Below are 115,343 nucleotides of genomic sequence, written 5' to 3' on the forward strand. Positions count from 1 at the left end.
GCCGCCGGTCTTCGACTCCTTGTCGGGCGGGGCCGCCGTCTTGGTCACGGCGGGCCGGGTCCGTACGGTGTCGGCCGGCGGAGGCGTGTCGGCGGGGGGAGGGGTCTCAGTGGTCTTCATCAGAACTCCAGCCGCTCACGTCGACCCAGCCGCATCACGATGGCGGCGAAGGCCAGCGTGACGATGAGGAGGGCGACACCGATCGTGGTCGCATACGCCGCCTGACCGTCACGGAACGCCTTCTGGTAGACGAGCAACGTCAGCACATTGGTCGAATCGGCGGGACCGCCCGGTCCCACCGTCATGATCTGGACCACCGCGAAGGACTCCGCGCCCAGGGCGAGGATGCCCATATAGACCCAGCCGGACTGCACGGTGTCCCACAGCAGCGGCAGCGTGATCCGGAAGAAGGTGGTGAAGCGGCTCGCGCCGTCCAGCAGCGCCGCCTCGTAGAAGTCCTTCGGGATGGAGGCCATACCCGCGGAGAAGAGGACCACGAAGAAACCGGTCGTACTCCACACCAGGACGGCCATCACACACCACAGCGCGAGCTTCGGATCGCCCAGCCACTCCGGCTTCACACTGTCCAGACCGACCGCGCTGAGCGCGGAGTTGATCGCGCCGCTGTTGGGGTTGTACGCGAACTGGAAGAGCAGGGCGACGATCGCGATCGAGAGCACTTGCGGGAAGAAGTAGACGATCTTGTAGAACGAGGATCCGCGGACCCCCGAGATGGCCGCCCCCTTCCGGCCGCGCCCGCCGACATTCAGCATGAAGGCGAAGAACAGCGCGAGGCCGAGGACCACCACGGGCAGCAGAAGCGCGAAGGTCAGACTGTGCTGGAGGGAACTCCAGAAGGTGTCGTCATCGAGCATCCGGGTGTAGTTGTCGAAGCCCACCATCGCGAAGTCGGGGCTGAGACCGGTCCAGTCCGTGAACGAGTAATAGATGGACTGGATGAATGGCCATACGACAAAGAGCGCGTATATCGCCAGGGGGAATACCAGAAACCCCGCAATGAACCGGTATTTGCCGTGCTGCATGTCTCCCGACCCCGAATCTCCGGCGGGTATCGCCGTGCTGCCTTGGGGGCCCGGTACGCCGGGCCGGAACCGGAAGCCCCGGCGGGGCCTCCGGTCGCTTCCGCTCCTACTGGTGCTTGTAGTGCTTGATGGAGGTGTCCTTGGCGGCCGCGTCGGCGTACTCCTGGCACTTCTTGATGGCCTCGGCGGGGGTGAGGCGTCCGGCCATCATCTCGCCGAGCGCGCCCACGCCGATCTTCTCCTTCTGGAGGGCCACGTACCAGTCCTGGAGCCGCGGGTTGAGCACATTGGCGCCGGCCTTGGCCAGCGCGTCCACCCCGGCCTGCAGCGCGGTGGAGAGGGAGAGGCCGTCGGTGCCACCGTTGAAGGAGCTCAGCGACTTCACCTTGGACGTGAAGTTCTTCGACGACGCCTCGCTCAGCATGATGCGCAGCTGCTCCATGCCACCGTCGGGGTTCTTGGCGTTCGCCGGTACGACGAAGGGCTCGCCGCCGGACGCCCAGAGCGCGCCGAACGGGAGCTTGTCCGAGCTGTCCAGGCTGGACGGCGCGGCCACCTTCATCTGGAAGTCCTTCGGCGTCGTCTTCGCCGCCTCGTTCTCCACCCAGGAGCCGTTCGGGAGGAACAGCGCCTTGCCCTCGGTCCAGGCGGTCTGCGACTGGATGTGGTCGAGACCCGGGGTGCCCTGGAGGATGTAGCCCTTCTTGAACAGCTCGAAGTACGCCTCGAAGGCGGACTTCACGGCCGGGTGCTTCCAGGCGTTGGGCTCCAGGTTGTCAATGGCGTCGAGGACCTCGCGGCCACCGATCTTGCCGATGAACGGGTAGAGCGAGAAGGGGATGTAGTACGGGTACTTGCCGGCGTACGTCCAGCCCGCGATGCCCTGCTTCTTGGCCTTCTCGCAGAGGGCCAGCATCGCGTCCCAGTCCTCGGGGTACTCCGCGTCGAGCCTGTCCAGCGCGGTCTGCGAGTACCACACGCCGTAGACGGTGTAGGCGTAGTAGAGGATCCACACCGGGTCGCCGTCGAACTGGCCCATCTCCACGACACCGGGGCGCAGCGTCTCGCGGACCTTCTTGCCCGGGTCGTCGATGGAGGGGGCGTCCAGCAGCGGGGTGAGGTCGGCGAGCTGCTTCTTGCCGACGAGAACACCCATGTCCATCTGCTCGGCACCCGAGTTGTCGATCAGGTCGGGCGGGGTGCCGCCGTTGAATCGCGGCTGAAGCTCGGACTGGATCTTCTGGGTCGGGGTGAACTTCACCTTCGCGTCGGGGAACGCCTTCTCGTACTCCTTGACGGCGTCCGTCGCGTACTCCGTACCGAATCCGCCGTCGAACAAGACGAAGTCGAAAGGTGCGCTCGTGTTCACCCCGAGCGGGTTCTTCTCGGTCGACTCGCCCTTCTCGACCTTATTGTCGCTCCCGCTGTCGCTGCTGGCGCACGAGGCCAGGAAGCTCATCGTCGGGACGGTGATCAGACCGATCGCGGCGGACCGCTTGATCACATCACGACGGCCAAGGCCCTCGCCGTTCTGAGCGGAGGTGGATCCCATGCTCAAGTCCTCGCCTTCTCCAGGACTCAGGCGGTGTACCGGTCGCCCGTCCTTCTCTTCTGAGGCGAAGGGCCCCGCCACCGCAGGTCAAATGTAGCTGGGTCGTGCGGAATTGCTGTGCTTGATCGTGCTCGATCACGCTCGATCGCATCGCTTGGCCGGACGCCGACAGGTATAGTCCACTTCCCGCCGACGGGGCAAGATCGAAAGCAGGTTTGGACGGCAGTCTTTCCCGAGTTGAGACCTCGTGGATATCTGAGCCGGGTGTGTACTCATTCGACCACCTCGGTCTCTCCGGAATGAGCCATTTCGAACATGTCATCCCTGCAACACCCTTGACACCACACGACACTTGGCCCCTACTGGACCCTGCGCTTCTCGTTTGACAACGTTGTCCGACTTGGTAAGCAGGACGAAAGGCTCGGTATGCGGCAGAGAACCGGACCCCGGCACAGACAATGGCATACGGCCGCCCTGGTGGCGGCCGCCTCACTGCTCGTCGTAACAGCGCAGTCCGCAGCTATAGCACAACCCGCTCAACCGAAGTCGGCGGAAAGAGAATTCGCCTCCTCCTTCGAGGCGGACGAACCCCAGCCGCAGTGGCGCAACACCGTAGAAGTGGGACCCGGTGGCGAGAAACGGGCATCCGGTGTCGATGGAGGCTTCACCAACGGTATTCCGGGCAATGTCACCGACCGGGTCGTGGAGCTGCGCGCGAGCGGCGAGAACACCGGCGGCGGTGAGACCAAGGAGAACCTCATCGACGTCCAGTCGGCCACGAAGTGGCTGGCGTTCGAGCCCACCGGCTGGATCGAGTTCGATCTCGACGAGCCGGTCAAGGTCGTCACCTACGCGCTGACCTCGGCGAACGACCATGCCGAGCGCGACCCCAAGGACTGGACGCTCCAGGGCTCCACCGACGGCAAGGAATGGAAGGAGCTGGACTCCCGGAAGGGAGAGACCTTCACGGAGCGGTTCCAGACCAAGTCCTACGACGCCGCCGTCGAGGCCCCCGCCGCCTACCAGCACTTCCGGCTGGACATCACGGCCAACAACGGCGCCTCGGACGCGACCCAGCTGGCCGACGTGCAGTTCTCCGACGGGGACACGAGCACGCCCGCGCCGCAGGACATGCGTACCCAGGTGGACCGCGGGCCCTCCGGCTCCCCCACCGCCAAGTCCGGCGCCGGATTCACCGGCACGAAGGCGCTGAAGTACGCCGGTACGCACCAGCCGGAGGGGCGCGCGTACTCGTACAACAAGATCTTCGACGTCGACACGGCCGTGGGGCGCGACACCGCGCTCTCGTACCGGATCTATCCCTCCCTTCCCGAGACGGATCTGAACTATCCGGCCACGAATGTCTCGGTCGATCTCGCCTTCACCGACGGCACCTATCTGAGTGATCTGAAGGCGACCGACGCGAGCGGCGGGCTGCTGACCCCGCAGGGCCAGGGCGACGCCAAGCGGCTCTACGTCAACCAGTGGAACCAGGTCGACGCCCGGATCGGCTCCGTGGCGGCCGGCAGGACCGTCGACCGGATCCTGGTGGCGTACGACTCCCGCACGGGCCCCGCGAAGTTCCAGGGCTGGATCGACGACATCAGCCTGGCGCCCAAGGCCCCGGAGAAGCGGCTCCCGCATCTGTCGGACTACGCCTCCACCACCCGGGGCACCAACTCCAGCGGCTCCTTCTCGCGCGGCAACACCTTCCCCGCGACCGCCGTGCCGAACGGCTTCAACTTCTGGACGCCGGTGACCAACGCCGGTTCCAGCAGCTGGCTCTACGAGTACAGCCGCGCCAACAACGCCGACAATCTGCCGACCGTGCAGGCGTTCAGCGCCAGCCATGAGCCGAGCCCCTGGATGGGTGACCGGCAGACCTTCCAGCTGATGCCGTCGGTGGCCGCCGAGACGCCCGAGGCGTCCCGTACGGCGCGGGCGCTGCCCTTCCGGCACGAGAACGAGATCGCGAAGCCGCACTACTACGGCGTGACATTCGAGAACGGTCTCAAGACCGAGATGACCCCGACCGATCACGCGGCGATGATGCGGTTCACCTATCCCGGTGATAACGCCAGCATGGTGTTCGACAACATCTCCAACGCGGGTGGCCTCACCCTCGATCCGGCGACCCGTTCCTTCTCCGGCTTCTCCGATGTCAAGAGCGGACTGTCGACCGGCGCGACGCGGCTGTTCGTCCACGGCGTCTTCGACGCGCCCGTCACCGCGAGCGGCAAGCTCTCCGGCGGCGGGGGCGCGGACGTCACCGGCTATCTGCGCTTCGACGCCGGCAAGGACCGTACCGTCACACTGCGGCTGGCGACCTCGCTGATCAGCCTCGACCAGGCGAAGAAGAACCTCTCCGACGAGATCCCCGCCACCACCCGCTTCGAGCGGGTCGAGGACCGGGCGCAGAGCGCCTGGGACGACATCCTGGGACGGGTGGAGGTGGAGGGCGCGGACCACGACCAGCTGACGACGCTCTACTCCAGCCTCTACCGGCTGTATCTGTATCCCAACTCCGGCTTCGAGAACACCGGTACGAAGTCCCGCCCGAAGCAGCAGTACGCCAGCCCGTTCTCACCGCAGACCGGGCCCGACACCCCGACGCACACCGGCGCGAAGATCGTCGACGGCGAGGTGTACGTCAACAACGGCTTCTGGGACACGTACCGCACGACCTGGCCCGCGTATTCCCTCCTCACCCCGAATAAAGCGGGTGAGCTGGTGGACGGCTTCGTCCAGCAGTACAAGGACGGCGGCTGGATCTCCCGCTGGTCCTCCCCCGGCTACGCGGATCTGATGACCGGCACCAGCTCGGACGTGGCCTTCGCCGACGCCTACGTCAAGGGTGTCGACTTCGACGCGGAGGCGGCGTACGAGGCGGCGCTGAAGAACGCGACGGTGGTGCCGCCCAGTTCGGGTGTGGGCCGCAAGGGCATGGAGACATCGCCCTTCCTCGGCTATGCCTCCACGGAGACCCATGAGGGCCTGTCCTGGTCGCTGGAGGGCTACCTCAACGACTACGGCCTGTCGAAGATGGGCGAGGCGCTCTACAAGAAGACGAAGAAGGAGCGGTACAAGGAGGAGTCGGACTACTTCCGCAACCGCGCGCAGAGCTATGTCTCGGTCTTCGACTCGAAGGCCGGCTTCTTCCAGGGCCGTAACCTCAAGGGCGACTGGCGGGTCCCCTCCGACTCGTTCGATCCGAGGGTGTGGGGTTACGACTACACCGAGACGAACGCGTGGGGCTACGCCTTCACGGCGGTCCAGGACAGCCGCGGACTCGCCAACCTCTACGGCGGGCGCTCCGGTCTCGGGGACAAGCTGGACACCTACTTCTCGACCCCCGAAACGGCGGGGCCCGAGTTCGTCGGCTCGTACGGCGGCGTCATCCACGAGATGACGGAGGCGCGTGACGTACGGATGGGTATGTACGGCCACTCCAACCAGGTCGCCCACCACGCCGCGTACATGTACAACGCGGCCTCGCAGCCCTGGAAGACCCAGGAGAAGGTGCGCGAGGTCCTGGGGCGGCTGTACGTCGGCAGCGAGATCGGCCAGGGCTACCACGGTGACGAGGACAACGGCGAGCAGTCGGGGTGGTATCTCTTCTCCGCGCTCGGCTTCTATCCGCTGGTGATGGGCAGCGGGGAGTACGCGATCGGCTCGCCGCTCTTCACCAAGGCGACCGTCCATCTGGACAACGGCCGCACGCTCGTCGTCAAGGCGCCGAAGAACAGCGACAGGAACATCTACGTCCAGGGTCTGAAGGTCAACGGCACGTCCTGGAACTCGACGGCGCTCCCGCACGATGTGCTGGCGCGCGGCGGCCAGTTGGAGTTCGCGATGGGCCCGAAGCCGTCGTCCTGGGGCACGGGCAAGAACGCGGCGCCGGTCTCGATCCAGCAGGACGACAAGGCCCCGTCACCGCGCACGGATGTCCTGACCGCGTCGGGCCCGCTCTCCGACAACTCCTCGGGCACCTCGGCGCCGGTGGAGTCCGTGGAGCTGCCGGTGGCGTCCGCGACGAAGGCGGTCCAGTACACGCTGACCTCGTCCACGGCGGCGAATGCGCCGACCGGCTGGACACTCCAGGGCTCGGCGGACGGCACGAGCTGGCGGACGCTGGACACGAGGGCGGCGCAGTCCTTCGACTGGGACCGGCAGACCCGGGTCTTCACGGTCGCCGAGCCGGGTACGTACGCGAAGTACCGCCTGGTGAGCGACGCTCCGTCGACCCTGGCGGAGGTCGAACTGCTGCGATGACGGACTGAGCCGTGGGAGGGGTCACCGACGCGTGCCGGTGACCCCTTCCACGCGTTCGCACGTACGCGACCGCCGTCGCCGCCGCGATCAGGACAGAGGCCCTCTGGCCGGGCAGGGCCCAACGGCACGCTTATCCGGCTTCCGCCGGCCGACGTTCGATGCGATCACGTGTCGCCACGGCCCCGGGGTCGTCGTAGGCGGAGAGGAGCTCCAGGGCGTCCGTCCTCTGCCGGAAGGCCGCTTCGGGGTCATCGGCGAACAGCGCGGCGGCCGGGCCGTCCAGGGCCAGGGCTTCGTTCCGGGCAGCACCGCGACGGTGAAAGGTGGCGGTGGCTTGGCGGTGGAAGTGAACTGCCTCTGCCGACCGGTCAAGTTGGCGATATGTCTCTCCCGCGCCGTGCCACGCCGTCCCGCGCCATCCTCCGCCGTCCCGCGCCATGGCCTCCCGATTCCGGTTTCCAAGCCGGCGGTGAAGCGTGGCCGAGCGCTGAGGGGAGGAGCGCGGGATGCCGGGGACGGGTCAGCGGACGACGTCGAGGATCTGCTTCTGGATACCGTTGGAGTAGACCTCGTGGTCGACGAGCTTCAGCTTCTGGGTGTCCTTGTCCGTGGTGCTGAACAGCCGCTTGCCGGCGCCCAGCAGCAGCGGGAAGACGAGGAGGTTGTAGCGGTCGATCAGGCCGGCGTCCGAGAGAGCGTGGTTCAGCTCGACGCTGCCGTGGACGATGATCGGGCCCCCCTCGGTCTCCTTCAGCGCGGCGACCTCGTCCAGCGAGCGCAGGATCGTGGTCTCGCCCCAGTTGGAGACGAGCTTGTCGTCGGTCAGGGTGGTGGACACGACGTACTTGGGCATCGTCTTGTAGTGGGCGAACTCCGCCATGTCGGGCCAGACCGGGCTGAAGGCCTCGTAACTGGTGCGGCCCATGAGGATGGCGGTGGACTCCTCCTGCTCGCTTCCCTTGAGCGCGTACGCCTCGGGGACGAACTCGACGTCCTTGAAGGTCCAGCCGGAGTTGCGGTAGCCGGGTTCGCCGCCCGGCCCCTCCACGACGCCGTCGAGGGAGATGAAGGCGGTGCTGATCAGAGTGCGCATGGAGAGTTCCTTGAGGTCTCGTGCCAGTTGTTGGTGGCGGCCCTTCCGCCGTCGGGCGGAGGGCGTTTCAGTAAGGATTCCGTGGCAGATCGACGCGAACAGTGTCATTTCTGGCTGCGCGCCTGTGAGGACCTCGAACCGTTCGTCGTCGGCCCGGACCACCTCGCCGTCCGGCGACGGCAGGCCCGCCGCCTCCGCATGCGCCCGCGCGCCGACAGCGACCGGGGTGGGAGCCGGGCTCGGCCAGGGCGGCAAGGATCTTGGACCGGATCGGGTCCAGGGATGCCTCGGCCGCGGCGGGTTCCGCGATCACAGCGACGTCCATCACCACTCCAGAATCCGACCGACAAATAAATTTGTCAAGACAGGAAAATTTGTCAGAAGCGTCGGTTCTCCACCACCCGCAACCCCTCTCGGCCAGTTGTCGTCCTCCCCGGCCGCCGGCCGGTACAGCTTCGCCGCCGAACCGATGTTCTTCAGCCGGGGCATCAGCTCGAAGTCGAGGTTCGGGTGCACGGCCGGGCGGGGTGGGACCATGGAGCGCGTCGGGTTGGCCGACGTGACGTTGTCGACGGGGACGGGCCGCATGAACGAGCGCAGTAGATCTTTGAGCCAGGCCATCGGTGGGATTGAGGTCCTTCGCCGGGTGAGCAACACCTTCTACGACCGGGTCCTGGCCGACCCGCTGCTGGCACCGGTGTTCGCCGACTTCACCCGCACTCATATCGAGCACGTGGCCATCTGGCTGAACGAGGTCTTCGGCGGCCCGGAGGCGTTCACCGAAGAACTGGGCGGCCATCAGGCCCTGCTCCGCTCCCACCTCGGGCTGGCCATCACCGAGGAACAGCGTCTGCGGTGGATGGAGTTGATGGCGGAGGCCGTCGACAAGGAACTCCCCGACGACGACCTGCTGCGACAGCAGGTGATGGCGTACTTCGACTGGGGCACGAAGATCGCCCGGGACGTCTCCGCCGACCCCGAGGACACCGACCTGGGCGACCCCGGTCCCACTCCCCGCTGGGGCTGGGAAGGGCTGTCCAGACCGGACCGCAGAGCGAAGACCGCCGACGGTCCGCTCCGGCTCGCGGCTGGAATCGGCGTGCCGGTGGAGGGGGTGTGACCCGCCGCTTCAGGGATGACGCGGCGGGTCACACCGCCTCCGTACGAACGGTGAGCGCTGACGACGACGCCGGAACCGGGGCGTACCGAATCGACGATGCCCGTGCGATGTGCCGAGATGACAAGACGGAGACCGCAGCGTGCCTACCCCCGAGAACCATGCCCAGCCCGCGCCTCCGGCCCGGGTGAACGACTATGACAGTTTCGCCGAGGCGTACTCGGCCCTCGGCGAGACCAGTCTTCTGAACGCCTATTACGAGCGGCCCGCGATGCTGTCCCTCGCCGGGGACGTGGCCGGCCGCCGGCTCCTGGACGCCGGCTGCGGCTCTGGCCCGCTGTTCGCCGCGCTACGCGATCGGGGTGCCCTCGTCACCGGCATCGACTCCAGTGCCGGGATGCTGGAGCTGGCGCGGCGGCGGCTGGGTGCTGAAGCGGCCCTGCACGTGGCCGACCTGAGCAACCCCCTACCGTTCGCCGACGGTGCGTTCGACGATGTCCTCGCGTCGCTGGTGCTGCACTACCTGGAGGACTGGGGGCCGACGCTGACCGAGATGCGGCGCGTGCTCAGGCCCGGCGGCCGGCTGATCACGTCGGTGCAGCACCCTTTCGTGGACTACGCGATCCAGGATCCGCGGCCCGACTATTCCGCGACCACCAGCTACACCGGCGAATGGACCGACCTGGTGGGACAGACCGCCCCGATGATCTTCTGGCGCAGGCCGCTGCACGCGATGACCGACGCCTTCACCGCGGCCGGCTTCCGCCTGGCCGTCATCAGCGAGCCACAGCCCGACCCGGCCGCCCACGAGTTGTACCCCGACGACTTCCACAGCCTCTCGACCAAAATAGGCTTCCTGTTCTTCGTTCTGGAGGTGCCCCCGGACAGGGCCTGACGGCTCTTCCGAGTAACGAGCAACCGGGGCCGGGCTCTGCAATCGCCCGCTGCCGGCGCCGGGGCCGAGACGGCTTCCAGCCCTTGCTCGACCAGGTCGACGATGCCGACCTCGCCGGGGCGGTCATCACCGCCCATGCTCTCCACGGCCTGCTCTTCCCACACGCCCGCCAGTCCCGCGCATCGCAGACGCCGTCTGTCCAACTGTGTCTCCGGTGAACATGTTTCCGCGCCGAAGTGGCGCCAAGCGGCATACCGCGGCCCCGGGCAGGACGACAGGCTTATGGCCGTCGTACAAATGCGTGCCACGCCATCCCGTGCGTACGACTCCGGCACGCCTGCCTGTCAGGCGGGCGCATTCCCGAAAGAGAGAGCCGCTCCATGAACCGGCCCGCCGTAAGCCCCGCTGTCACCGCTGCGCCGTACGCGGATGCGGCTCCCGTGAGACCGGTCGGCGCCTTCGAGCGGCTGTACTACCGATTCACGGAGCGCTCTCCCCTCCACTTCGTGGTGGCGGTGGAGTTCGATGCCGCCCTCGCCGCCGCCGATCTGCGCACCGCGCTCGCCGCCGTGCAGGCACGACACCCCCTGCTGAACGTCCATGTCGAGGACCGTCCGAGCTCTGGGCTCGGTTTCTATCGCGCCCCCTCGGTACCCGCCGTCGACGTGAGGGTCGCCGATGGGGATCCTCGCGCCTGGCAATCGGCCGGCGCCGAGGAACTGGCCCGGCCCTTCGACCGCGCGGTCGCCCCGCTGATGCGCGCCGTCCTGCTGCGCGACGAAGGCGCCTCGACCGTTCTGCTGACCTTCGACCACACCATCGCCGACGGCATGTCGGCCACGTACGTCCTCAAGGATCTGGTGGCGTCGCTGAACGGCGTGCCACTCTCGCCGCTGCCCGTTCCCCTCTCCCAGGAGGAACTGATCGCACGCGCCCTGCCCGCGATGGCGGAGCTCGACCTGCCGGAACCCCCCGCTCCGGATCCCCGTATGCGCGTGCCCGCCACGAATCGACCGTTCACCCGGATCCCTCCGCAGGTGGGCACGCTGACCCTCGACGCGGCGTTCACCACCACCCTGCTCGAACGTTGCCGTGCGGAGAAGGCCACCGTGCACGCGGCCGTCGTGGTGGCCGCCTCCCGGGCGCGCGCCACCTTGCGCGAGGAGGAGGAGTACGTACGTGTCCTGTCCCCGTTCAATATCCGGAGCCACATCGGCGGTGTCGGTGAGTGCGTGGACTACTTCCTGGCCGCTCCGACCGGGATGGTCCCGCACGACGGAAGCGCTCTGTGGGACCAGGCACGCCGAGTCTGCACGGAACTCGGTGCCATCAGGTCGGCCCTCGGTGTCGTCACGGCGTCCACGATCCTCCAGCAGGTCATCACCTCGGACGCGGACGCCTTCACCGCTGCCGAGTTCATGATCGCCGGGCTGAGCTTCGAGGTGATGATCAGCAACCTGGGGGTGCTCGACATCGCCCCGGCCGGACCGGTCCGGCCCCGTGCCGTGTGGGGCCCCATGATCCTGACGCAGCTCGAGGGCGAGGAAGTCCTGGGGATCGTCACGTACGAGGGGCAGTTGCGGATCGTCGCCTGCGGTCCCGCCCCGACGGACGCGTTGCTCGAAGCGGTGCGCACCACGCTGATCGAGGCGTGCGGCTGACCACCCGCCTCGGCGCCTGCGGACCGATTCGGGCACAGCCAGTGCGGCACAGGGCGTGGCCAGCGACTTTTGACTTTCGACGCTCGCGTCCATATTTTTACTTGCATGACGAACAAGAAAGTCGCCGCCCCGCGCGGCACCCTCAGGACATACGTCGTCACCGGATCCGCCTCCGGCATCGGCCTGGCGACGAAGCAGCTTCTCGAATCCCAGGGCCATCGGGTCATCGGAGCGGACCTCCGCGACGCCGATGTGATCGCCGACCTCTCGACCCCGCAGGGACGCGCCGCCCTCGTCCAGGGGGTGACACGGCTCAGCGGCGGACAGATCGACGCGGTACTGGCCGTAGCCGGTGTCGACATCGCCGGGCCCGCCACCGCAGCCATCAACTACTACGGCGCGGTCGCCACCATGGAGGGCCTTCGCCCCCTGCTCCTCGGGTCGCCCGCGCCCCGGGTGGTCGCCGTCTCCTCGATCACCTCGGTCCATCCCATCGACGAGGAACTGCTCGACATCCTGCTGAACGGGAAGGAGGAGGACGCTCTGACCCGTGCCGCGGTCGCCCCACAGGTCTACGCGACGACCAAGCAGGCCCTGTCCCGATGGATCCGCAGGCGTGCCACGGGACCCGAGTGGGCAGGGGCCGGCATCCCCCTCAACGCGGTCGCACCCGGGCTCGTCCGCACCGAACTCCTCAAACGACTCTTCGAGGATCCCGCGACGCGGGCCCGCATCGAGGCGGGCAGCCCCATGCCGCTCGGTGGCCCGTACGAGCCGGAGGCGGCGGCCCAGTTGCTGGCCTGGCTGGCGAGTGAGAGCAATGGCCACATGACCGGGCAGACCATCTTCCTGGACGGCGGCGCTGACACGGTTCTGCGCGGAGACTCCGTCTGGTAGACGACCGGAGCACGCCCTGCCTGTCGAACATGCACAGAATGCCGACTCTCGCGATTCGCCCTTTGTGCTCGGTGGCATCAGAGTCCCCCAGCCTTGCAGTGCTTGGTCGGATTGGTAGGGGTTCTGGTACGTCACGGTGAGTCGAAGTCGTGCGCCGCTCGGCACCCATCGCGCCGCTCGGCACCCATCCGCAGGGCCACGGTCGTCGCCGGACGAAAGGCGCCCGGACCGGTGACGTTCACGGTGGGCCTCTGGCCGGCCGTACGGGTTCCCCTGTTCTTGTGGACCCGACGGCCATGTGCTCCGTCGGGCCCACGCACCGCATGCGCCGATCAGCCGGACCGGGTCGGTGCGGACACCGTCCGGAACCGCTTTCGCGCTACGGAATGATGTAGCCGGGGTTGGGCAGCTTGAACGTGGCGTCAGTATGCCCGCCGCGCAGATCACTGTCCTGGTCCCCGAGGCTCAACAGCACGTTGTAGCCCTTTGCTTCCAGGTGTGCACGCGTCCCGGCCTTGTACTGCGTGGTGGTGCAGGACCCGGTGCAGTGGAGGTAGCCGGGCAGCGAAGCCGCGTCCGGAGAGGTGAACAGACCGTCGGGCGCCGGGTATCCGGCCTCGTCGAGGTTGGTCTCGGTGACGGTCCTGAGCACCTCGGGACGGCCGGTGACGAAGAAGACGGCGACACCGTGATCGTGTGCCCAGACCGCCAGATCACGCGTGGCGGCGATCGCGGGGAAGCTCTTGGTCATGGCCTGCGCCAGGGCGGCGTCGCTGTGATAGGCGAAGTCGTTGTTCGCCCCGTAGTCGTACGTGGAGAGCGCCGTGTCGTCGATGTCCAGCACGATCGCCGGCTTCTCGGCTCCCCGCTTGACGCGCTGCTGCACATAGCTGAGCGCCCGGGTGTCGGCCTTGCGGACCTCGTTGGCCCACTGGCTGTCGTCGGATGCGTGGTGCTCGCCCTCGGCGTCGGTGTTGTCCCCGTAGTAGGCCCGGATACGCTCCTTCACCGAGTCCAGGTTGGTGATGTCGACTCGCGCATCGGCCACGTGCTCGGCAGGCGCCGGGGAGGTCGCGAGTGCGGTGCCCCCGTACGCGGCGAGTGATGCCACCACAGTCGCGGCCACTGCCACGGCCGTCAGGTTCTTTCGTATGTAAGAGTGCGACTTCAATCGAGTTCAGCTACCTATTCAAAGAAACCCGGGCGCCGGCAGGCGCCCCTTCCAACCGCCCGGAATACGTACAGAGATACTCCGGGAGGAAATCAACGAGCCGCTCATGCGGCTTTCCGTGACCGTGCCGGCGGTGCAGACGGGACTTCTGCAACACGCTCTAGTCGTCGCCCCGCCGGTAGTCCCGGCGCTCATGCCGGCGCTCGCGCCGCAGTCGGGCGTTGCGCAGAGGGGTCGCCGGCGTCCTTGCGTCGGATGCCTGCGGGTAGTTGCCGGCCTGGTCATGGATGTCGCCTCGGGCATCCGTACGGGGTGCCTCGGCCGGAGTCCCGAGGAAGGGCCGTCCGTCCCGTTCCGGAGCCAGCGGTACTCCCGACTTCAGCGCGCGAGGGGCCACGACGATCGCCTGCGCGAGCCGGTTGATCCCGAGGGTGAGCAGGATCGGGGAGGCGGAACCGGCCACGTGCGCGTGCGCGGCGACGGCGACGCCCGTGACGACAACCCGGGAAACGATCAGCACCAGCCAGAGCCAGAGGCCGCTCGTCGGCGTTCGCGCCCACAGCACTCCGTCGCGTGCCTCCAGGACGGTGGACCTCCCCTGCAGCAGCCCGATCACCGCGGCGACGGCGGCGCCGACGGCTATGAACACCACATCGGCGGCCGACGGCTTCTCATCGTGCTTGGACAGCAGATAGGCGCCGAGAAGGGTGAGGGCGACGGGGAGCACGATGAGCCGCCGCCCCCGCAGGGGTTCGCCCTGCACTTGTCGTGCGATGACAAGCACAATGATCAGGAGTGCTCCGACGATTTGCAGGAAACTCATGAGATCTTCTCATCCTTCGACGACCGTCGACACACGACGGGGAATTCCTCAGTCATGGCTTGCCGCGGCGGCGCTCTCGGCCACACGCTTGTTCCGATCGCGGGGAGTCGGCGGGGCCGTTTCCCCGCGTATCTCCGCCAGTAGACCGGTGATGGCCTTCATGATTTCCTCCGTGGCTTCCCGGAGGACTTCGGGGGTCATTTCCCTGTCGTAGAAACGGGACAGGTCCACCGGCGGGCCGGCCAGCACTGTGTGCCTGGTGCGCGGAAATATCCTGCCCATTTTCCCGTAGGGCGGCAGCAGCACATTGGCCCCCCACTGGGCCACGGGAATGACGGGGCATTTCGTCATCAGGGCCACGCGCGCGGTGCCCGTCCGTCCGCTCATGGGCCACATGCCGGGATCGCGGGTGAGCGTTCCCTCCGGGTAGAAGACCACGCCATCACCGCGCTCGACCGCCTCGACCGCCGCACGCAGAGCGGTCATGGCGTCCGCCCCGCTGCGCGACACCGGTATCTGCCCCGTGGCGCGCAGCAGGCGACCCACCGGCCCTGTGAACAGCGATTCCTTCGCAAGGAACCTGGGCGGCCGGCGGGCTTTGTACTGGAATTGTCCGTAGGCGAGCGGGTCGAGGTAGGAATTATGGTTCACGGCCGCGATGAATCCGCCGTCGGCCGGTATGTTGCTCGCTCCCCGCCAGTCCCGCTGGAAAAGAAGGATCACGGGAGGCTTTCCCAGCATGACAGCGAACCGGTACCAGAAGCCGACTTTAGGGCCCATCAGCAAACTTCTCCTTCGTCACTCCGACCAGCCCGACATCTGGTCGCCGAAAGAGACTCATACTTCCACTCCGAAAGGGTTGACAGTGTCAACACACGGAGGGAAGTATCGCTCGGCAAGGCAACTGACCGACCCGCGGCAGATCTCGTGGGCATGATTCCCGTAGCAGGTTATTCCGCCGCGGGAAAACGCTTCAACGGCCGGAAGAGACAGATCGACAGGGCCGCCGTGTCGGATTCCGACATAATTCCGCGGGCCACCACGACGGATCCCGTGACGGTGCCCGGCGCCGCGCCGGTCAGCCGGCGGGAACGGGGGTGCACAAGCCCACGGTGATCTGGTCGAGCAGGCTCTCCGCCGCGTCCATCAGGGCGTCACCATGGAGGGCGCTGAGCGGTCCTTCGGTCACCAGCACGGCGAATCCGTGCACCGCGGACCAGGCGGCGATCTCCGCGCCCGGCCGCCGTTCGGCCGGCATGCACCCCACGGCCACCAGATTGTCCAGGGCGGAACTCAGGAGTTCGTACGATCGATAGGCGCTCTTGTCCGGTGCCCCGGTGCGCTGTGTGTAGGGGGCCGCCGATGACGGCACCTCGTGGAACGCGGTGCGGAAGAGTCCGGGCTCGTTGAACGCGAACATGAGGTAGCCGCGCCCTGCCGCTTTCGACCGTTGTATCGCCGCGAGCCGCGGATCGGTTTCCGTCACCGCCTGGACGATGGACGTCGCCATGGTGTCGGTGAGGGCGTCCAGACTCCGCGTCTTCACCTCTTGGAGCAGGTCGCCATGGCTGTCGAAGTGGCGATAGGCGGCCGTCGGGGAGACTCCGACCCGCCGTGCGACCTCGCGCAGGACGACTGCCTGGGGGCCGCCCGAGGACGCCAGTGCGGTCGCCGCGTCGATCAAGGCGTTGCGCAAATCTCCGTGGTGGTACCTGTCGCTGCGGGCCGCGGTCGTTCCCATCTCCCCATCGTGCCTTTGATCATCCACAGAGGGAAGTTGACGTTGTTATCTTCTGCCTGACACTGTTCTGAACACGTGAAACGGGCACTCGTCGAGGCGCCCCGGCTCTCCGCCGCACGATTGCCGGGGGCCGATTGTCACCGGGATCCCGCCGGTTCCCGTCCATCCTGGCCTCTTCGGCCGCTTCACCGCACGATGCACGGCTCCGGCCGCTCCCTCGTGCCGGCCTCCCGCCGCCACCGGCCCGGGGCCCGCATCCGTACGTCCCACTCTCTGGAGCAGAAGAGAATGAAAACGTTGGACCAGAAGGTCGCCATCATCACGGGGGCCACCAGCGGTATCGGCGCGCGCATCGCGGACGTGTTCGTACGCGCGGGTGCCCACGTGGTCCTCGCCGGGCGGCGAGAGGCCGAGGGCAAGGCGGTCGCCGAGTCGCTGGGCGGTACGGCCGGCTTCATCCGCGCGGACGTGTCGGCGGAGGAGGACGTGGAGGCCCTCGTCACGCGGACCGTCGAGCGCCACGGACGGCTCGACATCATGGTCAACAACGCCGGTACCCCTGGGAACAGGGCTTCGGTCAGCGACTTCGACGGCGAGGTGTTCCGGCGTACTCTCGCGGTGCACGTCCACGGAGCCATGTACGGCACGAAGCACGCGGCGCGGCAGATGCTGACGCAGCGTTCGGGCAGCATCATCAACATGGCCAGCCTCGCGGGGAAGGCGGCGGGCTGGTCCGGGATGGACTACTCGACGGCCAAGGCCGCCGTTCTCCATCTCACCCGCTGTGCGGCGATGGACCTGGGCGAACACGGCATCAGGGTCAACAGTGTCTCGCCCGGTTTCGTGCCCACCGGCATTTTCGCCAAGGGAGCCGGCGTGGCCCCGTCCGCGGCCGACGGTTCCGTCGACGCCCTCGCCGTCGTGTTCGACTCCGTCATGAAGCGCCACCAGGCGATCGAGACGCCCGTGAGCACCGACGACGTCGCCGAGGCGGTGCTGTGGCTCGCGGGCGACGCGAGCCGGCTCGTGACCGGCCAGGACATCGGCGTCGACGCGGGCACCTCGGTGGGTCGTCCTTCCGCCATGTCCCGGGAGGAATTCGACAGCTTGCGGGGGCTCCTGGCGCCCCGGCAGTAGAAGCAGGTGCGGGCCCACCTGGCACGAGTGCGTCATCACGTGCCGGGTGGGCCCGGAGTGCCTGGCAGGGCGTCAGGGGTCAGGGCGTCAGGGCGTCAGGGCGTCAGGGCGTCAGGGCGTCAGGGCGTCAGGGAAAGAGACACCCGCACCGTTCGGACGTCGCCGGGGTCGAGACCGTGGCGTCGGGGATCGGCCTGGCCGAGGTGTGCCGACCGGCGCCCGGGCGGGCGGAGGCGCTCATCGTGCTTCCACGCGCAGCGCGTCCTTCGTGGGGAACGCGGCATGGTCGACACCCCTGACCCGGTGTTCGCGCTGCTCCGTCTCAGATCTCTTCGGACAACGACTGATCGTTTTCTCGGCAAGGGCTCATCCGACGGGCTGCGCGTCCGCCCGGAGCAGTCGGCCCGCGTCGGGGAGATCCACGGCCAGGCCGAGCTTTCGCAGGATCGTGTAGGCGCCGGCCGTGGCGGCGGAGACCACGGGAATGCCGAACTCCTCCTCGGCGGGCTGCACGAGATCGAGGGAAGGCATCTGGACGCACGCGGAGATCACGAGGGCGTCGACACCGGTCAGGTCCAGCTCGCGGGCCGCGCCCAGCACACGCTCCGGCTCGATCCGGCCGACCTGCTCGTTGTCCTCGACCTCCAGGGCACGCCAGTCGGTGACCTCGAAGCCCTCGGACTCCAGGTAGGCCACGACTTGCTTGGCCAGCGGCAGCGCATACGGGGTGACGAGCGCGATCCGCCGGGCGGGCAGCGCCCTGAGGCCCTCGGCCAGCGCACCGGCGCTGCTCAGTACGGCGGCACTGGCACCACCCGTGGACAACTGCTCGGCGATGCCGGCCTCGACCCGCTCGTGCTCGCCCGGTCCGCCGACCATCACAGCGACGAGGCAGGCGTACAGGATGGCGTCGACACCGGCGTCGCCGAGTTCCAGGATGCAGCGCTCACGCTGGGCGTTCATGGCCCGCAGTTGCTCCGGCGACACGGTGTGCATGCGCATGCGGCTGGAGTGGAACGAGAAACGCGCGCTGGGGTGCCGGTTCAGCAGCTGCGGCATCTCCGTCTCGACCGTCACATTGGAACTGGGGACGACGAGACCGACCCGGGTCGGTCGGGGCATGGGCTGACTCCTCTAATTGACTACGGCGACTATTTTTCGACGCTAATGTCACAATGTCAAGAGTCACATCACCCCGGGCCGACCGCCCTGGTCGCTCCGGTCGCTCCGGTCGCGTGTGAGACAGGAAGAACCGGACCGAGACGGTGTCCTGCGCGAAGCCGTCAAGGCTCAGCTCTCCGCGTGCACCGGTGCACCGCGCCCGCACACGAACGACGACGCTGTGACAGCATCGTGGGCCACTCAGGACGCTGCGGTTCGGGGGTGAGTTGCGGGTCGAGCAGCAGATCGGCATGGACCACGATGCCGAGAGAGCGCAGGTTGCTCACGGCCTGTCGGCTTCGGCGTGCGCCGTCCTGGCACGGCTCGACAAGTCGATAGAGCGCACTGTCGGGCACCTGTTCGAACATGATACGGGTCAGCATCCAGTCCGCCAGGTGGGACGAGAGGCTGTGGTGGGGACGGGCGACAAAGCCATGTTCGTTGTGGTAGCCGATGTATACGTGTGGTGCATCCACAGGAAGGAGTTCTTTCAAGACGGGGCGAGGAGTGCAGCCGGGCTGCCACGCGCCGGAGACGCAAGGACATGGGTATGAGTGGTCCGGTGGTTCGACGCCGAAGGAGCGGTGGTCACTCGTGCCACCGGCGTCACAACCCAGCGGACGAGCCGTCCTGCGCGTGCTCGCGGGACGCCTGCCCCTCGTTGGGCAGCGCACCGCCGAAGCGCCGGTCCCTGGAGGCGAATTCGAGACAGGCCCGCCACAGGTCCCTGCGGTCGAAGTCCGGCCACAGCACGTCCTGGAAGACCATCTCGGCGTAACTGCTCTGCCAGATCAGATAGTTGGATGTGCGCTGCTCACCGCTGGGACGCAGGAAAAGGTCCACGTCCGGCATGTCGGGGTAGTAGAGGTACTTGGCGAAGGTCTTCTCATCGACCTTGGCCGGGTCGAGCTTCCCCGACGCCACATCCACCGCGAGCGCCTGCGCGGCGTCCGCGATCTCCGCGCGACCGCCGTAGTTGACGCAGAAATAGAGCGTCATGGCATCGTTGTCCCGCGTCTGCTCCTGGGCGACCTGGAGCTCCTGGACGACCGACTTCCACATCTTGGGCATCCGGCCGACCCAGCGGATCCGGATGCCCATCTCGTCCATCTCGTCCCGGCGGCGCTGGATGACATCGCGGTTGAAGTTCATCAGGAAGCGGACCTCGTCGGGGGTGCGCTTCCAGTTCTCGGTGGAGAAGGCGTACAAGGAGAGGTTCTTGACGCCCATCTCCAGACAGCCCTTGAGCACATCGAGCACCACACCCTCGCCGACCCTGTGCCCCTCGGTGCGCGGCAGACCGCGCTCCTTGGCCCAGCGGCCGTTGCCGTCCATGACGCAGGCCACGTGCTTCGGGACCAGCTCGCCGGGGATCTTCGGCGGCCGGGCCCCCGAGGGGTGCGGCTCGGGCGTCTTGTACTCGCGTGGGGAACGGCCCAGAATTCCGCGTCGTGCCATATCTGTCTGCCTCTCTCACATTCCTATTTGCGCACCGCGCTGTGCCCGCGACCGAGGCCAATGTGGTTGTTCAAAAATTCGCACACAGAATAATGTCGATGCCGGGTGCCGCCCTGAAATCTCTGCATCGGACGTTATGTGCGACCAGATCCTCGCATGACGCCGGAAAGAACTTCGTACGCAACGGCGTGGACGCGGTCGCGTAGCCCCAACCGGAGCGTCATGGGCCTCCAGAATGTTATCGATTACCGGTCGGAAAGCAGGAGACGGCACCATCGCGCATCGACTCACTTGACCCCAGGAGTTAAAACCGTAGAAGGTGAGCGTCAGGCAATCAATGTCGTATTCACACTGTGCTTGAGCCGGTGTGTGTCCGTTCTCCACTGCTTCCGGGGTCGGCGCCCAGCCGGACTCCCCCGCCCTCCCGCGCGCGGCCTTCGGCCCTGAGCGCAACTCCCCCCGACTGACCTGCGCAACCGGACCGAGAGGCCCACGGGCCACACCGCGGCAGAGGCGACTGCGCCGCCCTGGGGATCGCGCTTGCGGACGTCGCGCTTGCGAAGACACGCGCGGGTTTGGACGGAAGCAATGTTCACAGGTCACTTGTGACGGCACAGTAGGTGTGCGAACACCCCATCTTTCGGGGGAAGTTAGTGACCTACGCTCCCACGTGCACGGAGGCAAGTACATTGCCTCGGCTTCTTTCAACGCCAGCACCAGCGGTCTCGCTGTTACCGCTACCGGCACAGGGACTTCCCCCGGTGTCTTCAGTGCTTGACACCCGCCCTGCGCCGTCCACGCCAGGACGGCGCAGGGGGCATGCGCCCGGCTCGCGTCGGCGTCCGGCTGAAGGATGGGGCTCTTTCCTCAGAGTCCGAGTATTTCGGGGTTCTTGGCGAGCTCCCGGAAGCGGTCCTGCGGGTTCTCGACGAGGCGTCGTGTGTTCAGGTCGATGAGGCCGCCCACACTCGAAACCTCCGCGGCGAGATCACCGCCCTCCATATAGAAGTTCTGGTCGACCCGCAGGGACTTCCCTTCTCCCCAGACGAGCCGGCAGGAGATGCTCACCTCGTCTTCCGGCCTTCAGTTCGCGGTGGTAGCGGATCGTCGTCTCCAGGTTGACCGGCGCGATGCGCTTCTTCAGCAGGTCTTCCTGCCGGATACCCGCGGACCGCATCAGCGACCAGCGCGAGTGCTCCGCGTACTGAAGGTAGATCGTCCCGTTGAGATGCCCGAGAGCATCCGTCTCGTATCCGCGTACGCCGACTCGCGTGGTGTGCATGGTCGTCCTCTGGGTTCTCAGATTCCCGGCCGGATCGTGACGCCGAACGTCAGGGTTGTGACGAACAGGCGGCATTTCCCGGTGCGGGCAGGTCTCTTTCGATACTGCCCGCGCCGGGAGAACCGTCACAATGTCGCGATCCGACACCTGGATCCGCCTCGGAAGTGGCGCATCACCAGGGGTCGGGGGCTCCGTCCGCCGCCACGGCGACGCGCCTCGCGCACGGAAGAAGCTGTTCGAGGGTGTCGAGACAGGCGCGTACCGCGTCGAGGGCATGGCGTGGAGACGCGTACGGCGAATCGCGCTGGTCGTCCTTGAGGACTATGTCCACTGCGGCTTGCGCCACTTGCCGAGTGGTCGCCTCGACGTCCAGGCCGATGCCCGGGTGGAACCACCAGGCCACCCAGTTGCACATGCCGACGATGCTCAGCGCGGCCACCCGCGGATCGAGGGGTTTGAAGACCCCGGCGGCCATCCCTTCCTCGATCACCGAGCACAGCTCGTCCAGTACGGTCCCGCGCACCTCGGCCTGCTGAGCCCGCACCGATTCCGGGAGCGCGGATCCCGCCTGATTGAGCAGCCGGAACGGGCCCGGCCGTTCCGCGCGCTGCCGGACGAGCTCCGCCGACAGTGTGCGCAGCCTGTCCTCGGGACTGTCGGCACCCTCGTGGGCGGTCGCAATGGACTCGTTGAGCGCCACGCTCAGCTCGTCCATGAGCGTGGCCAGGATCTGTTCCTTGCTGGAGACGTAGTGGTAGAGGGCCGACCGGGAGATCCCGATGGCGGTGGCGATGTCCTGCAGGGTGGTCTTGTCATAGCCCTGCTCGCCGAAGAGTTCTGTGGCTTTGTCCAGCACCTCACGGATGATCAGCGCTCGCCGGGTGGTGAGGCGGCGGGCGGGCGGTTGCTTGCCAGGTGTCATGGGTATACGGTAATCCAGAATCGTCGCGAGTGTCGATTATTCAATAGTCGCGTCGAACATTTCCGCCACCCCGGCACCGCGGCACCCCAGACACCGTGGCGCCCCCGCGACACGGCCGCGCAGCGCTCGGACGCCTCCCCTCGACGGTCCGAGACGCCGGGTCACCGCCTTCCGCGCGCGCGATGGACGCCACCGATCAGGCCGATCCCGGCCCGCGCGCGGGAACCCACGCGTTCCGCGTGGCCGATGAGAGCTCGACGCGGCCACCGCCACGCCGGTACGGCCACGAACCGCGCACCCCCAGGCCGCCATACGACACAAGCCGGGCAGCGCCCGCCGGCATCCCGCACCCGGCGACACCACCCGGGAGCTCGATTTTCATCCCACCTATTGGAAAATGTCGTAAAATGAGTGGTTCGTTCCTTACCGTATGCGGGATGGCAGGCACCATGCATGACGGCCACGGCGTCGACGCCGAGGGAACGTCCACCACTCAGGACAGCCTCCACCATGCTGCCGAGCTGATGCGTGATGCTGTGCACGGGCTCGGGGCGGACAACTCGGTTCTGTTCCTCGTCGACGAACGCGAAATCACGCTGACCCCCGCCCTCGTGGTCGGTGGGCCCCTCTCGCTGTTCACCACGCCGGATCACATCTCGACGTCCGACGAACGCTATATCGCGGCGATCGCCTTCCGGACGAAGCAGCAGGTGGTGAGGGATTTCCCGGGAGCCGAGCCACGAGATGTCTCCATGCCCTTCCCCTACCTCGTCGCCGCGACCCCGATCATCCGCGGCGATCTCGCCGCGGGGATCCTCACATTCGTCTGGGCGCTGCCGAAAGACAAAACGGTGATCACCGCCGAAGACACCGAACGCTGCACTGCGGTCGCCGCGGAACTGGCAGACGACAGGGGACTTTTCGCCGCGCTTCAGGGGTGCTCCAATCCACGCTTCGTGCTGGCCGGCGGCGACGACGTGAATGGCGCGGCGGGTACGTCCTTGCTCTTCCAGACGCGCACGTTGGAGTCGGCGTTGTCGGCGGCGACCGGACTCAGGGATGTCGTCGCCGCCGTCATGGACCGCATCGCCCGGCCGACCGGTGCGGAGAAGATGGCTCATCTGTCGTTCGAGGGAGGCCGTGTCCGGGTGATCGGACACAGCGGCTTTCCCCAGTCCATGTCGCGCCCTGTGCTGGAGGCCGGGGAAACCAGCCTGGACGTTCCGTGTTCCGGCAGGGGCCGCTTCTACGAAACCGAGGAGAGCGTGCAAGCGGCCGGACTGGGTGCGGATTTCGCGAGCGGTCTCCAGTCGGCTGTCGTGTTGCCCCTGGTGAGCGGTGAACGGACCATCGGCGCCCTGCTCCTCGGTTTCACACATCCTCGCGTGTTCTCTCCGGAGGAACGGGCGTGGCTGGTCACCATGGCCGGCATGGTGTCGGCGACATGGGAACGAGCCCATCTCTACGACATCTCCCACACCACGGCGCAGGAACTGCAGCGACGGCTCCTGCCCCGGCATGTCGCCGAACTGGCGGAGCTGGACACCACGGCCCGGTACTTCTCCGCCTCCGGCAACAGGACCGGCGGCGACTGGTTCGACGTCCTGAAGCTGCCGGACGACAAGGTCGGTCTCCTGATCGGTGACGCCGAGGGCCACAACGTCGCAAGCGCCGCCCTCATGGGCCAGGTCCGCACCGCGTTGCAGGCGTACGCGGCCGAGGGACACGACCCCGCCGAAGTGCTCACACGGACCAACACACTGCTGTGGCAACTGGGGGCGGAGAGGTTCGTCTCATGCTGTTGTGTCTGGGTCGACCGCTTCCAGGGGACGGCTGAGATCGCGTGTGCCGGACATCCCGGCCCGTTGATCCGGATGGCACAGAACGAGGTCTTCAGCCTCCCTGAGGACCTCATCGGACCGCCGCTCGTGGTCGCGGAGGACACGGTGTACCAGGCCACGCAGGTAACACTGCGGGCGGGTGACGCGTTGGCCCTCTTCACCGACGGACTGGTCCATTCGCATTCGCCGGACTACTCCGTGGGCCTGGCGGCGATCTCCGGCATGCTGACCGCGTCAGCGGGACATCCGGAGGACATCGCCGACCGCATCTGCGCCCCCGCGGCCGGCGCGCGGTACCGCGAGGACGACGCCGCCCTTCTTCTGGCCGTCTACACGGGCACCCAGCGGGCCGTCGGGCACCGTGTGGTGCACCTGCGGGTCAAACGCCACGATCTGGAAGCGCTGGGGACGGTGCGTCGCTTGGTGCGCCGGCAACTCGACGACTGGGGCTGGGCGTTGGTGAGCGACGAAGCCGAACTGCTCACGACGGAGCTGGTGACGAACGCGCTGATCCATGCCGACAGCGAGGTCGATCTCTGGCTGCGCGAGCACCCGGACCGTATCAGGGTCGATGTGTGCGACTGGGACCCCAGGCCGCCCGTTCCGGCCCCGATCACGTTCACCGAGGAGTTCGACTGCGAGGCCGAGCACGGCCGGGGTCTGCTGATCGTCGAGGCCCTGGCGTCGTCCTGGGGCAAGGCTTCGCGCGGGCGGGGCAAGTCGGTGTGGTTCGAGCTGGGACGGAGCTGAACGGTCCCGGAGAGTGCCTCACGCCCACGGGCCGTGAAGTCACCGCCCGCCGCCTCCCGTTGACGGGAGGTGCGGATCACGGTGGGCGGACGCGGACTCGCCGGGACTCAGGATGCCGCGGGCTGATCGCCCGGCAGGAGGCGTTCGAGTACATCGAGAATGGAACGCGCCATGGCCAGCGCCGACCTGGCCGAGTCGGCCGGCCCACGTGACCCGTCGCCGGCGGCCACCATGTCGACGGCGGACTGGCTGATCTGCCGTGCCACCGCGTCGATGTCGTAGTCGGGACCCGGGTGGTACCACCAGGCCACCCAGTTGCACACGCCGAGGACGCTGAATGCCGCCACGCGCGCGTCGAGAGGCTTGAACTCACCCTGCTCGATGCCTTCCTCGAGCACCGCCGTCACCGTGTCAGAGGCGGGCGAGTCCGCCGTCGGCCATGATCGTCTGGCCGGTGACCCAGCCACTGTCCTCGCTCGCCAGGAACAGCACGGTGCCGACGATGTCGTCCGGGCCACCGGGCCGCTTGATCGCCTGCGTCGTCGACAGTGACGCGATGACCTCGGGATCGATGTGGGCCTTGCCTCCCGGGGTCAGGGATGCGGTCGGGCCGACGGCATTGACGGTGATGCCGCTGTCGCCCACGTCATTGGCCAGGCCACGGGTGAATCCGATGACGCCCATCTTGCTGGCCATGTAGTGGCTGAGGCCCGGAGCGGGCAGCGCGACGGAGTTGGATGTGATGTTGATGATGCGTCCCCAGCCTCCCCTGGCCATCAGCGGAACCACCGCCTTGGCCATGAGGAACTGTGAGTCCAGGTTGATGTGCAGCACACGCTGCCACAGGTCGTAATCAACATCCGAGAACCGCTTGTTGGGATAGATACCAGCGTTGTTGACAAGAATGTCGCAGCGCCCGAACTCCGCGTCGAGCAGCGCGGCCAGTCGCCCGGTCGTCTCGGGGTCGGACACGTCGGCCTCCAGGCCGACGCCGCGAGCCCCGGCCGCCTCCACTTCCTTGAGCGTCTCCTCGGACGCGGACAGGTCGACGGCCACCACGTCCACTCCGCGACGGGCGAGTCCGATGCTGATGGCCCTGCCGAAACCCTGAGCAGCGCCTGTGACGACTGCGACCCTGTGATCCGTACTCACGGTGCGTCCCTTCATCGGGTTCCCGACATCAATGACGGGAACGCTGTGCGACGCCGGACGGAGCTCTCCGTCCGGCGTTTGTGTGCGGCCCTGGCCGCGACAGACACGCGGCCGCCGGTCAGCCCTTCGTGTTCACCGAAGGGCGGAGCGAGCCAAGTCCCACCATGAACCTGCTCGCAACCATTGTCAACAGTTGTGTCGAATAATTGACAAGCAAGTCTACTCCGTGAGGACAATCCTGTTGTGGGAGATGGTGACCGCGCGCCGCCGCGGCCATGCGCGCCCGCGCCCTCACCGCACCACCGGACATGCCGACAGCCCGGCTCAGGCTGCCTGCCCGGACACAGTCCTCGGCAACACGCTTCAGCGGGCCGCGCCCCGCAGTTCCCTGCGGAGGATCTTTCCGGTGACCGACTTCGGGACGGCGGCGATGAACTCGACCTGCCGGACGCGCTTGTACGGGGCGACCTGGGCGTTCACGTGTTCCATGACCTCGTCGGGGGTCAGCGGGTGGCCCGGCCGGAGGACGACGAACGCCTTCGGGATCTCCTCGCCCTCCACGTCCGGCACCCCGACCACGGCGACGTCCGCGATGCCGGGGTGGGCCAGCAACAGTGCCTCCAGTTCGGCGGGCGGCACCTGGTACCCCTTGTACTTGATGAGCTCCTTGAGCCGGTCGACGATGTAGACGCAGCCGGTCGGATCGACCCGCACGAGGTCACCGGTGTGCAGGAACCCGTCCGCGTCGAGGCTGTCCGCGGTGGCTTCGGGATTGCCCAGATACCCGGCCATCACATTGGGGCCGCGTACCCACAAGTCGCCCGCCTCGCTCAGCCCTTCGAGCGGAAGGGGGATCTCGGCACCGGATGCCGGATCGATCAGTTTGTTCTCGGTATTGGGGACGGCCCAGCCACTGGCATTTACCGGGGCGCGCTCTCCCGTGAGGGACATCCCGCGGTCGATGACCACGCAGTGGCTGACAGGGCTCAGCTCGGTCATGCCGTAGCCCTGGTGCACCGGCACCCCGAGCCGTGCTTCCACCGCTTCGCCGAGCGTCCGGTCCAGTGGAGCGGCGGAGCTGACGATCATCCGCAGGGACGACAGGTCGTAGGCGTCGACCAGTGGGTGCCGGGCCAGTGCCAGCGCCATGGGCGGCACGACGAAGAGGTATGTGACCCGGTACCGCTGGATGTGTTCCAGGAACTCCCGGAGTTCGAAGCGCGCCATCGTGACGACGCTGCTGCGGCTGCGCAGTGCCACGTTGAGGAACATGGTCATGCCGTAGATGTGGAAGAACGGCAGAACGGCGAGCACCACGTCGTCGCGCCCCATCGCGCTCAGCGGCTGGACCTGCGCGACATTGGCCACCAGGTTCCGGTGGGTGATCATCACTCCTTTGGGACGGCCCGAGGTGCCGGAGCTGTAGGGCAACGCCGCGACATGTGTGGCCGGCTGGACGGGTACGTCTGTGGCCCGCTGGACGGGCACGTCGGCCTTCGGCCCGGACGGCGACGGCGCGGGGTGCGCCCCGGGGTGGTCGTCCGCGCCGAGGAGCAGGACCGCGTCGTCGGAGAGACCGGCCCGCGCGGCGGCTTCCGCGGCGCGATCCGCGAGGGGCGCGAAGGCGTAGAAGAGCACTGCGCGCGCGTCCACCAACTGCTTGGCGATCTCTTCCGCCGTGGCCAGGGCGTTCACCGTGGTCACGGTCGCACCGGCACGCAGAATCCCGTGGAACACGGCGGCGAACGCGGGGGTGTTGGGGCTCAGCACACCGACCACGTCTCCCGCGCCGACCCCTCGTGCGATGAGTGCCCCGGCGATCTCGCCGGACCACAGCAGCAGCTCCCGATAGCTGGTCGACTCGCCGGAGGACGCCACGGTGAACGCGGGCCGGTCGAGGTCCTCCTCGTCGATGTCCGCGAACAGATACTCGTGAACGCCGACGTCGGGGATCTCGACATCGGAGAAGGGGCTGCGGAACACCATGGTTTCTCCGTCTCTCTGTGCTGCTCAACACACCCAACGTATGCGGCGGTCGCGCACCGTTGTATGTGCGTATCGCACAACGAGCCCCGCTCAAGGAAGCTCTCGGCTACACCGGTGACGGGCTCTGGTCGTAGGGGTTGTAGATGAGGCCGATGTGCAGCCCGTACAGCCAGTGGAAGATGAAGACGCTGAGCATGGAGTTCCACCCGGCGTGCACGCCGGCAAGCGAGTCGTGTACGCCGCTCGCCGGGCCGAAGACGAAGGGTGCCGTCACGAAGATCGCCAGCAGGGCGAGCACCGTTCCGAGGATCAGCGATTTGCCGATGTTTCCCAGTCGCGTGGCCGGGAGCGGCATGACCGGGGACAGGGCGAGAGCGAAGAGGACCGCGAAGAAGACGCCATCCGCGTAGTGGCTCAGGCCGCCGATCACGAACTGCTGGGTGGGGGTGCCTCCGGGCAGGAGCACCGTGCCGTTGGCCGTGTTGTAGTCGAGGCGGGTCAGCCCGAAGCCGCCCATCCAGAAGCCGACGAGGCTGGAGATGTGCACGGCCACGAGGCCGCCGAGCATGGCGGCGAGCAGCCGGTGCCGCGTGGACCACTCCCGCCAGACGTGGATCATCCGGTCACGGACCTCCCGGGTGCTGGGCGCGGGCGGACGACTTCCGCTGACCGTTCCTGCCGTAACGGGCTCGACGCCACTGGTCATGGGACCCCTCCCCGGTTCGACATTTGCGTCAGAATATCGACGCGCCAGGCGATGGGCAAGAGGTGCGACCGGACACCGGCCTGGGAAGCGGCGATGACAGCGGCGGACCACCGGCCGGCGCATGCCGGGTTTCCCACACTCACCGCACGCGGAACAGTGGGTGTCCCACACTCACCGCACGCAACAGCCCAATAAAATAGCCGAGTTGGCAGTTCCCCCGCGCCTGCACAACCGTCGTGCGTTTTCGGATGTCACGCCAAAGCGTTCAGATCCGCTCGCGAAGAAAATCCGCATCACTGTGCCGTTCCGCGGTACGCCACGCCGAGGGCGACCGCACCGAGGGAGTCCGTGTGACGATGTCCGACAACGCAATCCCAGGCGCGCGGGCCATCGTCGCCACACTGGTCGACGCGGGTGTCGAGACCTGCTTCATGAATCCAGGGACTTCCGAGCTGCCCTTCGTGCACGCCCTGGGTGACTTCCCGCAGATGACCGGCGTTCTCGCCCTCGCCGAAGGTGTGGCGACCGGAGCGGCCGACGGGTATGCCCGCATCTCCGGCCGCCCCGCCGTCGCCCTCCTCCACATGGGCTCCGGCCTCGGCAACGGCCTGGCCAATCTGCACAACGCGCGCCGCGCACACACTCCGTTGTTGTGCATCGTCGGCTCGCACGCCACCCGTCACATGGCCCATGACACTCCCTTGCAGTCGGACATCGAAGGGGCGGCGCGCACGGTCTCGGGCTGGGTTCGCACCGCCACCTCCGCCGAGTCGGTGGCAGCGGATGTCCTGGACGCGCTGGACGCCACACGCCGGCGAGGGGGTCAGGTGGCCACCCTGATCGTGCTGGCGGACGTGGCGTGGAACCCGGCCGCCGCTCTCCCCTCCTCACAGCACCGTCCGAACCACCCGGAACAGGTCGATCCCGGTGTTCTCGACGAGGCGGTCACGTGGCTGAACGCCGGGGAGCCCACTGCCATCCTGCTGGGCGGACGTGCGCTCTCCGAGGCGGGCATACGCGCCGCCGACCGCATCGGCCAGGCGACGGGGGCACAGATCTTCACGGAGAACCTGCCCGCCCGGCTGGAACGGGGAGCAGGTGTCCCCTTCGCCCAGCGCCTGGGCTACAACCCCGCGTACGTCGAGGGACAGCTCGCCGGCACGCGCCGACTCATCCTGGCCGGTGCCCGCCCGCCCGTGAGCTTCTTCGCCTATCCCGGAGAAGCGAGCGAACTGACGCCGCCCGACTGCGACATCCTCGATCTCGCGGAGCCCGGCCAGGACATCACCACGGCGCTTGGGACCATCGCCGACGAGCTCGCCGCCGACCGTTGCCCCCGGCTGGTGTCCCGCGCGGATCTGCCCGCCCGGGAAGGAACGCTGAACCTGCCGCCCAGGCATGGGGGGCTGTCACTCGGGTCCATGGCCGGCGCCATCGCCGCGACCCTCCCCGAGAACACCATCGTCGCCGAGGAAACCGTCAGCTCGACCGCCCATATCGATCCCGCCATGGCGACAGCCGCCCGTCATACCCTGCTGACCCTCACCGGCGGGGCACTCGGCCAGGGGCTGCCCCTCGCCACGGGCGCGGCCCTCGCGGCTCCGGACAGGCCGATCCTGTGCCTCGAAGCGGACGGAAGCGCGCTGTTCACCATCCAGGCGCTGTGGACCCAGGCACGGGAACGACTCGACGTCACGACCGTCATCGTCAACAACGCGTCCTACGAGATCCTCCGTGCCGAACTCCCTCGCTTCGGCGCCGAGCGGGCAACCGACGTGCCGGCCCGCATGCTCGACCTCACCGGTCCCGCGCTCGATTTCGTCAGCCTCAGCCAGGGCATGGGCGTACCCGCCCGACGTGTCACCAGTGCCGAACAGCTCACCGCCGCCCTCCAGGACGCCTATGCGGTGAAGGGCCCCCATCTCATCGAGGCAGTGGTGGCGCGCGGCACGCGCTGAGACCGACCGGCCCGCCATGCCCCCCATTGCCCGCTCGCGCACCTCTGCCGTCCCTTTGGGGCAACCGGACCGGCATGCGGTGCGCCGCGGCTATATGGTCCTCACGGTTCACCGCGGAGGTCGGTGACCGCCTGCGGCCGGGTGTGCCGGAAAACGTCCCCGGCCGTCAATCCGACGCTTCCCGTGCGGCGTGCGGTGGGTGAGGCGTCATCCGCGAGTGGCAGCGCGGGCACCGGGGCGAGGCCGGGGAAACCGCGGCGACCGAGAACAGTCTCATCCCCCTTACCGGAACCACCCCCCAGGAAGGACGCCATGACGGCCGCTCCATCTCCGAGCAGTCCCGACGAACCGACAGAGGGCGTGACGGCGGAGCCGGAGGGATCCCGGAGTCCTGACTCCGGCGCCGCACGCGACGGCGCCCGAGCCGGGGCGGAGCACCCCCTCCGGTGGGCACGGGCCGCGCGCTCCAGCTGGCGCACGCCGCCCGTGTCGAGTCCGTCCGGCGCGGCGCTGAGAAGCGGGAGGCCGAACGACCCGGCAGAAGCCGAGGTGCCGTTGAGCGCTGAGGGCGAAGAAGCGGAAGGGGCCGCCGGGGAGAAGCGAGCGGTCGGCGAGGGCTCCACGGCGGAGACCTCCGCGGCGGCGTCCCCGAACCCCGCCCGCGCCGACGAGGGCGATGCGCACGCCGCACTCGCGCGGACAGCCGGGACCTCGGACGAACTGCGCACGGCCACCGACACGGAGGCCGCACCCGGACGGCCGCGCAAGAGCCTGCTGGCCGGAGCGGCGATCGCCGGTGTGCTGCTGGTCTCCATTCCCTTTCTGCTGACCGGCGGGGGCGACGACAAGAACCACAACGCCTCGAAGGGCCTGACACCGGGTACCGAACTCACGGGCGGGGGCGGTGCCCCGGGTGTCTTCGGCTCCGCCTCGCCTTCTCCGCGTCCTGGCTCGAAAGGCCCGTCGCCGGCCCCCGGTACGTCGAAAGGGCACGGTGCGGGACCGGAGAACGTGGGCGAGGTGAAGCCGTCGCCCGCGAGCTCCGGGGATGACAACACGGCCTCGGACAGCACGAAGCCGGAGAAGACAGGCACTTCGCCGGGCACGCTCTTGTCCAGCGGCTCATCGGGCGGCTCATCGGGCGGGTCGTCCGGCGGCTCGTCCAAGGACTCCGGCACCGTCGCAGGAGACAGGGTCTGGAGCCACGCGTCACACCGGTGCATCGATGCGCTGGACGGTCGGAGGGCGGACGGCACACCGCTGCAGATCTGGGACTGCGGTGGCGTCGACTGGCAGAAGTGGCAGTTCAAGTCCGACGGTACGGTGCGCACACTGGACAAGTGCATGACCCTGGCCGGGGGTTCGACCGCCAAGGGCACCGCCATCGTGCTGTCGGCCTGCAACGGCAGGTCCGCTCAGCGTTTCACCTTGAACGCGGCACGCGATCTGGTCAACCCGGGCGCCGACATGTGCGTGGACGTGAAGGACCACGGCACGGCCAATGGTGCCCGGCTTCAGCTGTGGACCTGCAACGGGCAGGACAACCAGAAGTGGACCGGAGAGTGACCCTGCTGGCCACGGCCTTGCCCCGCCACGGTCTTCTCCCGCCGTCGGCCCGGCCCCGGTGGCGGGTCAGGGCCGCCGGGGCCGGGGCCCGTCAACGGCGGGACAGCCCGGGGCCGATGTGACACAAGAGGGATGAGGATCAGATGGCGCCTGTAGGCGATCAGGGGGCGGATGACACCTCCGGGCAGCGAGTGCCGGCGACCGAGAGCAGGCCAACAGCCGACGACAATGCTGCCGTTGCGGGCGATGGCGGTGCCGATGCCGATGCCGATGCCGATGCCGATGAAAGCCTCGGTGGATGGGTGGCACGCCTGCGCGCCGTGCCCGTCGTCCCGGACACCGAACGTGAAGTTCCCGGCGATGTCGAACTTCCCGAACTCCCCGATGACGTGCGGGAGATGGCCCGGCTCGTGCCGGATCACTGGCTGGGCGTCGTCGATCCCACATGGCGTGACGGCTTGGAGCCACCGGCCTGGGCGATCGTGGGGCAGTGGCGGTCGGACAGCGACGGCGAGGTGGTGGAGTGGGCCGACAACCCCGACTACCGTCCCTCGCCCACGATGCTCGGCTGGAGTGACCCCGAGGACCCTCTCGATGCCGCCGTCCAGCTGGCGGCCACCGGGTACGGGCCCATGGAGGACGTTCCGCGGCTGCTCACCCGAGCCCAGGTCGCGGTGCTGGTGGACTCGGCCGACTCACCTGTCGTGGCAGCCGCACCGGACGGAACGGCCGTGATTCCGGTATTCAGTTCGCAACCGCATCTGGACAAGGTGGGGGCGCTGCGATACCGGCTGATAGCGGGCTCCGAGCTTCCCTCACAGATACCTGAGGGGTGCCACCTCTATCTCAACCCGGCCGGACCGGTGGCTTTCACTGTGGACCGCGACGCACTCCTGAACGCGCTCCAGGAGCCGGTCCAACAGGAGAAAGAGAGCAGCTGATCGGCCTGCGCACCGCGGTCGCGAAGGCGCCCCGGTACGCCGCATGCCCGCGGTACGCCGCATGACAGATGCCCTCACGGATCGCTCCAGAGGGCATCTGGTTTTTCAGTGCTTCTTGGTACCACCACCGTTGGAACCGTTGATTGAGCCGATGATGTTTTCCTGAGTATCCCCAATACTTCTCCAAACTTCGAACGTCCCCTTGGCGGTACCCACGACGGCCTCCCGGAGCGCTCCCAGCGTGCCAACTATTACCTTGTCTTCCTCCCTGGCCTGTTTTCCCAGCTCTTTCGAAAATGAGTCCTCGGGAGGCCCTGCCCAGTCACGAGAAGCACTGAGTAGGGACCCAGTTCTTCCCTCTATTTCATAGACACTCCCCTCCAGTTCTTTGATTAGCTGGATGCCTTTGGCGATTCGATCCGGATCCGCGAAATATGAATTGCCGACCATGGGGTCCTTGTTCCTCCGCGTCTGCTTGCCCTAGTCGTGCTGCCGCCGGCCGCGCCTGCGACGCGTCACCGTTTGTGGATCCTCCAGTACGTCCGGGCCGAGAATCTTCTCCCAGTCGACATCGACACCAGTCAACCCGGTTACCGTCGTGCTGGGCTCGGTGAACGGTTTGAAGACCTCCATCACGCGGCGGGCCATCTGTGTCTTGGCCTGCCCGACCGACTCCAGCACGCTGGCCGCAAGCTCGGACGCGGCCATGGTGCGGTACTTGTTGTCGAGGAACCGCAACGTGACCAGTTCGCCCTGCGGGCCGACGGTGACTTCCACCGCACGGTCCTTCGACCGCACCGTGACGGATGCCTCGCGCAGTTCCTTCTCGGCTTCGGCCACCCCCGCCTGGATCGCCTCCAGCTCCGCCATCGCCTCGGCCAGTTTCTCGCCGATCGACAACGACGGACTGATCGCCTCGGCGTCCCCGCGCTCTCCGGATCCGCTCATCAGCCGATCGCCGCCGGTGCGCCGTTGCTGTCACTGCCCCAGACATCCTCGTCCTTCTTCACCACATAGCTCGCCCTGGGCCGCTTCGCACTCTCGGTGGACCTGCCCTGCTGAGTGCTCTCGCCGGGCGCGGGGGATATCCCGGTTCCGGTGGTGGCCATCGGGCGGGGGCCGACGATCACGTCGTCTTCTTCTTCCTCCTCCTCGTCCTGGCCGCCCAGGGGCTTGCGCCGCTTGCGCAGGTCCGCGCCGTCGCTGTCCCCGTGCACGGTGCGCACTCGTTCACCGTTGGCAGAGCCGGAGCCGCCTCCGGGGCCACCGCCCATACCGCCCATCCCACCCATGCCGGCAAGGCCGGGATTGAGCGGCATGCCGGCACTCGCGGCACTGGAGTCAGTGCCGCCTCCGCCCGTACCGGAGGGACCGCCCAATGTGCCGCCGGTGAAGGGGGTGTCGTCGAATTCGTCGTACGAGGGGAGATCGCCGCCCCCTTGGTCCGATATGCCGGGAGAGCCGAAGAGGCCGGACTCGGTGTTCAACGGTGAGTCATGGGGGAGGCTGCCGAAGCTGTTCTGGAGGTCCGGCAGCGAGAAGTCGCCATATCCTGTACCACCGTCGAGGCCGAGCCCGCTCGTCAGATCGCTGCCGAGGCCGCTGTTCAGCTGGGTGGTGCTGGTGGTGCCGTCAGGCCGGGTCGTCTGCAGGGTGCCGTCAGAGGTGACGGTCTGGACGGTGCCGTCCGGGAACTTGGTCGTCAGCGAACCATCGTCGTTCAGGGTCGTGACGCTGCCGTCAGGATTGGTGAATCGGCCCCCCGGATCGAGGTGCGAGGTGTGCACCGTGACGTCGGGAGAGGTGGTCGTCACCGTGTGGGTGGCCGGATTGATCGTCTCGTTGGTGCCGTCCGGATAAGTGGTCGACAGCGATCCGTCGGAGTTCAGTACCCCGGTCCCGCCGCCCGGGGTACTGAACGTGCCCACGTGCGGGTTGAGCAGCGATTGGGTGGTCGAACCGTCGGGGTCGGTGGTGAGGACCGACCCGGTGGAGGGGTCGACGGTGGTGGTGCTCCCGTCCGGGTACGTCGTCGTGAGCGAACCGTCGTTGTTCAGCACCGTCGTGCTGCCGTCGGGGTTGGTCAGCTTCCGTCCGCCGCCGAGGTCGAGGACCGAGTTCTTGCCGCCGGAGGACGTCGTGGTCATCGTGCCCGTCGACGGGTTGAACGTGCTCTGGCTGCCGTCGGGGAACAGGGTGGTCAGCGAACCGTCCGAGTTCAGTCGCGTGTTGCTTCCGTCGGGGTTGGTCAGGCTGTTCGGACCGGAATTCCCGTCGTTCCAGGGTTCGTTGAGATTTCCGAGTCCTGTGTTGAGCGGTCCGCCGGAGCTGAACAGCGTGGACGGCACAAGCCCGTCGTTCCCCAGGCCCCCCTGTGTCAGATCGGGATTGTTCAGGCTGCCGCCCGATCCGCCGGTGAGATCAGTAAGGCCGTTGTCGAGGCCGTCACCGATCCCACCGAGACTCTGGTTCAGATTCTTCCCCAGATTGTTGAGACCGTCACCGACTCCGCCGAGGTTCTTCCCCAGGTTGTTGAGGTTGTTGTTGAGACCGTCACCGATTCCGCCGAGGCCCTGGTTCAGATTCTTCCCCAGGTTCCCCAGGCCGTCTTTGAGGTTCTCGTTGAGATCGTTCGCGTTCCGGCCGTTCTTGTTCAGGATGTCGTTGAGGTTCTGCTGATCCTCATTCGCCTTGTCCCGGTCGATCTCGTTCTGCTCGTTGTTGTACGCCGCGGACAGAGTTGAGGTGTCCTTGGTGGTCAGCGTCTCATCAAAATTCGCCCCGTCGTCGATCCAGTTGCTCTTGAGGGTGGAGATCGCCTGAGCGGCAACGGGAGTGAGCCAGTTGTCCACATGCTGGTTCCAGAACCTGACCGCCTCGTCACCGACCTTCTTCCAGTTCTCCAGCTTGCTGAGATCACCGTAAATCGGGTGCAACTGCTGGAAACCCGCATACGTCGCGCCGTTCTCGGCCACCTGCAGGACGTTGTTGCCCAGCAGCCACCGCCCCAGGTCGTCCAGCACCATCAGCAGCCAGCGGTGCGGATCGTGGAGTCCGCTGTCGGCCCAGCGGTCCCAGGCGTTGAGCAGGTTGACGCCCCGGTTGTAGAGCTGGCGCTGGGCCAGCGCCAGTGAGTCGCCGTATCGGGACCCCGGCGTGTATCCGTCCACAGTGGTGTGGGAGGACCGGTACTTGGCACCGCCCAGCTGCTCCACGTAACTTTCGTAATTCTTGTTGACCTGATGGATCAGGTGCCAGAAGACACCGGCGGCCTTGCCCTTCCACGCGGCCTGCTCGCTGCCGAGCTGCTTCTCCCAGGCGGCGACCGTCTTGCCGTGGTCGACGAAGAACATGGCTGCCCGGTCGAAGGCGCGGGCGGTCCTCTCGAACGACTTGAGATCGACCGCATCGGAATCGGGGATGGTGGCCCCGCTCCATGCCACGCCTCGTGTGGTGTGATAGTTGACAAACTTGTCGAGGGCGACCTTCGGCCCGCTGATGTATTGGGCCATCGCACTGGAGTCCCACTCGATGCCGGACGAAGGCCCTTTGAAGGGGGAGCCGCTTGAGATTTCGCCTTCGTCGTGAAGTCGCGCTCTGCCTTTGCCGTCGGACGGCACCCCGATGAAGACGATCCTGACCTTGATCAGAAGCGGGCCCGCATCCGACCCGTAGAACGCGAGGTCGTAGTCCTCGCCGCTGCTCTTGCCCCAGCCGCTGATCGTGGAGAATTCTTCTTCGGTGATCGCGCGGAGCTTTTCCTTCCGGATATCCATCCGAAAGAGCGGGATTCCCTCGTCGCTACTGATCTTCTCGAAGAGATGAGCACGCTCGGGCATCGGATAACCGGTGAAAAGGTTGACGGCCTGGCTCCAGTAGTCATCGGAACCGACGCTGTCCGGCATGGCAGGTACTCCACAAGGCTCAGGAGGCGAACGAGGGCTGCGGAAAGGCCCGGGAACCAGGCCCTGTCCGGCTGGGGACGCTTCTACTTGCTATTCGAGTTGCTCGAATCATCGTTCGAACCGCCTCCGCCGCCGGAGCCGTCTCCGCTCAGGTCCTGGTCCACGTCCGTGAAGATATCCAGCAGCTTTGCCCCGTCGATGGACGCAAGGCTGCCGCCTTGGTCCTTCAGAAGCTTGTCGATCGTTTCTTGCAGATCGTTCTCGATGTCCTTGAACAACTTCTTCTGCGCGACGAAGACTTCGTCAATCGCCTTCCCCGCGTCACTGATCTTCGAGATCAGGCTCTGGCCGTACACGTTGTCGTTGCCGGCCATGAGGCCGATGCCGAGAACGAGGTTCTCGCCCAGGGTCTCGGGAGTGCTCCGGCCGGACAGGATGCTGTAGAGGGCCAGCACTCCGGAAGGGTCGTCCTTACGGATGGAGTCCAGGTCTCGGAGGAAATCCGTGAGGTCGTTCTCTATGAACGATTTCAGAGCCTTCGCATCAAGCTGGGTCAGAGCCATGGGTGTCCTCCTGATCTGCGTCCGCTGCCTGCCCGAGTCACCGGCTCAGCGGCCGATGCTCACTTCGGACCACATCTGGGACAGCGAGTTCTCGCTGTACTTGTAGTTGCCGGAGATGTCCGACAACAGGGCCGCATGCGAGGTGAGCAACCGCTCCATGTTCGCCACGGCCTGATCCCACGCCGCCTGCTTCTGCGTGTACACCTCGGCATCCGAGCCGTACCACGTCTTCTTCAGCTCACCCAGCTCGGCCTCCAGCGACGACAATGTGTTCGCTATCGCCCTGGTCTGCTGAACCATGTCGTCAGCAGCGTTCTCCATGTGGTTGTACTCGACGTAGATGTAACCGTCGGTCAGATTGTCGGGCATCGCAGTTCTCGTCTCCGATCGGAAGGACAACGGTGAGGGGAATTTTTCAGGGGCGACGCGTGGCGACCGGTCAGGAACCGGTCAGCGTCTGGAACGCCGCGTCGGAGGCGCTGAACGCCTGGTTGATCGACTCGTTCGACGAACCCTGCGACTTGTTGTGCTCCACCAGGCTTGTGTTCAGCTTGCCGATCATGTCCTCCAGGTTCTTCAGGATGACATTGACCTGCTGGTCCCACTGCTGTAGCAACTGCCCGTACATCGCACCGTCGCTGCCCTGGTAACCCCGCGACAGAGTGGCCCGCGTACCGTCCACATCCTGACGCGACTTCAGGATCCCGCTGAACGCCGACTCCAGCGCCTGAATACCATTCCGCGTCGCCTGCTCATTTGACTGCTGACCCATACCTGCCATGTCTGCCTCCCGGTCGGTCGGTCACTCACTCCGGCCCCGCGAACCCGGAGCCACTGGACTGACGAACTGCCGGATTCCGACCCGTCGGGTGGAACCAACCGTTCGTCCCCGCCGCCGTGGTGTCGCGGAGCGGGTCGGTATCCCGTCCTCTCTCGGCCCAACTCCCTGGTCGGTACGGGGTCACCAGCTGGTCACCAGGTGCGGAATCCGGGACTTGGGTCCTGCCCCAGGGCAGCACCGCCAACGGAGAGGAGAAGAGGAGAGCACGCTCCGCCATTGTGCGCGGGGCCCGGCGCCCATAAGGCCGGTCCCTGGAGAGCCCTGCCCGAAGTGGCGCGAGACTCGGCCCCGTAGCCCGCCACGAAAGGGGACATACCGTCTCTGTCACTCCGACCGCGGCGCGCGGCCTCCTCCTCGCCCCTCAGCGACCGCGTCCGGGGTGTTCACGGGACGACGAACGCTGGATCTCCGACGCCGGGATCGCCGAAGACCTTCGCCGCGTTCACCGGCAAGAAGGCGTTCCACCCGCGCACCGCCGCTGCCCGCCCCTCGGGCGGACGGCGCTACTTTGAAGACACGCCCCAGGACACCGAGACGGCACAGGTGTCCTCACACGTTGTCGACCCCTGCCTGCACGGCCGTCCATATGATGACCGACTGATGGTCCAGCGGGTTGATCGTCGGCATCTCCACGAGAAGATGATCAGGAATCGAGGACCACTCCTTCCCTCGACTTCTCGGAAGAACACGGACCAGGTTTCGCAGTTGAGGACCGAACTGGACGTCAAGTATGCGGGTGATCTCCGCCGAGACGGTCTGAGCCCGCGTCAAGCCGTGCTCCGCCGCACTCCTGCCGCCACCGCCACCTTCTACGTAGATCACCACCCCGGTGCCCTTTTGGGCGAGTTGGCGATGGATCTCGCCGATCGCCCGATCGACAAGTTCCTGTACGCTCCGACGCTGTGTGTCGTCGAGTTCATCGTGCTTCTTCCTCTCGAACGTCACCATCGCCGCGGATGCGCCGAACCGGTGGTGCGGACCCGGCAAAGTCCTCTGCATGTTCTCGTCGAGTTGCGAAGTCATGACCCCGAGCTCCGAAATGTACTGCCGCAAAGTGGGTACCGTCGGCATTTCGCCGGGACGGCCGAACAAGCGCAGCTCGTAAAGCCCCAGGGCCTCTTGCGAACTGCGCTCGCCGAAGTTGTCGTCAGCCTGCTCCATGTAGGTGTGCAGTTCGAGAAGGGACTGGTCCACATCCGCGCTCGGATCGACCTGCTCAAGGGCGGCGCGCAGATAGCTGCTGATGGGGAGGCCATCATATTTCCCCGAGTCCGTGATGACGTGGCTCAATACGTCGACCGGCCCGTCCAGGTAAGATACCGGCCACCTTATTTTGGGATTGTCCTCCGTGAACTTTTGGTTGAAGCGCTCCTCCAAGCTGCTGCGGTGTTCCGTGAAGAATCTGCGCACACTTTCGGGCAGCATGCGGCGTTGTGCCGAAAGACTGGTCCGGGACACGAGGCTGGCGTAGTGCTTGGGAGTGACATCCGCGCCCGTCAGCTGCTGATGGGCCAGCGCCGCCGTCTGTACGTACACCAACCACGCCCAGCCTTCCGCCATGTCAGCTTCCCGGGAGGAGCCCCTTTCCTCGGTCTCGAAATCGCTCCTGGTCGATTTTGCGAATGATTCCGCGCTACGCCGGTGACGGTCGGCCTGATGATTGGGGATGAGGATACGTTCCTGGCTGTTCAGGAAGCGCGCCAAGCCGATTAGCTGCGTGGGGGGCACCCCAACGGTGAACTGAAGGGACATGCGGCCACGGAATTCCTCCTCCCCGATCGATACGGTCCGGCCGACCTGCGTGAACTCCATGTCGGGGAATTTGCCGGCGAGGCTACTCAGGGAGGTACCGGAGCGGGACCGCCGCAAGGCCTCGTAGACCGATATCACTGCCTCTACGGTTGCCTGCTGAGAATTCCATCCGACTTCTCCTCGCAGCGCACTGAAGGGTTTGCTCACGATTTCGATGATGGGTTTATCCCGCCACATGTCCGTGACCAGCTCATAGTGCGGTGTCGTCGCCAGGACGACGCTCCCTCTAGCATTTTTCATGTTGACCGTGACGGAGGTTTCGAGCTCGAATGCGTTGGCTCCGTACCGATGGTCGCTCGGCGGATCCGTGAGCGACTGCAGACGGAGAGAGGGAGGGCTGATCTCCCGCAGTTCGCTGTCCGGCAGAAGTCTCCCCGATGCGTCGAGGACGACGGCACGGGCATAGGCCGGAGACTCCGTTGGGAGGGCACCGGTCAGCGCTCTCCCCTCAGGCGCGGACAGGTTGACCGTCATCACCTCTCCTCCGTCCGCATGGTGAAGCGCGTACGCGTGCCCGAGCCCTGTGCGGCGTTGAACGAGAACGAACGCTGTGGCCCGATCACCGGCGTGCCGCACTACGGCGGCAAGATCGATCCACGAGCCGAACCGGTGCCAATCGGCACCCGGCCCGAAGCTCTCCTCGACGCGCCCCGTACCGAGAACCGCGTCATCCAAGGTCCGGTGGTGCCGGATCGAAGCAGCGGTAGGCGGGCGGCCGGCACCAGTCCGAGGAATGGCCCGGGCGGGGTAGAGACGGGCGCGGAAGGTCTCCAGCAGGGTGACGCATTCGTTCACCGTCTGCACGTGTCGCACGGCGTCCGCCGGGATGCCGTGCCGCGCTCGGATGTCTGCGACAAGTGCCGCGAGCTCGCTGTGACGACCGGCTCCCGCCCGGGCGGAAATGTCCGGGCCGGTGTCCGGGCCGGTGCCGACGGCAGACTCATGAGCGTGAAAGACGGCTTCGCCGCCTTGCCGAGTGTCGTCCTCCAGTGCTGTCACGTGTGACGGCCGGCCAACCGGGGTGTCCGCCGTGACGGCAGCGGCGATCTCCTCGGCGTCCGTGGCGGTGGCGGCGCCGGTGTCCTCGGTGTGCCGGGGAAGGAACGCGGCAGTGACAGCTCCGTCATCCCGATCCGCCTCATCGAGGCCCGGCCGGTCCGCGTCGTCGCGCCCCGCAGCGCTGAGCAGTCCTGCGTTCTGGACCTGTGCGCTGGTCGGGCGGCTCCTGCCGGGGGCGTCCCGGTCGAGCGGATCGGACGCGTGCACCCCGCCGACGGGGCCGGCCCAGCGGCTGTGGACCCGCCCGTCCGAGTCGGTGATGTCGGCCCGGACCGGCACGTTGAGCTCAAGCGCGATGTTCCGGAGCAGGTCGTCGAACGACAGCGCGGCGAAGGAGACGATCTCCGGGAGTTGGACCGGTGGCGGGACGTATCCCTGATCCGACAGGAGCAGGCGACGCACCTCCTCGACCTCGCGGACGACGGCTGACACGAAGCCCTCATGGTCCTGGGCGTCTTCCGGCCGCGGTCGTACGGGCAGGTTTCCGGCAACCATTTCCTGATACTTCATCAGGACAGCGGGTGCCGCCAGGTTCGGGTCCATGACCCGTGCGTCGGCCAGGTCGGCGAGCATGGTGCGCACCGCCCAGCGCAGCACGGCCCGGTCGGTCCGCACGCGGTTCAGGCCGAACACGACCGCTTCGGGCGGGCCGTCGGCCCCGGCCTTGACCTGGCCGGCCACCGACTGGTGCAGTCGGTCCGCGGAGATCCCGGGCTCGTTGGCCACCTGCTCCATCGCCGCGGCCAGGTCGAACCGGGGTGCGCGTTCCAGGTTCCGCCAGTTGTCGGAGTGCTCTACGGCGGCCGGGCCGAACAGGTCCGGCAGCAACTCCGCCAGCCCATCGGCCGGCGTGCCGTCGGCGTTCAGGGGCAGCATGCCGACCAGTCCGCCCGGTACTGGCACCCGCAGGGTCCGGGCGGGGCCCCGGACGACCACGTCGACGTCGAAGCTGAAGTAGTCGAACTTGCGCGTGGACTCCTGGTTCTTCTCGTCGACCTGGCTGACCTCCCCACTGCGCTCGGCACCCTTCTCGGTCCCGAACTCGGCGGGAAACCGCTCGACCAGGTGGTTCTCCCGGTGCTCGCCGGCGCTGCCGCCCGCCTCCGGGCCGAGTTCGAACTCCCAGCCGTTGAAGCGCCCGCTGGACGTCTTGAGGGCATCGTCGTACTGCTGGTAGCGCCGCGCCTTGAAGGTCGCCCCCTTCGCGAGGACGCGTGCCTTGGTGAGCTCGAAGCCGACCGTGACCTCGCGGTCGCCGACCGGAACCGTGTAGGTGTGCTCCAGCAGCCGGTGGATCCGGGGCCGCAGCACATTTCCGGAGGAGTACAGGTCGTACTGTCTCCCGGCCGGCGTGGTGAAGTCGACGCCGGGCACCTCCCAGGCGCGTTCCCCGCCGAGGTCGGGGGCGATCCGGGAGGCAACGGCGGCGAGCTTGGCCCACCGCTGGACCGCGGCGGCCGCCGGGACGTCCCAGGGGTGCAGGTTCCTGACGAACTCGGCGGGCAGCGGTCTCACCGGGGTGGGGCCGGTCTCCCATCGGGGGGCGGTGCCGAAGGCAGCGGGTGCGACGGCGGCCACGGAGGCGCTGGAGGCTTCGGTCGTCAGATGGGTCGGGACCAGCAGCCGCACCGTGCCCCGGGGCTGGTCCTCCTCGTTGCGCGTGCCGTCGTCGTACCAGTCCCACCGCTTCTTCGCGTACCACAGCCGCGCCGCGTCGGCCTCCCTCCCAAGCAGCGCCCCCACGCCCGTGACCGTCCTGCGCAGGCCCCGGGCGGCGACCTCAAGAATCTCGGGCAGTTCCGAGGTCAGGCCCAACTCGATGCGGAACCTGATCCGGTGTTCGAACTCCTCCGAGGTCTCCTTGGTACTACCCCGGTGGATGTCCAGGACCGTCCGGCTGTTCTCACTGCCCTGCTCTTTGCCGGTGCGGTAGCCGGCGCTGAGGCCGACACCGCCGAAGCCCGCGCCGGTGCCCACCCGGCCGCGCATGACGAAGCCGGCGCCGCCGTAGGTCGACACGGACCGCTCATGACTGTCGCTGGTCAGGCCCTCGCCGCGCAGGGTGAGCCTGACCTCGTCCCGGTGCCGGTAGCTGTGCGCGGGCTCCACCTGGCTGACAGTGACCCGGACCACCAGGTAGTGAGTGCCGCCGCCGAAACGCGGCAGCGGGAACACCCGCCACCGGTCCTTGCCACCCACCAGGCCGGTGAACTCGGTCTGCAGGTTCTCCGATGACAGGAACGCCCTCAACTGCCGCACCAGCAGGTCGGGACGCGATTCCGCAGCGCCGTTCAGGATCCCCCGTCGGCGCAGCCGGTCCATGACGCTCAGCAGGACGCCGTCGGCCCTGAGTACTTCGGGGTGCGCGGCGCCGGCAAGGAGGCCCGAGTCCAGGTAGGTGCGGGGAACCGGATCCACGGCCGGTGGCGGCACCAACCCCAAATCCTCGGCCTTCCGCCCCGCGGCGAGCAGTTCCAGGGCGCCGACTGTGGTCGAGGAGCCGACGGCCTCCCGGCGGTCGTTGCCCTGTCGGGCGACCGCCGTCGCCTCGACGGTCGCGTCCAGCAGGACGCGCCACGCCCCCGCATACGTGGACCGGCTGATCTCCACGCTACCGAACTCGGCGCCCCCGCCGCGGGACCACGAGCGGCCGAACTCCGCCTCCCCGAGCACCGTGACCCGGCCGGTCAGCCCACCGCCGTTCTCGTCACCCAGCCGGACCTGGGGGCCCATGCCGCCCGACAGCCCGACGCCCCAGTTCCTGGAGAGGTCGACACCCAAGGAGCTCTTCGCCTGGAGGTAGTGCTCGATCTCCACGTTTTCGGCAAGCTGCGGCTGCCGCTCGGGCCGCGGGACGCTCAAGCGCAGCCGCAGATTCTGCTTGCGCCCGTGCCGGGCGGGCAGCGGCAGTTCCCATCCGGCGGGGCCGACCAGCTCGGCGAAGTGCGCGTCGAGAGCTCGTGGGCTGGTCATGTGGACCAGTTCGGACGGCCACTGCGCCGGGTTCCCGAGCCAGTCCTGCGGCAGGCCGTTGACCTCGGCATAGAGTTCCGCGGTCAGCCTGGTCAGACGCGGCATGGAGGCGAACGCCGGATACAGCCCGGAGGTGCCGACCGCGTGGAAGTCGAGCGACGGTACCGGGGGCCGGGGCCCCCTGCTCGTGGCGCCGCTTCGAAGGGCGTCCACCTCGTCCTGGGTCACCGGGGTCACCGGCACATGCTCACGTGACACCGCGATCTGGGCGGTCGTCTCTCCCGCCTCGCCGAGGTACGACTTCTCGCCGTCGATCCCGGCCTCCCAAACCACCTCGTAAACGTGAATATTGACCGGGCCGTGCGTCTCCATGCGGGCGTAGGACTTGTTGACACCGGACAGCTCCTGTGCGGTTCCCCGCCCGAAGCCGCCATGAAGGCGGACGCCACCGGCCTGCAGGCGCACCTCCTCACCCACAGACACACGGGCACCGCCGCCGATGGCCGCATTCGCCTTCCAGCGCGTGCCGCGGTGACTGGCGAAGGCCTGGCCGACCGCCGTACGCGCGTTCAACGTCATCGAGTCGGTGTCGCCGTAGCCCTCCAGCCGCTTCCGTAGATGTATCTGAATGGACAGCCGGTGCTTCGTGCCGGACAGTGTCACGTCATGGCTGTAACCGTGGATCAGTTGCGCCAGGTCGCCCACCAAGGCTGGAGCACCGAAGAACACGCTGAGCTCGCGGTCGAGCGACGACAGGTCGACGCGCGCCGCTCCGGATCGCACCGCCATGTCCCTGAGCGCCGTCCTGAAGTGCTCCTCGACCTGTTCGGCCCCGGGAAGCGCCAAAAGGACCGCGAAGCCCGGCCCTCTGCGGGCCGCCAGGTGCACCGGCTCGTCGTGCTGGGGCAAAAACGCGTCGTCCAGGCCCTGTGGCCTGACCGCTCCGCGCTTCGGCGCCATCCCGGCGAGACGCAGCAGCCTGCGGACGTGGGACTGGTCCTCCACCGGCCCCACCTGCGCGCGCTGCGGGTCGGGCTGCGGCGGGCGGGCTACCATGCCCACCGACCGCTCAAACTGCCGCGCGCCCCGCCGCCCGTCGGACCCCATGGGTACGCCCACCTCGCCGACGACCAGGCCCCTCACCGTCCTCAGTCCCGGGTGACTGGTGGACTTGAGGCCCAGCTCCACGGCCACCCCGGCGTCGTATCTGGCGTGTGTCTCCTCCCCAGTGGCCACATAGTGGTTGACCGCCTGGGTCATCAGCGACATCCCCGTGGACCGGGACGGCTGGTACGTCAGACCGAGGAACGGGGCGACTCCCTTGCTGCCCTTGGATTGCTGGTCACTTTGCCCGACCGTGGGACCGGCGCCCTCCGTGTCGGTGACGTCGCTTCCGAAGCCGTCGGTCAGACCGAACATGTTGAAGCCGACGCCGTAGACGGCCGAACTCACCACCTCCCGGGAGACGGCTGCGGACAGACCGGCCCCCAGATCCTCGCGGACCTTCACCCCGGCACTGACTCCGACCATCCGCTCGGAAACGATCCTCATCCGGACCGTGGGATAGCCGGAGAACGCGAAGCCGAGCGGTACCGGCCTTCGCCGGGCGGCCTCACCACCCGTGGCCCAGACCGCCTCGCTGATCCGGGTAACCACCTCCGGGTCAAGCCCGTGGGCCCCCAACTCGGCCTCCAGACTGCCTCCTACCCTGTCACGCAGTCCCCGGACACCCGGGAACCCATGACTCGTGTGGACCTTCTCAACGGCCGCCTGCACTGTGCGGCTGATCTCCTCGACGTCGGCCGGCCGCAGACCGGCATCCAACGCACTGCTCCGCAACACCGTGTCCATCCCGGCCCGGACCGCACGCAAAGCGGACGGCCCCCGCCGCACCGTCAACGCACCCGCTGTTATACGCATCCCGACATCACCGCTGGTCAGCCACCACTGGCTGCGGTTCCGCGCGGTCTGCTCGTTGAGCAGAACCTGCGTCTGGCGGACGATGTCGGCGACCGCCCCGGCATCCAGCCCGACCGACAGCAGTTCCCGCTGCAGTCCAGCGACCACCGGAGCCAGGTCGATCGCGTTGAGCACCAACCGAGGCGGGGCAGTCGGGGCATCGGGTGCGTCCTCACCCGGCCCGGATCCAACCAGGTCGACGGGCGGGCCCGTACGGCTCCCGGTATACGCGGTGGGAACGGACACCCCCACAGCCGCGGGCACAGTCACGTCAGAAAGGTGCTCAAAACCATCCACGAACAACCTGAAGCCCAGGTCCGCGTCGAACCGGCTGGAGCTGTCGACGAACAGCTTGCGCCCACTGATGACGCTGCGGCCCCACGCGACAGCGCTCTCCCTCGACACCGAGGCACCAATGATCGGCAAGCCGGGAACCGCCGACGACGCCGCGGCGGAGGCAACGTTGAACGCGCTGAACAGCCTGGAGTCCCACCCGTAGGTCCGGCTCCGTTCCGTCGTGCCGGCGGCCTTGGCCGAGGCGAAACCGACCTCGTACTCACGCACCGGCTGCTCCGGCAGCCCCGTCTCCGGCTCGGGACGCACGTCGCGCAGGACCGGCCGAAGCCACAACAGCCGTCCCCGGCTGACCAGCAACCGGCCCTTCAGCAAAAGCTCCTTCCACTCCTTCGGATCGGAGATCTCCAACATGCTCCGGAGAGCCGCGCGGATGTCATCACGCAACTCCGGCACCGGAACAGCGTCCGCGATCGAACTCAGCAACCCCTCCGAGTTCTCGATCCGCTGCGGACCACGCCTCACGGTCATCTCGCCGAGGGCCCCACGATTGAGATACCACGGATGCTGCGAGCCATGGACCACGGGAGCAGGCGGTGCCGCCACCGGCCCCTCATCCCCAGCCAGGGCACCAGCTTCGCCGGGCTGGGTATCGGCAGGCAGGGCGCCGGTGGGCGAGACGCCGACAGGCTGAGCATCGGCAGACTGGGCGCCGTCGGACTGGACATCGACAGGCTGGACATGGGCAGGCTGGGCGCCATCGGACGCGACATCGACGGGCGAGGCGTCGACGGGCTGGGCGCCGTCGGGCTGGGCGCCGTCGGGCTGGGCGCCGTCGGCCGGCTGCGGGGTCCGGTCATCCTTCGCCTGGCCGAGCCCACCGCTCCGCGGCACTGCGTCATCGGTCCTGACCACCGTGACGCGGGTTTTGTCGCCGTCGATCCCCAGCACCAGCGGCGGCGGACCGCCTACGGCTCGGAAGCGGGTCACGGTGCCGTCGTGGAGGTCGACGAGATCCAGACTGACGGTCAGGGTCCTGGCCGCCACCGTAGCCGCTACCTGCGTAACCGTGGCGTCCCAGTGCTTCGACGGCCGGAACAACAACACGGCCATTTGTTGCGCCTTAGTCAGGCCGGCCTCTGTGAGAGGCAGTAGACCGTCCGGCATCAGCGCGGCGTGCGCGCGGTGCTCGACGCCGAGCGTGATGCCGGGCACGTCGAATGCATCAAGAGGGAGCCTGACATCAGCGGCGACAAGTGGGCCGTCCGTGACCAGGACGGCAGCATCGACTTCGGTGGCCAGAGTACGTCGCAGAGCGTCGGCCATGGTCTCGCCGGGCATGCGGGAGAGCCCCCTCAACTGTGGGGCCTCCGACCCGAGCATGGCGACGAGCGCATCGGGGAAGGACTGCTCCGGGCCGTCGAGTACGTCCAATACTCTGCCGTCGCTGGTGGTGAGTGCACCGTGGGAAATGGTGTAGGACAGCTCCGGCGTTTCGGTGCTCGACTGCTCGGGGCGGCGCCAGGAGGGGTCGGGCGTCTCTCTCGGCAGCACGCTGTTCGCGTCGGTCGGCCGTTCGGCGCCCGTGTCCGCCTGCCGGTCCGAGTTGGACAGCCAGGGGACAGCGGCCTGTGGATCGAGCCGCCCCGAGAGCGGACCCCCGGCACCGCCCGGCAGGTCCGTCCCCGGTGCCGACGCCCGCCCGTCACCACCAGACCCAGCCGGCCCCCGCTCCTCTGCGAGCCCGCGAGCCCGCGCCTCAGCCGCCTCCACCCCAGCCTCACGACCCGCATAACCCTCACGCAGAGCGCGCACGACCTCCCGCAGATCAGCACGCTGCCCAGACCGAACCTCCTCCGCCCCGGACTCCCTACCAATAACCGTCCGGGAACCGAGATAACGCGCCGCGATACCCGACGCCCGAACCAACTCCCCACGCGTCACATCACTAAAGCCCGGCCCAAGCTCCGCCAACACCTCCCCACCAACAAACTCATCCTCGGGAACAACATCCACACCACGCACCGCACCCGACGACGACGACACCCGCACAGACTCCGCAGAACCACCATCCTCCGACACCCCCGCCGCCCCCACAGCCCCACCAGGAAGACCGAAACCCCGCCCCCCAGACACGCCCCGCACCGACGCAGACCACACAGAATCACCTACACGCCGAACAGGCCGCCCCGGAACCGAAACCACCGGCAACGGCCCAGCACCCGGACCCACCGGCAACGGCTGACCCTGCCTCGAATCAACGGAATGACGCCACTCCGGGACCGGCACCTCCGGCGACGCCAGGGAAGTGGGTGTCCCGGGATCGGGATTGAACCGGAGCCATTCACCCGGCTCGCCATCCCGCGCGGGCCCCACACCATGTACCCCGGCGACAGTCGCGTTCGCCGCATACACGACACGACCGGTCACATCAGCGACATCCTGAGCCACCGAACGCCCACCCTCATCACGCGTCGTTCCCCCGTCACAGGACGCCAGCACGATGGGAACACCCGACGCCAGCCGGGACACACTCGGCCGACGCCGCAGGAAACCCCCCAACTCCCGCCCCGACACATCAACGGGCCCTTCACCCACCGGCAACGACACAGAACCAATGTCACCATGCAAAGCCATGAAATACGGCGCCCGGCCGTCCATGACATCCGCCGCCCACGGCACCTCACGCTCTTTCCCATTAAGGACAATCGTGTCGGCGACCTCAGGGTGGTTTACCCCCTCGCGGTAGACAGTGCCGGATGGGTCAAACTGACTCTGCCTTAGACCTAGTTCGGAGGGAAGGAACGCCATCCGGCCCACCGGCCGGCCAGTCCGGCCGACGACCGTATGGGAAACCACGTCGGTGTCCCAGATCGTCTCGCCGCGGACCGTCTTGATCACATCGAGTGACGGAACGCCCCCACCACGCACGGCACCAACTGCCCCAAGGTCCCCCGGAAGACTCCGAATCCACGACCCGTTCGACCGCTCTTTATCAAAGTGACGCACATACGCAACGACCTGCGCCCCTCCTTGGACATCCTTCAGCCTCACGTCGCTGCTGAAGGACCACACCTCACGTCCGAGCCTCGCCGCCACCACACGCGGCAGATCCAGACCCCGATCCCCGCCATGCCCCACAACCAACACCACCGGGACACCCGGATCAACCCGCACCCGCACGAAATCCTTCGCCAACAGATCAGCGAACTCCCCCGGACTCAACCTCCTCGACCCGCCCCCGACCTCAACCACGACATGGTCAAAGTCGCCCTTGGCCGCAACGAAGAACGGAAGCGGCCGCCCCTCCTCAAACCAGGGCCCTCGATCCTCCCCCCGCCCCACCACACCGCCCCGCACCTCAAAGACACCGACAACATCAGGCAGCACGGGCAGCCCCGGACCCGGTTCCCCCCCGCCCGAAGACCCGTAGTCAAAACCAACCAACCCACCACCGAAAACCCTCAGTTCCGCACGAGACACACTCGCCGGATCCAGCCCAGAACCCACCACCGAACCCACCACCGACGGCACCCGCAACCGCCCCGCACCATCCCCCCGCACCGAATCAGACGGCACAGAACCACCCACACCCGGATCACCGCCCGGAACCGACGGCACCGGCTGAGGCCTCTCGGCGGGGGTTTCGGCCGGCGTGCTGGGCGACGGCACCGGAGTTGCGGTGTCGGTCCCCCCGGCGGTGAGCGGATCGGGTCCCGTACTCAAGACGGGGTAGACCCGGATGCGCTGATATTCGGGAGTGACGTGGGCGGCGTCATACTCGGCGGGGAGACTGTCAATCCACGCCGCGATGTCGTCCTTGGTGCGCGGGGACTTGGCGCTGGGCTTCTTCCCGTCCTTCTTGCCCTGGGTGTCGGTGTCGGTGGTGTCTCCGACCAGGGTCACGTCGGACTCGGTGCGAACGTCGGCGTCGGCGTCGGCGTCGGCGTCGGCGTCGGCGTCGGCGTCGGCGTCGGCGTCGGCGTCGGCGTCGGCGTCGGCCAGGGTGTCCGTGTCGCTGAGATCGTCGGCATCGGGGAACACGTGGCTGTCGGTGTCGGACGGATCGTCGGCGTCATGGGTGACGGTGCGGGGCGCCGGTGTTGAAGTCGGTGCGGAGGTCCCGACGGTGGTGAAGGGGGTGGGCGCGGAAAGCACGCCGTCGTCCTGCCCTGTCGTCCTGTCCCCCACGGTGTCGGAGACGGAGGGCTGATCGGATGCGGTGGCGGGGTCCAGGTGCCGCGGCACGGATGTGCGCTCTGTCCGGCCGGCGGGCGGAGCCCACGTGCCGGCTCCGTTGCGTACGCCGTCACTGCCGACGTGGTCCGCCGTGCGGGCGGACGTCACCGGCGGTGCGGTGACCGAGGACGGATCGGTCGTGCCGACCGGGACGGCGGGGTCCGAAGCGGCCGGCGGGCCGCTGGTCTCGTGCCACTGATTCTCCTGATCCGCGCCCTGTTCCCGGGCAGGCCGCCTACCGATACGGTCTGCCGGGCCGGGACGGGAGGAGTCGGTGTCCGCGAGGTTGCCCGCATGCGGCTGAGCGGTGGTCGGCTGTGGCGTGACCGAGGACGTCCGCTCCGGGCCGGCAGTGGGGCCGTCGGCCGGCTGCCCGTTGTCGGAGAGTGCATCCGTGCGGGACTGGTGCCGGCCGTCCTCCTGACCGGATGCGCTCCACCGGGAAGCCTGGTGCGGTTCGCTCCCCATGGTCCGGGGCGCACCGCTGCCGCCGTGTCCGGCGGGCAGATGCCCGGTGGGTTGTCCGGCGGGTGAGGGCAACGGCTCCTGGGAGCCGAGGAATTCGGGCGAACGGGAGTCGAGCCCGTCGTCGGATTCGCCGGTCGGCCCAGTGGTCCTCACCGACGTCGTACTGATGCCGGGTGAAGGGATGTGCGGGGTGTGGACGGCGGGAAGGCCGACGCCGGTGGTGTCGATGGCCGTCGTGTCGCCCTGCTCCTCATCGATGCCAGGCAGGCCGGTATCCGTGGCGGGCGGTGCGGTGGTTCCGGTTGCCGTGCGGTCCGGGTGTGCTCCGGTGCTCTGCCGGACAACGCCACCAGGACCCTTGGCCCCGTCATCGGACGTGTTCCCCGACGGCTCTGTGTTCTTCCCCGCTGCGGATGGATCGGGGTTCCTGAGGGATTTCCCGAACTCCCCGAATTTACTCGCGGCTCCCATGGCCGAGTTTTCGAATGCGCTGCTCAGTACCGAGCCGCCCAAGCTGCTCAAGAAGCCGAAGCCGCCGTCGAAGCTGGCGGGCCCGAGCAGCACCACCTGGGCCATGATTTCCGCAAAGCCCTCGTTAACGGCACCATGGATGTTACGGCCCACCTTGCCCACGATGTTCTCAGGCGAGAAACGTGATGGCCCGGCGCTCGGCCCATTCGGTCCGACGTGTGAATTTTTCACGTTCGGGCCGTGTGAACCGTCGGCGCCGGATCCGACGAGGTTGTTCCGCCTCGCCGGATTCACACCATTCGTCATGCCCTTCGGAAAATTATCCTTCGGGAATCCGTTCTTGAAAAAATTGCCGATCGCCGTGGATCCGCCGTGGAGATTGGTGTGGATAATGGACGTCAGAGCGCCGAAGGCGCCGTCCATGCCAATCTGCTTCCAGTCGAACCCCTTGGGGCGGCGGCCCTGCGGACCGCCGGTGATCATGGCCAGCCGGACCGCGAAGGTCATGAACGCCTCTTCGAACGCCTCGGTCAAGGTGGGCATCAAATGAGTGCGCTCCAGCAGGGTGTTCAGAACCACGAGAAGCGTCACCTTGCTACGGGCTTTGGCAGTCGCCGTGTCCCCCACCGATGTACCGCCGGAGAAAAATGACAGCGCCATGATCACGGTGAGTTCAATCAGCAACCTGATCAGCTCGGCGATCATCTGCCATTTGGCCTCAATGATGTTCATCGAGGTCCGGATGCGACCGTCAGAGACCGCATGAGCCTGCTTCGAAAGCTCCCTCAAATGATCGGTCCCGTTGTCATTTACGAACGTTTTCATGGCCCGGATGAAATCTTGGGCCACTCCGGTCGGCAGCGCCCGGCCGACAAAGATGATTATCTCCCGGATAGCGTCGCCAAATTCACTCGCCCATTGCCCCACCATCTTGAAGGGATAATGGCTGTCGTAGCCCTTGTCCTCGTCCATGCCAGGGAACATCTGGCCTACGAGGAAGTAGAAAAGCTTCCTCAGTTCGTCCGAGGGCTGTAGAGACATGCTCGACTCAGCGCCTTCCGGTACGGCTGCCGGAACCGCTGTGCGAGGGGCAGGAGCTCAGGAGGTTCATTCCGTGGCTGTGGAACTCCTGTTGTGCCAGGTGGGTCGGAGCCATGGGTGTCCTCCTGATCTGCGTCCGCCGCCTGCCCGAGTCACCCGCTCAGCGGCCTATGCGTTCCCCACGCGGGTGTACTCGACGTAGGTGTAACCGTCGGTCAGGTTGTCGGGCATCGCAGCTCTCGTCTCCTGTCGGAAGGACAACGGCGGGTCGACCACTCATTCCGGCACCGCGACCCTAAAGCCGCCGGAATCGGGCCCGCAAAGAACCGTCGGGAATCGCACTGCCGGGTGCGCAGCATCACCCGGTGTCTCTTCCATGGCGCCGAGAGCCGGCTCGGTGATCGGTCCGCCTCACTTCTTTCCGCAGGTCGGCGAGGTGATCGTCGGCCGGCCGCCGGCCGCCGCGTCCGGACTCAGGTCCGGGCCCGACGGCAGCATCGCGAGCATCGGCGAGGGAAGTGATTCCACGTCGTCCTCGCTGTAGCCCAACGCCTTGAGAGCTGTGCCCGAAGGGACACGGAACTTCACCCCGGTGTCCCCCACGAAATAGGTCGTATCGCCCACCGCTGTACCGCCCGAGGCGAGCGCCCGCACCAACGCGCCGTGGCCCGGCCTGACGACCGTCGATTCCACTCGCGCGCAGGCCGCCGTCACCTCCTCGGACGGGGCCTGGGTGACGGGTGCCAGCGCGCTCACCGGCACCAGGACCGAGGTCACCCTGGTGTGACCGTGTCCCGGTTCCACCCCGGCGCAGGCGGACACACCATCGGGTACGTCGGCCGCCTTGGGCGGGGAGTCCGGCAGCCCCTGGACGGCCGGGGACCGCCCCGCCGCGCCGGCCGCCTGGCGCTCCTTCAGCGCGGCGGCGCCGATGACCGCGGCCTTGGGCGCGGCATCGTGGTAGGCCAGCCGCCGGGTCTCCGGATCGCCCAGCGCCAGGGCGGCCCCGGTCTCCGTGAGCGGCACCAGGCCCTCGCGCTTCAGCAGGTAGTACTGCGCGTCGGAACCCGGAACCCGGACCTGGAACACCTGGCCCACCACGCTGTTCCGGCCCTCCAGCGCGGGTCCCGCGGTACCCCGGCCGGGCACGCCGGGCGGGACCAGTTCGGGCCCGGAGACCAGGGCGTCGAGATACGCCGCCGACACCGGACGCGGGGTCACCGAGCCATAGCCCAGGGAGGCGGCCGCACCCGAGGCGGTGTCCAGCCTCAGCCGGCTTCCCTGCCACACCAGATACGTCTTCTTGTCCGGTCCCACGACCAGCAGCCCCTGGTCGGCGCCCAGCCCGTCGCCGTCCGGCGAGAAGCCCACGACCAGCGTGGTGGCCGCGGTGTCGACGGTGCTCCCGCCGGCCGTCTCCTGGTGCCGGACGGTGGAGCACACCTGCCAGGGCCCGCCGTCCAGATCGCCGGCGGAGGGCACCGAGTCCGGAGCGCCGGGAACACCGACCGGTGTGCCGACGGGGGTGCCGCGCAGCGAACCGGTGTGCACAGCGGCGGTCTTGAGGTCGGCGCCGCCGATCAGCAGGGCCGAGGCATAGTTGCGCACGGGCCTGAGCCGACCACCGATGTACAGATAGCGGGCCCCGGTGTCCTGGTTGACGATCAGGCTTTCCGCGGAACGCCAGGAGTCCTTGCCTCCGGGCGAGATCACCCCGTACACCACGGCTCCGACCGCGATCAGCACCCCGACGACGATGCCGATCACGGCTCCGCGAGTGGTCCGTGCCAGGGGGCTCTCCGGAGCGTCCGGATCGCCCAGGAGCATGCCGGAGGTGAGCCGGCCCATGACGAAGGTGTGCGCCTGTACTTGGTCGTGTTTGGACTGCATAGCCGCCTGCCTGCTTGTCGTTCCGAGTCAGCCGTTGATGGCCCTGAGCGCACCGAAGACGCCGAGCACCCACAGGGTCAGCGGCAGCAGGCCGATGGCCAGGAGGGTATGCAGCAATTCGGCCGCGCGGCCCCAGTGGGGCGCGAGGCGACGCCCGGGAACCGTCCAGGATCCGATGGCGAGCACAGCGGCCAGCGCCAGCAGTCCGACCACGAGCATCCGCCGGTCGTCCGGCGTGAGTGTCACCGCGGCGCTGACGACCATCAGGAGCGGACCCCAGACTCCCGGAACCACCAGGGTCAGCCGCTGCCAGACGTTGACCATGCCGCGTCCGTGCAGCAGCAGAAGCAGCGACAGCACCGCCACGGTCAGCGATTCCGGCAGGTCCGGCCGCCGGGCCAGGGCGACCATGCACCCGGCGCAGAGGGCCCCGGCCGCCCCGTACAGGCCCGTCATCCAGCCGCTCGCCAGCTCGGTGCGGGTCGCGACGTCCCGGCTGTCGTAGGGGTCGATGTCCTCCTGGAGCTGCCGGGGGTTGGTCGGCAGGGCGGGCATCCGCATGCCCGCCAGCCGGAACGACAGAACCGGTACGAAGCCGCCGAAGAGGACCACCAGCGCTGCCACGATGGCGGCGGCGCCGTCCACAGGGATGTCGAAGACAACCATCAGCGCCCCCGCGGCGGTGGCGGCGATCGCCACCAGGGCGGTGGCGACGAAGACCGGTGCGTAGACGGCCACTGCGGCCAGCGCCAGCGCCGCGCCTCCGGCCCCGGCCGCTCCGGCGGCCAGCAGCCTGTCTCCGAGCACGTGGTAGGCATGTGGCCCGGACACCTCACCGCCCGGCAGGAGCCAGCCGGCCAGCGCCAGGCAGGGCGCGCCCATGAACCCCAGCGTGGCACCTGCCCCGGCGTCTCCGACCGCTCGGCTCGCCGAGGCGGCGCCGGCCAGCAGCAGTATCCCCGCCACGCCGGCCGTCGCCGCGCGGGTGGTGGCCGGGCCGCCCCGCCAGGCCAGCAAAAACATGACGGCCAGCACCACGGTCACGACCAGGCCGCGCAGCAGGCGGCGGCCCGCCTCGGGGCTCCATCCGTGCAGCCTTTCCCTGGTGACGTTGGCGATCCCGTCGACCAGGTCGTCGAGCCGTACCTCGGGCAGTGTCTCGGTCTGCGGCCGCAGATAGAGCACCTCGCCGTCCTTCAGATCCAGTGCCTCCAGGGTGCCTTCGTCGTCCAGCGGGCGGTCACCGAGGCGTTGCAGCACCCAGCCGCCGTGCTCCAGACCGCTCTCCTCCAGATCTTCGCCCGCGTAACGCAGCAGGGTGGGCAGCAGATCGGCCACCGGCACATCGGCCGGCACGGCCAGGTCAAGTGTTTTGGTGCGGGCCCGCACGGTGAGGCGGCACAGGCCAGCCACCGAGTTGTCAGCCATCGTGGATATTCACGCTTCCCGAAAGGTCATGGGATCCGGCACGGAAAGTCATCGCATCCGGCAGGGATCTGAGTGGGGGTGGAGGTGGCCGCAGACTACACAGGTGACGAGGCCGGTGTGAGCGGCCTCGGGCCTGTCCATCAGCGGGGCCCAGCCCCGGCACAGCACTGCCATGAGGAGCCGGTTCGTTGAGCGTCGTCCTGTTCCGTCGACCGACCCGCCGTCGCGGCCCGGACATGCCCGAAGGGGAATTGAGCCTCCAGGAGCCACCGACGCTGCCCGAGACGGTGCCGGACAACTCGGCGGTGTGGACGTACCTGCCCATGGCCATGATGTCCACGTCGATGATGCTGATGTTTCTCCGGCCGGGTTCGGCCGGTGTTTTCACATACATGGCACTCGGCATGATGATCCTGGCTTCCGGCGCCATGCTGATCGGCCAGGTGATGCGCAAGCGCGAAGAACGCAAGCAGCGGCTGCGCGGCGAACGCCGGGATTATCTGCGCTACTTGTCGCAGACCCGGGGGCGGGTGCACCGGGCCGTGATCGAGCAGCAGCAGGCACTGGCCTGGCGTCATCCGGAGCCGAAGGCCCTGCGTTCGATCGTGCGCACCACCCGGTTGTGGGAGCGCCGGGTCAAGGACGAGGACTTCACCGAAGTACGGATAGCCGTCGGTGATCAGCAGCTGGCGCTGCCCTTGTCCACACTGTCCACCAAGCCGGTCGAAGACCTCGATCCGCTGTCCTCGCACGCGCTGCGGCGATTCCTGCGGGCCTACAGCGTCGTGCCCGACCAGCCGATCGCGCTGTATCTGCGGTCCTGGGCCCGGGTGCTGTTGCGGGGCGACGAGACGGCGGCCCGGAACCTGGTCCGCGCCGCACTGTGCCAGCTCGCGCTCTTCCACCCGCCGGAGGAGGTGTGGATCGCGCTGTGCGTCGCGGACGAGCACCGCGACGAGTGGGAGTGGACGAAGTGGCTGCCGCACAACCTGCATCCGCAGGAGCAGGACGGAGCGGGCCCGGCCCGCATGGTGGCGTCGGCCTTCAACGGCCTGGAGGAACTGCTGGGCACGGAGTTCGGCGAGCGGCCGGTCTTCGACCCGGAGGCGTCGCCGGGCAGGGACGAGCCGTTCACGGTGATCGTGCTGGATGGCGTCACGGTGCCGTCGGGGCACCGGCTGGACGGCCCGGGATTCCGCAACGCGGTCGTCGTCGATCTGGCCGGGGCCCTGCGCTGGCGGCCGGGACGCATCACTCTCCGGCTCGATGTACGGCCGGACGCCGTCCAGTTGGTACAGACCGACCGCAGTCGCAAGGAGCAGACGACCCGGCTGGGCCGCCCCGACGCGATCGGCCCCACCGCCGCCGAGGCGCTGGCCAGGATGGTGGCGCCGTACCGGATGAGCCTTACGGCCGACGCGGCCGAGCCGCTGGCCACCGACGTCGAGCTGACGGCCCTGCTCGGCATCTCCGACCTGTACCGGCATGATCCCGCGGTGCTGTGGAGGCGCGGCACCGGGGCCGCCCGACTGCGCGTCCCGGTCGCGGTGGGCGCCGACGGGATGCCGGTGGACCTGGACATCAAGGAGTCCGCCGAGGGCGGCATGGGTCCGCACGGCATGCTGATCGGGGCGACCGGATCGGGCAAGAGCGAGCTGCTGCGCACCCTGGTACTGGGCCTCGCGCTGACCAATTCCTCCGAGACGCTGAATTTCGTCCTGGTGGACTTCAAGGGCGGTGCCACCTTCCTCGGTCTCGACGAGCTGCCGCACACCTCGGCGGTGATCACCAATCTGGCGGAGGAGACGGCGCTGGTGGAGCGGATGCAGGACGCTCTGCACGGCGAACTGATCCGGCGTCAGGAATTGCTGCGGGCGGCCGGCAACTACACCTCGGCGCTCGAATACGAGAAGGCGCGCGCGGCCGGCACCCCGCTGGCGCCGCTGCCGAGCCTGTTCGTCGTGGTGGACGAGTTCAGCGAACTGCTCGCCGCGCACCGCGAGTTCATGGATCTGTTCGTGATGATCGGCCGGCTCGGCCGCTCTCTGGGCGTGCATCTCCTGCTCGCCTCGCAGCGTCTGGACGAGGGGCGCATGCACCAGCTGGAGAGCCATCTGTCGTACCGCGTCGGACTGCGTACCTTCTCCGCCATGGAGAGCCGAGGGGTTCTCGGGGTGCCCGACGCCTACCAGCTGCCGTCCCAGCCCGGCAGCGGCTTCCTGAAGAGTGGTGTGGACGCCCTCACCCGGTTCCGGGCCGCGTATGTCTCGGGAGACTACCGGCGCCGGCGTGGTGCGGTGGCGCAGGCCAGGGTGGCCAGCCAGGTGGTGCCGTGGACGGCGGGCTGGGTGGTGCCCCGGGCGCCCGCCCATGAGCCGGATCCCGAGCCGGACACCGCAGAGGACGAGAAGGCCGACTCACTGATGTCGGTGGCCCTGGACCGGCTGCGCGACGCGGGGCCGCCGGCCCACCAGGTGTGGCTGCCGCCGTTGGACCTGCCGCCCGCCCTCGACGAACTTCTGCCGGGTCTGACCCAGCACCCGGAGCGTGGACTGACCGCGGCGAGGTGGCCCGGAGTCGGCAGCCTGCGCGTACCGGTCGGCGTGGTGGACAAGCCGTTCGAGCAGCGGCGTGACCCGCTGGTCGTCGACCTGTCGGCGAGCGGCGGCCACGTGGGCGTCGTGGGTGGCTCACAGAGCGGTAAGTCGACGGTGCTGCGCACCCTGATCACCGCGCTGGCCCTCACCCATACACCGCGTGAGGTGCAGTTCTACTGCCTCGACTTCGGCGGCGGCACGCTCCCGGCGCTGGCCGGGCTCCCGCACGTCGGCGGGGTGGCGTCCCGGCTGGACACCGAACGGATCAACCGTACGGTGGCCGAGGTCACCGGGATCCTCAATCAGCGGGAGCAGTTCTTCCTGGACCACACCATCGACTCGATGGCCTCCTATCGCAGGCGCCGGGCAGCCGGTGAGTTCGCCGACGAACCGTACGGGGACGTCTTCCTCGTGGTGGACGGCTGGGCGACGCTGCGTCAGGACTTCGACGCCCTCCTGCCGACGTTCAACCAGATGGCGGCGCGCGGCCTCAACTACGGTATCCACCTGGTCGTCGCCACGGCCCGCTGGCTCGAACTGTCCGCGCAGGTGCGCGACCAGGTGGCCACCCGGCTGGAGCTGCGGCTCGGTGACACGATGGACTCGGTCGTGGACATCCGCAAGGCGGCCTCCGTGCCCCGCAGTCCGGGCCGCGGCCTGACCGTCGAGGGCGAGCTGCACTTCCTTTCGGCGCTACCCCGCATCGACGGCCAGGAGAGCACGGAGGACCTCAGCGAGGGCGTGGCCGCCCTGGTCGAGCGGGTGGCCGGGGAGTGGCGGGGGCCTGTCGCCCCGCCGGTCCGGATGCTGCCGCACCGGCTGCCGGTCTCCGAACTGCCGGCGCCGGAGCTGGCGGACGGGCTGCGGTTCCCCATCGGCCTCGACGAGGAAACGCTCTCCCCGGTCTGGCACGATCTCAGCAGGACGCCGCATCTGATCGCGGTCGGCGATTCCGAGAGCGGCAAGACCAACCTGTTGCGGCTCGCCGTATCGGCGATCACCGCTCGCTACACCTCCGCCGAGGCCCGCATCCTGGTGGTGGACTACCGGCGCGAACTGGTCGAGACGGTTCCCGAGGACTACCGGCTGGGACACGCGGTGTCGCTGGACGCGCTGCGTGAGCTGGTGGGAGGCTCCGCGCGGGCGCTGAAGACCCGGCTGCCCGGCCAGGACGTCGCGCCGGCCAGGATGCGGCGAGCGGACTGGTGGTCGGGACCGCGGCTGTTCATCCTGGTCGACGACTACGACATGGTCGTCGGCAGCAACGCCTTCGACCATCCCTTCGCCCCGCTGTTCGACTATCTGGCTCTCGGGCACGAGGTCGGCCTGCACATGGTGGTGGTGCGCTCCGCCAACGGCTCCGGCCGGGGGCTGAACGACCAGTTGCTGCGGCGTCTGGACGAGGTGAACACGCCGGGTCTGCTGCTGTCCTGCCCGCCGTCCGAGGGTTATGTGTTCGGCAACATCAAGCCGCGCAACCTGCCGCCGGGCCGGGCGCAGCACATCGTCAGGCGGCAGGCCACGCTGATCCAGACGCCCCTGGTGGACGCCCCCGTCGGCGGGTAGGCGGCGTCCGGTACGGGTAGGCGGCGTCCGGTACCGAACGAACGCGGTGCTCCGATACGGCCGGTCCGATGAGGGGGTCCGCGGCCCCGCCCTTCCGCTGCGGGTTCGTTCCGGTGGGAGGGGCCGCTTCGCCCGACGGCACCGCGGGATGGTGGGTGTCGCTCAGCTCGTCCCGGTGGGGCGGTTCCGCGCGGCCGCACGCCAGCCGCGGGCCCGGCCGCGCGGGACGACGGCGGAGGCCCAGACCACCAGCAGGAGCAGGGCACCGCCCCCACCGGCCACCAGCAGGGCACGCCGCGTGGTCCCGGCATCGGTGTGCTGCTCGGGCAGCCGGACCGCTTCCTCGGCGGGCTTCTCGCCGTGCGTGGCGGTGTCGGGCACCGAGGTGAGCGCGGCGTACGGGTCGAGCCGTGGCACATCGGCCGGGTAGGCGGTGGTGGTCAGCCGGTTCGCGGTCTCGGCAGCGGTCAGCTCGGGGTCCGCGGCTCTCACCAGGGCGGCCATGCCCGCGACATAGCCGGCGGCGAGGGACGCCCCGGAACCGATGAAGTGGCCGGTGCCGCCGGGGCCGATACCGATCACACCCGCGCCGGGTGCCGCGAGATCGGCGTGCCGGGGGGCCGGCGAGCCCTGCGGGGCCTGTCCCTCGGCGTCGACGGCGACGACGGACAGGACGCCCGCCTCGTCGGCGGGCCAGTAGCTCCGGGGCGGTGTGTCGGTGGACATGGTCGTCGTGGTGGCGTCGGGCACCGCCGCGGCCACGATCAGCGCGTCGTGGCCGGCGGCGTAGGAGACCGCCGCGGTCAGTGTGCGGGAGCGGTCCGCCAGGGCCGGGGAGACCTCGATGATCCGGGCCCCGGCATCCACGGCGGCCCGGATGCCGCCCGCGACCGTGGTGTCCGTCGCGACACCGCGGTCGTCGGTTCCCCTGACGGCCAGGATGGCCGCCTGCTGGGCCACACCGGCGAAGTGGACGCCCTTGACGGGCGCCGCGGCGATCAGCCCCGCGACGAAACTGCCGTGCCCCACACAGTCCTGATCCGCTGTCGCGCCGCCCACTGCCGTGACACGGCCGGCCAGCGCCCGCGCCTGTTGTGACACCCCGGTGTCCACCACCGCCACTTTCACCCCGGCGCCGCTGCCGGACGGCCAGACCTTGGGCAGTTCCAGGCTCCGCTGTTCCCACGGTGTCGCCGTCGCCACCTCGTGCGACGCCGATGTGCAGGAGGCTCCCGCGGCCAACCGGGATGGCATCACGGGCAGTCGTACGGCGCCGGGCTCGGCCGCCGAGGCGGGTACGCCCACGCTCAGCGGCGTCCCCGTGGCCAGCAGCAGCGGAAGCAGGACGGTCAGGGCGCGTCTAGGTCCTGTCCGGCCGGTGACCTGTGTCCTGGGCACGCTGTCGCCCTGCGGCTCGTGAAAACCCGGCAGTCCGGTCACTCGCCGACCGCCGCGCGCAGCGCGACATCCTCCGGGAGCAGCGTCCGCAGATCCCCGATGCCGGGACTCTTCACGACGCTGAGCCGACCGGCCTGACGGGTCATCATTCCCTCCAGGGCCTGGCGGGCCAGTCGCGCGTTGCCGAACGAGCGGTCCCGCGGCAGCGAGTCGAAGTACTCCCGCAGCAGTTGGCCGGTGCCGGGTCCGCAGTCGTAGCCGACCGAGGCCGCGTGCCGGCGGACGATGGTGACCAGCTGGTCCGAGGAGTAGTTGGCGAACTCCACCCGCCGGGAGAAACGGGACGACAGACCGGGGTTGGAGGACAGGAAACGTTCCATCTCCTCGGTGTAACCGGCGACGATGACCACCACGTCGTCGCGGTGGTCCTCCATCAGCTTCAGCAAGGTGTCCACTGCCTCCTGGCCGAAGTCCGAGCCCGATGAGGAGCCGGCCGGCGTGAGCGTGTATGCCTCGTCGATGAACAGCACGCCGCCCAGGGCGCGTTCGAACACCTCGCGGGTGAGCTGCGCCGTGTGGCCGATGTAGCGGCCGACGAGATCGGCGCGGGCCACCTCGACGAGCTGTCCGCGCGGCAGGACGCCCAGCGAGACCAGCAGTTCGCCGTAGAGCCTGGCGACCGTGGTCTTGCCCGTACCGGGCGGGCCGGTGAAGACCAGGTGGTGGCTGATGCGAGGCGCGGGGAGCCCGGCCATCTCCCGCTGCCGGGCCGTCGACAGCAGGTTGACCAGGTCGGTGACGTCCCGCTTGACGGCGTCCAGGCCCACCATGTCACCGAGGCGGGCCAGCGGCCCGCTGCTCTCATGTTCCGCTCCCGCGGCCCCGGACGCCGCGGCGGCCGCCTCCTCGCCGACGTCCTCGGGCAGCAGCAACGTGAGGTCGTGCTGGGACACGTCCGTCTGGGTGGCCAGCCGGAACGCCTGCCGGTCCACCATCTCCTCGAACACCTGCCTGGCGGCACGGCCGTTGCCGAAGGAGGCGTCCTTCGGCATGCGCTCGAAGTGCACGGTGAGGGCCTTCCTGCTGGTCTCGTCCAGCGTGTACTGGTGCGCGGCACACATGTTCTCCATGATGGCCACCAGCTCGGGCACCGAGTAGTTCTCGAACTTCACGGTGCGGGAGAAGCGGGAGGCGAGGCCGGGGTTGGAGGAGAGGAAGGACTCCATCTCGGCGGAGTAACCGGCGGCCACCACGACCACGTCGTCGCGGTGGTCCTCCATCAGTTTGAGCAGGGTGTCCACCGCTTCCCGTCCGAAGTCGGCGCCTGACCCGCGGCCGTCGGACAGCAGGGTGTACGCCTCGTCGATGAACAGCACACCGCCCAAGGCGCGGTTGAAGGTCTCGGTGGTCTTGATGGCGGTTCCGCCTATGACCTGCGCCACCAGGTCGGCCCGGGAGACTTCGACCAGATGGCCCGAGCGCAGCGTGCCGAGTTCGGCGAGGATGGTGCCGTACAGCCGCGCCACGGTGGTCTTGCCCGTGCCGGGCGGGCCCGCGAAGATCAGATGACGGCCCATCGGTGGCGCCGACATGCCCAGCCGGGTCCGGCGTTGGGTCAGCTGGGTGAGGTTGATCAGTGTGCGGACCTGGTGCTTGACGTTCTGCAGGCCGATGAGTGAATCGAGTGCGGCGAGCGGTCCGTCCTCACGAGCCAGATGTTCGCCGCCGTCCGTGGCTGCCGCGGCGGGATCGGTACCCTCCGCATCGCCGGCGCCCCACGCGTCCCGTTTGCCGTTGCCGGTGCTCGTCAGGCCCTCCACGGCCACCCGATCACTCTGCTTGGTCTGGATCAGCCCACGGCCGGCGTTGTCCCGGGCGACGCAGTTGACCACGGCCACCGGCTCGGTGCTCTCGATCCGGAAACCGTCCTTCGCACCGCCGATGACCTCGCAGGCATTGAGGGATCCCCGGCCGCCGTCGGCGACCAGCACGCCGTGCCCCGCACTGCCGCGCACCTGAACGCGGGTGGCGGTCAGTTCGCCTTTCTCCGCCACAGAGATGCCGGGCGCCCCGGGTTCCTGGATCACGCAGTCCCGTATGGTCACGATGCCCTCGGTACCGATCGAGAGCCCGGCCCCGCCGGACGAGCCGATGGTGCCGCCGCCGATGTAGACGCTGCCGCCGTCCTCGACCCGGACGCCGACGCCGCCTGCCCGGTCGATCTCGCAGTCCTCCAGTCGGCCCCTCCCCTCCATGACGACCTCCACGCCATCGCCGCGCGACCGGCCGACATGGGCCCGACGCAGCAGTGGATTGGCGCCGGAGCGTATGGAGACACCTGTCCCGAGCGCGTCCACGATCTTCAGCCGGTCCAGCTCCGCCGCTGATTCCTCCTCCAGCAGCACGGCGGTCTCGGCGGTGTCGCGGACCGTCAGTCCGACCAGGACCGGCGAAGCCAACCCCGCCACGCGGAGCGCGGGTGCCTGTGCGGCCTCCAGCCGGCAGTCTTCGAGAGTGCCCCGCGCCCGGTTGGTGATCAGCAGCCCATGGCCGCGGGTGCGTGTGGTGCGGCAGCGGCGCAACAGGGGATCGGTGCCGTCGCTCAGCACGATGCCGGGGCCCGATGTGCCGGTGACCCGCACGTCCTCAAGTGTGGTGCGGGACTGGCTGGTGAGATACACACCGGTGCTGGTGTCGTGTACGACGGTGCGCGTCACCCGGGTGGTGCTGTGGCCCTCCAGCGCGATGGCCGGCTTGTCGGTGGAGGAGACGTCGCAGTCCTCGACGGATCCCTGCGCCTGCCCGTTGGCGAGTACGCCGTTGCCGCGTGCGTCCCGGATGGTGCATCCGCGCACCGTGATCCGGCCGTGATCCCCGATCACCACCCCGGTGGTGCCGAGGTGCTCGATGGTGCAGGACTCCAGGGAACTCTCCGCCGCCGAGGTGGCCACCACCCCCGCGCCGCCCGGGTTGCTGATCCGGCAGTCCCGCAGGGCCAGCGAGCCGTTGGCCCGTGCGATCAGTGCCGTCCAGGCGGCTCCGGTGATCTCGCAGCCGTCCATGGCCACCTGTCCGCGCGGCGCGTCGACCACGGGCAGGTCCGTGTCCCGGCCGCGCAGTGTCAGGTCGGTGAGCATCACCGCGTCGGACTTGAGCACCAAGGCGCTGCCGCGGTGCGGGGCGATCTCCACGGTGCCACGGCCCTGCTCCGCGACGATGGTGACCGGGGTCGTGATGACGAGGTTCTCGGCGTACTTTCCCGGCCGGACACGGATCACGGCACCACTGCGCGTCCTGGCCAGGGCCTCGGCGATGGTGGGGGAGTCGTCCGCGGATCCGGGGCCGACCGTCAGCAGCTGGCGTGGCACGCGTCGATCCTCCTCAAGTGGTCACCGGTGGGTCGCCGGACCCGGGCGCCTGATACGGGTACCGGCGCAGTTCGAGTGGGGGCTACGGCGCGGGCCAGGACACTGTCGTTCATGAGGACGGGAGGAAACACTTCCCGACCATACGAGCGGGCGCGGGCGGTTCCTTGAACGAAACCACCGCCGACGCCCAGCGCTGCCCCTTTGGACGGTGGACTCTGCCCTATGTTCCGGCTTCCCGGGCCGGCCCCCCCGGACGGTGGCCGCCCCCGGCCCTGGACCACGCGAGTACGTCCCCTGACGGCCGGGAGCGTAATGCCGTGCCGGTGCGGCGGAATATCCCGGTGGCTTTCCGGTGAATACACCGGCGGCGCCAGGTACGGCCAATGAACGACTCGGCCGCGAACTGCCCTTTCATGCAACCCCATTGCCTCCTGGTGCAACAAGGTCGACCGGCCGCCCCAGGCAGTTGTATGCTCCTTATCGTTCAACGCGGTCGATCTTCCCCCGAGATCGGCCCGCTTGGCGAAAGTCATTGCCCGGACTCACACGGCCGGGCAATGACCTTCGCCGGAGGTACGCTTTCTCCGGCCCACGAGGCCCGGGTCGGCAAGATGCCCGTACCGGAGATGTTCGCCTCAGAAGGCGCCGGAGCGTATTGCGTAGGCAATGGCATGACTGCGGTTACGCAACCCCAACCGCAGGGTCATTGCCCCGACAATGCTCTTGATGGTGCGTTCGGAATAGTTCAGCTTGTCCGCGACTTCGCTCGTGTCCAGTCCGTCGGCGAGGAGTCTGAGGACCTCGACCTCGCGGTCCTTGAGTCCTGACAGGTTGAGACCGAGTGGATCGAGCACACTGCCCTGAATATCCCTGACCTGATCGATCAAGGATTTCACCAGCATGTGCGGCAACTCGGCCCGACCTTCTTGGCTGCTCAGTATCGCCTGCAGCACCTGCCCCATACCACCGCTGTCCGACCGGGATACGAAGCCGACCAGACCGTATCGTACGGCACGCAGTAGTTTCGACTCGCTGATGCCTTCCGCGACCAGCACGATGCGCAGATCACGATTCGAGGCCGTGGATGTCAAACGCTGCATCGACATCAGGGTTTCCTCGGTCACCTGCCCGACGAACATCACGGCCACATCGGCGTCACCGTGCAGAGCGGGCGGGAGAAGTTTGACCCGGCTGCCGGCCCGGAAATAAGAAAGAGCGCCATCACGCGTCATCACGTCACTTGCGATGACTGCCAGCGCCGGTGCAGCCACAGTTTTCTCCTTGCGTGAACATCGTTCGTCCCGTGCAAGACCGTCAGAGTAGTGGCCGAGGCAGCATTCATCGGTCTGCGCCTGATTTCCGCGAGGTCGACGAACCGCAGCACTGACGCACCCCGGTGGTCCGACCCCACGGACCAGAGCCTAGGCAGCGTGCGCCGAGTGATCCAATGTCGCAAGCACACTGCTCCTGCCCGGGCGTATGTCTGATTCCCGACGGCCTGGGAGCCCGATCGGCGAGAGCCGGTAGCCGGTAGCCGGTAGCCGCCGTCATGAGGCATCGCGAACACCGCGTCGTATGCGCCGGGCCGGCAGACGCGGAGCGGGTGCGAACGGCGAAGGTCGCACTGGCAGTCCTAGGCAGAGCCGTGCCCGCTCCGCGCGTCCCGCGGAACGCGACGAGGTCTTTAGTGGTGTCAACGGCACCGAACCGGGCGCCGAACGGGAAAAGGACGCGCACCATGACACCGCCACCCCCTCCGCTGCACCGATTCTCGTGGTGGCACAGCAGAGACCGGGCAGAACGCCGGCCGTCGGACCGGAACGCCACCACAGCACCCCGGACGACCGGGGACCCCCTTCACCACGACATTTCCCCCAGCCACGCCGCCGCTACGACGACGGCACACGATCTTGAAGGAACAGAGATGAGCAACGAGGCGAACTACAGGCGGTTCGACGTGATCGTCGTCGGCGGAGGTTCGGCCGGCGCGGTGCTCGCCAACCGGCTGTCCACGGACCCGTCGCGCTCGGTCCTGCTGCTCGAAGCCGGACATGCCTACGAGCGCGGTCAGTACCCCGATGTCCTGCTCGACTCGGCGCGCGTCGGCGGTGACGCACAGCACGACTGGGGCTACCTGGCCAAGGCGGGTGTGACCGATGCCGAGATAGGCGCGCTGCGCGGCAAGGTGCTCGGCGGCAGTTCGGCGATCAACGCGGCGGTGGCACTGCGCGCCCGCGCCGGCGACTTCGCCCACTGGACCGCCCGCGGTGTGACCAACTGGTCGTTCGACGAGGTCCTGAAGACCTATCGCCGCCTGGAGCGGACCACCGCCGGCGAGGACGCCTTCCACGGCCGCACCGGCCCGTTCCCGATCCACCAGCAGACGTTCGACGAACTCACCCCGTCCCTCAAGGCGTTCATCGATGCCTCGGACCGTCTGGGATTCCCCCGCCTGACCGACCCGAACGCCGACAAGCAGAACGGCGTCGCGCCCTACCCGTTCAACATCGTCGACGGAGTCCGCCAGAACAGCGCCCTGGCCTACCTCACCGACGACGTCCGCCGCCGCCCGAACCTCACCATCCTGGGCGGGGCCGAGGTCGACAAGCTGCGGTTCGCGGGCCGCTCGGCCACCGGTGTGCTCACGGTCGACGGGACCCTGTACGAGGGCGGCGAGATCATCCTGTCCGCGGGTACCTACGGAAGTGCCGCCATCCTGATGCGTTCCGGCATCGGTGTGGCGGGCGACCTGGCCCACCACGGCATCGAGGTCGTCTCCGACCTTCCCGTGGGCCGGCGGTTCCAGGACCACCCCTTCTACTACAACGCGTACGCCCTCAAGCCCGAGGTGAAGGAGATGACACCGGCCGGCGGTGCGATCGTCTGGACCGGCTCCTCACTCGCCCACCCCGACGAACTCGACCTGCACATCTCCGCCACCCACCTGATCGACCCGAGCTACAGCCCGACGGGCGGAGCCATCGTGCTCGCCATCGCCGTGGTGCGACCGGAGTCCATCGGCTCGGTGAAGCTGCGCAGCGCCGACCCGAAGGACGCCCCGCTCATCGACTACAACTTCCTCGCGACACCCCGTGACCGCAAGCGCTTGCTGGAGGGCGTCAAGCTCAGCCGGGAGATCGCCCGGGACGCGGCCTTCGCCGCCGTCTCGGCCGGCGAGATGATGCCGGGCGAGGCCGTTCAGTCCGACGCGGACCTCAGCAAGGCCATCCGTGAGAACCTCGCCACCTACCACCACCCCACATCCACCGCCCCCATGGGCGGCCCCGACGACCAGTGGGCCGTCGTGGACGGACACGGAGCCGTGTACGGGGTCGAGAACCTGCGCGTCATCGACGCCTCGATCTTCCCCGAAGTGCCCTCCACCGCCACCAATCTGACCACGATCATGACCGCCGAGCACATCTACCGGCAGGCCCTGAGCCACTGAGCCGGCCGGCACACCGCCGCACCCCGGCCCCATCGGCCGAGCGGACGGACTCCGGTCGGCCAGGCGATACTCCTCACCGCCCACAGCCTCCGCGTACGACGTACCCACCCACGTCGCCCGCGGAGGCCGCTGTGTGTGCGGGCCCCGCACGGCTCGCCGTCGAGCGGCCACAGCCCGTACCTGGGTCTCGCAGTGCCACCCTGGCCACTCCTGTTCGCCCGGTGATGGGCGACCATGGAAACCATGGACACAAACGACGAGCTCCGTGACTTCCTCCGGGCCAGACGGGCACGGCTGAAGCCGGAGGAGGCGGGTCTCACCCCCGCGGACAAGCTCCTCGACCAGTCGCGGTCTCGTCGCGTTCCCGGTCTGCGCCGTGAGGAGATAGCCCAGCTCGCCGGTGTGAGCGTCGACTACTACGCGCGTCTCGAACAGGGCAGGGCACGACACGTCTCGGAGCCCATCCTGGTCGCCATCGCGGACGTACTGCGGCTGAACACGACGGAGCGCGCCTACTTCTTCGCCCTGGCCACCCAGCACGCCAGGCCCGCGGCTCATGCCGGCCCCAGCACGGTCCCTCGCCTACGGCCCGCGATCCACCGCATGCTGGAGGAGTTCAACTCACCCGCTCTCGTGCTCGGCCGGGGACTGCAGATCCTGGCCATGAACCGGCTGGCCCGGTCCTTCCTGTTCGACATGGACACGGTCCCGGCCAGGGACCGGAACCTCGCCAAGTGGATCTTCCTGGCTCCGGAGGCGCGCCGCCGGTACGTGGACTGGGAGAGCAATGCGGCGGACATGGCCGCCGTGCTGCGCGCCGAGGCCGGAGCGAGCCCCGACGACCGGCTGGTGAGCGATCTGGTGGGCGAACTGGCGGTCAAGAGCCATGAGTTCCGCCGTATGTGGGCCGAGCACCACGTCTCCGCCTGCCTCAACGGTGTCATGCGGATCAGACATCCCGATGTGGGAGTGATCGAGGTCGAGTACGAGGCCCTCCAGGTCCACGGCGACCAGGACCAGAAGCTGATCCTCTACGCGGCCCCCGAGGACTCACCGTCCGCCGAGGCCCTCAGCCTGCTGGCGAGCTGGACCGCCCGTCCCAGCCTCCCGGACCACGGCCTGCCCCGCCTGCCCGGCCTGCCCGCCACGTCGACGCCCGCGGAACACCATGACGTCTGAGCGACGCCGGCTGCCCGTGTCCTGAACCCCGCGTGTACGCGCGGGGTTCAGGACACGGGCAGCCGGGGGTCCCTGGCTCAGCAAACCTCGTACCGGCACGACCCGTTGCCCGGTCCGTCCGCCAGGGCGACCGAGCGGAGCAGTCGCAGTTCCCGGTCCAGGATCGCTGGGAACTGTGGGCGCGGCGACGCCAGCTCCCGCGCTATGGCATCCGCTGTTTCCCCGACGTCGTGCCGCCGGCCGTCACGGCCGGACCGCGCCCAGCTCTCGGGCGCGAGCGCGGAGAGGGCGAGCAGAACGTATCCCGTCCGGCTCACGGACAGGGCCACCGGCCACAGGGCGCGTGCCCGTCGGTTGCCGCGTGCCTCGCCGAGCGCGTCGGTGGCGAGCAGGTGCAGTTCGGCGAGGTCGGTGCGGATCAGTGCGCACAGCTGCGTGTCGTGCCGGGCGGCGGAGTGTGCGGGGGCGTCGGCGACGAGGGCCCGTTGGAGTTCCAGGGACCGACCGATGCGCTCGGCGAGGAGGCGGGTGCTGGGGGAGGACAGCAGCAGGAGCACTCCGAGTACACCGCACACACAGCCGACGAGGGTGGTGGCGATGCGGTCCCAGGACAGGGCCGCGGCGTTGAGGGGCACGGGGCCGGCGCTGTGGATCGTCAGGAGCACCATCGGGGTGACGAAGATCATGGCCAGGCCGTAGTTGCGGGGGAAGGACAGCTCGGCGAGGAAGAAGAGGGCGCCCACGATCACGATCACCGCGGGGAAAGGCAGCCGCGGCTGGAGGAGCACCACACCGACCACTCCCCCGACCACCGTGGCCAGGCCGCGCTGTGCGGCCCGGTACCACGTCATCCAGGTGTGGGATCCCGACAGTGTGGCCACGGCACAGACCGGAGCCCAGTACCAGCGGTCCAGCCCGATCAGGATCGTGACGGCACCGGTGACCAGGGTCAGCACGGTGACGCGGACGACCAGGGCCCATTCGCGCCGGCACAGTGGCCGCAGCAGACGGGGACTGCCGACACGGCCGGGGTCGGCCTGCCCCGCCTGCCGTACGTCCGTGCGCTCCGCGACACGCGGCACATCCGCCAGCTCGTGTTCGAGGGCCCGTACCACCGGGCCGGCGGAAGCCGGGTGTTCCACGGGGTGGACGGCCACCGCCTGGCCGGCGGCGAGGCGTGCGACGACGGCGGGCAGCGCCCGCGTGCGTTCGAGGACCCGGGCCGGAAGCTCGGCTCCTTCCTGAAGGGCCACGAGTTCGAGGGTGTGCAGCACCCTGGGCGCGTGATCGCCGAGAGCACAGAGCCGGCCCACGTTCTCGGTGTTGCGGCCCGGTACTCCGCGTGCCAGCGCAAGAGCGCGCTGGGCGCGCGCCACGGCGGTCCACGCGGCGGAGCGGTCCACGGCGAACCGTGCCGTCGCGGTGCTCCGGGCGGCGTCCGCGATGGCGCGGTAGGCCGCGAGGACGGCCCGGTGCTCAGGCCCCTGCCGGGACAGCAGCCAGGGCGCGAGGGTCACCACCAGGGCGACCGCGGCGCCGATGGCCATCATGGCGACGCGGTGCCACAGTTCACTCGTGTGCGTCAGTGGAACGCCCACCACGATGGTCGTGGGCACGAGCAGCAGCGCGGGTCCGGGCACGGGGGTGCGCATGATCTCGGTGGCCGCCGCCGCCAGCCCGGCCATGACCGTCAGCAGAGCGAGCAGTGTCCATCGTGAGTCGGCGAGCCACAGCGCCCCTGCGGACATGGCCATGACGAGCAGGGCGAATCCGGTCACCGTGCGTGCCCGGTGGACATAGGGCTCTCCGCGCGCGAACAGGACCGTCATGGCCCCGGCCAGCGACATGACCGCCGAGCCGGCGTCGGACACGCTCCATACTCCGGCCAGCGTGATGGTGACGGTGGCGCCGGCCACCGCCGCCTGTCCGGGCAGCCATACGGGTTTGACGGCGAACAGCGGCCTGACGAGCAGAGGTTTGGGCGGCTGGGCCAACGCCGGTTCCACGGCGGCCATGGTGATCTCCCGGTGGTGGGGCGGCCCGCCAGGGCGAGCGCCCTGTTGAAATGTTCGGACGGAGCCGCACGCACGGTGATGGCTCCCTACCCGGATACGGTCGGCCCGGCACCGATGGCCCGGCCGCCCCGACCCCGCGGTGCGTACGCACGGCGCGTGGGTCTCTCCCGTTCCGGAGCCGCCCGCAGGGGGGCGGCTCCGGAGACGACACACCGGACAGGACCTGAGCGGTCAACGGGTTCGGTCGCGAGGAACCCTTCGGTCCCTCACGGGCAGCCTGTCGAATCGACAGGCCGACAGATCTCAGAAGGAGTACTCGGGAACCTCGGTGCGGGTCGTGACCCACTGCCACTCGCTGAACTGGTCGGCGTTGGTGAGGGTGCTGTGATTGAAGCCGTTGCCGGAGTCGCCCACACCGCCGATCGGGCCGTACACCTCGTGGAGGACGGTCTGGTCGTTGATGTGGATCACACCTGCGTGCAGCTTGTCGGCGATCCGCTGGGCGCGAACCAGGTTCGGGGAGACGACGGCCGCGGAGAGGCCGTAGCTCGTCCCGTTGGCGAGGGCCACCGCCTCCTCGTCCGTGCTGAAGGTGGTGATGGGGGCGACCGGGCCGAAGATCTCGTCGTCGAAGACCGGCATGCCCGGGGTCACACCCGTGAGAACGGTGGGCTCGTAGAAGAGGCCGTCGCGGGACGCCCCGGTGAGAGCTCGGGCACCCTGAGCGATCGAGTCGCTCACGATCTGCTCGGCACGCGCCGCCTGGCGCTCGTTGACGATCGGGCCCAGGGTGACCCCCTCGGTCAGCGGGTCGCCGATCACCAGCGTCCTGGCCTTGCGGACCAGGGCCTCGGTGTAGGCCTCCGCGATGCTCTCGTGGACCAGGTGGCGCCCCGAGGTGAGGCAGATCTGGCCCTGGTGGAAGAACGATCCCCAGGCACCCGCGCCGGCGGCCCGCTCGATGTCCGCGTCGTCCAGGACGATGTACGGGTTGTTGCCGCCCAGTTCGAGCGAGACACGCTTGAGCAGACCACCCGCCACGGAGCCGATCTCGCGGCCCGCCCGGGTGGAGCCGGTGAAGCTGATCATGTGGACGGCGGGGTCCTTCACGAGGGCCTGCCCTGTCGCGACCGCGCCGGGCAGGACGTGCAGGAGCCCCTCGGGCAGACCGGCTTCCTTCAGCAGCTCGGCGAAGAGGACACCGCCGGAGATCGGCGACTGGATGTCGGGCTTGAGGATGACCGCATTGCCCATGACGAGCGCCGGGGCGACCGCACGGGCGGCCAGCAGGAGCGGCGAGTTCCACGGGGTGATGATGCCGACGACACCGATCGGGGTCCGGCGGGCGACGCTCTGCCGTCCCTCCTCGGCACTCGCGGCCAGGATGCCCTGGGGCAGGCTGCCGAGCGCGGCCGCCTCAAGGATCTCGCGCGAGGCCATCTGGGCCTCCCACACGCCCTTGACCCGGTTGGCGCCGGTCTCGCGGATGAGCTGTACGGCGATTTCGTCGGTGTACTCAAGGACAAGCTCCGAGAACGTCCGCAGCACGTCACCCCGCTTGGGGGCGGGCACCTGCGCCCAGGCTCGCTGCGCCTCATGGGCGGCAGCGGCAGCGGCGGCGACATCGGCTTCCGAGGCGATTCCGATCTGGCCCAGGACAGCGCCCGTGGCCTTGTCGGTGACCGGCTCGCCACCGAGCCCCGGCTCCTTCCAGCCATTGCTGTAGATCTTGCCGTTCCACGCGCCGGTGGGCGCGAACAGGGTGCTGGGCATGAAGCTCTCCTGGTCGATTCTCAGAACCCCGTGACAGGTCGCGTTCGGCGATCCCACGGGGAGTGCATGTCCACGATGAACGCGGCCGACCCGCTTGTCAACTCAAACGTCAAAATATCGACACCTAAGTCGACTCGACCGTGAGCCGGATTGCGGCACGCCGGCGAGTCACGCAGAGCACCAGCGCGGCACCGCGGGTGTGACATGACCGTCAATTATTCGACACAAAGGGTAGACCTTTGGGGCAGGTGTCGTTACATTGCGGACCATGGCAAAGACAACGGCGCGCGGGAACGTCGAGGACGACGTCGGCAACGGCCTGGTCCGGTATCCGAAGGAGGCGGAGGCCCGGTACCGGGAAGCCGGCTACTGGAGTGGACGTACGCTGCCGGCCGAACTGATGTCCGCGGCGGCCACCCACGCCGACCGGACGGCTCTGATCACCCCGGAAGGCTCCTGGACGTACCACGACCTGTTCACCGCGTCCCAGCGGTTCGCCGCGGGACTGCTGGAGTCGACCGGCCTGCGGCCCGGTGACGCCGTGATGTTCCAGATGGGCAACGTCGCCGAGACCGTCGTCTCCTACCTGGGGTGTCTGCTGGCAGGGATCCGGCCGGTGTGCACGCTTCCGCAGCACGGCGTCCGGGAGATCCGCGTCCTCGCCGAGCACATCGGAGCCCGCGGCCTGATCACGCAGGCCGACTTCGGACACGGCCGACTGCCCGACATCGCCCGCACGCTCAGGGCCGACGCTGTCATCCAGGACATCGTGGTCGCCCGCGGCCCCGCGGACGGGCTCGGAGCGGGCTACGAGGACCTGCTCGCCTCAGGAGCCTCGGCGTCCCCCGCCACACTGCCGTACCGCACGGGCGATCCCCGCCAGATCGCCGCCTTCCAGCTCTCCGGGGGAACCACCGGGCTGCCCAAGATCGCTCCCCGGCTGCACGAGGAATACACCTACAACTCCCGGGCTTGGGCGGAGACATTGGACTGGCGGCCCGGGACGGTGATCCTCTACCCCCTCCCGATCATGCACAACGCCGGAATCTCCGTCGCACTCCAGCCCGCTCTGCTCAGCGGCGCCACGCTGGTCCTGGCCCCCTCCGCCGATATCGGCACCCTGCTCGACCTGATCGAGGCCCACCGCCCCGAAGCCCTGCCCCTGGTGCCTCCCGCCCTGGCGATCCGCCTGCTGGAGCACCCGCGCAGCACATCGTCCGATCTGTCCTCGCTGAAGGACTTCATCGTCGGCGGCCAGAAGCTGGCGGAGGAAGTGGCCGGGCGGCTGCGTGACGTACTGGGGATCACGGTGCGCCAGAAGTTCGGCATGGCGGAGGGCATGTTCTTCGTGACGCCGGCCCACGCGGCTGAGGAGGTGCGCCACCACACCGTGGGGGAGCCCCTCTCCCCCGCCGACGAGATCCGGATCCTGCGGCCCGGCGAGAACACCGAAGTCGCCCCCGGGGAGATCGGCGAACTGTGTGTGCGCGGGCCGTACACCATCCGCGGCTACTACCGTGCCGAGCAGCACAATGCGCACGCCTTCACCTCCGACGGCTTCTACCGCACCGGCGACCTGGCACGCCGCCACACCGTCGCCGGCTCGGCCTGCTACTCGATCGAGGGCCGGATCAAGGATGTGATCAACCGGGGCGTCGAGAAGATCCACGCGGAGGAGGTCGAGGAACTGATCCTGCGTCACCCGGACGTCTCCAACGCGGCCCTGGTGGCCATGCCCGACAAGGTGCTCGGCGAGAAGGCATGCGTCTACCTCGTCCTGGAGCCCGGGGCCACCCCGCCGACCGTACGGACACTCGGTGAGTTCCTGCTGTCGAAGGGGCTCGCCAAGTACAAACTGCCGGAGCGGGTGGAGGTGTTGCCCGCGCTCCCCCTGTCGAATGTGGGCAAGATCTCCAAGAAGGCACTGCGCGAGGACATCGAGGACAAGCTCGGCCGGGAGAGCGGCACCTCCGGGTAGCACCGGCGCCTGTTCCCGGGCGCGGGCCGGGCCGCACCGACGCCGGGTCCGGGCCGGCGGCCGCCGTGCGGAATCCGTCCCACCCGGCGGCTCCGGCCGGTCGGCGGTCAGGACTCGTCCCTCGAACCGCCCCGCGACCCGCGCGGTGACGGCCCAGCGGCCGTCCGCCGCCTTCGCCGTGAGCGAGCCGCCAAGGAGCGGAAGCCGTTCCCGCATGCCGATGAGGCCGTATCCCCGTCGACGTTGACCAGACAGAAAACCAACCTTTAGAGTGAAGCTAAATATTCCGATGTTACTGTCGTGAACATCCCGTGATGATTGCTTGATGAAATTGCCAGTTCTTTGAGACCTTCTGGAAGCCGAGGAACCCGACACGACTATGCCCTCGCACACCGGTCCAAGCCGTCCCGGCCACGAACATGTCCCGGCCACGAACATGAGGAACCACCACCGATGAATGCCGCCGGTCGCGGCGAACCAGCAGCCTCCGCGCCCTCGTCACCGACGGCATGGCTCGACGAGATGGCCGGAGCCATCGCGAACAGAATCGTGGTCGAGGTCTTCCCTTCCCGGCGCAATGACCTGCGATTCATCGCAGTCATGGGGAAGTTCGTCCGGAACAACATCGTCACGGTGGCCGCCACGTTCAACAACCGCATCACCATCGAGCGCCCGGACCCGGAATCGCCGGCCCGGTGCGGCCGGTGGATCGCCGAATGCGGATTTCCGGTTTCCACGGTCCGGGATTCCTACTGGGTCGGCATGCGGGAGATGTTGGACATGTGGGCGGACCAGGAATGGGCGAGCCTGGACCGGGACGATTCCCAAAAGAACCCCGGCGGCGTCGTCGGAACGGTCACCAAGATTTCCTTCGACCTCACCGAACTGGGGCTCAGGCGCGGCTCCAGGGCCCACGAAGAAACAACGGCAAGGCTGCACACCAGCGGTGCTCTGCAGCGGCACGAACTCATCATGGACATCGTGCACAGACGGCCGCTGGGCCGGCTCTCCGATCTTGAGGCCACGCTGTCCTACCGGCTCTCCGGAAGCCACGTCGGGCTCGTCCTCGACGTGGCCGACAGCGAACAGGCGAAGCAGGCCCTGCGCAAGACACAACTCGCCGCACGGGCGGGCGACCTGCTCACCATGATGCTGGACCCGCACCGGTGGGCAGCCTGGTTCAACTGCGGCCACAACGCGGACCGTTCCGTCGCCGCCATCACCACCGCGCTCGGCGAATCCGGGGTGCGGGCCACCATGGGCAGTCCGCACGGGGGCCTGTCCGGGTTTCGACGCACCCACCTCCAGGCGGTCCGGACCGAGGAGCTGCGCAGTGTGCTGCAGGACGAGCAACCGGTGCTCCGCCACCGGGACCTGGCCCTGGAAGCGGTTCTTCTGCAGGACCCGTCGAACGCGGCGGCCTTCGCCATCGGCGAGCTCGGTGAACTCGCCGAGACGTCCGCTCGCGCGGAGACGATCAGGAAGACACTCTTCGTTCTGCTGTCCTCCGGTTCACGCACGGCGACCGCATCGGAATTGGGAGTGCACGAGAACACCGTGCGACAGCGGTTGCACTTCGTGACGGAGGTCCTCGGTCCTGACTATTCCAATCGACGACCGGAGCTGCTGGCCGCCCTCAAAATCTGCCGCGCACTCGGTGTGAAGAATGTGCACGCCAGGGCAGAGAGTGCCACCTGAAGTGGCCGGATTCGATAAACCGCCTTCCGCCATGGAGCATGAGATCAATGCTGAATCCACAGAAAGAGTCGGCCGTCCAAGAGGAATTGACCCGCATCCTGGCAGAAGTCTTCAGGGTTCCGCCGCACAGCATCAAGGCCGATTCAAAGATTTCGGACCTGCCGAATATTGAATCGATCAATCTCATCAGAATGATCGCTCTCATCGAGCGGAAGTTTGAGATCGTCATTCCCATCTTCACGGCGCTCCATCTGGATTCCGTCGCCGACATCGCTCGCGAGATCGCGATGAACCAGCGCGCACGTTGAGACCTTTCTCCGTTGCATCACAACCGTCCGACGACACATTGCGGGGATTTCGACATGAATGGCCCGAAAGACCGGCACACCGTTGTCGATGTGCTGGACAGGGCGGCGCTTGAATTCTCCGAGAAGAAGATCCAGTTCTTCTCCCCCCGGCAGACGGCCGCCCCCGAGGAAATCACATTCGCACAGTTCAGGGACGACGCCCGTGCGCTGGCACACCACCTCCACGCCGCAGGGGTCACGGCAGGCACACGCGCAGCGGTCATGGCCGATCGGAACATCGACTTCCTGAAAGCCTTCGGGGCCCTCACCTACTGCGGCGCGGTCATCACTACGCTGCCTCCCGCACCGCCCGCCGCCGTGCCGAACGGCCACCAGGTACACGGCGTCCTGCCCAGCGGCCTCCTCGACTTCGTCGTGACGGACGAACGGCAGGCGACACTGCTCGCCGAAACGGAACAGGTCGTCCCGCACGTCCTCGTCCTCCCCGCGCACCCCGGCGTACGAGAAGACGACGATCCTCCTACGGCCCCGCTCCCCCAGGTCCCCGCGGTCGGCGAGAACGACCTGGCCTGGATCCAGTACACCTCCGGAAGCACGTCCGCGCCGCGGGGCGTCGGCCTGACCCACCGGAACATCGTCGCCGGTCTGCGGGTCGCGGTCGCGGGCGCCCGGGCCCGGCCCCAGGACATCATGTGCCACAGTCTCCCGCTGTTCCACAACATGGGACTGCTGTTCACCTTGTCGGCGTTCGAATGCGGGCACGACCTGTACATCTCCCCCACCGACGAATTCTTCAAGTATCCGGAAGGCTGGCTGCGAAAGGTCGAGGAATGCCGGGCGAGCCTCCTGGGCGGGCCCAACGCGTTCTTCACCTACCTGACCTCCGCGATTCCGCGAGAGGAAGTGGCCGCGTACGACCTGTCCGCCGTCACGACCGTTCTCAACGGATCCGAACCGATCGACCCGGGTTCCGTACGCCGATTCTCGGAGCACTTCCGGCCGGCTCACCTCACCAGCACGGCCACGACCCCTTGTTACGGATTGACGGAAGCCACGCTCGCCGTCACCTGTGCCGCGTCCGACACGGAGATGGAGGTCGACTGGGTCGACAGTGACAGCCTGCGGCCCGGCCGTCGAGTGGTGACCGTCGACCCTTCCGACGACCGGGCGCGCCCCATCGTCAACTGCGGCCCCACCGTGCCGGAGGTGGAGGTGCGCGTCACCCGGCGTGGCACTCCTTTGCCGGACCGATCCGTGGGTGACATCGACGTACGCGGTCCGTCGGTGATGGCCTCCTACTACGGCGAGGACACGGCCGCCGTCTCGGACGAGGGCTGGCTCCCGACCGGCGATCTGGGCTACCTCTCCCAGGGCTGCCTGTATGTGACGGGCCGTACCAAAGAGATCCTCATCTCCGCGGGGACGAATTACTATCCGCAGGATGTCGAGAACGCGGTACGCCACCTCCCGGGGGTCCTCAACGAGAACGTGGCCGCCGTGACGCTGCCGCCCGAGCCCGGGGCGAACCTTCGGGAGCGCATCGGTGTGGTGGCGGAAACGGACAGCCCCGCCTCCGCGCGTCGGCACGTCGTGCGCCGGATCCGTTCAGCCGCAGCCCGTCGGCTGAACGGTGCGACCGTCGACGTGACCCTGGTCGCGCCCGGTGCCCTGTTGCGCACTCCCGGCGGAAAACTCCAGCGTCTGCGCATCGGCGAAATGCTCGCGGCCGGAAGCCTGCCGCAGGTCATCGCCCACGCCGGTGCGAGCGAAATGATCGCCTGACGCCGTCCGGACCGGCGCGGGAGCACCCGGGATCCGGCTACGCCGCGGTCACATGCCGCGCCGCTGCGGCGGCGGCGTGCTGGGCGGCTGCCCGGTCGGTGCGCACGGGCTCGCACTGGGCGAGGACGCGTTCCCCGCCGACCCATACGTCGGACACCGCACGCGATCCCGCGGCCCACACCAGCGTCGACAGCAGCCGTGTATCGGGAACGTCGAGGCCCGCCGAGAACTGCGGTCCGTCGACGCCGATGTGAACCATGTCCGCCCACTTCCCGGGTTCCAACGTGCCGATGTCGCGGCGGCCCAGGGCCGCCGCGCCCTCCCGGGTCGCCATCAGCAGGGTGTCCCTGGCAGTGAGAGCCATGGCGTCCTCGTCGGACAGGCGGGCGAACATCGCTGCCAGCCGCATCTCTTCCCACAGGTCCAGATCGTCGTTGCTCGCCGGCCCGTCCGTCCCGAGGCCCACCGGGACAGCGGCGGTGCGCAGTTCCGTGAGCCGCGCCGTCCCCGAAGCGAGTTTCGCGTTGGAGCCGGGGCAGTGGGCCACACCGATGCCCGCTCGTGAGAAAAGCTGGATGTCCCGCGGGGAGAGATGGACCGCGTGAGCGGCGAGCAGTCGCCCGTCCAGCAGACCGGTCTTGTCCAGCAGTTCGGGAACCGATCCGTACGCGGAACGCACGTCCTGGTCCTCGGCCCGGGATTCGGCGACATGGATGTGCACCAGGGCGCCACGGGCCCTGGCGGACTCCGCCGTTGCCTCCAGCGCCTCTCTCGGCAGCATGTAGGCGGAGTGCGGGCCGTAGCAGATCTCCACCAGGTCGGCCGGGCCGAACCGCAAGCCGTCGGAGTCGATCCACTTGTCGATCGAGGCCAGCGCGTCCCGCCAGCGGGCTCCGGGAACGTCCAGATAGGCCGGGGCGATCAGGACGCGACTGCCCACTTCCAGAGCCGCTGCGACCAGTTCTTCCGGGTGGAAGTACATCTCGGCGCTCGTGGTGATGCCGGACTGCAGCATCTCGATGCAGCCGAGCCGCATTCCCGCGCCGGCGTCCGAGGGACGCATGCGTGCTTCCGCGGGCCAGATGACATCGTTGAGCCAGGAACCCAGGGGCAGGTCACCGCCCATTCCCCGCAGTACGGTCATGGCGCTGTGGGCATGGGAGTTGACGAGGCCCGGCATCAGTATGCCCGTGAGCCGGGTCTCGGCCACCTGCCCCGTCCCGGGAGCGTCAGCCGCGGGTCCGCAGTAGGCAACGCGACCGGTGGCGTCCACGTCGACCACCGCGTCCCGGAGTACAGACACCTCCGAGTCCATGGGTATGACAACCGGAGCATGAAATCGCCGAGCGAGCATCAGTTCTCTTGCGCCAATCACGTGACAGCGGTGACGGATTCCTGGAACGAGCCTCGCCGGAGGGGTTGGTCTCGCTTTCAGGGCACAGCACTTGGACGGATTCGACGATAGGCATCGCCCAGCGCCCCAACCATGTCCAGTGGGCACACGTCTGCTCGTGCGGGTGTCTCATGCGCACAGTCGTGCTGCGACTGTCGCTCCACCGCTCCACGTTGTTCCTGCGGGTCAGATCGTCCGCTCCAGGCTCCACACGGGAAGCCGTTCGAAGAAAGCGACGGCTTCCGGCCGCCACCGGTGCCGCCAGCTCGCGGCCTCCGCCGCCGCCTGGTGCGCGAAGCGCCGCATGTGTTCGCCCAGTTTCCCCGGTACATCGTGCCGCCGCCCGATGTCCGCGACCGAGGCGATCTCCGCCTCGGTGCAGTCCGGCCGCCCGAGAACCGACTCGACGAGGGTTCGTTCGGCATCGGTCGCGACGGTAAGGATGCACCGTACGGTGTAGTTGCGACGACCGTCGCGGATGTCGGTGCCGGTCGGCTTGCCCATGGTCGCCGCGTCGCCGTAGAGGTCCTGGTAGTCGTCCCGCATCTGCTCGGAAATGCCGATCGAACGGGCGTAACGGTACAGCTCCGCGTGGAAGCGGGCGGGCGGCTCCCCGGCGGTCACAAGCCCCAGTTGCAGGGGGGCGAGCGCCGAGTACCGTGCGGATTTGTAGTCGGCGACGCTGTGCAGCACCTCTTCGTCGGGATGCCGGATGAAATCGCGCTCTATGTCGGCGATCTGACCGGTGAGCGCGGCGCGGGCGCCCTCCAGTTGAATGGCGATCATGTCGTGCCGGGTGCCGGGCGCGACCGGAGCGTCCATGAGCACCTGCTGGGACAGATTCAGCGCCAGGCCCCCGGCGAGCAGGGCCAGGCCGAGGGCGGCCCGGGGGTGGTCGGGCAGCTTCGCGCGGTACGAGTAGTAGGTCGAGGGGCCGCCGCGACGAGTCGGGCTGTCGTCGATGATGTCGTCGAGTATCAGGGCGTGGGTCTGCAGCAGCTCGACGCTGAGGGCGGCTTCGTCCAGCCCCGCGACGGGTTGGTCGGTCACCAGTCCTGCCGCCTCGTGGAGCAGCGCGACCCGCATGCGCTTGCCTCCACGCAGGGACAGGGACTGTACGAGTGCCCTGGCCTCGGGTGCGAACCGGCTGAACGCGGGCGCGTCAAGGGTCTGTTCCAGGCTCCGGAAGTACTCCGCGAAAAGCGCGGAGAACTGCCGGTCGCGGTCGGCGACGCGGAGCTTCATCTCGGCGTCGGAGCAGGCGGTTACTGTCACGGGGAGTGTCTTCCTCAGTGTGCCGAGTGGTGCGCGGGTGCGCAGTGGCGTTCCGCGCGCCGGGGTGCGCGGCGGCACCCGGTGAGCGCGTCCGGAACCGCTCAGGTCCAGGAAGTGATCTCAGGCCCGCTCCCGGACTGTCAAAGTGCCGGTACGGTCGGCTTCCGCACCGGCGGGTCCCGCCGGGGGCGTGCCGACGCGGGTCAGCGGAGCAGGCTGAGCTTGCCGACGAGCCTGTCGATTTTGTTGCGGGGACCGACGAGGCTGATCGCGCGGTAGGCCAGATCCTCGTTCGCGGTGCCGGCCGGCCGGTCGAGGTATTCGTCGTAGGCGCGTGAGGTCTGCGCGGGTTCGGGCATACCGACGATCAGCACGTCGTCCTTGGCCGCGGCCTTGGCTCGCAGGGCGTGGAGGGTGCCCGCGTCGGCGACCAGGATGGAACATCCGGCCCACGGCAAGTCCACCTCCGGCGCCCACGACTTCCTCGTCCACATCGCCGTCCCGGACATCAACGGGGTGTACGCCTTCGTCATCGACCGCCTCACCGAACGCCGCGAGGTCGCGGACGTACAGACCGCGATGGTCTACGAGCACGTCCAGTCCCGTCGCATCGAACCCGCCGGTGCCGACCGCCCCCGCGCCGCGCACAGAGCCCGCTGATCGCCTCCCCCGCCCGGGGCGTCTCATGGCGGCGGATTCTTGCCGACAAACGCCGCGAGGGCTGTGCCCCGTACGCGTATGTACGAGGCACAGCCCTCAACTGGCCGCTGTGACCGCTTACTTGCGGATCAGGCTGCGCAGCACGTACTGCATGATGCCGCCGTTGCGGTAGTAGTCCGCCTCACCCGGGGTGTCGATACGGACGACCGCGTCGAACTCGACGCCGGTGTCCGTCGTCACCTTGACCGTGCGCGGGGTGGTGCCGTTGTTCAGCTCCGTCACACCGGTGAAGGAGAAGGTCTCCTCGCCGGTCAGGCCCAGGGCCTGCGCCGAGGCGCCCTCCGGGTACTGGAGCGGCAGCACGCCCATGCCGATCAGGTTCGAGCGGTGGATGCGCTCGTACGACTCGGCGATGACGGCCTTCACACCGAGCAGCGCGGTGCCCTTGGCGGCCCAGTCGCGGGACGAGCCCGAGCCGTACTCCTTGCCCGCCAGGACGACCAGCGGGGTGCCGGCGGCCTGGTAGTTCTGGGAGGCGTCGTAGATGAAGGAGACCGGGGCGCCCTCGACGGTGAAGTCGCGGGTGAAGCCGCCCTCCGTGCCCGGGGCGATCTGGTTGCGCAGCCGGATGTTGGCGAACGTGCCGCGGATCATGACCTCGTGGTTGCCGCGGCGGGAACCGTACGAGTTGAAGTCGCGGCGCTCGACGCCGTGCTCCGTGAGGTACGTGCCGGCCGGGGTGTCGGCCTTGATCGCACCGGCCGGGGAGATGTGGTCGGTGGTGACCGAGTCGCCGAGCTTCGCCAGCACACGGGCGCCGGAGATGTCCTCGACCGGGGAGGTCTCCATCGTCATGCCCTCGAAGTACGGGGGCTTACGGACGTAGGTGGACCGCGGGTCCCACTCGAAGGTGTTGCCGGTCGGGATCGGCAGCGCCTGCCACTGCGCGTCGCCCGCGAAGACGTCCGCGTAGGACTTGTTGAACATGTCCTCGCCGATGGCGTTGGCCACGACGTCGTTGACCTCGGCCTCGGTGGGCCAGATGTCTTCGAGGAAGACCGGCTTGCCGTCCTGGTCGATGCCCAGGGCGTCCTTGGTGATGTCCACCTTCATGGAGCCGGCCAGGGCGTACGCGACGACCAGCGGCGGCGACGCCAGGTAGTTCATCTTGACGTCCGGGTTGATCCGGCCCTCGAAGTTGCGGTTGCCGGAGAGCACCGAGGTGACCGCGAGGTCGTGCTCGTTGACGGCCTTGGAGACCTCCTCGGGCAGCGGGCCCGAGTTGCCGATGCAGGTGGTGCAGCCGTAACCGACCAGGTTGAAGCCGACCTTGTCGAGGTACGGGGTGAGACCCGCCTTGTCGAAGTAGTCGGTGACGACCTTCGAGCCCGGGGCGAGCGTGGTCTTGACCCACGGCTTGCGGGACAGGCCCTTCTCGACCGCCTTCTTGGCCACCAGCGCGGCGGCGACCATGACGTACGGGTTCGAGGTGTTGGTGCAGGAGGTGATCGCGGCGACGGTGACGGCGCCGTGGTCGATCTCGTACGTCGTACCGTCGGGGGCCGTGACCAGGGTCGGCCGGGTCGGCACGCCGTTGGCGGAGGCCGGGGCGTCGGAGGCCGGGAAGGACTCCTTGCCCGCCTCCTCGTCCTCGGAGACGTAGTTGCGTACGTCCTCGGCGAACTTCTCCTTGGCCTCGGCCAGGATGATGCGGTCCTGGGGGCGCTTCGGGCCCGCGATGGACGGGACGACCGTGGCGAGGTCCAGCTCCAGCTTCTCGGAGAAGTCGGGCTCGGCGGCCGGGTCGAGCCAGAGGCCCTGCTCCTTGGCGTACGCCTCGACGAGGGCGACCTGCTGGTCGCTGCGGCCGGTCAGGCGCAGGTACTTCAGCGTCTCGTCGTCGATCGGGAAGATCGCGGCGGTCGAACCGAACTCCGGAGACATGTTGCCGATGGTGGCGCGGTTCGCGAGGGAGGTGGCGGCGACGCCCTCACCGTGGAACTCGACGAACTTGCCGACGACGCCGTGCTTGCGCAGCATCTCGGTGATCGTCAGGACCAGGTCGGTGGCGGTGGTGCCGGCCGGCAGCTCGCCGGTCAGCTTGAAGCCGACGACGCGCGGGATGAGCATGGAGACGGGCTGGCCCAGCATCGCGGCCTCGGCCTCGATACCGCCGACGCCCCAGCCCAGCACACCGAGGCCGTTGACCATGGTGGTGTGCGAGTCGGTGCCGACAAGGGTGTCGGGGTACGCCTGGCCGCCCCGGACCATGACCGTACGGGCCAGGTGTTCGATGTTGACCTGGTGGACGATGCCGGTGCCCGGCGGGACGACCTTGAACTCGTCGAAGGCTGTCTGGCCCCAGCGCAGGAACTGGTAGCGCTCCTTGTTGCGGCCGTACTCCAGCTCCACGTTCTGCGCGAAGGAATCCGGCGTGCCGAACTTGTCGGCGATGACCGAGTGATCGATGACCAGCTCGGCCGGGGCCAGCGGGTTGATCTTCGCCGGATCGCCGCCCAGCTCCTTCACGGCCTCACGCATGGTGGCGAGGTCCACGACACACGGCACACCGGTGAAGTCCTGCATGATCACACGGGCCGGGGTGAACTGGATCTCCTGGCTCGGCTGCGCCTGCGAGTCCCAGGAGCCGATGGAGCGGATGTGGTCGGCGGTGATGTTCGCGCCGTCCTCGGTGCGGAGCAGGTTCTCCAGCAGCACCTTCAGGCTGTAAGGGAGGCGCCCGGAGCCCTCGACCTTGTCCAGCCTGAAGATCTCGTACGACTCGTCGCCCACGCGCAGCGTGCTGCGGGCGTCGAAGCTGTTCGCCGACACGACAGTCTCCTTCATCAATGTGCGCGTACTACCGTCATGCTGCCGCCACGACTCCTCACCGATCCGCTAAGGTAAGGCTTAGTTAGGTAACCCTTACTGACTGGCGGCCGCGGTACGCCTTCGGCAGATATCTCGATGTCGAGATAACTCTAGTACATGACTGCCGCTCGGTCATGCGCGGGTACGGCTGTCCGCTGTCATCCGATCGAGGCGTTTGACAGCACCAGGAGATTCCTGGGGCCTGTCTTCAAAGTAGCGCCGTCCGCCCGCAGGCCAGGCGGGACGTTGAAGACAGGCCCCAGGTCCGACCCGCCCCAGAAGGGGTCGCGGGCTACCGTACGAAGGTGATCGGGTACTGCGACGTACCGCCGTCCAGCAGGTGGTCGTCGCGGCCCTTCAGGAACCGGTCGAAGAACGAGGCCACCAGCGCCCGGTTCGCCGCCACCGCCCGGTGCGGGTCGACCGTCCCGACCGCCGCGGCCAGCGTCGCGGCCGGCACCCGGCCGGCCAGCTGCGGCAGCAGCGCCTTGGCGTCGGTGAACGACGCGTGCACGGAGTCGTCCAGCGTGACGTCGGCCTTCCAGCCGCGCTGGTGCTGCCAGAACGAAGCCCACGACGGCTCCCGGTGCACGTCGCTCCCGCCGTCCGCGGAGCTGCTGCCCATCAGCAGAAACGGCCGGTCCAGCCCGTGCAGCGCGACCTCGCTCAGGTTGGTGCCGTCGGGCACGACGGTGTACTCCATGGTGCCGTCCATGTTGATGCCGGCCTTGATCCGCGGATCGCTGTACATCATGTTCGCCGCCGTGAACCCGCCGGCGGAGTGCCCGAACATGCCGATCCGGTTCAGGTCCATGCCGTCGGTCAGCCGGTCCGGCAGGCTTGTCAGCCGGTCCAGCACCAGCTCGGTGTCGGCCATGCGCGCGTCCATCAGCTTCGTGAAGAACGCCAGTGTCGTGCCGTTCTGGAACGCCTGGGCCCAGGCCGCCAGCAGCGGCCCGTTGCCGACCACGTGGCCGTCCGGGAACTGCACCGCCGGCGCATCCCCGGTGTGGTCGACGGTGACCACCACGAAGCCGCGCGAAGCGAGGTCCTCGACCAGCGACACGTTCCAGCCCCGCGCGTCCCCGGCGCCGGGCGAGTACAGGACGACCGGGAAACGGCCCGGCGCCATCGCGGCGTCCTTCACCGAGTGCGTCTGGGTCGCGGCCCAATCCACCAGACCGGCGGGCAGCTCGTCGTTCTCCTCGACCGCCTGACCGACCGCCGCGGCCACCGCCGCCGGAAACTGGTTCGTGACCGGCCGACCGCCGGTGTGCACCGCCGGGTAGAAGACGCTGACCATCAGCTCGCGGTAGGGCCGGCTGGGCACCCACGGGTCCGCGCGCTTGTCGTCGACGAGCCGTAACGTCGACTCGCCCGTGGCGTAACGGCCGCGTGGCGCGGGAAGCGTGAGCGTCAGGCCCTTCTCAGGGCTCGATGACACAGACGGCGCCGGCGCGGCGTGCGAGGCGGACACGGCCGAAGCCGGGACCGCGGTCGAGACGGCAAGACCGGAGACGACGACCCCGACCAGAGAGGCGGCAACGAGACGAGAGCTGCGCATGGGAGGCTCCTTCAAATGCGGCGTTGCGGTGTTCGGCCACATCGATCTTCGCGACGCGCCTCCCTATGAGCCACCGTGCTATCAGGCGTTTCACACCTCGGGAAAGCCATACCGCCATAGGGCGGATAACCCCCGTATGACACTTCGTTGTCCAAGGACAACGGCGCGGCCCGCGTCAGGAATGCGCGGGCGGGCCGCGCCGGGGAACGATCGCGTCCACGGGCCGGGACGGTGGGGCGGGTCAGTGGGTCGGCACGTTGTACGAGATCAGGGCGACCTGCCGTGGTCGGTCGGCCGGTGACACGGGCACGCGCAGCTCGGTGATCGCGCAGTTGCGCATCGCCGGGAACACGCGCCGGTACTCGCTCCCGGGGATGCCCAGCAGACGGCACAGGACCAGCCGGAACAGCGTGTTGTGCGCGACCGTCAGCACGCGCTCCCCCCGGTGGGTGTCGGCGAGACGGAGCAGGGCCTCGGCGCCGCGGGCCGCCGCGGCCGCCGGGTCCTCGCCGTCCGGCAGCGGGTGGGCGGCCGGGTCGCCGCGGAACGCCGCCACCTCGCGGGGATGGGTCGCTTCGAGTTCGGCGATGGTCCGGCCCTCGGCGATCCCGAAGTCGACTTCGAGCAGATCCGGTTCGACGACCGCCTCCAGCCCCGTCAGCCGGACCGCGGGTTCCGCCGTGCGCCGGGCGCGGGAGAGGGGAGAGGTCACGATCGCGTCGAGTCCGGCGCCCGCGGCCCACACACCGAGCGCCTCGGCCTGCACCAGGCCGCGCGGGGTCAGATCGATGTCGCTGATACCGGTGTAGCGGTTCTCGTCGTGCCAGACGGTCTCGCCGTGGCGGGCGAGAAAGAGGGTGGTGCTGGTCGTCATCCGTGCTCCCGTGCGTAGGTGGCCGTGTCCGAGGGCAGCCAGCCGCGCCGTTCGAGGGCGTCGACCAGGGTCACGAAGGGCCCGTCGAAGCGCCGGCCGGCCTCCGGTCGCGGTTCCAGAATCGTACGGATGCGGACCATACGGCGGGCCGCGTCGTCACCGGTCACCGCGTGGGCGGCGAGCACCGCCATGCCGAGGGCGGAGTCCGCCTGTTCGGGGAGGGCGGCGGGCCGGCCCAGGACATCCGCGCGCAGCTGGTTCCAGTAACCGCTGCGGGTGGCACCGCCGGTGAAGGTGACCGGTCCGTCGATCGGGGCCCCCAGGAAACGTACGTACGCCAGACAGAGCCGCTCGGCGAGCGCGACGCCCTGGAGCAGCGCCGCGTAGTGATCGGCGTCGTCGGCGGGGCGGCCGAGCGTGAAGGCCTCGGCGTCCGCGGCGAGGAACGGGAAGCGTTCGCCGCGGGAGACCAGGGGGTACGCGACGACGCTCGCCGGCTCCCGGTCCGCGGCGAGGCGGTCGAGGCGCGCGAGATCGGCTCCGGGGAACGCGTGGCTCAGGGCGCCGGCGCCGACGCTGGAAGCCCCGCCGGGGAGCCAGTGCCCGTCCGGGGAGCGGTGGTTGTAGAGGACACCAGCGGGGTCACGGAGCGGGGTGGCGGTGACGCCCTTGAGGACGAGTGTGGTGCCCAGGACGGTGTTCCACCGGCCCACCTCCCAGGCGCCCGAGCCGAGTTGGGCCGCGCAGCCGTCCGTCATGCCCGCGATGACCGGGGTGCCTTCGGCCAGTCCGGTGTCGGCCGCCGCCTCGGCGCACACCGTACCGAGCGGGGTGCCGGGAGCCACCACGGCGGGGAAGTCGAGGCCGGACAGGCCGAGCCGGTCGTGGAGAGCGGTGGGCCAGGAGCGGGTGTGGAGGTCGTAGCCGGTCTTGAGGGCGTGGCTGGAGTCGGTCGGTACGGGCCGCCCGACCAGGCGTGTGGTGATGAAGTCCGGCTGGTGGCAGACGCGGGCACCCCGGAGGGCGCCGGTGCCGTCGGAGATCTTCACGCTCCCGCGCGCGCCCCCGCCCCCGCCTCCGCCGGTGAGCCAGAGCAGTTTGGCCAGCGCCCAGCTCGGCTGGATACGGAGCCCGAGCGCGTCCCACACCTCGGCGCCGGTCTCCTGCGCGTACCGCGCCTCGGCCCCGGCCCGGCCGTCGTCGTACATCAGCGCGGGGGTCAGGGGCACCCCGCGCGCGTCGGTCAGCAGGACGGTGCCCGACGTACCGCACACCGCGACTCCCCGTACGCGCGCACGCCCCCGCGCGGGCGCGCCGGAAGCGGAAACGGAGGGGCGAGCGGAAGCGGACAGGGCGCTCAGCGTCTGGCGGATGGCATCACCGGCGCCCTGCCACCAGTCGGCGGGCAGTTGCTCATGGCGGTCCCCCTCGCGGTGACCGGTGAGTGGGGCGGAGCCGCGGGCGAGTACCCGCCCATCGTCGGTGACAGCCAGAGCGCGTACGCTCTGCGTCCCCAGGTCGACTCCCATCCACACGTCCTGGTGGCGTGTGTCCGTCACAGGTTCCCGCCTTCTCGTCGTCGTCCGGTGTTCTCGCGAATGTTGATCTCACGATGCATTTCACACCGTGGATGCGGATTCCATCGGGGGCGTCGGCACAGCTCTGCGGGCCCGGACTCCGTGTCTCACCTGCTAAGGAACAGGTTGACGCGACGTCGGACGGGTTGACCAGGCCATCGACCGTGGTGAACACTGCCGAACGGTACCTCAATAATCTATGTTATAACCTCAGGGCTTCATGTTATTCATGAGGTGAACAGGACCGAGGAATGTCACAGGACAAGAGCCAGCGGAGCCCCATGGAGCGCCGCCGGGAGATCTCCGATCATGTGCTCACCGAGGGCTCGGCATCGGCGTCGGACCTGGCGGAGCGGTTCGGCGTGAGCGTGATGACGATCTACCGCGATATCGACGAGCTCGAAAACGAGGGCGTCCTGCGGAAATTCCGCGGGGGTGTCACCGCGCAGCCCTCCGGGGTGTTCGAGAGCAATGTCGCCTACCGCAAGAAGTCCATGCGTCCGGAGAAGGAGGCGCTCGCGGCCAAGGCCGCGACGCTGATCGACCCCGGTATGTCGGTGATGATCGACGACTCGACCACCGTGCTGGAACTGGCCAGGCTCCTCCCCCGTATCGAACCGCTGACCGTCGTCACCAACTTCCGGGAAGCGCTGAATCTGCTCGCCGGTGAACGCGGACTCCATCTGATGGCCCTGGGCGGCGACTACGACCCTCTGCACGACTCGTTCCTCGGGGTGCCCTGTGTGGAGGCCGTCGAGGCGCTGCGGGTCGACATGTGTTTCGTATCCACCTCGTCCGTCTACGGCGACTTCGCCTTTCACCAGGAACAGCGCATCGTCGCCGTCAAGCGCGCGATGCTCAAGGCCGCGGGCCGCAATGTGCTGATGATCGACCACTCCAAGCTCGGCCGCACCGCGCTGCACCGGCTGACCCCGCTCTCGACCTTCGACCTGATATTGATCGACGACCGCACCCCGCCCGACGTACTGCGCTCCCTCGATGAGAGCGGTGTCCGCTACGAGGTCGCCGAGACCTGAGCCCAGGCCCCGGGCCCAGTCCCCCCAGCCCAGTCCTGCCCTGACCGTCAAGGAGACCTCAACGATGAGAATCCTCGCCGCCGGCGACCACTTCGTCGCCCCCGATCTGTTCACCCGGGAGCTGACGGCCGAGATCGGCACGGACCACACCATCGACCAACTGCGTCTCCCCTGGCCGCTGACGCCCTTCGGGCCGGTCTCCGAGGTCGACGAGGCGTCCGGCGACGAGGACACCCTCCTCACCGCGCTGCGCGGGGCGCGGGTGTGTGTCACGCAGATGGCTCCGGTGACCCGCAAGGTGCTCGACGGCTCGCCCGATCTGCGGCTGGTGGTCGTCGGCAGGGGCGGCCCGGTCAACGTCAACCTCGATGCGGCGAAGGAGCGCGGCGTCCAGGTGTGCAACACCCCCGGACGCAACGCGGCGGCCACCGCCGAGTACACCGTCGGGTTGCTGCTGGCCACGATGCGCCGTATCCCGGAGACCTCGGCGGCGCTCGCGGCGGGCCGCTGGGCGGGCGAGTTCTACACGTACGACAACTGCGGTCCCGGTCTGGACGGGGCGACCGTCGGGCTGATCGGCTGCGGCGCGGTCGGCAGCCGGGTGGCCCGCGCGCTCACCGCCCTCGGTGCGCGGGTCTGTCTCTACGATCCGTACGCCGACCCGGACACGCTGCGCGAGTCGGGCACCCCCGTCGCCGACCTGGACGAACTGCTGCGCCGCTCCGATGTCGTCTCACTTCACGCGCGGCTCACGCCCGAGACGCGCGGGCTGCTCGGCGCCCGCGAACTCGCCCTGCTGCCCGAGGGCGCGGTCGTGGTCAACTGCGCGCGTGGCGCGCTCCTGGACGAGGACGCGCTCTGTGACGCCCTGGAGTCGGGCCGGCTCGCGGCGGCGGGGCTCGATGTGTTCGCCGTGGAGCCGCCGCCCGCGGACTCCCGGCTGCGTACGGCTCCCCGCCTGGTCATGACACCCCATCTGGCCGGGGCGAACATCTCGGTCGCGCACAACGCGGCGCGTATCGCCGCCGCGGAGGTAGGGCGGTTCCTGCGCGGGGAACCGCTCGCCCATCGCGTTATCTGACATCGCTGTATCTGACGTCACATGAACGCGACATGACCTGACGTGACGTGGCATGACGTCACGGGAACGCTCGTCACGTACGCCGCATCGACCGGAGGAGACAGGGTGTTCGTCGGACTGGACATGGGAACCTCGATCGTCAAAGCCGCGGCCTTCGCCGAGGACGGCACGGCACTTCGGGTGGAATCGAAGCCGATCTCGCTCGGCGGCCAGGGGGACGGTGTCGAGCAGGACGTCGAAGAGGTGGTCCTCGCCGCCACCGACGTCCTCGGCTCGGTGACCGGCGGACGCGCGCCCGCCCTGGTCGCGATCACCGGTCAGGGCGACGGCCTGTGGCTGGTCGACGCCGAGGGGCACGCCGTACGCCCCGCGCTGTCGTGGATGGACGGCAGGGCCGGTGATCTCGTCGCCGGATGGATGGACGACGGCACCGCGGAACAGATGTACCGGCGTACGGGAAACGTGCTCTTCCCCGGCTCCCCCGGGCCGCTGCTGGCGTGGCTCGACCGTAACGAGCCGGCTTCCCTGGACGCCGCCACGACCGCCGCGTGCTGCAAGGACGTCGTACAGCTGCGTCTCACCGGCGAGCGCGCCACCGATCTCTCCGACGCGTCCGTTCCTTTCCTCGATCCGCGCACCCGCACCTACTCCCCCGAGGCGCTCGCGGCCCTCGGGGTGGAGCATCGCGCGGGGCTGCTGCCGCCCATCGCGTCGACCCTGCCGTACGGGGAGGCCCATGGCCGCACCCCCGGCCTGTCGCGCGGCACCCCCGTCACCTCCGGTCCCTACGACCTTCCCGCGAGCGCGATCGGCGCGGGTGTGACCGAGCCCGGCGACGGGCTCCTGATCGTCGGTACCACCCTGGCGTGCCAAGTCGTGGTCGAGCGGGTCGCGTTCGAAGACGACCCCGTGGGGTTCCATCTCGCGCTGGCCCGGCCCGACCGCCATATGCGGGCGCTGCCCGCGATGACCGGTACGGTCGCGCTCGACTGGGTGCTCGATCTCACCGGCACCACCCACGACCAGGTCTCCGGCATTCTGGACGCGACCCCGCGCGGCGCCCGGGGAGTCGCCGCGCTGCCCTATCTGTCGCCGTCCGGCGAACGCGCGCCGTTCGTCGACCCCACCGCGCGCGCGGAGTTCACCGGTCTCGATCTGCGGGCCTCGCGCGAGGATCTGGTACGGGGCATGTGCGAGGCGATCGCGTTCGCGGCGCGGCACTGTCTGGAGGCCGCGGGGCTCACCGGCCGGCTGGCCGTGTGCGGTGGCGGTGCGCGCAGCATCGCCTGGCTGCAACTGTTCGCGGATGTCCTCGGCCGCCCGCTGCGGGTGGCACGGGGGCCGGAACCGGGCGCGCGCGGCGCCGTGCTGGCCGCCGTCGACGCCCGGCGGGCGGAGCTGGGACAGAGCCTGGACGTGGCGGCGTGGACCGCGCCCGACGCGGTGGTGGACCCGGATCCGGCAGGCGTGGCGTTCTACGAACAGGCCTACGCCGACTATCTGTTCCGGGTCGGGAGCGCGCGTACCCGCTGGCGGGGGCCGACCGCCGGCCACTGAGCGGCGCGGCCCGCGCGGACGTCCGCAGGGTGGGGCGCACGTTCACGGGGTGGGTCCGGGCGGGCCGATGGTCAGCCGCACGGGGCCCATCAGGCCGGTGACGCGCTGCCCGGGGAAGACGAAGTGGGTCGGGCTCGTGGCGTCCAGGTACGGCGCGAGCGTACCGAACACGGTGATCTCGACCGTACGATCCCCGGGCCCGGCCAGTCCCGTCACATCGAAGACGTACGGGGAGCACACCCGCACCCCGGCCGCGACGCCGTCGACCCGTACCTCCGCCGTGCCGCGCACCCGCCCCAGGTCGAGGGAGACCGGTCCGGTCCCGACGTCGGCGGGCAGGGTCATCACGCGGCTGTAGCGCACACCACCGCTGTACTCGGCGAGACCGCGTGACTCCCAGTCCCCGGTGCGGATCCGCCCGGGGCCGACCGCGCAGCGTACGGGGCCCGCCAGCGCGGCGCCGCCCTGGTGGCCGGGGCGGGTCTCCACGCGGAGGTCGGCGGTCCGTGTGCCGGAGGGGCCGTCGGCCGGCAGCTCGACGGTCACGGTATGTGCGCCGGCCATACCGCCGCTGCCCGGTCCGCTGCCGTCGGCGGATGTCACGGCGTGTTCGCGACCGTCGATGAACACGGCCGTCGCGCCATGGGTGTCGACCGTCAACCGGCGTGTCCCCGGAGGGAGTTCGCACCGGAACCACTCCACCCCCGGCCGTGCTCCCGGGACCGCGAAGCCGACTGGTACGACCGTGCCGTCGTCGGCGTCCGGGTCCAGCCAGGCGGCGCCGGGGAGCGGATGCGGCCGACGGCGCAGATACAGCGCGGCCGGGTCCCCCACCTGCTCCCGGCGCACCACGACCGGCACCGGCTCACCGGCGCGCTCGGCCCGCCATGTGCCGTCGCTGTGCACGGTCGTCACGCACCGGCCATGAATGTTGTAGAGGGCCGCGTCCACCAGGACGGCGGGGTCCTCGCCGTCATCCGTCTCCACCACCAGCTCGTTGGCGCCCATCCGCAGGGCCGACGCGATGTCGTGCCGTCGTACGCGCGGCACGGTGTGTTCGGCGTACGGGTCGAATCCGCCCTGTATGCCGACCACATGATCGTTGACCCGCAGGACACAGCGCCCCCGCGCCGCGATCTGGACGATCGCCCGGCCGGGAAGGTCCGCCACGGTCAGGGTCGTCGCCATGGAGGCACGGCCACCGGGCGCGAGGATCCACTCGGGGCGGCGGTAACGCTCCGGATCGCGTACGAGCGCCACGTGCGCGCGCAGATCGACGTCCTGATCGGGCGTCAGGTCCAGTTCGAGGAGATGGCTGCCGGGCGCGAGCCGTACCGGCCCCAGGGCGAGATGGCCGCCGTCGTCCAGCGCGACGAGGACGCCGTCGAGCCGTACCGTCTTCGCCGCCGCGGCCCCGATCGCCAGATGTCCGTCGAAGGCGTCGTCCAGGAGCAGTTCGGTCCGGACGCGGGCCACCGTCCCGGCGGCGGCCGGGCCGATCCGTACGAACTCCTCGGGCACATGGCCCTTGGGTCCGAGGACATCACGGTGGATCGGGTCCTTGTGGATGCCCCGGGTGTCGGACCATTCGAGCAGGGATCCGCCGGAGCCACCGTCGCCGTCACCGTCACCGTCACCGTCGGCGTCACCGTCACCGTCGGCGTCGGCGTCGGCGTCGAGCAGGAGCGCGTGCGGCCCGAAGGTGGCATGCGCCCGCGGCCGGGCGGGATCGCCCGCGCGGCCCCGCCGGAACGTACGGCACTCCACGACGGCACGGCCCTCGTGATCACCGGCGCCAACAGGACCGTCGGGACCGCCGCCGGGACCGCCGGACGGGCCGGTCGCGGGCCGCGCGAAGTCGCCCCAGGTGTTGTCCAGGGTCGGGACCAGCGTCATGTCCCATTCGGCGTCGGGCGGGACCTCCACCGCCGTACGGGCCGCGGCCCCCCAGACCGGACCGTCCGCGCACCCCGTGCGCTCCGCCGTCGTCCGCGCCGGAAAGACCAGTACCACCGCGGGCCCCCGGTCGAACGGCACCTCGGCCTCCACGGCCCGGTCATCGTCCTCGGCGGCCCGGACCGGTACGGTACGTGGCTCACCGCCGAAGGGATCGAGCAGTACGGCCGGCCCCTCCACATCCCGGACCCGCACCTGTGCGCGGCGCACATAGCGCTCGGGGTCGAAGTCGTAACGGGCGTCGATCCAGCCCTGTGCGGCACCCCGTTCGTCGGGAGCGGCGACCGCCGCACGTGTCGCGCGCGGCGCGTCGAACGAGGCCGCGGTCAGGAACACCACCGTCGCGTCGTCCACCCTGCGCGCGAGCGCGGGAACCGACGCCCGTACGACCGGTTCCGTCCCGGCCCACGCCAGATCCTGTCCCCGGTCCCGTCCCAGCGCCTCGCCCAGATCGTCCGCCGTGGGGACGAGGACCGCGCGGCCGTCGGCGAAGCACGCGCGCAGCTCGTCCCGTACCTTGTCCGGGACCGCGGCCCCGTCCCGGCCGATGACATGCTCGGGCAGCGCGCCGATCGCGATCAACTCGCCGCCCGCCGAGGCGAATTCGATGAGCCGGAGCGCGGTGTCCTCTTCGAGCGCCGTGCACGCGGGCAGCACGACCGTCGCGTAGCTCTCACCCGCCACGCACAGCCGTGTCCCTTCTCCCGCATCCCTGACCAGGGCGCGGGCGAGGGAGTCGTCGTCGATCACATCGGCGTCCAGGCCGAGCCGGTCGGTCACCCCGGGCCGGGTCCTGAACCAGGTCATGTCCCCGACGAGCTCCAGATAGACCGCCTGGGCCCGGCGCGCGTCGGCGGAGACACCGTCGAGTGCGGCGCCGGTCTGGGCGGTGGTGGTGGGCAGCAGGATCGCGGTGTCGCACAGATGGCTGCCGAGGCTGAGGATCGCGCACAGCCGGGTGACGGCATCGGCGAAGACGCGATGGTGCGTCCAGTACGGCTGGCGCCAGTCGGTGCCCGGTGGTGCCCACTCCCACCAGCCGCCCTTGGTCGTGTAGTAGACGGCATGCGGGTTGTAGAGGGTCGCGCCGGCGCGCAGCCACGGCAGGAGCCAGTCGTAGGTCTCCTCCAGCGTGCCGCCCCAGCCGGTGGAGTGGAATGCCTCGATCCAGGTACGGGGTCTGCCGTACAGATGGGCGAGGGAGGAGTGGATCCGGGCGTCCCCGTGGTGGTCGGAGCCGGGCGCGGAGAACCAGCGGTGGGTACGGGCGTAGTCGGCGTACAGCTCGACACCGGCGACCGGGTGTCCGGCGCGGGCGGGGTCCTGCTGGTCGCAGCCGATGATCAGCCCGTGTCGCTCGTGCCAGGCGGCGAGGGGGCGGAAGAAGGCCGCTTCGGCGAGTTCGGCGCGCGTCAGATGGTAGTCGTGGCGGATCCGGTGGACGTCGGGGCGGTGCGCGCCGTCCTCGTACAGGGCGTCCAGATGCGGTACGAGGTCGTAGCCGCGCGACCGCCGGAAGGCGGCGGCGAACTCCGTCGACCAGGTGGGCAGGGAGGGCAGTTCGTCCTGGAACGACCCGACGACGACGGTCCCGAGGCGGTCGCCGAGCCGGCGCTCGAACTCGCCGTGCACCCCCGCCAGCAGCGCCGCGCACGCGTCCGCGCCGAGGTAGTCGAACCCGAGAGGGGTGTGGTGATGGAGCGTCAGCCGCCAGCCTCCGGGGCCGGGCGCCCGTACCGTCGCGGCCCGTCCGTCCACGACGAGCGGAAGCGGGATCGCGGGACCGGTGGGAGATCCGTCGCCGTCGACCGGTTCCGCGTGGCCCGCCAGCGGCCGCCCGTGGTCGGGGCAGCGCAGTTCACCGGGGCCGTCGACCACCGCGCGTACGCGGTCGAGCCGGCGGCCCGCGTACCCGGGCCGCTCGTCGACCAGCCGTGCCTGGAGGTCGGCTCCGGAGAATCCGAGCTGGTCGTAGAACCAGAGGCCGATGCCCAGGTCGCGCGCGTCGTCACAGACCCCTTCGAGCAGCGCCCACCAGGCGTCGGAGAGGAACGGTGGGTCGTCGGCGTCGGAGCCGAACAGCGGTCCTGACGGCGCGAGGTTGAGCAGGACCAGGTTGAACACCCCGCCCTCCGCGAAGCGTTCGAGCTGGTGGCGCAGGCGGGCGCGGTCGAGCCGTTCCCCGCTCCACCACCAGATGGCGGTGGGCGAGAAGGCGCGCGGCGGTTCGGTCAGGACCTCCGCGATGCTCGTGGGGAGGGAGGGTCCTACGTACGTCATGAAGTGTTCCTCAGCCTCTGGCCTTCGAGAGATCGACCGGACAGGACCTAGCCTTTGAGTCCGCCCTCGAAGCCCTTGATCACATAACGCTGGAGCAGCAGGAAGACCACGAGGATCGGCAGGGCGGCCAGCGCCAGGCCCGCGAAGACGAGGCCGTAGTCGGAGACGTACTGGCCCACGAACGAGAACACGCCCACGGGGACGGTCTCCTTGCCGGATCCGCCGAGGTACAGCAGCGGGGTGAAGAAGTCGTTCCAGATGAAGACCGCGTTCAGGATGATCACGGTGCCGGTGATCGGCCGCAGCAGGGGGAAGACGATACGGGTGAACGCCTGGCGGTGGTCGCAGCCGTCGATGAGCGCGGCCTGCGCGTAGTCCTGGGGCAGGGCGCGGATGAACCCCGTATAGAGGAAGACGGTGAACGGCAGCTGAATGCCTGTGTAGAAGAGGACCATGCCGTGGTACGTGCCGAGCCAGCCGAGGTCGTCGACGAGTTTGTACAGCGGGATCATGCCGAGCTGGAAGGGCAGCACGATGCCCAGCAGGAAGAGGATGTACAGCCCGTAGCCGAGTCCGCGGGCGCGGCGCGCGAGGTAGTAGGCGCCGGTGGAGCCGAGGACGATCAGGAGCAGCAGGCTGCTGACGGTGATGATCGTGCTGTTGAGCAGGGCGGGTCCGAGGGAGGCGGAGGACCACGCGTTGCCGAAGTTGGCGAAGGTGGGCGGAGCGGGCGGTGACAGCGGCGATTCCGCGATCTGCGCCGGGTCCTTCATCGCGAGCGTGATCAGCGCGTACACCGGGAACAGGAACACCACCGCGACGGCGGCCATGACCAGTTCCAGGCCGTAACTGCCGTACCGGGGGCGGCGCTTCCTGGGTACGCTGCGGGCAGTCGTGGCGGTGGTGCTCACGCGGTGACCTCCCGGGCGCGCAGATAACGGAGTTGGACGAGGGAGACGGCGGCGACGAACAGCGCGAGGACGAGCGCGACGGCGGTGCTGTAGCCGAACTTCCCGAAGACGAAGGCCTCTTTGTACAGCACGGTCGAGAGCGTCTCGCTCGATGTGCCGGGGCCGCCGTTGGTGGCCGCGTAGACCTGGTCGAAGAGTTTGAGTCCGCCGATGGTCGACAGCATGAGGTTGATGGTCAGCGCCGGGGCCAGCAGCGGCCAGGTGACATAGCGGAAGCGCTGCCAGGTGCCCGCGCCGTCGATGCGGGCGGCCTCGTGGAGTTCGGCGGGTACGCCCTGGAGACCGGCGAGGAAGATGACCATCGAGTATCCGGCGTACTGCCAGACGACCATGGCGGCGACGGACCAGAGGGCGAGCGAGGGGTTGCCGAGCCAGTCCTGACGCAGCCCGCCGAGGCCGACGGCGCCGAGGATGCCGTTGAGCCCGGCGCCGTTGTCCGGGTTGTAGACGTACTTCCACAGGAAGGCGACCATGACGGGGCTGACGACGGCGGGCGCGAAGAAGGTCACCCGTAGCAGCGACCGGGACCTGATGTTGGCGTTCACGCCGAGCGCGAGCAGCAGGCCGATGCCGTTCTGGACGATGACCACCGCGAGGGTGAGCAGCAGGGTGTTGCTGACGGATTCCAGAGCGCGGTCGTCGTCGAGCAGGGTACGGAAGTTGTCCAGGCCGACGAAGGCGAAGTCGCCGACGCCGGACCAGTCGGTGAAGGCGTACACCACCCCGGCGAGGCTCGGGTAGAGGACGACGACGGCGTACACGAGGAGCGCGGGGACGACGAAGGCCCAGGGCGGGACGGTGGCGTCACGATGGCGCCGGATCCGTCCCGTCGGAGCCGCCTCACCGGTCTTCGCGGCCGACGCACCGGCTGCCGCGTCGGGTTCCTCGTGGCCCGACGTGGCCGTATCCGGAAGGGGTTTCACGATTTCTTCCCGTACGCCCGGTCCATCTGCCCCAGCGCGCCGGCGACGTCCGTCTTCCCCGCGAGCAGTTCCTGTACGGCGGCGAAGTGGGCGGGCTGGACCTCGGCGTTGGGCCAGCTCTGGTCCATGAAGGGGACGGCGCGGTTGGCGTCGATGATGGGCAGGAAGTCGGCCAGGGCGGGGTCTATCTCGGTGGTGGCGTCGCGGGTGAAGGGGATCGCCGAGACGGCCGCCGCCCAGCGGTTGATGTTCTCCTGCTGTCCGAGGAATTCGACGAACGCCTTGGCCTCGGCCGGGTTCTTGGCGTGGGCGGCGACGCCGAGGCCGACGACGATGCCCGCCGGGATCCACAGCTCGGCGGCGTTGTCCCCGCCGGGGAAGGGGAACATGCCCAGGTCGTCGGGGGTGGGGGTGGCCTGCCGGAAGTTGGCGAGCACCGCCGAGACCTGGACGGCCATGGCCGCCTTCCCGCTCGCGACCAGCGAGGTCTGCTGTTCGTAGGTGGTGCCGTTGGGGTTGTCGTTGAAGAAGCCCTTGCGCTGGAGCTCCTGGTACTTGCCCATCGCGTCGGCCCATCCCGAGCCGGCGAATGTGGCGCGGCCCGCCGCCATGTCGGCGTTGAAGCCGGGGGTCTTGGCGTAGACGGCGTTGGGGACCAGCGCGTAGCTGATCAGCTGGGTGACCCACGCGGTCTGGGCGCCGAGCGCGATCGGCACTATCCCCTTGGCCTTGAGCCTGGCGCAGACATCGAGCAGTTCGCTCCAGGTCCTGGGCGGCTCGACGCCCGCCGTGGCGAAGGCCTTCTTGTTGTAGATGGCGCCGATGACGCTGCTGCCCGCGGAGTAGAGATAGGTCTTGCCGTCGTGGCGGTAGGCGGGGTCGAAGTTCTTGGGGATGCTTTGGGTCCACTTCTGCCCGCCGAGGTCGGTGAGCAGTCCGGCCTTGGCCAGTTCGACCATGGACATCGCGCTGCCGCTGCCGGGGTACAGCACATGCACATCGGGGGCGTTGCCGCCGGCGAGCTGGGTGCGGACGACCGTCTGCACCTGGTCGGTGGGGGCGAAGGAGGTGGAGAAGGCGGGGTCGGGGTGGCTCTTCCGGTAGAGCGCGAGCAGTTCCTCTATGGGCTTTTGCTGGTCGGCGACGCCGACGATACGCACGTTGCCCGAGTCACCGGAACTGGAGCACGCGGTGAGCAGCGGGGGAAGCGCGGCCAGGGCGGCGACCCCGCCGCCGGCGCGGAGGAACCCCCGGCGGCTGACCGTGCCCGGGACAGGCTCTGGCAGGCTGCGGGAACCCGTGGTCATGGTGTGTCCTCCTCGTGGGATCCGGCGAGCGACGCCGCCGGGCTTGGAGCACGTCGGGGCGTGGCGCTCGCGACGGGCGCCGTGGGGTACCCGCTCGTGGGACGCGAGGGGTACGACGCGGTGAAGCGGTAGACGCCCGAGCCGACGCGGTAGACCGAGCGGCCGGTGGCGGGGTCGGTATCGGTGGCGGAGGTGGTGGCGGCAGAGGTGGCCGCGGCGGTGGCGGTGGCGGTGGCGGTGGCGGTGGCGGTGGCGGGGATCGTCGCGAGGAGCGTGAGGTGTTCGCCGTCCACCGGGACCGCGCCCGATTCACGGACCGAGCCGGGGTCGTCGGTGGGTACGTGCACCTCGGCGCTCGCGCCGGGCGGCACCTGGACGCGCAGGCCGAGGGTGTGGTCGTGGCGTTCCCAGCGCACCGTGACGGTGCCCCGGGCCGATTCGTAGCCGGCGCTCGCGTGGCTGAGTTCGCCGGGCCGTGGCCGGATCAGCAGCCGCCGGTATCCGGTGGAGTCCGGGCTCTGGTCGAGTCCGGCGACGCCCCGGTAGAGCCATTCGCCGATCGACCCGAGCGCGTAGTGGTTGAAGGAGTTCATCGAGGGGGCGCGGAAGCCCGTACCGGGTGTCCAGCCGTCCCAGCGTTCCCAGATGGTGGTGGCGCCGTGGCGCAGCGGGAACAGCCAGGAGGGCACTTCGGTACGGCGCAGCAGGGCATGTGCCAGGTCGGCGCGGCCGTACGCGTCCAGGACGGGCGCGGCGAGCGCGACGCCGAGGAAGCCGGTCTGGAGCGCGGGCCCGGCCGTCTCGATGAGTTCGGCGAGCCGCTGGGCGGCGGGGCCGGTCGCGTCCTCGGGCAGCAGGCCGAAGGCGAGGGCGACGAGATAACCGGTCTGGGTGTCGCCCGCGATCCGCACGGTGGGCTCGCCTTCCGTGTTCTTGTCGGTCGTCACGAACCGTTCGGTGAAGGCGGTACGGATGTCCGCGGCCAGCCGGTGGTGGTCGCGCGCCATATCCGGGAGCCCCAGCACCTCGGCGGCGCTCGCGGTGAGGCGGGTGCTGTGCGCGAAGTAGGCGGTGGCGATGACCTCGCGCGGGGTCGGGACACCGGGGGCGAGCCAGTCGGAGAAGTGCGGGCCGACATGCCGGCGCCAGATCAGGTCCGGGTTGTGACGGTGGATCAGTTCGATCCAGGCGCGCATGGCGGGCAGCGCGCGGGCGAGGAAGCGCGGGTCGTCGTAGGTGCGGTACAGATGCCAGGGGATGATCACGCCCGCGTCGCCCCAGCCGGGAGCGCCCTCGTCCGCGACACCGGTGAGGCGCGGCGCGACATTGGTGAAGCCGCCCTCGGGGGTGCGGGCGTCCTCGATGTCGCGCAGCCACTTGGTGAAGAACGCGGCGACATCGGCGTTGAGCGCGGCGGTCGGCAGGAAGACCTGCGCGTCGGCGAGCCAGCCGAGCCGTTCGTCGCGCTGCGGGCAGTCCGTGGGCACACTGACGAAGTTGGAGCGCTGTCCCCAGACCACACAGTCGTGGAGCCGGCGGATTTCGGGGTCGGAGCAGTCGAACGCGCCGGACCATGGTGTGTCGCTGTGCAGGGCCACGGCGACGACATCGGAGTCGTACAGCCGCGGGACTCCGCTGATCTCCACGAAACGGAAGCCGTGGTAGGTGAAGCGCGGCTCGAAGACGAGGTGTTCACGGCCGTCACCGATCAGTACGTCGGTGGCGGCGGCGGTGCGCAGGTTCGCGGTGTAGAGGCGGCCCGACTCGTCCAGCGCCTCGGCGTGGCGTACGACCACCCGCGCGCCGGGGGCGAGTCCGGCGACGCGGAGCCGTACCCGGCCGGCCAGGTTCTGGCCGAAGTCGACGATATGGGTGTCGGTTCCACCTCCTCGCTCACCTTCGTCCGGCTGGTGGGGGGCGCGGGTGATGGAGCGGGGGCGCAGGGCGGTCGTGGCCCGTACCGGTTCGTCGACGGACGCCACGAGCAGGCGATGGTCGGTGTCCGTGATCAGCGCAGGTGACCACTCCGTGTCGTCGAAGCCGGGCAGATCCCAGCCGTCGGCGCCGTGCCGCAGATCGTGGCACTCCCCCATGAGCAGGTCGGCGTGGCGGATCGCTCCGGTGTGGGTATGCCATGTGTCGTCGGTGACGATCGTGGTGGTACGGCCGTCGGCGTGGTCGATATGAAGCTCCGCCAGAAACTGCGGGAACGCGCCGTAGTGGGCGCCGGCCCTGCGGGGCTCGAAGCCGACGAACCCGCTCCACCAGCCGTCGGCGACGGTCGCGGCGAGGACGTTCTCGCCGTCGCGGACCAGTTCCGTCACGTCGTACGTCTGGTACTGGACGCGGCGGGTGTAGTCGGTCCAGCCGGGCGCGAGTTCCGCGTCGCCGACCCGGGTGCCGTTGAGGCGGACCTCGTACAGGCCGCGGGCGCTGACGTAGAGCCGGGCGCGGAGGGCGGCTGTGCCGGTGAAGGCGCGCCGGAGCGTGGGGCAGGGGGCGAGACCGTGGTCGTCCAGGGCGCGTTCGCCCTCGGTCGGCGCGTCCATGACCGGGATCGGGCGGGGATCGTGGCTGATCCACGAGGCGCGCCACTCGTCCGCGCCGCGGAACGCGGTCTCGAACCAGGACGTCGCCTCGACGGGAGCGGCCGGACCGGCAGGTGAACCGGCTTCGCCCGCGGGGCCGGTGGGGCCCGGCCGCTCGACCGGCCAGACGGCGACCCGCCAGTGGTAGCGCGTACGGGACTTCAGCGCGGGTCCGGCATAGACGGCTCCGATCGCGTCGGGGTCCTCGATCCGGCCGGTTTCCCAGAGGGGTTGACCACCCTCGTCCAAGTCCTCGGCCCGGTCGGCGACCCGTACGCGGTACGCGAGGGGCGCGTCGCCCCGGTGCGCGGACGCGAGCCGCCAGGAGAGCAGGGGCGCGGCCTCATCGATGCCCAGCGGGGTGGCACGGTGGTCGCATCGCAGGGCGTAGGGCCGCAGGGACACGAGCACGTCCTTCCTTCGCGCCAGGAGCGGCGCGTCGACGTCGACTGTTCGTCAGTTCGTCTGCTCGTCGTCACGTGCACGGCGTGAAGACGACCATCTTCGAATGTGAAATCTAACGTGAATTCTGTGGCGTGGAGACTATGAGCCCCTCGCGAGAGGTGTCAAGAGTGTTACCGGGGTGCGCATTGGCCGCCTCAAGCCGCAATCGATCTTCACTCAGGAGCCCTTTACAGTCGCCTACGACAAGCGCCGTAGCGCCATAGCCGGGGCTCTTGTACCCCGCGATTCTCATGTGATATTCACCGTGTGATTACAACATGAACGGACGTTAAATCAAGCGTCGATACCCCTTCGAGTACCTCGGCTCGGGCGGGATCCCGCACGACGGAACGGACCAGCATTCATGCCACTGAACAGTGGGATCGACAGATCCAGAGGGTTGGGGCGACGCGCGATGCTCGGCGCCTCGGGAACGCTCGCGTTGGCGTTCGCCGCCGGCACCCTGTCGGCCGGACGGGCCGGAGCCGCCGAGCGATTCGCTGAGGACCCCTTCACCCTGGGGGTCGCGTCCGGCGACCCCTGGCCGGACGGATTCGTCCTGTGGACCCGACTCGCGCCTCACCCCCTCGCCCCCGACGGCACCGGCGGCATGCCGCCCCAATCGGTCACGGTCCTCTGGGAGGTCGCCGAGGACGAACGCTTCCGGCGAGTCGTACGCCGGGGACGGACCACGGCGGTGGCGGAGCTCGCCCACTCCGTCCATGTCGAACTGACGGGCCTTCAGTCCGGTCGGCAGTACTACTACCGGTTCAGCGCCGGCGGCGTGATCAGCCCCGTCGGCCGCACCCGTACCGCACCCTCGCCGCACAGCCGGCCCAGAGAGCTGAACTTCGCCTTCGTCTCCTGCCAGGCCTGGTTCGAGGGCTTCTACACCGCCTATCGCCATCTCGCGCAGGAGGACGTCGACCTCATCCTGCATCTCGGCGACTACATCTACGAGAACCCCATCGACGCGATGGGCGGGGTACGCCAGGTCCCCGTCGCCGCCGAGCTGCGCCCCGAGCCGATGGACCTCGCCCAGTACCGGAACCGGCACGCGCTGCACCGCTTCGACCAGGACCTGATCGCCGCTCACCAGGCCCACCCGTTCGCCGTCGTCTGGGACGACCACGAGGTGGAGGACAACTGGGCGGGCGACCACTCCAAGCTCGACAACGAGCCGGACCAGGACCCGGCGGTGTTCCGCCGGCGCGCCGCCGCCGCGTTCCAGGCGTACTACGAGCACCTGCCGCTGCGCCTGCCCAACAAGCCGAGGGGCTTCGAGGCCCGGCTGTACCGCAAGCTGGGCTACGGGCGGATGGCCTCGTTCCATATCCTTGACACCCGGCTGTTCCGCGATGACCAGCCCTGCGGTGACGGTACGAAGAGCGGCTGCGACGAGCGCCTCGATCCCAACCGCAGCATCCTCGGCGCCGAGCAGGAGAGCTGGCTCTACAACAGCCTCGGCCGCTCGGGGTCTACCTGGAACTTCATCCCCCAGCAGATCCCCATGAACCAGGTCGACACCGACCCCGGGCTCGGCCAGTCGTTCGTGATGGACTTCTGGGACGGATACGCGTCCTCGCGGCAGCGGCTGTTCGACCAGATCGCCGCACGCCGGGTGAGCAACCCCGTGGTACTCACCGGCGACATGCACCGCCATCTCGCCGCCAACCTCAAGCGGGACTTCGACGACCCGGACTCCGCCACGGTCGGCGTCGAATTCGTCGGCACCTCCATCTCCACCAAGATGGACGGCATGGATCTGGACCCCTCCGGGGCGAGCCTGCTCGCGGCCAACTCGCATATCGAGTTCACCAACTACCAGCGCGGCTATGTCCGCTGTACGGCCACGCGGGAGTCGTGCCGCGCCGACTTCAAGGTGCTCCCCTACGTCACCCGGCCCGGCGCGCCCGTGTCGACCCGGATCTCCTATCTCACCGAGGCCGGACGGCCCGGACTCCAGCGCGCCTGATGGAGCGTCAGCCGTGCTGACCCGTACGGCGGCGCTGCGGTTGCGGGGGCGGCCCCCGGCTCCCACGATCGGAGTCGGGTGGCCGCCCCCGGTCCGTCCCGCGGAGATCCACCCCGGAGATCCGCCGGGAGAACGCCGGGAGAACCGCCCGGGTGGCCGTCACCCCGACAGCGCACCCCACAGAGCGCTTATCTCACACCTGAGATAATCTTTCCCTATGGCAGACGACTACCTCGTACGCATCGGCAAGCTCATCCGTGACGCCCGTCAGCATCGTGGCTGGACACAAAGCCAGCTTGCCGAAGCTCTGGCCACCAGCCAGAGCGCCGTGAACCGCATCGAGCGCGGTAACCAGAACATCAGCCTTGAGATGATCGCGCGCATCGGTGAGGCGCTCGACAGTGAGATCGTGTCCCTCGGCTACGCCGGGCCCATGCATCTGCGGGTGGTCGGCGGACGCCGGCTCTCCGGCTCCATCGACGTCAAGACGAGCAAGAACGCGTGCGTGGCACTGCTCTGCGGTTCGCTGCTCAACAAGGGGCGCACGGTGCTGCGCCGGGTCGCGCGCATCGAGGAGGTCTTCCGGCTCCTGGAGGTGCTCAACTCCATCGGCGTACGCACCCGCTGGATCAACGACGGCGTGGACCTGGAGATCACGCCGCCCGCCGACCTGGACATGGAGGCGATCGACGCGGAGGCGGCCCGCCGTACCCGCTCCATCATCATGTTCCTCGGCCCGCTGCTGCACCGGATGGACGCGTTCCGGCTGCCGTACGCGGGCGGCTGCGACCTCGGTACGCGCACGATCGAGCCGCATATGATCGCGCTGCGCCGGTTCGGTCTGGACATCGCCGCGACCGAGGGCCTCTACCACGCCCAGGTGGACCACTCGATCTCGCCGGACCGCCCGATCGTACTGACCGAGCGCGGGGACACCGTCACCGAGAACGCACTGCTGGCCGCCGCGCGTCACGAGGGCACGACCGTCATCCGCAACGCCTCGTCCAACTACATGGTCCAGGACCTGTGCTTCTTCCTCGAAACACTGGGCGTCCGGGTCGACGGCATCGGCTCGACCACCCTGACCGTGCACGGTGTGCCGTCCATCGACGTGGACGTCGACTACTCCCCCTCGGAGGACCCGGTCGAGGCGATGAGCCTGATCGCCGCCGCCGTGGTCACCGAGTCCCAGCTGACGATCCGCCGGGTCCCGATCGAGTTCCTGGAGATCGAACTCGCGGTGCTGGAGGAGATGGGGCTCGACCATGACCGCACCACCGAGTACTCCGCCGACAACGGCCGCACCCGGCTGGTGGACCTGACCGTACGGCCGTCCAAGCTGGAGGCGCCGATCGACAAGATCCACCCGATGCCGTTCCCCGGGCTGAACATCGACAATGTGCCGTTCTTCGCGGCCATCGCGGCGGTGGCACAGGGCCAGACACTGATCCACGACTGGGTCTACGACAACCGCGCCATCTACCTCACGGACCTCAACCGCCTCGGTGGCCGACTCCAACTCCTCGACCCCCACCGCGTCCTGGTCGAGGGCCCGACCCGCTGGCGCGCGGCCGAGATGATGTGCCCACCGGCCCTGCGGCCCGCCGTGGTCGTACTGCTGGCGATGATGGCGGCGGAGGGTACGTCCGTACTCCGCAATGTCTATGTCATCAACCGGGGTTACGAGGATCTGGCGGAGCGTCTGAATTCCGTGGGCGCGCAGATCGAGATCTTCCGCGACATCTAGGTGTTCTGTCCTTCGGGCGGACGGCGCTACTTTGAAGACACGCCCTAGGAAGCCGGACACAGTGGGGCCAAGTGGGACTTGGCCCCACTGTCCAAAACGACCTCTGACCTGCGGAAACACCTTCTGGTAGTCCTCGACGTCTGCCATCGTCTTCCGTCGTCTTGTGCAATCCGTGTGCAATCCAGCGTCGGAACCTGACGCGACGTCAGCAGTTCATCCGGCCGACAGGGTGTACTTGCCCCGGTATCCCGGTCTGGGGGAAGAGGGTCTCGGCCTCCTGCATCAAGGTAGGGCGTACCCGTGACGTCGTGGGACGTCGGTTCAAGGACTACGTCCACACCGCGAAGGTGGCCAATCCGATGCCACGAGGACGGCAGCAAGTTCGAACGTGTGGTGCAGATCGCGCAGGGTCTGAGGGACGGCAACGCGGAGTACGTCCACGCCCCCAACGGGACGTCAGCCGGCCACTCGAACATGCCGACACCCCCTCTCCGACCGTCAGGAGCAGGGGGCGCGGTCATGTCCACGGGCTAGTCCTCGTACCACCACGGCGACCAGCACCATTCTGCGGTGGGCAGGGACGAGGCCGGGGGCTCAGGCGGCGGGTGGCTGTTCCAAGGGGGCGTCAGGCCGCACCGGCCATCCGCGCCGTCGTGGACAAGCTCGACAAGCCTCTTATCCGGCAGTGCTGGTCCACGCGAATCGATACCGCCGCACCCTGTCCGACCTGCGAAAACGCGAGGCAGGTTCGGATGCGGCGGCTCCATGTGGCCTCTCTGACAGCTCCTCAGTCACCCTGTCACCGGCGGTCGGTGAGAAGGCGGTTGATGGTCGCCAACTGGGCGCGTTTGTCCGCGGCAAGGCGTGCGAACGTCTTCGTGTGCCGGGCGATCACTTGGCGCTGGAGCGTCCGCTCGGCCTCGTGCCATGTCGTCAACAGACCTGATGAATGCTTGCACCGGACGTCGGCCGTCGCGGTGTCGATCTCCCGGGCGCTGATCGTGGGAGCGTCCAGGTCCCACACCCTGTCGCCGATCGCCCGGTCGGGGTGGTCGTACCGGAACCCTTTCTGTTTCATGCACGCCGTCCACGCTCCGCGGGCTCGGTTCACCTCCGCGGTGTTCTCGGTCCGGCGCAGACTCTGCACGCTCTGAACCGTCAGCCAGGAGGATTCCGTCCCGGGAGCCGTGCGTTCGAGGACGGCATCGGCGACGCCGTAGCAGCCCTGCTGATCCGCGTCACCGTACAGGGCCCGCTCCTCCTCGGGACGGAGCAGCTGCCCCCACTCGATGGCCTCGGCGCGTAGCCGCCGGGCTTGGGAACTCCACATGTCCGGGACGTGATAGCCGTACTGGGCGGACGCCTCGGGGTCCACGACTCCGTACCGGCGACTGTTGTCGTAGGGAGCGGCCGGTGGCGCCTCCTTCTCCGGGAGGACGACGCCGATGCCCCGGTCCTCGAGACAGTCCTGAGCCAGGAGTCGGCGTGCACGCTCGTATCGCCAGAGCTCGCTCGGGGTCCACTTGTAGGTGTCGAAGGGGAGGGCGAGCCGCGGCAAGGATGTCACGACGGGGAGTTGCGGTCCGGCGGACGACCCGGCGGACGACCCGCCTGCCGAGGGGCCCACACAGGAGGTGAGGAGCAGTGCCGCCGAGCCCACCAGGAGGCCGGCGCGGTACCGGTGCATGCGAGGCGACCTTTCGAGGAGGGGAGGAGCCTCGCGGCGACCTGCTGGGAAGGGTCGCCGCGAGGGGGTCCGGACGGTGACCGCTAGCAGTTGAACTGCGCCGAAGTCGCCCTGTTGTCGCCGATTGCGAAGTCGCCCAGCACCGCTCGGCTGTCGCCGTCCGCCGTACCGGTGTAATCACCTTGATAGTTGGGGTTCTGGTAGAGGCGCACGCTGCAGCCGGACTCGTTCTTCACAGAACTGGTCTCGTCGTTCATGTCGTCATCCGTGAGATTGCCGTTTCCGTCCCTCCAGTGATTTCCTCTGAAGTCGGAGTCACTGTGCACGATGTCGCGCCAGTGGTTGGTGTTCCCCTCGTTGAAGTGGTTGTTCTCGAAGAGGCAGAAGTTCGGGGCAGTGCAACTTCCCGCCATCACCCGCGCCTCGTCGGCCTGAGCGGACGAAGCGAGAGTGAGAGGCAGAAGAAGAACCCCGAACGCAGGGGCCAGGAATTGCAGCTTGCGTCGCATTTCGCGTGCCTTTCGATGAGCCGAGATCCGTCCACTCGAAGCTATCCGCGCGGAAGGCCGTTGTCCTTGACGCTCGGTACGCGAAGGCTTGACGATGCGTGTTCGACCCGGCCACAGAGATCAGCGCATGGCGCCGGACACCGTGTCCGCCGCACTCCCGATCACTGTATATCGCCCGTTTATTCAGGCTTCCTATTCTCGTCTCAACTCACAGTGGGCGAGATGACACGGGTGCGGCTGCCGGGGGGCATGTGGTGATCGAGACAGTGTTCCGGACCGGAGATTTCCCGGAGACGGACAGATTCGACTTATGGCGTGAGCTGATGGCGAAGACCATGAGCCCTATGGAAATGGCCACCGATCAGGCCGAGGGGTTCGAGGCGGAGATGCGTCTTCTGCAGTTGGGCGCGGTGAGTGTGTGGCCGGGAATGTCTCAGCCCATGACCTTTCACAGAACTCCCAAGCTGATCAGGCAGTCCGGTCCCGAGATCTGCCATCTCACCCTCCCGTTGACAGGAGCCATTGGGATCAGTCAGGACAGCGGGAGTGCCGTCCACGGCCCCTGGGACATGTACATCGTCGACACCTCGGCCCCTTTCGACTGCGCCAATCGCCGCATGGAAGTGGTGGGGCTCGAAGTCCCCAGAAGACTGCTGCCTCTACCGGAGAAAAAAGTAGGCCAACTGACGACCCAGCGGTTGTCGGGGCGGAAAGGGCCGGGGGCACTACTCGCCGGGACCCTCCTCCAGTTGGCGAGGGACGTCGACTCCTACGGTCCGTCGGACGGTGCTCGCCTGGAGACGGTCGTTGTCGATCTGCTCGCCGCGACCCTGGCCCACCGACTGGACGAGGAGGACCGTCTCTCGCCGGAGACCCGCAGCCGTACCCTCGCACTGCGAATCCAGGCCTTCATCCGCCACCACCTGCACGACCCCGCTCTCACCCCGAGCACGATCGCCGCGGCGCACCACATCTCCGTGAGCCACCTGCACCGCCTCTTCCGCGTCCTCGGTCACGGCACCACCCTGGCCGCATGGATTCGCGACCAGCGCCTGGAGCAGACCTGTCGCTCCCTGGCCGACCCGGCCCAACGCGCCATACCCATCAGCCACGTTGCCGCCCGCTGGGGCTTCTCGGACGCCGCGGTCTTCTCCTGTGTCTTTCGCGGCGCCTTCGGCATGTCACCCCGGAGCTACCGCCACCACGCCCTGAACGGCGACGGTGAGTCGGTCGCCGGTCCGCCACCGCTTGCCGGGCCGACCGGAAAAGAGCAGGACCACTACGACTTGCGGAGGGTCGGCCGGTCGGTATCGTCGTGACGACGGATGTCACCGCGCGAAGGAGCGGGTCGATGGGCGTCAAACGGTGGATCGAGGCGTGGCCGGTGTACCGGCAGCTCACCGGGCCGGACCCGCTGGGCCGGGGAAAAGCCGCCGAGTCCGCGCGCTCGGCCGGCCTCGCGTCCCGGACACTGAGCGCCGATCGTGTGGTGAGTTCGGTCTGCCCCTACTGCGCGGTGGGCTGTGCCCAGCACGTGTACGTGAAGGACGAGCAGGTCATCCAGATCGAGGGCAACTCCGACAGCCCGATCTCGCGCGGACGCCTGTGCCCGAAGGGGTCGGCGAGCAAGCAGCTCGTCACCGGGCCCCAACGGATTCGGAAGGTGCGTTACCGGCCGCCCTACGGCACGCGGTGGCAGGACCTCGACCTGGACACCGCCATGGACATGGTGGCCGACCGGGTACTGGACGCGCGGCGCAAGGGCTGGCAGGACGCCGATGAAGCCGGGAACCCGCTGCGGCGCACCATGGGCATCGCCAGCCTGGGCGGCGCCACCCTGGACAACGAGGAAAACTATCTGATCAAGAAGCTGTTCACCGCGCTGGGCGCACTGCAGGTGGAGAACCAGGCGCGTATTTGACACTCCGCCACGGTTCCCGGTCTGGGAGCCTCGTTCGGTCGTGGCGGCGCCACCGACTACCAGCAGGACCTGGCCAACTCCGACTGCATCATCATCATGGGCTCGAACATGGCCGAAGCCCATCCGGTCGGCTTCCAGTGGGTGATGGAGGCCAAGGCGCGCGGCGCCCGGGTCATCCACATCGACCCGCGGTTCACCCGTACCAGCGCGCTCGCCGACCAGCACGTCACGCTGCGGGCCGGTACCGACATCGCCTTCCTCGGCGGCGTGATCAACCACATCCTCTCCAACGACCTCTGCTTCCGGGAGTACGTGGAGACGTACACCAACGCGTCCTTCCTGCTCAGCGAGCGGTACCGGGACACCGAGGACCTGGACGGACTGTTCAGCGGCTACGACCCCCACACCGCGTCGTACGACTCCTCCACCTGGGCCTACGAGGGCATCGAGGTGGAAGAGCGGCCGGGCGACCGCGACAAGGAGCAGTCCGCGTCCTACCAGCACGGCGCCGGCGGCCCGGCGCTCGAAGGCGCCGCCGGGGACATCGCGGCCGACCCCACACTGCGGCATCCGCGGTGTGTGTTCCAGGTCCTCAAGCGGCACTTCTCGCGCTACACCCCCGAGATGGTGGAGCGGATCTGCGGGGTCCCGCAGGATCTCTTCCTTGAGGTATGCCACGCCTGGACGGCCAATTCCGGCCGGGAGCGCACCGCCGGGCTGGTGTACAGCGTGGGCTGGACCCAGCACTCGGTCGGCGCGCAGTACATCCGGGCCGGGTCGATCATCCAGCTCCTGCTGGGCAACATCGGCCGTCCCGGCGGCGGCATCTACGCCCTGCGTGGCCACGCCAGCATCCAGGGCTCCACCGACGTCCCGACCCTGTTCCACCTGCTGCCCGGCTACCTGCCGATGCCGGACGTCACCCATGGAAGCCTGGAGGCCTATCTGAACAGCATCCGCCGCCGCAACCAGAAAGGATTCTGGGGCAACGCCGACGCCTACACGATCTCCCTGCTCAAGGAGTACTGGGGCGAGGCGGCGACAGCGGAGAACGACTACCGCTTCGACTACATGCCGCGGATCAACGGCGACCACGGCACGTACCGCACCGTGATGGACATGGTCGACGGGAAGGTCTTCGGCTACTTCCTGCTCGGCCAGAACCCCGCCGTCGGCTCGGCCCACGGCCGCCTCCAGCGCCTGGGCATGGCCAATCTCGACTGGCTTGTCGTCCGCGACCTCGCCATGATCGAAAGCGCCACGTTCTGGAAGGACGCCCCCGAGATCGAGACCGGCGAGATCGCCACCGAGCGCTGCCGTACGGAGGTGTTCTTCTTCCCCGCCGCCTCGCACGTGGAGAAGTCCGGCACCTTCACCCAGACCCAGCGGATGCTGCAGTGGCGGGACCAGGCCGTGGAGCCGGCCGACGACCAGCGCTCCGAGCTGTGGTTCTTCCACCAGCTCGGCAAGCGGATCAAGCAGAAGCTGGCCGACTCGACCGACGAGCGCGACCGTCCCATGCTCGATCTGGCCTGGGACTACGCGACCGAGGGCGACGAGCCGTCCGCTGCCGACGTGCTGCGCCATATCAACGGTATCGACCTGCGTACCGGGCGGACGGTCAGCGGCTACACCGACCTGAGGGCCGACGGCACCACGGCGTGCGGCTGCTGGATCTACAGCGGGGTCTACGCCGACGAGGTCAACCAGTCCCGGCGCCGCAAACCCTGGTCCGAGCAAGGGGATTACGACGCGGAGTGGGGCTGGACCTGGCCGATGAACCGGCGGGTGCTCTACAACCGCGCCTCCGCCGACCCGCGGGGACGGCCCTGGAGCGAACGGAAGGCTCTCATCTGGTGGGACGAGCAGCGCGCCGAGTGGACCGGGCACGACATCCCGGACTTCGAGAAGAACAAGGCTCCGGGCTACCTGCCGCCCGCGGGGTCGTCAGGCCCCGAGGCGCTGCGCGGCGACGACGCGTTCATCATGATGTCCGACGGAAAGGGGTGGCTGTTCGCCCCGACCGGGCTGGCCGACGGCCCGCTGCCCACCCACTACGAGCCGCACGAGTCGCCCACGCGCAATCTCCTCTACGGCCAGCAGGCCAGCCCCGCGCGCGTGGTGTACGGGCGCACGGACAACCCGTCCAACCCGGCTCCGCCCGAGGCGCACGGCGAGGTGTTCCCCTATGTGTTCACCGCCGCCCGGCTCACCGAGCACCACACCGCCGGCGGCATGAGCCGACAGCTCCGGTACCTTTCGGAGCTTCAGCCGGAGCTGTTCGTCGAGGTATCACCGGAGCTGGCGGCCGAAAGGGGCCTGCGCCATCTGGACTGGGCACATGTGATCACCAGCCGGACCGCGGTCGAGGCCCGGGTCGTCGTCACCGACCGGCTGGCGCCGTTGCGGGTCGACGGCCGGGTCGTCCACCAGGTCTGGATGCCCTACCACTGGGGGCAGACCGGGCTGACCACCGGCGACGTGGTCAACGACCTCATCGGCGTGGTGGCCGACCCGAATGTGTTCATCCAGGAGAGCAAGGTGCTGACCTGCGACGTCCGGCCCGGACGGCGCCCGAGGGGGCCCGCGTTGCTGGAATACGTCGCGGACTATCGCCGCCGGGCCGGAATCACCCAGGAGACCGGCACCCGCGTCGTGACGGCCGGCGATCAGGAGAAGCCGGCCCACACCGAACCCGACCGGCCGAAGGGATCACCATGAGGCACGAGCAGAGCTTCTACGGGCCGCTCGCGGATCCCGCGGCGGACGCCGGTCACCGCGACCACCCGCCCAGGATGGGCTTCTTCACCGACACCTCCATCTGCATCGGATGCAAGGCGTGCGAGGTGGCCTGCAAGGAGTGGAACAACGTGCCCGAGGACGGCCTGGATCTGCTGGGCATGTCCTTCGACAACACCGGCATGCTCGGTGCGAGTTCCTGGCGGCACGTCGCCTTCATCGAGCAGCAGCGTCCGCTGGGAGATCAGGACGCGGGCCTGTCCGGCCTTCCCACCGGCCCCACGGGCACCGACGCGACGGCCGCGGCCGTCGCGGACGCCCTGCCCGCCGCGGAACGGGGCGGCGGCGATCTGGGCACCGCCCCGGTGCACCTGGGGTTCCCCTCCTTCGACCTGCCCGGCGCCGCCGTCGGCGCGGAAGGCCGGACCGACTTCCGCTGGCTGATGTCCTCCGACGTGTGCAAGCACTGCACACACGCCGGATGCCTCGACGTGTGCCCCACCGGAGCGCTGTTCCGCACCGAGTTCGGCACGGTCGTGGTCCAGGAGGACATCTGCAACGGCTGCGGCTACTGCGTGTCCGGCTGCCCCTACGGGGTGATCGACCGGCGGCCGGACGACGGGCGGGCCTGGAAATGCACCTTGTGCTACGACCGGCTGCGCGGCGACATGGAGCCGGCCTGTGCGCAGGCGTGCCCGACCAAGTCCATCCAGTTCGGCCGGCTGGACGAGCTGCGGGAGCGGGCCGCCCGGCGGGTGACGGAACTGCACGAGGCGGGGGTCGGCGAGGCCCGGCTGTACGGCCACGATCCACAGGACGGCGTGGGTGGAGATGGCGCGTTCTTCCTGCTGCTGGACCAGCCGGAGGTGTACGGGCTGCCGCCCGACCCGGTGGTGCCCACCCGTGACCTGGCGCAGATGTGGAAGTACGCGGGCATGGCCGCGTCGGCCCTGCTCGTCGCCTCGGCCACGGCCTTCGTGAGCGGAGGCCGACGATGACCGGCGACGAGCGAACCCTGCCGGAGCCCGGCGCGCGGAAGGCCGGCGCCAGGGCGCGCGGCTTCGGCCGGGGCGACGACGGCAGTCACGAACAGCCTGTCGTGCCGCGCGCTTCCTTCCGCTCCTACTACGGCCGGCCGGTGCTGAAGCCGCCGGTGTGGGAGTGGAAGATCCCCGCGTACTTCTTCACCGGCGGGCTGTCGGCCGGCGCGGCCCTGCTCGCGGCCGGCG

Annotated in this window: 73 protein-coding genes (2 of these 73 cut by a window edge); 27 read left to right on the plus strand and 46 right to left on the minus strand. The window is 68.8% G+C overall.

Going from position 1 to position 115,343, the window contains the following annotated elements:
- From ACIRQP_RS21195 to ngcE, 3 genes are all read right to left on the minus strand, one after another.
- A protein-coding gene (locus ACIRQP_RS21195; protein WP_403892286.1) for a carbohydrate ABC transporter permease crosses the window boundary here: on the minus strand, nt 1-120 show its start. Its footprint begins 816 nt before the window's first position; only the first 120 of its 936 coding nucleotides appear in the window; it begins with the start codon at nt 118-120; its stop codon lies off the left edge, out of view.
- Complete coding sequence (locus ACIRQP_RS21200; RefSeq protein ID WP_403892289.1) at nt 120-1,043, minus strand: carbohydrate ABC transporter permease; 924 nt, start codon at nt 1,041-1,043, stop codon at nt 120-122. Before ACIRQP_RS21200 ends, ACIRQP_RS21195 begins: the two co-directional genes overlap by 1 nt.
- Nucleotides 1,044-1,149: 106 nt before the next feature.
- Nucleotides 1,150-2,595 (minus strand): N-acetylglucosamine/diacetylchitobiose ABC transporter substrate-binding protein, encoded by a 1,446-nt coding sequence (gene ngcE, locus ACIRQP_RS21205; RefSeq protein WP_403892292.1) that lies wholly within the window; start codon nt 2,593-2,595, stop codon nt 1,150-1,152.
- 426 nt (nt 2,596-3,021) lie between these two features.
- On the opposite strand from ngcE, the gene ACIRQP_RS21210 reads away from it, so the two are divergent.
- Nucleotides 3,022-6,867 (plus strand): GH92 family glycosyl hydrolase, encoded by a 3,846-nt coding sequence (locus ACIRQP_RS21210; protein ID WP_403892295.1) that lies wholly within the window; start codon nt 3,022-3,024, stop codon nt 6,865-6,867.
- A gap of 520 nt (nt 6,868-7,387) precedes the next feature.
- Here the strand turns inward: ACIRQP_RS21210 and ACIRQP_RS21215 are convergent.
- Together ACIRQP_RS21215 and ACIRQP_RS21220 are read right to left on the minus strand one after the other, a co-directional pair.
- Nucleotides 7,388-7,960: a dihydrofolate reductase family protein gene (locus tag ACIRQP_RS21215; RefSeq protein ID WP_403892298.1), complete on the minus strand. Its 573-nt coding sequence runs from the start codon at nt 7,958-7,960 to the stop codon at nt 7,388-7,390.
- Between the two features lie 324 nt (nt 7,961-8,284).
- On the minus strand, nt 8,285-8,581 hold the full coding sequence (locus ACIRQP_RS21220) for a hypothetical protein (RefSeq protein ID WP_403892301.1): 297 nt from the start codon (nt 8,579-8,581) through the stop codon (nt 8,285-8,287).
- A 25-nt stretch (nt 8,582-8,606) separates the two neighbouring features.
- On the opposite strand from ACIRQP_RS21220, the gene ACIRQP_RS21225 reads away from it, so the two are divergent.
- From ACIRQP_RS21225 to ACIRQP_RS21240, 4 genes are all read left to right on the plus strand, one after another.
- A complete protein-coding gene (locus ACIRQP_RS21225) occupies nt 8,607-9,080 on the plus strand; it encodes a group II truncated hemoglobin (RefSeq protein WP_403892304.1) in 474 nt (157 codons plus the stop codon).
- Between the two features lie 139 nt (nt 9,081-9,219).
- Nucleotides 9,220-9,972, plus strand: coding sequence for a methyltransferase domain-containing protein (locus ACIRQP_RS21230; RefSeq protein ID WP_403892307.1), 753 nt, complete (start codon nt 9,220-9,222; stop codon nt 9,970-9,972).
- A 440-nt stretch (nt 9,973-10,412) separates the two neighbouring features.
- Nucleotides 10,413-11,633, plus strand: a complete 1,221-nt coding sequence (locus ACIRQP_RS21235; protein ID WP_403892310.1) for a hypothetical protein — start codon at nt 10,413-10,415, stop codon at nt 11,631-11,633.
- Nucleotides 11,634-11,738: 105 nt separating this feature from the next.
- The gene (locus ACIRQP_RS21240; protein WP_403892313.1) at nt 11,739-12,530 is read left to right on the plus strand and encodes an SDR family oxidoreductase; all 792 of its coding nucleotides are present in this window, start codon (nt 11,739-11,741) and stop codon (nt 12,528-12,530) included.
- A gap of 379 nt (nt 12,531-12,909) precedes the next feature.
- Here ACIRQP_RS21240 and ACIRQP_RS21245 read toward each other — a convergent pair whose 3' ends face one another.
- From ACIRQP_RS21245 to ACIRQP_RS21260, 4 genes are all read right to left on the minus strand, one after another.
- The gene (locus tag ACIRQP_RS21245; RefSeq protein ID WP_403892316.1) at nt 12,910-13,662 is read right to left on the minus strand and encodes an HAD family acid phosphatase; all 753 of its coding nucleotides are present in this window, start codon (nt 13,660-13,662) and stop codon (nt 12,910-12,912) included.
- A 199-nt stretch (nt 13,663-13,861) separates the two neighbouring features.
- Entirely contained in the window at nt 13,862-14,524 is a 663-nt protein-coding gene (locus ACIRQP_RS21250; protein WP_403892319.1) for a hypothetical protein, read from the minus strand.
- Between the two features lie 48 nt (nt 14,525-14,572).
- A complete protein-coding gene (locus tag ACIRQP_RS21255; protein WP_403892543.1) occupies nt 14,573-15,304 on the minus strand; it encodes a lysophospholipid acyltransferase family protein in 732 nt (243 codons plus the stop codon).
- 298 nt (nt 15,305-15,602) lie between these two features.
- A complete protein-coding gene (locus ACIRQP_RS21260) occupies nt 15,603-16,265 on the minus strand; it encodes a TetR/AcrR family transcriptional regulator (RefSeq protein ID WP_403892322.1) in 663 nt (220 codons plus the stop codon).
- A gap of 288 nt (nt 16,266-16,553) precedes the next feature.
- Here ACIRQP_RS21260 and ACIRQP_RS21265 point away from each other — a divergent pair, with 288 nt between their 5' ends.
- A complete protein-coding gene (locus tag ACIRQP_RS21265; RefSeq protein ID WP_403892325.1) occupies nt 16,554-17,402 on the plus strand; it encodes an SDR family NAD(P)-dependent oxidoreductase in 849 nt (282 codons plus the stop codon).
- Between the two features lie 366 nt (nt 17,403-17,768).
- Here the strand turns inward: ACIRQP_RS21265 and ACIRQP_RS21270 are convergent, their stop codons facing one another.
- From ACIRQP_RS21270 to ACIRQP_RS21290, 5 genes are all read right to left on the minus strand, one after another.
- Nucleotides 17,769-18,524 carry an Asp/Glu racemase gene (locus ACIRQP_RS21270; RefSeq protein WP_403892328.1) on the minus strand — a complete coding sequence of 252 codons (756 nt, stop codon included), beginning with the start codon at nt 18,522-18,524 and terminating at the stop codon, nt 17,769-17,771.
- A gap of 645 nt (nt 18,525-19,169) precedes the next feature.
- Nucleotides 19,170-20,021 (minus strand): isoprenyl transferase, encoded by an 852-nt coding sequence (locus ACIRQP_RS21275; RefSeq protein WP_403892331.1) that lies wholly within the window; start codon nt 20,019-20,021, stop codon nt 19,170-19,172.
- Between the two features lie 867 nt (nt 20,022-20,888).
- The gene (locus tag ACIRQP_RS21280; RefSeq protein WP_403892559.1) at nt 20,889-21,089 is read right to left on the minus strand and encodes a hypothetical protein; all 201 of its coding nucleotides are present in this window, start codon (nt 21,087-21,089) and stop codon (nt 20,889-20,891) included.
- A complete protein-coding gene (locus ACIRQP_RS21285) occupies nt 21,010-21,579 on the minus strand; it encodes an acyl-CoA thioesterase (RefSeq protein ID WP_403892334.1) in 570 nt (189 codons plus the stop codon). Before ACIRQP_RS21285 ends, ACIRQP_RS21280 begins: the two co-directional genes overlap by 80 nt.
- Nucleotides 21,476-22,225: a TetR/AcrR family transcriptional regulator gene (locus ACIRQP_RS21290; RefSeq protein ID WP_403892337.1), complete on the minus strand. Its 750-nt coding sequence runs from the start codon at nt 22,223-22,225 to the stop codon at nt 21,476-21,478. Before ACIRQP_RS21290 ends, ACIRQP_RS21285 begins: the two co-directional genes overlap by 104 nt.
- Nucleotides 22,226-22,662: 437 nt before the next feature.
- Between ACIRQP_RS21290 and ACIRQP_RS21295 the strand changes: the two genes are divergently transcribed.
- On the plus strand, nt 22,663-24,816 hold the full coding sequence (locus ACIRQP_RS21295) for a SpoIIE family protein phosphatase (protein WP_403892340.1): 2,154 nt from the start codon (nt 22,663-22,665) through the stop codon (nt 24,814-24,816).
- A gap of 107 nt (nt 24,817-24,923) precedes the next feature.
- On the opposite strand, the gene ACIRQP_RS21300 is transcribed toward ACIRQP_RS21295, so the two are convergent.
- From ACIRQP_RS21300 to ACIRQP_RS21315, 4 genes are all read right to left on the minus strand, one after another.
- Nucleotides 24,924-25,214, minus strand: coding sequence for a hypothetical protein (locus ACIRQP_RS21300; protein WP_403892343.1), 291 nt, complete (start codon nt 25,212-25,214; stop codon nt 24,924-24,926).
- 13 nt (nt 25,215-25,227) lie between these two features.
- Nucleotides 25,228-25,968 (minus strand): SDR family NAD(P)-dependent oxidoreductase, encoded by a 741-nt coding sequence (locus ACIRQP_RS21305; RefSeq protein WP_403892347.1) that lies wholly within the window; start codon nt 25,966-25,968, stop codon nt 25,228-25,230.
- A gap of 363 nt (nt 25,969-26,331) precedes the next feature.
- Entirely contained in the window at nt 26,332-27,954 is a 1,623-nt protein-coding gene (locus ACIRQP_RS21310; RefSeq protein WP_403892350.1) for an AMP-binding protein, read from the minus strand.
- A gap of 106 nt (nt 27,955-28,060) precedes the next feature.
- Nucleotides 28,061-28,660: a hypothetical protein gene (locus tag ACIRQP_RS21315; RefSeq protein WP_403892353.1), complete on the minus strand. Its 600-nt coding sequence runs from the start codon at nt 28,658-28,660 to the stop codon at nt 28,061-28,063.
- A gap of 356 nt (nt 28,661-29,016) precedes the next feature.
- Here ACIRQP_RS21315 and ACIRQP_RS21320 point away from each other — a divergent pair, with 356 nt between their 5' ends.
- From ACIRQP_RS21320 to ACIRQP_RS21330, 3 genes are all read left to right on the plus strand, one after another.
- On the plus strand, nt 29,017-30,618 hold the full coding sequence (locus tag ACIRQP_RS21320; protein ID WP_403892356.1) for an acetolactate synthase large subunit: 1,602 nt from the start codon (nt 29,017-29,019) through the stop codon (nt 30,616-30,618).
- Nucleotides 30,619-31,173: 555 nt separating this feature from the next.
- Entirely contained in the window at nt 31,174-32,184 is a 1,011-nt protein-coding gene (locus ACIRQP_RS21325) for a ricin-type beta-trefoil lectin domain protein (RefSeq protein WP_403892359.1), read from the plus strand.
- Nucleotides 32,185-32,486: 302 nt separating this feature from the next.
- Nucleotides 32,487-33,125 (plus strand): type VII secretion system-associated protein, encoded by a 639-nt coding sequence (locus tag ACIRQP_RS21330; RefSeq protein WP_403892362.1) that lies wholly within the window; start codon nt 32,487-32,489, stop codon nt 33,123-33,125.
- 105 nt (nt 33,126-33,230) lie between these two features.
- On the opposite strand, the gene ACIRQP_RS21335 is transcribed toward ACIRQP_RS21330, so the two are convergent.
- From ACIRQP_RS21335 to eccD, 9 genes are all read right to left on the minus strand, one after another.
- Nucleotides 33,231-33,575 (minus strand): hypothetical protein, encoded by a 345-nt coding sequence (locus ACIRQP_RS21335; protein WP_403892365.1) that lies wholly within the window; start codon nt 33,573-33,575, stop codon nt 33,231-33,233.
- 30 nt (nt 33,576-33,605) lie between these two features.
- Nucleotides 33,606-34,073 carry a YbaB/EbfC family nucleoid-associated protein gene (locus ACIRQP_RS21340; RefSeq protein WP_403892368.1) on the minus strand — a complete coding sequence of 156 codons (468 nt, stop codon included), beginning with the start codon at nt 34,071-34,073 and terminating at the stop codon, nt 33,606-33,608.
- Nucleotides 34,073-37,030 (minus strand): AAWKG family protein, encoded by a 2,958-nt coding sequence (locus tag ACIRQP_RS21345; RefSeq protein WP_403892370.1) that lies wholly within the window; start codon nt 37,028-37,030, stop codon nt 34,073-34,075. The genes ACIRQP_RS21340 and ACIRQP_RS21345 overlap by 1 nt, the downstream gene beginning before the upstream one ends.
- An 83-nt stretch (nt 37,031-37,113) precedes the next feature.
- The gene (locus tag ACIRQP_RS21350) at nt 37,114-37,593 is read right to left on the minus strand and encodes a type VII secretion system-associated protein (RefSeq protein WP_403892373.1); all 480 of its coding nucleotides are present in this window, start codon (nt 37,591-37,593) and stop codon (nt 37,114-37,116) included.
- A gap of 45 nt (nt 37,594-37,638) precedes the next feature.
- Nucleotides 37,639-37,962 (minus strand): WXG100 family type VII secretion target, encoded by a 324-nt coding sequence (locus tag ACIRQP_RS21355; RefSeq protein WP_403892375.1) that lies wholly within the window; start codon nt 37,960-37,962, stop codon nt 37,639-37,641.
- A gap of 70 nt (nt 37,963-38,032) precedes the next feature.
- On the minus strand, nt 38,033-38,374 hold the full coding sequence (locus ACIRQP_RS21360) for a hypothetical protein (RefSeq protein ID WP_403892378.1): 342 nt from the start codon (nt 38,372-38,374) through the stop codon (nt 38,033-38,035).
- Between the two features lie 609 nt (nt 38,375-38,983).
- Nucleotides 38,984-52,681 (minus strand): hypothetical protein, encoded by a 13,698-nt coding sequence (locus ACIRQP_RS21365; RefSeq protein ID WP_403892381.1) that lies wholly within the window; start codon nt 52,679-52,681, stop codon nt 38,984-38,986.
- Nucleotides 52,682-53,161: 480 nt separating this feature from the next.
- Complete coding sequence (gene eccB, locus ACIRQP_RS21370) at nt 53,162-54,640, minus strand: type VII secretion protein EccB (protein ID WP_403892384.1); 1,479 nt, start codon at nt 54,638-54,640, stop codon at nt 53,162-53,164.
- A 27-nt stretch (nt 54,641-54,667) separates the two neighbouring features.
- Nucleotides 54,668-56,068, minus strand: a complete 1,401-nt coding sequence (gene eccD, locus ACIRQP_RS21375) for a type VII secretion integral membrane protein EccD (protein ID WP_403892387.1) — start codon at nt 56,066-56,068, stop codon at nt 54,668-54,670.
- 236 nt (nt 56,069-56,304) lie between these two features.
- Here eccD and eccCa point away from each other — a divergent pair, with 236 nt between their 5' ends.
- On the plus strand, nt 56,305-60,231 hold the full coding sequence (eccCa, locus tag ACIRQP_RS21380) for a type VII secretion protein EccCa (RefSeq protein ID WP_403892545.1): 3,927 nt from the start codon (nt 56,305-56,307) through the stop codon (nt 60,229-60,231).
- A gap of 162 nt (nt 60,232-60,393) precedes the next feature.
- Here the strand turns inward: eccCa and ACIRQP_RS21385 are convergent, their stop codons facing one another.
- The 3 genes from ACIRQP_RS21385 to ACIRQP_RS21395 all read right to left on the minus strand — a co-directional run bounded on the left by ACIRQP_RS21385 (nt 60,394) and on the right by ACIRQP_RS21395 (nt 66,268).
- Complete coding sequence (locus tag ACIRQP_RS21385) at nt 60,394-61,629, minus strand: S8 family serine peptidase (RefSeq protein ID WP_403892390.1); 1,236 nt, start codon at nt 61,627-61,629, stop codon at nt 60,394-60,396.
- Between the two features lie 38 nt (nt 61,630-61,667).
- Nucleotides 61,668-64,997, minus strand: coding sequence for a right-handed parallel beta-helix repeat-containing protein (locus ACIRQP_RS21390; protein ID WP_403892393.1), 3,330 nt, complete (start codon nt 64,995-64,997; stop codon nt 61,668-61,670).
- A gap of 635 nt (nt 64,998-65,632) precedes the next feature.
- The gene (locus ACIRQP_RS21395; protein ID WP_403892396.1) at nt 65,633-66,268 is read right to left on the minus strand and encodes a LuxR C-terminal-related transcriptional regulator; all 636 of its coding nucleotides are present in this window, start codon (nt 66,266-66,268) and stop codon (nt 65,633-65,635) included.
- A gap of 653 nt (nt 66,269-66,921) precedes the next feature.
- On the opposite strand from ACIRQP_RS21395, the gene ACIRQP_RS21400 reads away from it, so the two are divergent.
- Both ACIRQP_RS21400 and ACIRQP_RS21405 read left to right on the plus strand, forming a co-directional pair.
- On the plus strand, nt 66,922-68,445 hold the full coding sequence (locus ACIRQP_RS21400; RefSeq protein ID WP_403892399.1) for a GMC family oxidoreductase: 1,524 nt from the start codon (nt 66,922-66,924) through the stop codon (nt 68,443-68,445).
- A 243-nt stretch (nt 68,446-68,688) separates the two neighbouring features.
- Complete coding sequence (locus ACIRQP_RS21405; protein WP_403892402.1) at nt 68,689-69,624, plus strand: helix-turn-helix transcriptional regulator; 936 nt, start codon at nt 68,689-68,691, stop codon at nt 69,622-69,624.
- Nucleotides 69,625-69,701: 77 nt separating this feature from the next.
- Here the strand turns inward: ACIRQP_RS21405 and ACIRQP_RS21410 are convergent, their stop codons facing one another.
- Both ACIRQP_RS21410 and ACIRQP_RS21415 read right to left on the minus strand, forming a co-directional pair.
- Nucleotides 69,702-71,639, minus strand: a complete 1,938-nt coding sequence (locus ACIRQP_RS21410; RefSeq protein ID WP_403892405.1) for an FUSC family protein — start codon at nt 71,637-71,639, stop codon at nt 69,702-69,704.
- Nucleotides 71,640-71,942: 303 nt separating this feature from the next.
- Nucleotides 71,943-73,412, minus strand: a complete 1,470-nt coding sequence (locus ACIRQP_RS21415; protein ID WP_403892408.1) for a benzaldehyde dehydrogenase — start codon at nt 73,410-73,412, stop codon at nt 71,943-71,945.
- Nucleotides 73,413-73,680: 268 nt separating this feature from the next.
- On the opposite strand from ACIRQP_RS21415, the gene ACIRQP_RS21420 reads away from it, so the two are divergent.
- The 4 genes from ACIRQP_RS21420 (at nt 73,681) to ACIRQP_RS21435 (ending at nt 79,178) form a co-directional block, all read left to right on the plus strand.
- Nucleotides 73,681-75,390 (plus strand): (2,3-dihydroxybenzoyl)adenylate synthase, encoded by a 1,710-nt coding sequence (locus ACIRQP_RS21420; RefSeq protein ID WP_403892411.1) that lies wholly within the window; start codon nt 73,681-73,683, stop codon nt 75,388-75,390.
- 453 nt (nt 75,391-75,843) lie between these two features.
- Nucleotides 75,844-77,088, plus strand: a complete 1,245-nt coding sequence (locus ACIRQP_RS21425; protein WP_403892414.1) for a PucR family transcriptional regulator — start codon at nt 75,844-75,846, stop codon at nt 77,086-77,088.
- A 47-nt stretch (nt 77,089-77,135) separates the two neighbouring features.
- A complete protein-coding gene (locus ACIRQP_RS21430; protein ID WP_403892417.1) occupies nt 77,136-77,396 on the plus strand; it encodes an acyl carrier protein in 261 nt (86 codons plus the stop codon).
- A 54-nt stretch (nt 77,397-77,450) separates the two neighbouring features.
- Nucleotides 77,451-79,178, plus strand: coding sequence for an AMP-binding protein (locus ACIRQP_RS21435; protein WP_403892420.1), 1,728 nt, complete (start codon nt 77,451-77,453; stop codon nt 79,176-79,178).
- Between the two features lie 37 nt (nt 79,179-79,215).
- Here the strand turns inward: ACIRQP_RS21435 and ACIRQP_RS21440 are convergent, their stop codons facing one another.
- The 3 genes from ACIRQP_RS21440 to ACIRQP_RS21450 form a co-directional block, all read right to left on the minus strand.
- Nucleotides 79,216-80,481 (minus strand): amidohydrolase family protein, encoded by a 1,266-nt coding sequence (locus ACIRQP_RS21440; protein ID WP_403892423.1) that lies wholly within the window; start codon nt 80,479-80,481, stop codon nt 79,216-79,218.
- Nucleotides 80,482-80,757: 276 nt separating this feature from the next.
- Complete coding sequence (locus tag ACIRQP_RS21445) at nt 80,758-81,816, minus strand: polyprenyl synthetase family protein (RefSeq protein WP_403892547.1); 1,059 nt, start codon at nt 81,814-81,816, stop codon at nt 80,758-80,760.
- Nucleotides 81,817-82,049: 233 nt separating this feature from the next.
- Nucleotides 82,050-82,304, minus strand: a complete 255-nt coding sequence (locus ACIRQP_RS21450) for a DUF2000 domain-containing protein (protein ID WP_403892426.1) — start codon at nt 82,302-82,304, stop codon at nt 82,050-82,052.
- Here ACIRQP_RS21450 and ACIRQP_RS21455 point away from each other — a divergent pair.
- On the plus strand, nt 82,282-82,506 hold the full coding sequence (locus ACIRQP_RS21455; RefSeq protein ID WP_403892429.1) for an Lrp/AsnC ligand binding domain-containing protein: 225 nt from the start codon (nt 82,282-82,284) through the stop codon (nt 82,504-82,506). The two genes, ACIRQP_RS21450 and ACIRQP_RS21455, sit on opposite strands and share 23 nt — an antisense overlap.
- Nucleotides 82,507-82,623: 117 nt before the next feature.
- Here ACIRQP_RS21455 and acnA read toward each other — a convergent pair whose 3' ends face one another.
- The 4 genes from acnA to ACIRQP_RS21475 form a co-directional block, all read right to left on the minus strand.
- On the minus strand, nt 82,624-85,338 hold the full coding sequence (gene acnA / locus ACIRQP_RS21460) for an aconitate hydratase AcnA (protein WP_403892433.1): 2,715 nt from the start codon (nt 85,336-85,338) through the stop codon (nt 82,624-82,626).
- A 331-nt stretch (nt 85,339-85,669) separates the two neighbouring features.
- Entirely contained in the window at nt 85,670-86,941 is a 1,272-nt protein-coding gene (locus ACIRQP_RS21465) for an alpha/beta hydrolase family protein (protein ID WP_403892435.1), read from the minus strand.
- Nucleotides 86,942-87,182: 241 nt separating this feature from the next.
- Complete coding sequence (locus tag ACIRQP_RS21470; protein ID WP_403892438.1) at nt 87,183-87,815, minus strand: histidine phosphatase family protein; 633 nt, start codon at nt 87,813-87,815, stop codon at nt 87,183-87,185.
- Nucleotides 87,812-89,344 carry an FGGY-family carbohydrate kinase gene (locus tag ACIRQP_RS21475; protein WP_403892549.1) on the minus strand — a complete coding sequence of 511 codons (1,533 nt, stop codon included), beginning with the start codon at nt 89,342-89,344 and terminating at the stop codon, nt 87,812-87,814. Before ACIRQP_RS21475 ends, ACIRQP_RS21470 begins: the two co-directional genes overlap by 4 nt.
- Nucleotides 89,345-89,643: 299 nt before the next feature.
- On the opposite strand from ACIRQP_RS21475, the gene ACIRQP_RS21480 reads away from it, so the two are divergent.
- The 3 genes from ACIRQP_RS21480 to ACIRQP_RS21490 all read left to right on the plus strand — a co-directional run bounded on the left by ACIRQP_RS21480 (nt 89,644) and on the right by ACIRQP_RS21490 (nt 93,067).
- Nucleotides 89,644-90,429 (plus strand): DeoR/GlpR family DNA-binding transcription regulator, encoded by a 786-nt coding sequence (locus ACIRQP_RS21480; RefSeq protein WP_403892441.1) that lies wholly within the window; start codon nt 89,644-89,646, stop codon nt 90,427-90,429.
- A gap of 64 nt (nt 90,430-90,493) precedes the next feature.
- Nucleotides 90,494-91,510 (plus strand): 2-hydroxyacid dehydrogenase, encoded by a 1,017-nt coding sequence (locus tag ACIRQP_RS21485; protein WP_403892444.1) that lies wholly within the window; start codon nt 90,494-90,496, stop codon nt 91,508-91,510.
- A 105-nt stretch (nt 91,511-91,615) separates the two neighbouring features.
- Nucleotides 91,616-93,067, plus strand: coding sequence for an FGGY family carbohydrate kinase (locus ACIRQP_RS21490; protein WP_403892447.1), 1,452 nt, complete (start codon nt 91,616-91,618; stop codon nt 93,065-93,067).
- 42 nt (nt 93,068-93,109) lie between these two features.
- Here the strand turns inward: ACIRQP_RS21490 and ACIRQP_RS21495 are convergent, their stop codons facing one another.
- From ACIRQP_RS21495 to ACIRQP_RS21515, 5 genes are read right to left on the minus strand one after another with little or no spacing between them, the layout of a single operon-like run.
- Entirely contained in the window at nt 93,110-97,303 is a 4,194-nt protein-coding gene (locus tag ACIRQP_RS21495; protein WP_403892450.1) for a hypothetical protein, read from the minus strand.
- 47 nt (nt 97,304-97,350) lie between these two features.
- The gene (locus tag ACIRQP_RS21500; RefSeq protein WP_403892453.1) at nt 97,351-98,214 is read right to left on the minus strand and encodes a carbohydrate ABC transporter permease; all 864 of its coding nucleotides are present in this window, start codon (nt 98,212-98,214) and stop codon (nt 97,351-97,353) included.
- Entirely contained in the window at nt 98,211-99,197 is a 987-nt protein-coding gene (locus ACIRQP_RS21505; RefSeq protein ID WP_403892457.1) for a carbohydrate ABC transporter permease, read from the minus strand. Before ACIRQP_RS21505 ends, ACIRQP_RS21500 begins: the two co-directional genes overlap by 4 nt.
- Nucleotides 99,194-100,504: an extracellular solute-binding protein gene (locus tag ACIRQP_RS21510; RefSeq protein WP_403892460.1), complete on the minus strand. Its 1,311-nt coding sequence runs from the start codon at nt 100,502-100,504 to the stop codon at nt 99,194-99,196. Before ACIRQP_RS21510 ends, ACIRQP_RS21505 begins: the two co-directional genes overlap by 4 nt.
- Complete coding sequence (locus ACIRQP_RS21515) at nt 100,501-103,497, minus strand: family 78 glycoside hydrolase catalytic domain (protein ID WP_403892463.1); 2,997 nt, start codon at nt 103,495-103,497, stop codon at nt 100,501-100,503. Before ACIRQP_RS21515 ends, ACIRQP_RS21510 begins: the two co-directional genes overlap by 4 nt.
- Nucleotides 103,498-103,900: 403 nt before the next feature.
- Between ACIRQP_RS21515 and ACIRQP_RS21520 the strand changes: the two genes are divergently transcribed.
- A complete protein-coding gene (locus ACIRQP_RS21520; RefSeq protein WP_403892466.1) occupies nt 103,901-105,511 on the plus strand; it encodes an alkaline phosphatase D family protein in 1,611 nt (536 codons plus the stop codon).
- A 217-nt stretch (nt 105,512-105,728) separates the two neighbouring features.
- A complete protein-coding gene (locus ACIRQP_RS21525) occupies nt 105,729-107,258 on the plus strand; it encodes a helix-turn-helix domain-containing protein (RefSeq protein WP_403892469.1) in 1,530 nt (509 codons plus the stop codon).
- Between the two features lie 799 nt (nt 107,259-108,057).
- On the opposite strand, the gene ACIRQP_RS21530 is transcribed toward ACIRQP_RS21525, so the two are convergent.
- On the minus strand, nt 108,058-108,945 hold the full coding sequence (locus ACIRQP_RS21530) for a hypothetical protein (protein ID WP_403892472.1): 888 nt from the start codon (nt 108,943-108,945) through the stop codon (nt 108,058-108,060).
- An 83-nt stretch (nt 108,946-109,028) separates the two neighbouring features.
- Entirely contained in the window at nt 109,029-109,454 is a 426-nt protein-coding gene (locus tag ACIRQP_RS21535) for a peptidase inhibitor family I36 protein (protein ID WP_403892475.1), read from the minus strand.
- A 251-nt stretch (nt 109,455-109,705) separates the two neighbouring features.
- On the opposite strand from ACIRQP_RS21535, the gene ACIRQP_RS21540 reads away from it, so the two are divergent.
- The 4 genes in view from ACIRQP_RS21540 to nrfD are tightly spaced (at most 32 nt apart) and all read left to right on the plus strand, a layout consistent with a single transcriptional unit that may run on beyond the window.
- Nucleotides 109,706-110,773 (plus strand): helix-turn-helix domain-containing protein, encoded by a 1,068-nt coding sequence (locus tag ACIRQP_RS21540; protein WP_403892478.1) that lies wholly within the window; start codon nt 109,706-109,708, stop codon nt 110,771-110,773.
- 32 nt (nt 110,774-110,805) lie between these two features.
- A complete protein-coding gene (gene fdh, locus ACIRQP_RS21545; protein WP_403892481.1) occupies nt 110,806-114,096 on the plus strand; it encodes a formate dehydrogenase in 3,291 nt (1,096 codons plus the stop codon).
- Nucleotides 114,093-115,112: a 4Fe-4S dicluster domain-containing protein gene (locus ACIRQP_RS21550; protein ID WP_403892484.1), complete on the plus strand. Its 1,020-nt coding sequence runs from the start codon at nt 114,093-114,095 to the stop codon at nt 115,110-115,112. Before fdh ends, ACIRQP_RS21550 begins: the two co-directional genes overlap by 4 nt.
- Nucleotides 115,109-115,343: the start of an NrfD/PsrC family molybdoenzyme membrane anchor subunit gene (gene nrfD / locus ACIRQP_RS21555; RefSeq protein WP_403892487.1), read on the plus strand. It continues 809 nt past the right edge of the window; only the first 235 of its 1,044 coding nucleotides appear in the window; it begins with the start codon at nt 115,109-115,111; the stop codon falls past the right edge of the window. The genes ACIRQP_RS21550 and nrfD overlap by 4 nt, the downstream gene beginning before the upstream one ends.

This window comes from Streptomyces sp. NPDC102274 (genome assembly GCF_044766385.1).
Lineage (GTDB): Bacteria > Actinomycetota > Actinomycetes > Streptomycetales > Streptomycetaceae > Streptomyces.

Bases quoted from the DNA above. Each gene is read 5' to 3' on its own strand.
- ACIRQP_RS21295 (WP_403892340.1), top strand. From the start codon at position 22,663: ATGGCAGGCACCATGCATGACGGCCACGGCGTCGACGCCGAGGGAACG.
- ACIRQP_RS21350 (WP_403892373.1), bottom strand. From the start codon at position 37,593: ATGGCTCTGACCCAGCTTGATGCGAAGGCTCTGAAATCGTTCATAGAG.
- ACIRQP_RS21200 (WP_403892289.1), bottom strand. From the start codon at position 1,043: ATGCAGCACGGCAAATACCGGTTCATTGCGGGGTTTCTGGTATTCCCC.
- eccCa (WP_403892545.1), top strand. From the start codon at position 56,305: ATGCCCGAAGGGGAATTGAGCCTCCAGGAGCCACCGACGCTGCCCGAG.
- ACIRQP_RS21290 (WP_403892337.1), bottom strand. From the start codon at position 22,225: ATGACACCTGGCAAGCAACCGCCCGCCCGCCGCCTCACCACCCGGCGA.
- ACIRQP_RS21495 (WP_403892450.1), bottom strand. From the start codon at position 97,303: ATGACGTACGTAGGACCCTCCCTCCCCACGAGCATCGCGGAGGTCCTG.
- ACIRQP_RS21360 (WP_403892378.1), bottom strand. From the start codon at position 38,374: ATGGCAGGTATGGGTCAGCAGTCAAATGAGCAGGCGACGCGGAATGGT.
- ACIRQP_RS21310 (WP_403892350.1), bottom strand. From the start codon at position 27,954: ATGGTGTTCCGCAGCCCCTTCTCCGATGTCGAGATCCCCGACGTCGGC.
- ACIRQP_RS21475 (WP_403892549.1), bottom strand. From the start codon at position 89,344: ATGGGAGTCGACCTGGGGACGCAGAGCGTACGCGCTCTGGCTGTCACC.
- ACIRQP_RS21485 (WP_403892444.1), top strand. From the start codon at position 90,494: ATGAGAATCCTCGCCGCCGGCGACCACTTCGTCGCCCCCGATCTGTTC.
- ACIRQP_RS21210 (WP_403892295.1), top strand. From the start codon at position 3,022: ATGCGGCAGAGAACCGGACCCCGGCACAGACAATGGCATACGGCCGCC.
- ACIRQP_RS21480 (WP_403892441.1), top strand. From the start codon at position 89,644: ATGTCACAGGACAAGAGCCAGCGGAGCCCCATGGAGCGCCGCCGGGAG.
- ACIRQP_RS21315 (WP_403892353.1), bottom strand. From the start codon at position 28,660: ATGACCAGTGGCGTCGAGCCCGTTACGGCAGGAACGGTCAGCGGAAGT.
- ACIRQP_RS21425 (WP_403892414.1), top strand. From the start codon at position 75,844: ATGAATGCCGCCGGTCGCGGCGAACCAGCAGCCTCCGCGCCCTCGTCA.
- ACIRQP_RS21535 (WP_403892475.1), bottom strand. From the start codon at position 109,454: ATGCGACGCAAGCTGCAATTCCTGGCCCCTGCGTTCGGGGTTCTTCTT.
- ACIRQP_RS21355 (WP_403892375.1), bottom strand. From the start codon at position 37,962: ATGCCCGACAATCTGACCGACGGTTACATCTACGTCGAGTACAACCAC.
- ACIRQP_RS21410 (WP_403892405.1), bottom strand. From the start codon at position 71,639: ATGGCCGCCGTGGAACCGGCGTTGGCCCAGCCGCCCAAACCTCTGCTC.
- ACIRQP_RS21270 (WP_403892328.1), bottom strand. From the start codon at position 18,524: ATGCCCCGACCGACCCGGGTCGGTCTCGTCGTCCCCAGTTCCAATGTG.
- ACIRQP_RS21405 (WP_403892402.1), top strand. From the start codon at position 68,689: ATGGACACAAACGACGAGCTCCGTGACTTCCTCCGGGCCAGACGGGCA.
- ACIRQP_RS21340 (WP_403892368.1), bottom strand. From the start codon at position 34,073: ATGAGCGGATCCGGAGAGCGCGGGGACGCCGAGGCGATCAGTCCGTCG.
- ACIRQP_RS21435 (WP_403892420.1), top strand. From the start codon at position 77,451: ATGAATGGCCCGAAAGACCGGCACACCGTTGTCGATGTGCTGGACAGG.
- ACIRQP_RS21470 (WP_403892438.1), bottom strand. From the start codon at position 87,815: ATGACGACCAGCACCACCCTCTTTCTCGCCCGCCACGGCGAGACCGTC.
- ACIRQP_RS21275 (WP_403892331.1), bottom strand. From the start codon at position 20,021: ATGGCACGACGCGGAATTCTGGGCCGTTCCCCACGCGAGTACAAGACG.
- ACIRQP_RS21285 (WP_403892334.1), bottom strand. From the start codon at position 21,579: ATGCCCTCGACGCGGTACGCGCCTGTCTCGACACCCTCGAACAGCTTC.
- ACIRQP_RS21250 (WP_403892319.1), bottom strand. From the start codon at position 14,524: ATGAGTTTCCTGCAAATCGTCGGAGCACTCCTGATCATTGTGCTTGTC.
- ACIRQP_RS21260 (WP_403892322.1), bottom strand. From the start codon at position 16,265: ATGGGAACGACCGCGGCCCGCAGCGACAGGTACCACCACGGAGATTTG.
- ACIRQP_RS21530 (WP_403892472.1), bottom strand. From the start codon at position 108,945: ATGCACCGGTACCGCGCCGGCCTCCTGGTGGGCTCGGCGGCACTGCTC.
- ACIRQP_RS21400 (WP_403892399.1), top strand. From the start codon at position 66,922: ATGAGCAACGAGGCGAACTACAGGCGGTTCGACGTGATCGTCGTCGGC.
- ACIRQP_RS21220 (WP_403892301.1), bottom strand. From the start codon at position 8,581: ATGGCCTGGCTCAAAGATCTACTGCGCTCGTTCATGCGGCCCGTCCCC.
- ACIRQP_RS21525 (WP_403892469.1), top strand. From the start codon at position 105,729: ATGGCAGACGACTACCTCGTACGCATCGGCAAGCTCATCCGTGACGCC.
- ACIRQP_RS21415 (WP_403892408.1), bottom strand. From the start codon at position 73,412: ATGCCCAGCACCCTGTTCGCGCCCACCGGCGCGTGGAACGGCAAGATC.
- ACIRQP_RS21255 (WP_403892543.1), bottom strand. From the start codon at position 15,304: ATGGGCCCTAAAGTCGGCTTCTGGTACCGGTTCGCTGTCATGCTGGGA.
- ACIRQP_RS21265 (WP_403892325.1), top strand. From the start codon at position 16,554: ATGAAAACGTTGGACCAGAAGGTCGCCATCATCACGGGGGCCACCAGC.
- ACIRQP_RS21520 (WP_403892466.1), top strand. From the start codon at position 103,901: ATGCCACTGAACAGTGGGATCGACAGATCCAGAGGGTTGGGGCGACGC.
- ngcE (WP_403892292.1), bottom strand. From the start codon at position 2,595: ATGGGATCCACCTCCGCTCAGAACGGCGAGGGCCTTGGCCGTCGTGAT.
- eccD (WP_403892387.1), bottom strand. From the start codon at position 56,068: ATGGCTGACAACTCGGTGGCTGGCCTGTGCCGCCTCACCGTGCGGGCC.
- ACIRQP_RS21445 (WP_403892547.1), bottom strand. From the start codon at position 81,816: ATGAAGCTCCGCGTCGCCGACCGCGACCGGCAGTTCTCCGCGCTTTTC.
- eccB (WP_403892384.1), bottom strand. From the start codon at position 54,640: ATGCAGTCCAAACACGACCAAGTACAGGCGCACACCTTCGTCATGGGC.
- ACIRQP_RS21365 (WP_403892381.1), bottom strand. From the start codon at position 52,681: ATGGACGAGGACAAGGGCTACGACAGCCATTATCCCTTCAAGATGGTG.
- ACIRQP_RS21550 (WP_403892484.1), top strand. From the start codon at position 114,093: ATGAGGCACGAGCAGAGCTTCTACGGGCCGCTCGCGGATCCCGCGGCG.
- ACIRQP_RS21240 (WP_403892313.1), top strand. From the start codon at position 11,739: ATGACGAACAAGAAAGTCGCCGCCCCGCGCGGCACCCTCAGGACATAC.
- ACIRQP_RS21335 (WP_403892365.1), bottom strand. From the start codon at position 33,575: ATGGTCGGCAATTCATATTTCGCGGATCCGGATCGAATCGCCAAAGGC.
- ACIRQP_RS21430 (WP_403892417.1), top strand. From the start codon at position 77,136: ATGCTGAATCCACAGAAAGAGTCGGCCGTCCAAGAGGAATTGACCCGC.
- ACIRQP_RS21510 (WP_403892460.1), bottom strand. From the start codon at position 100,504: ATGACCACGGGTTCCCGCAGCCTGCCAGAGCCTGTCCCGGGCACGGTC.
- ACIRQP_RS21420 (WP_403892411.1), top strand. From the start codon at position 73,681: ATGGCAAAGACAACGGCGCGCGGGAACGTCGAGGACGACGTCGGCAAC.
- ACIRQP_RS21320 (WP_403892356.1), top strand. From the start codon at position 29,017: ATGTCCGACAACGCAATCCCAGGCGCGCGGGCCATCGTCGCCACACTG.
- ACIRQP_RS21345 (WP_403892370.1), bottom strand. From the start codon at position 37,030: ATGCCGGACAGCGTCGGTTCCGATGACTACTGGAGCCAGGCCGTCAAC.
- ACIRQP_RS21215 (WP_403892298.1), bottom strand. From the start codon at position 7,960: ATGCGCACTCTGATCAGCACCGCCTTCATCTCCCTCGACGGCGTCGTG.
- ACIRQP_RS21465 (WP_403892435.1), bottom strand. From the start codon at position 86,941: ATGCGCAGCTCTCGTCTCGTTGCCGCCTCTCTGGTCGGGGTCGTCGTC.
- ACIRQP_RS21455 (WP_403892429.1), top strand. From the start codon at position 82,282: ATGGAACATCCGGCCCACGGCAAGTCCACCTCCGGCGCCCACGACTTC.